106 protein-coding genes and 2 pseudogenes are annotated in these 112,515 nt (G+C 69.4%); 60 read left to right on the plus strand and 48 right to left on the minus strand.

All coding sequences use genetic code 11. The features are described from left to right. Positions 1-251 precede the first annotated feature (251 nt). The 4 genes from ACIBB8_RS09960 to ACIBB8_RS09975 form a co-directional block, all read right to left on the minus strand. On the minus strand, positions 252-443 hold the full coding sequence (locus ACIBB8_RS09960) for a DUF1059 domain-containing protein (RefSeq protein WP_398950320.1): 192 nt from the start codon (positions 441-443) through the stop codon (positions 252-254). An 87-nt stretch (positions 444-530) separates the two neighbouring features. Further along, entirely contained in the window at positions 531-782 is a 252-nt protein-coding gene (locus ACIBB8_RS09965; protein WP_398950322.1) for a hypothetical protein, read from the minus strand. Further along, positions 779-1,270, minus strand: a complete 492-nt coding sequence (locus tag ACIBB8_RS09970; protein WP_398950324.1) for a sigma factor-like helix-turn-helix DNA-binding protein — start codon at positions 1,268-1,270, stop codon at positions 779-781. Before ACIBB8_RS09970 ends, ACIBB8_RS09965 begins: the two co-directional genes overlap by 4 nt. A 62-nt stretch (positions 1,271-1,332) precedes the next feature. Next, positions 1,333-1,854: a MarR family winged helix-turn-helix transcriptional regulator gene (locus tag ACIBB8_RS09975; RefSeq protein WP_398950327.1), complete on the minus strand. Its 522-nt coding sequence runs from the start codon at positions 1,852-1,854 to the stop codon at positions 1,333-1,335. Positions 1,855-2,011: 157 nt separating this feature from the next. Here ACIBB8_RS09975 and ilvA point away from each other — a divergent pair, with 157 nt between their 5' ends. The 3 genes from ilvA (at position 2,012) to ACIBB8_RS09990 (ending at position 5,220) form a co-directional block, all read left to right on the plus strand. Further along, positions 2,012-3,244, plus strand: a complete 1,233-nt coding sequence (gene ilvA, locus ACIBB8_RS09980) for a threonine ammonia-lyase (protein WP_398950329.1) — start codon at positions 2,012-2,014, stop codon at positions 3,242-3,244. A gap of 93 nt (positions 3,245-3,337) precedes the next feature. After that, complete coding sequence (locus ACIBB8_RS09985) at positions 3,338-4,360, plus strand: ATP-binding cassette domain-containing protein (RefSeq protein WP_398950331.1); 1,023 nt, start codon at positions 3,338-3,340, stop codon at positions 4,358-4,360. Beyond that, complete coding sequence (locus ACIBB8_RS09990) at positions 4,357-5,220, plus strand: ABC transporter permease (RefSeq protein ID WP_398950333.1); 864 nt, start codon at positions 4,357-4,359, stop codon at positions 5,218-5,220. Before ACIBB8_RS09985 ends, ACIBB8_RS09990 begins: the two co-directional genes overlap by 4 nt. 67 nt (positions 5,221-5,287) lie before the next feature. Here the strand turns inward: ACIBB8_RS09990 and greA are convergent, their stop codons facing one another. Both greA and ACIBB8_RS10000 read right to left on the minus strand, forming a co-directional pair. Further along, complete coding sequence (gene greA / locus ACIBB8_RS09995; protein WP_398950335.1) at positions 5,288-5,785, minus strand: transcription elongation factor GreA; 498 nt, start codon at positions 5,783-5,785, stop codon at positions 5,288-5,290. 203 nt (positions 5,786-5,988) lie between these two features. Beyond that, complete coding sequence (locus ACIBB8_RS10000; RefSeq protein WP_358857852.1) at positions 5,989-6,405, minus strand: DUF4307 domain-containing protein; 417 nt, start codon at positions 6,403-6,405, stop codon at positions 5,989-5,991. A 150-nt stretch (positions 6,406-6,555) separates the two neighbouring features. On the opposite strand from ACIBB8_RS10000, the gene mca reads away from it, so the two are divergent. Together mca and ACIBB8_RS10010 are read left to right on the plus strand one after the other, a co-directional pair. After that, on the plus strand, positions 6,556-7,437 hold the full coding sequence (gene mca / locus ACIBB8_RS10005) for a mycothiol conjugate amidase Mca (protein ID WP_366690044.1): 882 nt from the start codon (positions 6,556-6,558) through the stop codon (positions 7,435-7,437). Between the two features lies 1 nt (position 7,438). Next, the gene (locus ACIBB8_RS10010) at positions 7,439-7,678 is read left to right on the plus strand and encodes a hypothetical protein (RefSeq protein WP_398950338.1); all 240 of its coding nucleotides are present in this window, start codon (positions 7,439-7,441) and stop codon (positions 7,676-7,678) included. Between the two features lie 87 nt (positions 7,679-7,765). Here ACIBB8_RS10010 and ACIBB8_RS10015 read toward each other — a convergent pair whose 3' ends face one another. Then, positions 7,766-11,023, minus strand: coding sequence for a tetratricopeptide repeat protein (locus ACIBB8_RS10015; RefSeq protein WP_398950340.1), 3,258 nt, complete (start codon positions 11,021-11,023; stop codon positions 7,766-7,768). A 79-nt stretch (positions 11,024-11,102) separates the two neighbouring features. Here ACIBB8_RS10015 and ACIBB8_RS10020 point away from each other — a divergent pair, with 79 nt between their 5' ends. Both ACIBB8_RS10020 and ACIBB8_RS10025 read left to right on the plus strand, forming a co-directional pair. Beyond that, a complete protein-coding gene (locus tag ACIBB8_RS10020) occupies positions 11,103-12,590 on the plus strand; it encodes a recombinase family protein (RefSeq protein ID WP_398950342.1) in 1,488 nt (495 codons plus the stop codon). 47 nt (positions 12,591-12,637) lie between these two features. Next, on the plus strand, positions 12,638-14,668 hold the full coding sequence (locus tag ACIBB8_RS10025) for a thioredoxin domain-containing protein (RefSeq protein ID WP_398950344.1): 2,031 nt from the start codon (positions 12,638-12,640) through the stop codon (positions 14,666-14,668). 37 nt (positions 14,669-14,705) lie between these two features. On the opposite strand, the gene ACIBB8_RS10030 is transcribed toward ACIBB8_RS10025, so the two are convergent. The 3 genes from ACIBB8_RS10030 to ACIBB8_RS10040 all read right to left on the minus strand — a co-directional run bounded on the left by ACIBB8_RS10030 (position 14,706) and on the right by ACIBB8_RS10040 (position 17,727). After that, positions 14,706-15,338 carry a TetR/AcrR family transcriptional regulator gene (locus tag ACIBB8_RS10030; protein WP_398950346.1) on the minus strand — a complete coding sequence of 211 codons (633 nt, stop codon included), beginning with the start codon at positions 15,336-15,338 and terminating at the stop codon, positions 14,706-14,708. An 11-nt stretch (positions 15,339-15,349) separates the two neighbouring features. After that, positions 15,350-16,867: an MFS transporter gene (locus tag ACIBB8_RS10035; protein ID WP_398950348.1), complete on the minus strand. Its 1,518-nt coding sequence runs from the start codon at positions 16,865-16,867 to the stop codon at positions 15,350-15,352. 149 nt (positions 16,868-17,016) lie between these two features. Next, entirely contained in the window at positions 17,017-17,727 is a 711-nt protein-coding gene (locus ACIBB8_RS10040; protein WP_398950350.1) for a hemolysin III family protein, read from the minus strand. A 195-nt stretch (positions 17,728-17,922) separates the two neighbouring features. Between ACIBB8_RS10040 and ACIBB8_RS10045 the strand changes: the two genes are divergently transcribed. Together ACIBB8_RS10045 and ACIBB8_RS10050 are read left to right on the plus strand one after the other, a co-directional pair. Continuing rightward, complete coding sequence (locus tag ACIBB8_RS10045) at positions 17,923-19,746, plus strand: phosphoenolpyruvate carboxykinase (GTP) (RefSeq protein WP_398950352.1); 1,824 nt, start codon at positions 17,923-17,925, stop codon at positions 19,744-19,746. Between the two features lie 301 nt (positions 19,747-20,047). Further along, positions 20,048-21,790: an Ig-like domain repeat protein gene (locus ACIBB8_RS10050; protein WP_398950536.1), complete on the plus strand. Its 1,743-nt coding sequence runs from the start codon at positions 20,048-20,050 to the stop codon at positions 21,788-21,790. Between the two features lie 51 nt (positions 21,791-21,841). On the opposite strand, the gene ACIBB8_RS10055 is transcribed toward ACIBB8_RS10050, so the two are convergent. The 5 genes from ACIBB8_RS10055 to ACIBB8_RS10075 form a co-directional block, all read right to left on the minus strand. Next, positions 21,842-22,462: a hypothetical protein gene (locus tag ACIBB8_RS10055; protein ID WP_398950354.1), complete on the minus strand. Its 621-nt coding sequence runs from the start codon at positions 22,460-22,462 to the stop codon at positions 21,842-21,844. After that, entirely contained in the window at positions 22,449-24,032 is a 1,584-nt protein-coding gene (locus tag ACIBB8_RS10060) for a substrate-binding domain-containing protein (RefSeq protein ID WP_398950356.1), read from the minus strand. The genes ACIBB8_RS10055 and ACIBB8_RS10060 overlap by 14 nt, the downstream gene beginning before the upstream one ends. Positions 24,033-24,058: 26 nt before the next feature. After that, a complete protein-coding gene (locus ACIBB8_RS10065) occupies positions 24,059-25,276 on the minus strand; it encodes a toxic anion resistance protein (protein WP_398950358.1) in 1,218 nt (405 codons plus the stop codon). Beyond that, the gene (locus tag ACIBB8_RS10070) at positions 25,276-26,385 is read right to left on the minus strand and encodes a hypothetical protein (protein ID WP_398950359.1); all 1,110 of its coding nucleotides are present in this window, start codon (positions 26,383-26,385) and stop codon (positions 25,276-25,278) included. The genes ACIBB8_RS10065 and ACIBB8_RS10070 overlap by 1 nt, the downstream gene beginning before the upstream one ends. Before the next feature lie 290 nt (positions 26,386-26,675). Next, the gene (locus ACIBB8_RS10075) at positions 26,676-27,821 is read right to left on the minus strand and encodes a hypothetical protein (RefSeq protein ID WP_398950361.1); all 1,146 of its coding nucleotides are present in this window, start codon (positions 27,819-27,821) and stop codon (positions 26,676-26,678) included. A gap of 282 nt (positions 27,822-28,103) precedes the next feature. Here ACIBB8_RS10075 and ACIBB8_RS10080 point away from each other — a divergent pair, with 282 nt between their 5' ends. The 3 genes from ACIBB8_RS10080 (at position 28,104) to ACIBB8_RS10090 (ending at position 31,614) form a co-directional block, all read left to right on the plus strand. Then, complete coding sequence (locus tag ACIBB8_RS10080) at positions 28,104-28,853, plus strand: peptidylprolyl isomerase (RefSeq protein WP_398950363.1); 750 nt, start codon at positions 28,104-28,106, stop codon at positions 28,851-28,853. Positions 28,854-29,161: 308 nt separating this feature from the next. Further along, positions 29,162-30,454, plus strand: coding sequence for a DUF2079 domain-containing protein (locus ACIBB8_RS10085; RefSeq protein WP_398950365.1), 1,293 nt, complete (start codon positions 29,162-29,164; stop codon positions 30,452-30,454). A 44-nt stretch (positions 30,455-30,498) separates the two neighbouring features. Continuing rightward, positions 30,499-31,614, plus strand: coding sequence for a glycosyltransferase (locus ACIBB8_RS10090; protein ID WP_398950367.1), 1,116 nt, complete (start codon positions 30,499-30,501; stop codon positions 31,612-31,614). Between the two features lie 135 nt (positions 31,615-31,749). Here ACIBB8_RS10090 and ACIBB8_RS10095 read toward each other — a convergent pair whose 3' ends face one another. The 4 genes from ACIBB8_RS10095 to ACIBB8_RS10110 form a co-directional block, all read right to left on the minus strand. Then, a complete protein-coding gene (locus ACIBB8_RS10095; RefSeq protein ID WP_398950369.1) occupies positions 31,750-32,136 on the minus strand; it encodes a hypothetical protein in 387 nt (128 codons plus the stop codon). Between the two features lie 83 nt (positions 32,137-32,219). Next, the gene (locus ACIBB8_RS10100) at positions 32,220-33,431 is read right to left on the minus strand and encodes a pyridoxal phosphate-dependent aminotransferase (RefSeq protein WP_398950372.1); all 1,212 of its coding nucleotides are present in this window, start codon (positions 33,429-33,431) and stop codon (positions 32,220-32,222) included. Positions 33,432-33,645: 214 nt separating this feature from the next. After that, positions 33,646-34,479 carry an arylamine N-acetyltransferase gene (locus tag ACIBB8_RS10105; protein ID WP_398950374.1) on the minus strand — a complete coding sequence of 278 codons (834 nt, stop codon included), beginning with the start codon at positions 34,477-34,479 and terminating at the stop codon, positions 33,646-33,648. 154 nt (positions 34,480-34,633) lie between these two features. Beyond that, positions 34,634-35,521 (minus strand): NAD(P)-dependent oxidoreductase, encoded by an 888-nt coding sequence (locus ACIBB8_RS10110; protein WP_398950376.1) that lies wholly within the window; start codon positions 35,519-35,521, stop codon positions 34,634-34,636. 96 nt (positions 35,522-35,617) lie between these two features. On the opposite strand from ACIBB8_RS10110, the gene ACIBB8_RS10115 reads away from it, so the two are divergent. Further along, positions 35,618-36,049, plus strand: a complete 432-nt coding sequence (locus ACIBB8_RS10115; RefSeq protein WP_398950530.1) for a winged helix-turn-helix transcriptional regulator — start codon at positions 35,618-35,620, stop codon at positions 36,047-36,049. Next, positions 36,039-36,920, plus strand: coding sequence for a DUF3626 domain-containing protein (locus ACIBB8_RS10120; RefSeq protein ID WP_398950378.1), 882 nt, complete (start codon positions 36,039-36,041; stop codon positions 36,918-36,920). Before ACIBB8_RS10115 ends, ACIBB8_RS10120 begins: the two co-directional genes overlap by 11 nt. Before the next feature lie 125 nt (positions 36,921-37,045). On the opposite strand, the gene ACIBB8_RS10125 is transcribed toward ACIBB8_RS10120, so the two are convergent. Next, positions 37,046-37,411 (minus strand): iron chaperone, encoded by a 366-nt coding sequence (locus ACIBB8_RS10125; RefSeq protein WP_398950380.1) that lies wholly within the window; start codon positions 37,409-37,411, stop codon positions 37,046-37,048. A 126-nt stretch (positions 37,412-37,537) separates the two neighbouring features. Here ACIBB8_RS10125 and ACIBB8_RS10130 point away from each other — a divergent pair, with 126 nt between their 5' ends. Next, positions 37,538-38,404, plus strand: a complete 867-nt coding sequence (locus ACIBB8_RS10130) for a serine protease (protein WP_398950381.1) — start codon at positions 37,538-37,540, stop codon at positions 38,402-38,404. A 97-nt stretch (positions 38,405-38,501) separates the two neighbouring features. On the opposite strand, the gene ACIBB8_RS10135 is transcribed toward ACIBB8_RS10130, so the two are convergent. The 4 genes from ACIBB8_RS10135 to ACIBB8_RS10150 form a co-directional block, all read right to left on the minus strand. After that, positions 38,502-38,975, minus strand: a complete 474-nt coding sequence (locus ACIBB8_RS10135) for a GNAT family N-acetyltransferase (protein WP_398950383.1) — start codon at positions 38,973-38,975, stop codon at positions 38,502-38,504. A gap of 170 nt (positions 38,976-39,145) precedes the next feature. Further along, positions 39,146-39,601, minus strand: coding sequence for a hypothetical protein (locus tag ACIBB8_RS10140; protein ID WP_398950385.1), 456 nt, complete (start codon positions 39,599-39,601; stop codon positions 39,146-39,148). A 26-nt stretch (positions 39,602-39,627) separates the two neighbouring features. After that, positions 39,628-39,861: a heavy-metal-associated domain-containing protein gene (locus ACIBB8_RS10145; RefSeq protein WP_398950387.1), complete on the minus strand. Its 234-nt coding sequence runs from the start codon at positions 39,859-39,861 to the stop codon at positions 39,628-39,630. Positions 39,862-40,294: 433 nt separating this feature from the next. Continuing rightward, entirely contained in the window at positions 40,295-41,044 is a 750-nt protein-coding gene (locus ACIBB8_RS10150) for a DUF4386 family protein (RefSeq protein WP_398950389.1), read from the minus strand. A 462-nt stretch (positions 41,045-41,506) separates the two neighbouring features. On the opposite strand from ACIBB8_RS10150, the gene ACIBB8_RS10155 reads away from it, so the two are divergent. Beyond that, a complete protein-coding gene (locus ACIBB8_RS10155; protein ID WP_398950391.1) occupies positions 41,507-44,218 on the plus strand; it encodes an AAA family ATPase in 2,712 nt (903 codons plus the stop codon). A gap of 43 nt (positions 44,219-44,261) precedes the next feature. Here the strand turns inward: ACIBB8_RS10155 and ACIBB8_RS10160 are convergent, their stop codons facing one another. After that, complete coding sequence (locus tag ACIBB8_RS10160; protein WP_398950393.1) at positions 44,262-45,089, minus strand: TetR/AcrR family transcriptional regulator C-terminal domain-containing protein; 828 nt, start codon at positions 45,087-45,089, stop codon at positions 44,262-44,264. An 86-nt stretch (positions 45,090-45,175) separates the two neighbouring features. On the opposite strand from ACIBB8_RS10160, the gene ACIBB8_RS10165 reads away from it, so the two are divergent. Further along, positions 45,176-46,009, plus strand: coding sequence for a siderophore-interacting protein (locus ACIBB8_RS10165; RefSeq protein ID WP_398950395.1), 834 nt, complete (start codon positions 45,176-45,178; stop codon positions 46,007-46,009). A 99-nt stretch (positions 46,010-46,108) separates the two neighbouring features. Here ACIBB8_RS10165 and ACIBB8_RS10170 read toward each other — a convergent pair whose 3' ends face one another. Further along, positions 46,109-47,419, minus strand: a complete 1,311-nt coding sequence (locus tag ACIBB8_RS10170) for an amino acid deaminase (protein WP_398950397.1) — start codon at positions 47,417-47,419, stop codon at positions 46,109-46,111. 136 nt (positions 47,420-47,555) lie between these two features. Between ACIBB8_RS10170 and ACIBB8_RS10175 the strand changes: the two genes are divergently transcribed. From ACIBB8_RS10175 to ACIBB8_RS10185, 3 genes are read left to right on the plus strand one after another with little or no spacing between them, the layout of a single operon-like run. Then, the gene (locus ACIBB8_RS10175; protein WP_398950399.1) at positions 47,556-48,665 is read left to right on the plus strand and encodes a sugar kinase; all 1,110 of its coding nucleotides are present in this window, start codon (positions 47,556-47,558) and stop codon (positions 48,663-48,665) included. After that, positions 48,662-49,429, plus strand: coding sequence for an IclR family transcriptional regulator (locus tag ACIBB8_RS10180; RefSeq protein WP_398950401.1), 768 nt, complete (start codon positions 48,662-48,664; stop codon positions 49,427-49,429). The genes ACIBB8_RS10175 and ACIBB8_RS10180 overlap by 4 nt, the downstream gene beginning before the upstream one ends. Then, a complete protein-coding gene (locus tag ACIBB8_RS10185; protein WP_398950404.1) occupies positions 49,426-49,845 on the plus strand; it encodes a RidA family protein in 420 nt (139 codons plus the stop codon). The genes ACIBB8_RS10180 and ACIBB8_RS10185 overlap by 4 nt, the downstream gene beginning before the upstream one ends. Positions 49,846-49,936: 91 nt before the next feature. Here ACIBB8_RS10185 and ACIBB8_RS10190 read toward each other — a convergent pair whose 3' ends face one another. Further along, positions 49,937-50,287 (minus strand): type II toxin-antitoxin system VapC family toxin, encoded by a 351-nt coding sequence (locus ACIBB8_RS10190; RefSeq protein ID WP_398950406.1) that lies wholly within the window; start codon positions 50,285-50,287, stop codon positions 49,937-49,939. A 519-nt stretch (positions 50,288-50,806) separates the two neighbouring features. On the opposite strand from ACIBB8_RS10190, the gene ACIBB8_RS10195 reads away from it, so the two are divergent. The 14 genes from ACIBB8_RS10195 (at position 50,807) to ACIBB8_RS10260 (ending at position 62,912) form a co-directional block, all read left to right on the plus strand. Next, positions 50,807-51,691 (plus strand): hypothetical protein, encoded by an 885-nt coding sequence (locus tag ACIBB8_RS10195; protein ID WP_398950408.1) that lies wholly within the window; start codon positions 50,807-50,809, stop codon positions 51,689-51,691. A gap of 257 nt (positions 51,692-51,948) precedes the next feature. Further along, complete coding sequence (cpaB, locus tag ACIBB8_RS10200; protein ID WP_398950410.1) at positions 51,949-52,656, plus strand: Flp pilus assembly protein CpaB; 708 nt, start codon at positions 51,949-51,951, stop codon at positions 52,654-52,656. A 7-nt stretch (positions 52,657-52,663) separates the two neighbouring features. Next, positions 52,664-53,950 (plus strand): CpaE family protein, encoded by a 1,287-nt coding sequence (locus ACIBB8_RS10205; protein WP_398950412.1) that lies wholly within the window; start codon positions 52,664-52,666, stop codon positions 53,948-53,950. A 3-nt stretch (positions 53,951-53,953) separates the two neighbouring features. After that, the gene (locus ACIBB8_RS10210) at positions 53,954-54,415 is read left to right on the plus strand and encodes a TadE family protein (RefSeq protein WP_398950413.1); all 462 of its coding nucleotides are present in this window, start codon (positions 53,954-53,956) and stop codon (positions 54,413-54,415) included. A gap of 3 nt (positions 54,416-54,418) precedes the next feature. Further along, positions 54,419-54,799 (plus strand): TadE/TadG family type IV pilus assembly protein, encoded by a 381-nt coding sequence (locus tag ACIBB8_RS10215; RefSeq protein ID WP_398950415.1) that lies wholly within the window; start codon positions 54,419-54,421, stop codon positions 54,797-54,799. Between the two features lie 59 nt (positions 54,800-54,858). Beyond that, positions 54,859-56,196 carry a CpaF family protein gene (locus ACIBB8_RS10220; protein WP_398950417.1) on the plus strand — a complete coding sequence of 446 codons (1,338 nt, stop codon included), beginning with the start codon at positions 54,859-54,861 and terminating at the stop codon, positions 56,194-56,196. 11 nt (positions 56,197-56,207) lie between these two features. Beyond that, the gene (locus ACIBB8_RS10225) at positions 56,208-57,146 is read left to right on the plus strand and encodes a type II secretion system F family protein (protein ID WP_398950419.1); all 939 of its coding nucleotides are present in this window, start codon (positions 56,208-56,210) and stop codon (positions 57,144-57,146) included. An 11-nt stretch (positions 57,147-57,157) separates the two neighbouring features. After that, the gene (locus ACIBB8_RS10230) at positions 57,158-58,045 is read left to right on the plus strand and encodes a DUF5936 domain-containing protein (RefSeq protein ID WP_398950421.1); all 888 of its coding nucleotides are present in this window, start codon (positions 57,158-57,160) and stop codon (positions 58,043-58,045) included. 51 nt (positions 58,046-58,096) lie between these two features. Next, on the plus strand, positions 58,097-59,413 hold the full coding sequence (locus ACIBB8_RS10235; RefSeq protein ID WP_398950423.1) for a sensor histidine kinase: 1,317 nt from the start codon (positions 58,097-58,099) through the stop codon (positions 59,411-59,413). A gap of 51 nt (positions 59,414-59,464) precedes the next feature. Continuing rightward, positions 59,465-60,544: a response regulator gene (locus ACIBB8_RS10240; RefSeq protein WP_398950425.1), complete on the plus strand. Its 1,080-nt coding sequence runs from the start codon at positions 59,465-59,467 to the stop codon at positions 60,542-60,544. Positions 60,545-60,759: 215 nt separating this feature from the next. Further along, positions 60,760-60,996, plus strand: a complete 237-nt coding sequence (locus ACIBB8_RS10245) for a Flp family type IVb pilin (RefSeq protein WP_398950427.1) — start codon at positions 60,760-60,762, stop codon at positions 60,994-60,996. Next, on the plus strand, positions 60,993-61,607 hold the full coding sequence (locus ACIBB8_RS10250) for a pilus assembly protein TadG-related protein (RefSeq protein WP_398950429.1): 615 nt from the start codon (positions 60,993-60,995) through the stop codon (positions 61,605-61,607). The genes ACIBB8_RS10245 and ACIBB8_RS10250 overlap by 4 nt, the downstream gene beginning before the upstream one ends. A gap of 31 nt (positions 61,608-61,638) precedes the next feature. Then, the gene (locus ACIBB8_RS10255; protein ID WP_398950431.1) at positions 61,639-62,253 is read left to right on the plus strand and encodes a hypothetical protein; all 615 of its coding nucleotides are present in this window, start codon (positions 61,639-61,641) and stop codon (positions 62,251-62,253) included. A gap of 53 nt (positions 62,254-62,306) precedes the next feature. Beyond that, positions 62,307-62,912 (plus strand): OmpA family protein, encoded by a 606-nt coding sequence (locus ACIBB8_RS10260; RefSeq protein WP_398950433.1) that lies wholly within the window; start codon positions 62,307-62,309, stop codon positions 62,910-62,912. Positions 62,913-62,974: 62 nt separating this feature from the next. Here ACIBB8_RS10260 and ACIBB8_RS10265 read toward each other — a convergent pair whose 3' ends face one another. Beyond that, the gene (locus ACIBB8_RS10265) at positions 62,975-63,166 is read right to left on the minus strand and encodes a hypothetical protein (RefSeq protein WP_398950434.1); all 192 of its coding nucleotides are present in this window, start codon (positions 63,164-63,166) and stop codon (positions 62,975-62,977) included. Between the two features lie 112 nt (positions 63,167-63,278). Further along, a pseudogene (locus tag ACIBB8_RS10270) lies at positions 63,279-63,554 on the minus strand (helix-turn-helix domain-containing protein); the annotation flags it as partial. On the opposite strand from ACIBB8_RS10270, the pseudogene ACIBB8_RS10275 reads away from it, so the two are divergent. Continuing rightward, positions 63,546-63,644: pseudogene (locus ACIBB8_RS10275) on the plus strand (transposase family protein); the annotation flags it as partial. The pseudogenes ACIBB8_RS10270 and ACIBB8_RS10275 overlap by 9 nt on opposite strands. 460 nt (positions 63,645-64,104) lie before the next feature. Here ACIBB8_RS10275 and ACIBB8_RS10280 read toward each other — a convergent pair. Continuing rightward, a complete protein-coding gene (locus ACIBB8_RS10280) occupies positions 64,105-64,773 on the minus strand; it encodes a GntR family transcriptional regulator (RefSeq protein ID WP_398950436.1) in 669 nt (222 codons plus the stop codon). Between the two features lie 190 nt (positions 64,774-64,963). Here ACIBB8_RS10280 and ACIBB8_RS10285 point away from each other — a divergent pair, with 190 nt between their 5' ends. The 4 genes from ACIBB8_RS10285 (at position 64,964) to ACIBB8_RS10300 (ending at position 68,657) form a co-directional block, all read left to right on the plus strand. Next, a complete protein-coding gene (locus ACIBB8_RS10285) occupies positions 64,964-65,980 on the plus strand; it encodes a succinylglutamate desuccinylase/aspartoacylase family protein (RefSeq protein WP_398950438.1) in 1,017 nt (338 codons plus the stop codon). 148 nt (positions 65,981-66,128) lie between these two features. Then, positions 66,129-66,944 carry an ABC transporter substrate-binding protein gene (locus tag ACIBB8_RS10290; RefSeq protein WP_398950440.1) on the plus strand — a complete coding sequence of 272 codons (816 nt, stop codon included), beginning with the start codon at positions 66,129-66,131 and terminating at the stop codon, positions 66,942-66,944. A gap of 1 nt (position 66,945) precedes the next feature. Continuing rightward, complete coding sequence (locus tag ACIBB8_RS10295) at positions 66,946-67,869, plus strand: amino acid ABC transporter permease (protein ID WP_398950441.1); 924 nt, start codon at positions 66,946-66,948, stop codon at positions 67,867-67,869. A 35-nt stretch (positions 67,870-67,904) separates the two neighbouring features. Further along, entirely contained in the window at positions 67,905-68,657 is a 753-nt protein-coding gene (locus ACIBB8_RS10300; protein WP_398950532.1) for an amino acid ABC transporter ATP-binding protein, read from the plus strand. A gap of 238 nt (positions 68,658-68,895) precedes the next feature. On the opposite strand, the gene ACIBB8_RS10305 is transcribed toward ACIBB8_RS10300, so the two are convergent. Both ACIBB8_RS10305 and ACIBB8_RS10310 read right to left on the minus strand, forming a co-directional pair. After that, positions 68,896-69,087 (minus strand): hypothetical protein, encoded by a 192-nt coding sequence (locus ACIBB8_RS10305; protein WP_398950443.1) that lies wholly within the window; start codon positions 69,085-69,087, stop codon positions 68,896-68,898. An 11-nt stretch (positions 69,088-69,098) separates the two neighbouring features. Continuing rightward, on the minus strand, positions 69,099-69,950 hold the full coding sequence (locus ACIBB8_RS10310; protein WP_398950445.1) for a helix-turn-helix domain-containing protein: 852 nt from the start codon (positions 69,948-69,950) through the stop codon (positions 69,099-69,101). Positions 69,951-70,255: 305 nt separating this feature from the next. Between ACIBB8_RS10310 and ACIBB8_RS10315 the strand changes: the two genes are divergently transcribed. Further along, positions 70,256-70,753: an ATP-binding protein gene (locus tag ACIBB8_RS10315; protein ID WP_398950447.1), complete on the plus strand. Its 498-nt coding sequence runs from the start codon at positions 70,256-70,258 to the stop codon at positions 70,751-70,753. Here the strand turns inward: ACIBB8_RS10315 and ACIBB8_RS10320 are convergent. Further along, positions 70,725-71,555 (minus strand): RimK family alpha-L-glutamate ligase, encoded by an 831-nt coding sequence (locus tag ACIBB8_RS10320; RefSeq protein ID WP_398950449.1) that lies wholly within the window; start codon positions 71,553-71,555, stop codon positions 70,725-70,727. The two genes, ACIBB8_RS10315 and ACIBB8_RS10320, sit on opposite strands and share 29 nt — an antisense overlap. Further along, the gene (locus ACIBB8_RS10325; RefSeq protein ID WP_398950451.1) at positions 71,552-72,490 is read right to left on the minus strand and encodes a RimK family alpha-L-glutamate ligase; all 939 of its coding nucleotides are present in this window, start codon (positions 72,488-72,490) and stop codon (positions 71,552-71,554) included. Before ACIBB8_RS10325 ends, ACIBB8_RS10320 begins: the two co-directional genes overlap by 4 nt. Before the next feature lie 291 nt (positions 72,491-72,781). Here ACIBB8_RS10325 and ACIBB8_RS10330 point away from each other — a divergent pair, with 291 nt between their 5' ends. The 7 genes from ACIBB8_RS10330 to ACIBB8_RS10360 all read left to right on the plus strand — a co-directional run bounded on the left by ACIBB8_RS10330 (position 72,782) and on the right by ACIBB8_RS10360 (position 79,715). Next, positions 72,782-73,075 carry a hypothetical protein gene (locus ACIBB8_RS10330; RefSeq protein ID WP_398950453.1) on the plus strand — a complete coding sequence of 98 codons (294 nt, stop codon included), beginning with the start codon at positions 72,782-72,784 and terminating at the stop codon, positions 73,073-73,075. Continuing rightward, positions 73,072-73,581 carry a hypothetical protein gene (locus tag ACIBB8_RS10335; RefSeq protein WP_398950455.1) on the plus strand — a complete coding sequence of 170 codons (510 nt, stop codon included), beginning with the start codon at positions 73,072-73,074 and terminating at the stop codon, positions 73,579-73,581. The genes ACIBB8_RS10330 and ACIBB8_RS10335 overlap by 4 nt, the downstream gene beginning before the upstream one ends. A 248-nt stretch (positions 73,582-73,829) precedes the next feature. Then, positions 73,830-74,702 (plus strand): LLM class F420-dependent oxidoreductase, encoded by an 873-nt coding sequence (locus tag ACIBB8_RS10340; protein ID WP_398950457.1) that lies wholly within the window; start codon positions 73,830-73,832, stop codon positions 74,700-74,702. 359 nt (positions 74,703-75,061) lie between these two features. Then, positions 75,062-75,655, plus strand: coding sequence for a hypothetical protein (locus tag ACIBB8_RS10345; RefSeq protein ID WP_398950459.1), 594 nt, complete (start codon positions 75,062-75,064; stop codon positions 75,653-75,655). Positions 75,656-75,781: 126 nt separating this feature from the next. After that, positions 75,782-78,184 (plus strand): Tox-REase-5 domain-containing protein, encoded by a 2,403-nt coding sequence (locus ACIBB8_RS10350; protein WP_398950461.1) that lies wholly within the window; start codon positions 75,782-75,784, stop codon positions 78,182-78,184. A gap of 25 nt (positions 78,185-78,209) precedes the next feature. Continuing rightward, positions 78,210-78,941, plus strand: a complete 732-nt coding sequence (locus tag ACIBB8_RS10355; RefSeq protein WP_398950463.1) for an Imm52 family immunity protein — start codon at positions 78,210-78,212, stop codon at positions 78,939-78,941. Between the two features lie 255 nt (positions 78,942-79,196). Then, positions 79,197-79,715, plus strand: coding sequence for a GNAT family N-acetyltransferase (locus tag ACIBB8_RS10360; protein ID WP_398950465.1), 519 nt, complete (start codon positions 79,197-79,199; stop codon positions 79,713-79,715). Positions 79,716-79,927: 212 nt separating this feature from the next. On the opposite strand, the gene ACIBB8_RS10365 is transcribed toward ACIBB8_RS10360, so the two are convergent. The 3 genes from ACIBB8_RS10365 to ACIBB8_RS10375 are packed head-to-tail and all read right to left on the minus strand — an operon-like array spanning position 79,928 to position 83,047. Continuing rightward, positions 79,928-80,377 carry a DUF3592 domain-containing protein gene (locus ACIBB8_RS10365; RefSeq protein WP_398950467.1) on the minus strand — a complete coding sequence of 150 codons (450 nt, stop codon included), beginning with the start codon at positions 80,375-80,377 and terminating at the stop codon, positions 79,928-79,930. A 20-nt stretch (positions 80,378-80,397) separates the two neighbouring features. Then, a complete protein-coding gene (locus tag ACIBB8_RS10370; protein WP_398950469.1) occupies positions 80,398-80,982 on the minus strand; it encodes a hypothetical protein in 585 nt (194 codons plus the stop codon). A gap of 34 nt (positions 80,983-81,016) precedes the next feature. Further along, complete coding sequence (locus ACIBB8_RS10375; protein ID WP_398950471.1) at positions 81,017-83,047, minus strand: hypothetical protein; 2,031 nt, start codon at positions 83,045-83,047, stop codon at positions 81,017-81,019. Positions 83,048-83,611: 564 nt separating this feature from the next. On the opposite strand from ACIBB8_RS10375, the gene ACIBB8_RS10380 reads away from it, so the two are divergent. After that, complete coding sequence (locus ACIBB8_RS10380) at positions 83,612-84,019, plus strand: hypothetical protein (RefSeq protein ID WP_398950473.1); 408 nt, start codon at positions 83,612-83,614, stop codon at positions 84,017-84,019. Positions 84,020-84,110: 91 nt separating this feature from the next. On the opposite strand, the gene ACIBB8_RS10385 is transcribed toward ACIBB8_RS10380, so the two are convergent. Continuing rightward, positions 84,111-84,482: a DUF192 domain-containing protein gene (locus ACIBB8_RS10385; protein ID WP_398950475.1), complete on the minus strand. Its 372-nt coding sequence runs from the start codon at positions 84,480-84,482 to the stop codon at positions 84,111-84,113. Positions 84,483-84,595: 113 nt separating this feature from the next. On the opposite strand from ACIBB8_RS10385, the gene ACIBB8_RS10390 reads away from it, so the two are divergent. Next, positions 84,596-85,399 carry a prepilin peptidase gene (locus ACIBB8_RS10390; protein ID WP_398950534.1) on the plus strand — a complete coding sequence of 268 codons (804 nt, stop codon included), beginning with the start codon at positions 84,596-84,598 and terminating at the stop codon, positions 85,397-85,399. A gap of 88 nt (positions 85,400-85,487) precedes the next feature. Continuing rightward, entirely contained in the window at positions 85,488-86,267 is a 780-nt protein-coding gene (locus tag ACIBB8_RS10395) for a class I SAM-dependent methyltransferase (protein WP_398950477.1), read from the plus strand. Positions 86,268-86,385: 118 nt separating this feature from the next. On the opposite strand, the gene ACIBB8_RS10400 is transcribed toward ACIBB8_RS10395, so the two are convergent. Next, on the minus strand, positions 86,386-87,540 hold the full coding sequence (locus tag ACIBB8_RS10400) for a winged helix DNA-binding domain-containing protein (RefSeq protein ID WP_398950478.1): 1,155 nt from the start codon (positions 87,538-87,540) through the stop codon (positions 86,386-86,388). Positions 87,541-88,120: 580 nt separating this feature from the next. After that, the gene (gene mgrA, locus ACIBB8_RS10405) at positions 88,121-89,161 is read right to left on the minus strand and encodes an L-glyceraldehyde 3-phosphate reductase (RefSeq protein WP_398950480.1); all 1,041 of its coding nucleotides are present in this window, start codon (positions 89,159-89,161) and stop codon (positions 88,121-88,123) included. A gap of 200 nt (positions 89,162-89,361) precedes the next feature. Between mgrA and ACIBB8_RS10410 the strand changes: the two genes are divergently transcribed. From ACIBB8_RS10410 to ACIBB8_RS10425, 4 genes are all read left to right on the plus strand, one after another. Next, positions 89,362-90,123: an isoprenyl transferase gene (locus ACIBB8_RS10410; protein ID WP_398950483.1), complete on the plus strand. Its 762-nt coding sequence runs from the start codon at positions 89,362-89,364 to the stop codon at positions 90,121-90,123. 565 nt (positions 90,124-90,688) lie between these two features. Next, positions 90,689-92,011 carry a PhoH family protein gene (locus ACIBB8_RS10415; RefSeq protein ID WP_398950485.1) on the plus strand — a complete coding sequence of 441 codons (1,323 nt, stop codon included), beginning with the start codon at positions 90,689-90,691 and terminating at the stop codon, positions 92,009-92,011. Positions 92,012-92,401: 390 nt separating this feature from the next. After that, on the plus strand, positions 92,402-93,103 hold the full coding sequence (locus ACIBB8_RS10420) for a lytic transglycosylase domain-containing protein (protein WP_398950487.1): 702 nt from the start codon (positions 92,402-92,404) through the stop codon (positions 93,101-93,103). Between the two features lie 134 nt (positions 93,104-93,237). Beyond that, entirely contained in the window at positions 93,238-94,668 is a 1,431-nt protein-coding gene (locus ACIBB8_RS10425; RefSeq protein WP_398950490.1) for an AI-2E family transporter, read from the plus strand. Positions 94,669-94,735: 67 nt separating this feature from the next. Here ACIBB8_RS10425 and ACIBB8_RS10430 read toward each other — a convergent pair whose 3' ends face one another. Further along, positions 94,736-95,272: an alkyl hydroperoxide reductase gene (locus tag ACIBB8_RS10430; protein WP_266982030.1), complete on the minus strand. Its 537-nt coding sequence runs from the start codon at positions 95,270-95,272 to the stop codon at positions 94,736-94,738. Positions 95,273-95,284: 12 nt separating this feature from the next. Then, complete coding sequence (locus tag ACIBB8_RS10435) at positions 95,285-95,839, minus strand: peroxiredoxin (RefSeq protein ID WP_398950493.1); 555 nt, start codon at positions 95,837-95,839, stop codon at positions 95,285-95,287. 131 nt (positions 95,840-95,970) lie between these two features. On the opposite strand from ACIBB8_RS10435, the gene ACIBB8_RS10440 reads away from it, so the two are divergent. Continuing rightward, entirely contained in the window at positions 95,971-96,930 is a 960-nt protein-coding gene (locus ACIBB8_RS10440; protein ID WP_398950495.1) for a hydrogen peroxide-inducible genes activator, read from the plus strand. A 256-nt stretch (positions 96,931-97,186) separates the two neighbouring features. Here the strand turns inward: ACIBB8_RS10440 and ACIBB8_RS10445 are convergent, their stop codons facing one another. Continuing rightward, positions 97,187-97,711: a PadR family transcriptional regulator gene (locus tag ACIBB8_RS10445; protein ID WP_398950497.1), complete on the minus strand. Its 525-nt coding sequence runs from the start codon at positions 97,709-97,711 to the stop codon at positions 97,187-97,189. A gap of 491 nt (positions 97,712-98,202) precedes the next feature. Between ACIBB8_RS10445 and ACIBB8_RS10450 the strand changes: the two genes are divergently transcribed. Continuing rightward, on the plus strand, positions 98,203-100,482 hold the full coding sequence (locus tag ACIBB8_RS10450) for a transglycosylase domain-containing protein (protein ID WP_398950499.1): 2,280 nt from the start codon (positions 98,203-98,205) through the stop codon (positions 100,480-100,482). A 132-nt stretch (positions 100,483-100,614) separates the two neighbouring features. Here ACIBB8_RS10450 and ACIBB8_RS10455 read toward each other — a convergent pair whose 3' ends face one another. The 4 genes from ACIBB8_RS10455 to ACIBB8_RS10470 form a co-directional block, all read right to left on the minus strand. After that, positions 100,615-102,078: a catalase gene (locus tag ACIBB8_RS10455; protein ID WP_398950501.1), complete on the minus strand. Its 1,464-nt coding sequence runs from the start codon at positions 102,076-102,078 to the stop codon at positions 100,615-100,617. Between the two features lie 137 nt (positions 102,079-102,215). Continuing rightward, complete coding sequence (locus ACIBB8_RS10460) at positions 102,216-104,174, minus strand: SpoIIE family protein phosphatase (RefSeq protein ID WP_398950503.1); 1,959 nt, start codon at positions 104,172-104,174, stop codon at positions 102,216-102,218. Positions 104,175-104,545: 371 nt separating this feature from the next. Next, positions 104,546-105,262, minus strand: coding sequence for a DUF402 domain-containing protein (locus ACIBB8_RS10465; RefSeq protein WP_398950505.1), 717 nt, complete (start codon positions 105,260-105,262; stop codon positions 104,546-104,548). Positions 105,263-105,469: 207 nt separating this feature from the next. Next, positions 105,470-106,894, minus strand: coding sequence for a class II fumarate hydratase (locus ACIBB8_RS10470; protein WP_398950507.1), 1,425 nt, complete (start codon positions 106,892-106,894; stop codon positions 105,470-105,472). A gap of 106 nt (positions 106,895-107,000) precedes the next feature. Between ACIBB8_RS10470 and ACIBB8_RS10475 the strand changes: the two genes are divergently transcribed. Beyond that, positions 107,001-108,530, plus strand: coding sequence for a ricin-type beta-trefoil lectin domain protein (locus ACIBB8_RS10475; protein WP_398950508.1), 1,530 nt, complete (start codon positions 107,001-107,003; stop codon positions 108,528-108,530). A 46-nt stretch (positions 108,531-108,576) separates the two neighbouring features. Continuing rightward, a complete protein-coding gene (locus tag ACIBB8_RS10480) occupies positions 108,577-108,897 on the plus strand; it encodes a helix-turn-helix transcriptional regulator (RefSeq protein WP_398950510.1) in 321 nt (106 codons plus the stop codon). A 110-nt stretch (positions 108,898-109,007) separates the two neighbouring features. On the opposite strand, the gene ACIBB8_RS10485 is transcribed toward ACIBB8_RS10480, so the two are convergent. Beyond that, positions 109,008-110,684: a fumarate hydratase gene (locus ACIBB8_RS10485; protein WP_398950512.1), complete on the minus strand. Its 1,677-nt coding sequence runs from the start codon at positions 110,682-110,684 to the stop codon at positions 109,008-109,010. A gap of 487 nt (positions 110,685-111,171) precedes the next feature. On the opposite strand from ACIBB8_RS10485, the gene ACIBB8_RS10490 reads away from it, so the two are divergent. Together ACIBB8_RS10490 and ACIBB8_RS10495 are read left to right on the plus strand one after the other, a co-directional pair. Further along, positions 111,172-111,846: a DUF1707 domain-containing protein gene (locus ACIBB8_RS10490; RefSeq protein WP_398950514.1), complete on the plus strand. Its 675-nt coding sequence runs from the start codon at positions 111,172-111,174 to the stop codon at positions 111,844-111,846. A 168-nt stretch (positions 111,847-112,014) separates the two neighbouring features. Next, complete coding sequence (locus ACIBB8_RS10495; RefSeq protein WP_398950516.1) at positions 112,015-112,386, plus strand: WhiB family transcriptional regulator; 372 nt, start codon at positions 112,015-112,017, stop codon at positions 112,384-112,386. The last annotated feature ends 129 nt before the right edge of the window (positions 112,387-112,515 follow it).

The following is a 112,515-nucleotide window of genomic DNA, read 5'->3' on the forward strand; positions in this document are numbered from 1 at the left end:
GCTCCTCGGTGGGTGGTTTCCACGGGGTGCCGGCCGGTCAGGGCGTCCCGGTACGGGGTTGGCCCGGGGCGGGGGCGGTGGGGGGTTGCTCCTCGGTGGGTGGTTTCCACGGGGTGCCGGCCGGTCAGGGCGTCCCGGTACGGGGTTGGCCCGGGGCTAGCCTGAGGCAGGCCCTGGGGCGGTTCAGGGCGGGAAGACAGTGCATGACCGGGCCGGCGGGCACTCGTCCCACCGGCCCGGCGTCCTGCCGGTCAGGCGTTGACCTTCTCGTCCTCCAGCGACGCGCGGATCTGCTCCCGCAGCTCCGGGCTGTCGGCGTGTTCGTGGACGGAGACCGCGTGTTCCGTCGCGGCTCGCACCACTTCCTCCTCCTCACCGGCGATGGTGAGCGAGCAGTTCGTGACGCTCGGGTGCTTGCGGCAGTCAGCGATCTTCCTGGTCATGACGGCCTCCTCGGCTCGTGCGGCATGCCGTCGCATCCAGGATAGATCCGCAGGAATCGAGCTTTCAGGAATCGGGCGTCCCGGGTTCTACGGTCCGTCCAGGGGTGGGGTCGTCTCCCTGGGCGGCACCTGCCAGGGCTCGGCGATCACCACCCACACCGTGAACGCGACCACGGCCACGCACAGCACGAACATCACCAGCACACGGAGCGCACGGCGCCGCCGCAGCATCCGGCCGCCCTGCTCGGCCGCCCGCTCCGCCAGATCGGCCGGGACCTGCGGATGCGGCACGTCCAGCATCCGCCGGACCTCGTCCTCCTTCTGGTCCCGACGGCTCATGGCCCCGCCCCCAGCAGTCGTACGGGCAGCCGCCGCGCCGTGGGCCTGCGGGTGCCGCGCAGCGTGGCCACCGACCGGTTGCAGAGCGCCCGGACCCGGTCCACCGGAAGCCCCAGCAACGCGGCGGTCTGCTCCTCGGCGACCCCTTCGTACAGCCGCAGCACGAGAACCAGCCGCTCCCGCGGGGTCAGCGGATCCAGCAGCCCGCCGCGCGGCCGGTGGTGCCGCCACGCCTCATGGGCGAACCGGATGGCCAGCTCCTGCCGGGTGCGGTCGTACGGATCCTCACCGTGCAGCCCGTCCCAGGCCGCGTACGTACGGGCCAGGGCGGCGGTCAGCAGCCGCTGCGCCCGTTCGTTCGCGCCGGGCGGCTGCGTGGGCTCGGCGGTGAGCAGGGTGGCGGTATGCAGCAGTCGGCCCGCGGCGCCCGCCACAAAGGTCTCGAACTCCCGGGCGCGCCGCCGAAGTCCTGCCTGCCGCTCTCGCACACCCACATCGCAGCACCGGGGAGGTCCCCGGGTAAAGAGGTCGTGCAGGCGTATTCCAGCCGTCAGCCCCCCGCGGGCTGCTGCTGCCGCGCAGCCAGCGCCGTGTTGAAGCGGGTCAGCAGCGTGCAGAACGTCTCGCGCTCCTCCGCCGTCCATTCCCCCGTCACCTGCGACATCAGCTCGCGCCGCGACGCACGCACCTCGTCCAGCCGCGTGTGTCCGCGCGGCGACAGCTGAAGCACGACCGCGCGGCCGTCCTCCGGATGCGAGGTCCGCTTGACCAGACCGGTGTCGACGAGCGGCGCGACCTGACGGGTCACGGTCGAGGAGTCGATCCCCATGCCCGCGGCCAGCGCCTTGACGCCCATCGGGCCTTCCCGGTCCAGTCGGTTCAGCAGCAAGTACGCCGCCCGGTCCATGGAGTTGCGGACCTGGCCGACACCGCCGAGGCGGGTCTGCTCGGCACGGCGGGCGAAGACGGCCACCTGGTGCTGCAGAACATCGAGGAGGTGGTCGGGAACCGGGGAGTCGGGGGTGGCGCCCCCGGAAGGAGACGCAGCAGTCGTCATGTCCTGAGGGGGCATGGCCGGGGGCTCTCTTCGTGCGGTGTTCGGATGGGTGGGGGACAGAGTACGCGGCCACGGGGCAACATGTACCAGCACTGCACAAACCTGCGAACAACGACGCAGGACGGCACCAGCACGGCGTCCGGCTCCGCGTCCAGCTGCAAGACTTGCGGTTATGAACTTCCGTACGCCACACCCGTTTCCCCCGGTGATCCTCGACGACGTCCGCGGCGCACGGAAGATGCTCTCCGGCGTGGCCCGGATGACCCCGATGGAGGGCAGCCGTCACCTGTCCGGGCTGGTCGGGGCGCCGGTCCACTTCAAGTGCGAGAACCTCCAGCGGACCGGCTCGTTCAAGCTGCGCGGCGCGTACGTGCGGATCGCCGGCCTCTCCCCGGTCGAGCGTGCGGCCGGAGTCGTGGCCGCAAGCGCCGGAAACCATGCGCAGGGTGTCGCACTCGCGTCTGCACTGCTCGGCGTACGCTCAACGGTCTTCATGCCGGTCGGGGCGCCGCTGCCGAAGGTCGCCGCGACCCGCGAGTACGGCGCCGAGGTCCGGCTGCACGGCCACGTCGTCGACGAGACCCTCGCCGCCGCCGAGGAGTACGCCCAGGAGACCGGCGCGGTCTTCATCCACCCCTTCGACCACCCGGACATCATCGCCGGACAGGGCACCGTGGGCCTGGAGATCCTCGAACAGTGCCCGGAGGTCCGCACCATCGTCGTCGGGATCGGCGGCGGCGGACTCGCCGCGGGCATCGCCGTGGCCGTGAAGGCGATCCGGCCCGACGTGCGGATCGTCGGAGTCCAGGCGGCGGGCGCCGCCTGCTACCCGCCGTCGCTCGCCGCCGGCTACCCGGTGGCGATCGGCTCGCTCCAGACGATGGCGGACGGTATCAAGGTGGGGCGCCCCGGCGACGTACCGTTCGGACTCGTCCAGGAGCTGGTCGACGAGGTCCGTACGGTCTCCGAGGCCGAACTCTCCAGCGCGCTGCTGCTCTGCCTGGAGCGGGCGAAGCTGGTCGTCGAACCGGCGGGGGCGAGCCCGGTGGCGGCGCTGCTGAGCGACCCGGAGTCGTTCCGCGGACCGGTCGTCGCCCTGCTGTCGGGCGGCAATGTCGATCCGCTGCTGATGCAGCGCATCCTCACCCACGGCATGGCGACCGCGGGCCGCTACCTCAGCCTGCGGGTCCGGCTCACGGACCGTCCGGGGGCACTGGCCACACTGCTCTCCGTGCTGACCGTCGCCGACGCCAACATCCTCGACATCGGCCATGTGCGGACCGATCCGCGGCTCGGACTCACCGAGGCGGAGGTCGACCTGCATCTGGAGACCAAGGGGCCCGAGCACTGCGAGGAGGTCACCGCGGAGCTGCGCGGTGCGGGCTACCTGGTGGTGACGGACTGACATGCCGACAGGTTGCGTGTTCACCGGGCGGGAAGAGGCGCGCAAACCTAGGATCTGTCGAGGAAGCCGACAATCGCTCTGGGGGAATCCCGTATGCCAGGCGCCATCTACGCCGAAGGTCTGGTGAAGACCTTCGGCGATGTACGAGCACTCGGCGGTGTTGATCTCGACGTGCCGGAGGGGACGGTCCTGGGCCTCCTCGGTCCCAACGGCGCAGGCAAGACGACTGCCGTGCGTGTCCTCACGACTCTGCTCAGACCCGACAGCGGCCGGGCCGTCGTGGCAGGCATCGACGTGCTGAAGAAACCCAACGAGGTACGCCGCTCGATCGGCCTCTCCGGCCAGTTCGCCGCGGTCGACGAGTATCTGACGGGCCGCGAGAACCTGCAGATGGTCGGTCAGCTCTACCAGATGAGCGGGCGCGACGCGAAGGCCCGCGCGGTACAGCTGCTGGAGCGGTTCAACCTCGCCGACGCGGCCGACCGCCCCGCGAAGACGTACTCCGGCGGCATGCGCCGCCGCCTCGACCTGGCGGCGGCGCTCGTCGTCTCCCCGCCGGTGATGTTCATGGACGAGCCGACGACCGGACTCGACCCGCGCAACCGGCAGCAGCTGTGGGAGGTCATCGAGGAGCTCGTCGCAGGAGGCACGACGCTGCTGCTGACCACGCAGTATCTGGAGGAGGCCGACCACCTGGCGCACAACATCTGCGTCATCGACCACGGCCTCGTCATCGCCCGCGGCACCTCCGACGAGCTGAAGGCCAGGACCGGCGGCGAGCGCGTCGAGGTCATCGTCCACCACCCCGACCAGATCGATCCGGCCCGCGCCGTCCTCGCCAACCTCGGCAAGGGTGAGGTCACCGTCGCCCAGCACACCCGCAAACTGACGGTCCCGGTCTTCGGCGGCGCCAGGCTGCTCGCCGAGATCATCCGTGACCTCGACACCCGCGGGGTCGAGATCGACGACATCGGACTGCGCCGCCCGACCCTCGACGACGTGTTCCTCTCGCTCACCGGCCACGTCGCCGAGTCGCCGGAGACCGACGAGCACGGGACGGTCCCGGGTCCCGCCGCGCCGACCGGCAGTAGGGCCGGACAGGAGGTCAGGAAGTGACTGCCACAACTGCCACGACGGACACGCCGCACCTCGCGGCAGCCCCGAGGGCGGGCGGCGGCATCGGCGGGTCGGTCCGCGACTCCCTCGTCGTCGCCAAGCGGAATCTGATCCGGATGACCCGGATCCCGGAGATGGTGATCTTCGGGCTGATCCAGCCGATCATGTTCGTGGTGCTGTTCAGCTACGTCTTCGGCGGCTCCATGATGATCGGCGGTTCCACCAACGCCAGTGACTACCGCAACTTCCTGATGGCGGGCATCTTCGCGCAGACCGTGACCTTCGCCACCGCGGGCGCCGGTGCGGGCATCGCGGACGACATGCACAAGGGCCTCATCGACCGGTTCCGCTCGCTGCCGATGGCGCGCGGCGCGGTCCTCACCGGCCGTACGCTCGCCGACCTCGTCCAGACGACGCTCACCCTGGTAGTCCTCGCGGTCGTCGCCCTGCTGGTCGGCTGGCGCACCGACGAGAACGTCGGCAAGGTGCTCGGCGGCTTCGCGCTGCTGCTCCTGCTGGGGTACGCCTTCTCCTGGATCGGGGCGCTGATCGGTCTGTCGGTCCGCACCCCCGAGGCGGCCACGTCGGGCGGTCTCATCTGGCTCTTCCCGGTCACGTTCATCTCGAACGCCTTCGTGCCCACCGAGAACATGGCGAGCTGGCTCCAGCCGGTCGCCGAATGGAACCCGTTCAGCGCGACCGTCCAGGCCTGCCGCGAACTCTTCGGGAACCCGGGCGTCTCCCCGTCCGACGCCTGGCCGATGCAGCATCCCGTCTGGGCCTCGCTGATCTGGTCCGTGCTGATCATCGTGGTCTTCCGGACCCTCGCGGTCCGCAAGTACCGTTCGGCGACCGCCTGAGGAACCCCAGGAAGCCCCGGCCGTCGGCGGCCGGGGCTTCCTGGTTCTGCGGGGTCCGGTGGCCGGCTCAGCCCGTGTAGGGCTTCGCCGCGAGGATCTTCACCGAGGCCCGCTTGCCGTTCGGCAGCTCGTACTCGGCGTCCTCGCCCATCTTCTTGCCGTTCACGCCGGTACCGAGCGGAGACTGCGGAGAGTACGTCTCGATGTCCGCGCTCGCGTACTCGCGCGAGGCGAGCAGGAACGTCATGGTGTCGTCGGGGTCACCGTCGAACGCGATGGTGACGACCATGCCGGGCTCGACCACGCCGTCGTCGGCGGGGGCCTCGCCGACCTTCGCATGCTCCAGGAGCTGGGTGAGCTGGCGCACCCGCAACTCCATCTTGCCCTGCTCCTCCTTGGCCGCGTGGTACCCGCCGTTCTCCCGGAGGTCACCCTCCTCACGGGCCGCCGCGATCTTGACGGCGATCTCCGTGCGCGCGGGACCAGACAGGTACTCCAGCTCGGCCTTGAGCTGGTTGTACGCCTCCTGCGTGAGCCAGGTGACGTTTTCGCTGGTCTGGGTCACAGGTGCTCCTAGTCGGTACTGGATATTCAAGCGTCGGTACTGGGAATACAAAGCATCGCCCTACCCAGAAGCATGTGCCTCCAAGGGTGGGCGAAACCACGAGCCTAACAATTCCCCAGGAAAAGGGGGAGAAGGTAAAGCGCTATGACCGTGTCAACGCAGGTCAGCCGCGATCATCGCAGGTCAGAGCCGGTCCGTGCCGGTCAGTTCGACGACCCGCCGTCAACCGTGCAGCCCAGCAGCTCGACGCTGGTCGCCCGCGAGGTCGTACGCAGCGAGACGATCCGGTCGATCCGGTCGGAACGGTCGTCGAAACGGACGTCCTTCCGGGCCACGTCGCTGCCGTCCACCTGCTGGGAGCGGAGGGTGCAGTACCCCTTCGCGTCCCGGTCCTTGCGCACCTCGAGGTGGACGTCGACCCGGTCGTCCGAAGCGATCCTGAACTTGATCACCTCGGCGCTGATGCCCTGGCCGGTCACGTAGTCGTAACCGATCCAGCCGACCACGCCGAGCAGGGCCACGCCCAGCACCGAGCCGATGATCTTGAGCTTGCGGTCAGCGCGCTCGTCCGCGGAGCGCCCGTAGCGGCCCTCCGGAAGTGCTTCACGCACCGCAGTCATGATCGTTCCTCCCGTGCCGGGGATCGAGGAATTTTCCGCCCCCCGGTTCGGTCACTATAGAAGCCTCCCACCCGCCACCCGACCGCCGCCCCGCACCGACGTCCCTCCGGGACGGCACCCGATGGCGGCCGAATCACTGAGGATCGAGTCTTGACTGAACAGCTTCGACTGATGGCCGTCCACGCCCACCCCGACGACGAGTCGAGCAAGGGGGCGGCCACCATGGCCAAGTACGTGTCCGAGGGGGTGGACGTGCTGGTGGTGACCTGCACGGGAGGCGAACGCGGCTCCATCCTCAACCCGAAACTCCAGGGCGACCCGTACATCGAGGAGCACATCCACGAGGTACGGAAGAAGGAGATGGACGAGGCCCGGGAGATCCTGGGCGTCAAGCAGGAGTGGCTCGGCTTCGTCGACTCGGGGCTGCCCGAGGGCGACCCGCTGCCCCCGCTGCCCGAGGGCTGCTTCGCGCTGGAGGACGAGGAGAAGGCAGCAGGTCGTCTCGTCCGCTCCATCCGCGCGTTCCGGCCGCAGGTCATCACCACGTACGACGAGAACGGCGGCTACCCGCACCCCGACCACATCATGACCCACACGATCACGATGATCGCGTTCGAGGGCGCCACGGACACCGAGACGTTCCCCGAGGTCGAGTTCGGCCCCGCCTGGCAGCCGCAGAAGCTCTACTACAACCAGGGCTTCAACCGTCCGCGTACGGTGGCGCTGCACGAGGCGCTGCTCGCCCGCGGCCTGGAGTCGCCGTACGGCGAGTGGCTGGAGCGCTGGAAGGAGTTCGAGCGCGTCGAGCGGACGCTGACCACGCACGTTCCGTGCGCCGAGTTCTTCGAGACCCGGGACAAGGCGCTGATCGCGCACGCCACGCAGATCGATCCGGACGGCGGCTGGTTCCGGGTGCCGATGGACATCCAGCGGGAGGTCTGGCCGACCGAGGAGTACGAGCTGGCGAAGTCTCTCGTCGACACTTCCCTCCCCGAGAGCGACCTCTTCGCGGGCATCCGCGACAATGCCTGATATGTACGTGACCCAGGCACTGACCCACGTCGTTCCTCTCGCCGAGGAATTCGACAAGAACAAGGTGACACCCGGCGTCCTCGGCTTCCTCGTCTTCGCGGCGCTCGCGGTGGGCGTGTGGCTGCTGATGAAGTCCATGAACCGGCACATGGGCAGGGTGAACTTCGAGGAGGCGCCGGATCCGGATGCGGCGCCGGCCGGCGCCGAGGCTACGGGGAACGGGGCCGGGCGCACCCGGTAGTGCACCAGGCCGTTAGTCGCCGGACGGGCGCGACGGTGCCCGTCCGGCGCATGCGGGTTCGCCCGGCGAGGAGCGCGGGGCCGTGTCCTACGACCTCGCCCGCACAGGCACGCCCATGATCTCCCGGGCGCGCCGGGTCGGGGTCATGCCCAGGCGCCAGGCCTGCCAGCCGTCCTCCAGGTCGATCCCGCGGTTCAGGACCACGGTGAACGCCTCCGCGCAGTCCTCCAGCTTGCTGTCGCGCTTCGGGTGCCCGGCCCGGAGCAGGTCGGCGAGTTCCTGCTGCGCCACCACGGTGCCCACCTCCGTGCCGCCCGCCGACGCGTAGGGCAGCAGAGTGCAGCGCAGGAAGCGAGCCCAGTCGGCGCCCCGCGTGTCGCCGTACGAGTCGAACAGCTCCGCCGCCTCGTCGCACAGCGCGAGCGCCGGGGCCGCCCGGTTGTTCCCCGCGTCGACCAGGGCCAGTTCCAGACACGTCCACGCCTCGCCGTGGGCGACGCCGATGCGCCGGAAGTCCGCCCGGGCGTCGGCCAGGAGCTGCCGGGCGAAACCGGAGTTGCGCAGATTGCCGGTCCGGGCGGCCCGCTGGTCGCGGGTGACCCGGCCCGAGTGGTGACGGGCACACGCCAGCCCGTAGACGTCCCGCATCCGCGAGAACATCGTGCGCGACCGCTCCAGCTCCCGCACCGCCTGGTCGGTGTCGCCCGCCTCCTCCAGCGCCTGGCCCAGGTAGTACAGCGTCCACGCCTCACCGCGCGCGTCCTCGTTGTCGCGGTGGCGGGAGAGCGCCCGGCGCAACTCTTCGACCGCCGGGCCCGGGTCGCCGTCGAGCAGCCGGGCGCGGGCCAGCTGGGTCAGCGCCCACGCCTCGCCGCGCTCGTCACGGGTGCGGCCGTACAGGTCCAGGGCCGTACGCAGCGTCTCCTCGGCTCCGGGCACATCGCCCATCCGCAGCAGCACCTGGCCCAGCTGGAACTGCGTCCACGCCTCGCCGTGCAGCGACTCGCCCTCCCGGTGCAGGGCCAGCGCCGTGTCGAGGAGGGTCAGGGCCTCCGTCAGGTTCGCCCGGTCGCGCTCGACGGCGGCCAGGGCGTGCAGCGACCACGCCCGGTCCTCGGCCTGTCCGTCGGAGGACTGCAGCACGATCGCCTCGCGCAGCCGCGCCGACGCGTCGGTGAGGTTCCCCTGGTGGTGCAGGGTGATGCCGAGCGAGCAGAGCGCCAGCGCGGTGCCCGCGTCGTTCTGCGCCTCGCGGTAGAGACCGACGACCGAGGACAGTGTGGTGCGGGCCTGGTCCAGCTCGCCGAGCTGCCGGGCCGCGATGCCCGTACGCCACTGGACCGACCGTTCCAGCAGCCCCTTGTCGACGGCCTGCGTCAGCTCGCTGATCTCACCCAGGCGGTAGAGGTCGCCGCGCAGCAGGCAGTAGTCGCACAGCGCGCCCAGCAGGTCCAGCAGGGCCCCCTGGTCGACCCCCTCCGCATGCCGCAGCGCGGAGGTGATGAAGCTCGACTCGTCGTCCAGCCAGTGCAGCGCCGCGTCGAGCGAACCGAACCCGTGCGAACCGAACTGCCCCGCCCGGGTGGACATCTTCCCGTCCACCATCCGGATCACGGCACCGGCGAGCTCCGCATAGTTGTGGATCAGCCGCTCCTGCGCGGCGGTACGGTCCGCCGCCTCCTCCTCGTCGCGCAGCCGGGCCAGCGCGAAACCGCGTACGAGATCGTGCAGCCGGTAGCGCGTACCCCGCACATGGTCGAGCAGCCCGGCCCGGGACAGCGCCGTCAGCAGCGACTGCGCCTCCTGTTCCTCGGCGGACAGCAGCGCCGCGGCCGCTGCCGCGCCCAGGCTGGCGCGTCCGGCCAGCGCGAGCCGGCGCAGCAGCCTCCGTGCCTGCTCGGACTGGTCGGTGTAGCGCAGCCACAGAGCCCGTTCGACGGGGGCGACGGGACCGTATGCGGCGAGTTCGGTGGCCAGCGCCGTGCGGGTACGCGGCCCGAGCGAGGAACCCGCGATCCGCAGCGCCAGCGGCAGCCCACCGCACAGCTCGGCGATCGCGTCCGTCGACTGGGAGTCGTACGGTCCCTGCTCATCCTCCTGCGCCGACACGCGCAGCAGCTCCTCCGCACCCGCCGCGTCCAGCGGGCCCACTGGCAGCTGGTGCACCCACGCAGGAATGTCGGCGGGCAGGTCGAGAGGGGCGCGGGCGGTGACGAGAACCAGGCTGTCGGAGCGCTCCGGTATGAGCGTGCGGACCTGCTCCGGATCGCCGGCGTCGTCGAGGACGATCGTCACGGGTGTACCGGTCAGATGCTGGTGGTAGAGCTCGCTGAGCCGTCGCACCTGCTGCTCGGCGGAGGACCTTCCCCGAGATCCCGACCCCGCTCGATCAGGAGAGACCCCGTGCCGGAACAGCAGCTGTTCACGCGGCGCGCCGAGCCGGTTCAGCAGGTGCAGCAGCGCGTCACGGGTCGGCAGCGGGTTCTCGCCGGTGACATCGGAACGCAGGTCCACCACGCACGCGCCCCGGAACTGGTCCTTGAGCTCGTGCGCCGCCCGCACCGCGAGTGTCGTGCGCCCGGAGCCGGGCGTCCCGTGCAGGACGACGACGGTCGGCTTGGTCTCCGTCGACGCGCGGGCCGCGTGCACCCACTGGGCGATCTTCGCCAGCTCGGCCCGGCGGCCGGCGAACGGGCCGTCGGGGGCGGGCAGATGCCCGAAGGACTGGTCGAGCAGCGACCTCCTGCGCGCCTCCGCGCTGCGGTTACCGCCGCGCAGCTGCGGCACGATGGCGGTGGCCTTCTTCTTCGGCGTACGGGACGACGCGGTCAGCATCCGCTGCTGGTCCAGGAACGGGCGGATGCCCCGTACCTCCAGCGCCGCGAGCCACTGCAGCCGCAGCTGTTCGGGCCCGCCGGGCTGGCCCGCCGCACCCGCGTGCCGGTGGGCGGCGGGCCAGTGCGAGGCGGTCACCTTGAGGACGGTGGCGGCGGCGCCCGCGACGGCGACGACGGCGCCCGCGCCGAGCGCCGGCCCCGCCGCCGTACCGAACGCGAGATCGGCGCCGAACGCCGCGGCTGCGGTAACCCCGGTGACCAGCAGCGGAGTTCCCATCGCCGCCTTGCTGAACCGCTGCGACAGGGGTTTCTGCCCGGCCTCCATCGCGTCGAGCGCCTGCGTGTACGCGGCGTACTCCTCGGCCGCGCCCGCCGCCAGCGAGTCGAGCGCCGCCCGCCCGCGCGCCGTCAGCGCACCGGCGTCGGCCCTGCCCCCCGAACGGCGCACTTCCTCCTCCACGGCGCGTACCAACAGCCGTTCGGCTTCGGCCCGGTGGCTGTCCCGCATGTCCGTCCCCCTCCGAGAGCTCTGTCCGGGACAAGTGTCCTGCGTGGGGCGGCTGAGCGCGAGAGAGCATGAGGGGCAAGTGGCAGGACCCGAACAGCCGTTGCGCTCGGTCGGCCAGCCCGGATACCCGGTGGGGCGAAATCTTGCTGCCTGCGGTGACCCGGCTCGTGTTCGCGCGTTGAAGTGGCTGTCGGACGAATTCTCGATTCAGAACGGACTTGTCATGTCATCCTCGTCAATTGCTGCTGGGGCGGGCCTCGTTCCTGTCGCCTCTTACGCCCGTACGTCGGAAGACTTCCGGAAAGGCGATGCCCATGGGGTGAACAACCAGCACCGGATCAACGAGCGGTCCGCCCGCGAGCAGGGCTGTGTCATCGTCGCCAGGTATACCGATAACGGGCGTAATGCGTCCAAGCCGGGGTGTGCGCGACCAGCGTTCGACAGGCTGCTCCTGGACCTCAGGCGAGGGGCCGATGTCGGCGGTACGCCACTGGGAGGCGTCGTCTGTGTGGCAGACGATCGCCTCTACCGGCGCGTGGAGGACTTCGCACGGTTCATCGAGGCTCTGACGTGCCACCCGGGGCGCATACATGTGGACCAGAGCGGAGTCCGTGATCCCTATACCAAGGAGGGGCTGCTGCAGGCTGTGCTGTCGCTCGAAGCGGCTACTGCAGAGACCGAGATCCGAGGGCAGAGAGTTCGCAACTGGCACTGGTCCCGGGCGATGGACGGAATGCCGCACAGCGGACCGCGCCCCTTCGGCTGGTCGGACGACAGAATCACCCTCCACCCGGTCGAGGCCGAGCTGGTGCATAAGGCCATCGGGGATCGCATCGGAGGTATGCCGGTCAATGCCATCGCGCGTCAGTGGTACGGGCTGGGCGTGAGAGGGACGCGCGGTGGCGTCCACAACCCTCAAACGGTCACGCAGATCATGACGGCGCCGCGCGTGTGCGGCTATCGAGCCAACCGTGGTGAGCTGTTGCTCGATCCAGACACCAGGCTGCCCGTGGTGGGCCAGTGGGAGCCCATAGTGAGCCCCGAAAAATGGCAGGTGCTCTGTGCGACCTTCGGGGCAGGAAGCCTCTATATGCACCGAGGGAGCGGTGCGCCGAGGCGCACGGGCGAGATGGCCGGACCACGGTACCTGGCCAGTGGATTTCTGCGCTGCGGCGGGGAGACCGCGCCCGGCCAGGTGTGTGACCGCAAGATGGGCGGCTCCAGGAGCAGCAGGAGTCGCAGAAGTCCGTACAACTACATCTGCAACGGCGCCGCAGGTCGCGGCTGCGGACGATGCGCGATCAGTGGCCCGCTCGTGGACGACGCCGTCGAGAGGCATCTCTTTCCCGACGGAGGGCGCGGGCCCGTGCGACTGCCGGAGTCGATTCGCGAGCGCTGGATGTCGGGTGCCATGGACCTCGGTGAGCGGCGCAAGGTGATTGCCTCGGCCTTCGAGTGCTTCGTGATCCGGCCGGGGGTGAAGGGAAACCAGGCCTGGGACTACTCACGTGTGACGCCGGTCTGGAAGTGGGCGGACCGAGTGGCTGCATCCGATCCTGCGGCTTGAGGGCCGGGTCATGGGATGGAGCGGGTCTATTCAGGCAGGATGGAGGTATGCCGAACCGCCTGGCCCATCAGACGTCTCCGTACCTCCTTCAGCACGCCGACAATCCGGTCGACTGGTGGCCTTGGTCGCCCGAGGCCTTTGAGGAGGCCCGGGAGCGGGGTGTTCCGGTGGTGTTGAGCGTCGGTTACTCGAGTTGCCACTGGTGCCATGTTTTCGCGGTCGAGAGCTTCGAGGACGAAGCGACCGCGGCATACATGAACGCACACTTCGTCCCGGTGAAGGTCGACCGCGAGGAGCGGCCCGACGTCGACGCCGTCTACATGGAGGCGGTGCAGGCGGCGACCGGCCAGGGCGGCTGGCCGATGACCGTCTTCCTGACAGCCGACGGCGAACCCTTCTACTTCGGCACGTACTTCCCGCCCGAGCCCCGTCACGGTATGCCGTCCTTCCGGCAGATCCTCGAAGGCGTCGTGGCCGCCTGGACCGAACGCCCGGACGAGGTCGCCGAGGTCGCCGGGCGCATCGTGCACGACCTGGCAGGCCGCTCGCTGGCGCACGGCGGGGAGGGGCTGCCCGGCGAGCAGGAGCTCTCGCAGGCGCTGCTCGGGCTGACCAGGGATTACGACGAGAAGTACGCGGGCTTCGGCGGCGCCCCGAAGTTCCCGCCGTCCATGACGATCGAGTTCCTGCTGCGCCACCACGCCCGCACCGGCGCCGAGGGCGCCCTCCAGATGGCCGCCGACACCTGTGAGGCGATGGCCAGGGGCGGGATGTACGACCAGCTCGCCGGCGGCTTCGCCCGCTACTCGGTGGACCGGGAATGGGTCGTACCGCACTTCGAGAAGATGCTCTATGATAATGCGCTGCTTTGCCGGGTGTACGCCCATCTGTGGCGGGCGACGGGTTCCGGCCTGGCCCGCCGGGTCGCGCTGGAGACCGCCGACTTCATCGTGGGCGAACTGCGGACGGCAGAGGGCGGGTTCGCCTCGGCGCTCGACGCCGACAGCGAGGACGGCGGAGGCAGTCACGTCGAAGGCGCGTTCTACGTGTGGACGCCCGCGCAGCTGCGCGAGGCGCTGGGAGAGCAGGACGCCACGTTCGCCGCGGAGTACTTCGGGGTAACCGAGGCGGGCACCTTCGAGGAGGGCAAGTCCGTGCTCCAACTGCCGCGCACCGACGACGCGGTGGACCCGGACCGGGCCGCCGATGTGCGGGCCCGGCTGCTCGAGGCGCGCGAGGAGCGGGCGCGTCCCGGACGGGACGACAAGGTGGTGGCTGCCTGGAACGGTCTGGCGATCGCCGCGCTCGCCGAGACCGGGGCGTACTTCGACCGGCCCGACCTGATCGAACGCGCCACCGAGGCGGCTGACCTGCTGGTCCGGGTCCACATGGGCGACGTCGCCCGGCTGTCCCGGACGTCCAAGGACGGCCGGGCGGGTGACAACGCCGGGGTCCTGGAGGACTACGGCGATGTCGCGGAGGGTTTCCTCGCGCTGGCCGCCGTCACCGGCGAGGGCGTCTGGCTGGAGTTCGCCGGCTTCCTGCTCGACATCGTGCTGCAGCACTTCACCGGCGAGGGCGGGCAGCTGTACGACACGGCGGACGACGCCGAACAGCTGATCCGCCGCCCGCAGGACCCCACCGACAGCGCGACTCCGGCGGGCTGGACCGCGGCGGCCGGAGCACTGCTCTCGTACGCCGCGCACACCGGATCCGAGGCCCATCGGGCTGCTGCGGAAGGCGCGCTGGGGGTGGTGAAGGCGCTCGGGCCACGGGTTCCGCGGTTCATCGGGTGGGGTCTCGCGGTTGCCGAGGCGCTGCTCGACGGCCCGCGCGAGGTGGCGGTCGCGGGGCCGGTCGGCGGCGCACTGCACCGTACGGCACTGCTGGGACGGGCACCGGGCGCGGTGGTCGCGGCTGGCGACACGGGTGGCGCGGAGTTTCCGCTGCTGGTGGACCGGCCGATGGTCGGCGGGGCGCCGACGGCGTATGTGTGCAGGCACTTCGTCTGCGATGCGCCGACGACGGACCGAGACGAGCTGGCGCGGAGCCTCGGATCAAGCCCGTCCGACGACTGAGGACGGAGCCGTCCGGGGACTGAGGGCGAAGCCCCGGCTACAGCGTCAGCCCGCTTTCGAGCGTGTCCAGCGCCTGGTTGATCATCGCGATCAGGTCGCCCTCCTGACCGTGCTCACCCCAGTACAGCGTCACCTCGCGCAGCGCCCCCAGCACCGCCGCGATGAACACCCTGACCTCCAGGGCGTCGGGGCTGCGGCCGCTGCGGTCGGCGAGCGCCTGGGCGAGCACCTTCGCCGTGTCCGACATGGTCTCCGTCATCCGTGCCCGGATGGCGGGGACCTCCACCATCAGCCGGGTGCGCTGCCGCAGTTCCTCCTCCTCGCTAGCGAGGAACGCCGTCAGCGCCGTGGTAATGATGAACCGCAGCGACTCCAGCGGCGGTTCGTCGGCCGGCCGGTTGCGCAGCGCGGCCTCCATGATCGGGTCGTACTCGTCGGTGAGGACGATGTCCTCCTTGGTCGCGAAGTACCGGAAGACGGTGCTCGGCGACACCTCGGCCGCCTCCGCGATCTGCTCGATCGTCGTCGCGTCGTAGCCCTGCTCGGAGATCAGCCGATAGGTCGCCCGACGGATCGCGATCCTGGTCTTGAGCTTCTTGCGCTCGCGCAGCCCCAGCTGAGGCTGCGCCCCGGGGGCGGAAACGGAAGGAGTACGAGACGTGGCGGCCATGGTCGCCATTGTCAGGCATCGACGGGCGCCGGGGCCACGTCTGTCCGCTCCTGCGACGGGGTGGGGAGGTTCGTCAGGAACGCCCCGACCAGCAGCGCCGACACCAGGGCCGTGACCGCGATGACGAGCAGCACCACGCTCATGCCGTGGAGGTACGCCGCGTCCGCGGAGTCGGCCAGCCGCTGCGCGCCGAGCTTCGCCGCGACGACATGGGCGGCGACGACCGAGTCACCGGCCGTGTCCGCGGCGGCGGCAGGTACGCCGGTGGTGTCGAGCCGGCCACTGTACGCACCGGCAAGCAGGCTGCCCAGCAGCGCGATCCCGAGAGCGCTGCCCGTCTGCCGCACGGTCATCAGCAGCCCCGATCCGCTGCCCGCACGGTCCGCGGGCAGGGCGGCCAGCGCGGCGTCCATCGCGGGGACGACGGCGAAGCCGAAGCCGACCCCGGCGACGGAGAGCCACAACGCCGTGAAGCCGTAACCGCTGTCGGTCGTCGTACGGCTGCCCAGGAGCGCGGCGAAGGCGAGCACGACCAGGCCCGCCGTCATCGTGGCGCGAGCTCCGAACCGCTGGGTGACGGGGGCCCCTGTCTTCGCAGCGACGATCAGTCCGCCCATCATCGGCAGCATCCGCACCCCCGTACCGAGGGCGTCGTGGCCCAGGACCGCCTGGAGATAGCCGGGCAGGATGAACATCAGCCCCGACATCACGAACATCACCAGCGTCGCGGCGAGCGTGCTCAGCAGGAAGGGCCGCTGCCGCAGCAGGGACATGTCGAGCATCGGGCGCCTGGCGCCGCGTTCCCGTACGACGAGCGCGGCGATCAGCACGACACCGGCGGTCAGCATGCCCAGCACCAGCGGGTCGCCCCAGCCGCGCCCGGGTGCCTCGATGATCGCGTAGATCAGGGCGCCGAGACCGGTCGCGGTCAAGGCGGTGGAGAGCGCGTCGACCTTCGGGGCGGCCGGGTCGCTGGTCTCCGGGAGCAGGAATACGCAGGCAGTGATCCCGATCGCCACCATCGGGATATTGATCAGGAAGATCGAGCCCCACCAGAAGTGGTCCAGCAGCCAGCCGCCGATGATCGGGCCGAGCGGCAGCCCGAGCGCCGAGGCGGCCGAGACGATACCGACAGCCTTGACCCGGTCCTCGGGTTCGCCGAAGAGCGAGGGCACCACGGCGAGGGCGAGGGGCATCACGAGCGCGCCGCCGATGCCCATGACGCAGCGGGCGGTCACGACGGCGGGCACGGTGTCGGCCAGCGCGCCGACGAGTGAGCCGATCAGGAAGACGCCGAGGCCGGTGATGAGCATCCGGCGGCGGCCGAACCGGTCGCCGAGCAGTCCCGCCGGGAGCATCAGCGCGGCGAAGACAACGATGTATGCATCGGCCATCCACTGCTGTTCGCCGAGGGTGGCGCCGAGCTGTTCGGCCATGGTCGGCAGCGCCACGTTGAGGATCGTCATGTCGAATCCGAGCACGAGCAGACTCGCGACCAGCGCGCCCAGGGCCCACCAGCGTCGATTCATGACCCACTCCTTGAAAGTCGAAGTCAAGTGAAAGTAACTATCAAAAGGTTGCGGGTGTCAATACGACGAGCGGGTGATGGTGCCTCGGCATGCGAAAGGGCCGCGGCTCGGAAGCTGCGGCCCTGGAACGGTGGGGGAGGGGGGTTCGCTCAGGCGTGGTTGTACGCCACCAGCGAGATGCCGACGTAATGCACGATGAAGGCGGCCAGGGTCAGCGAGTGGAAGACCTCATGGAAGCCGAACCACCGCGGTGACGGGTTGGGTCGCTTGATCCCGTAGATGACGCCGCCCGCGCTGTAGAGCAGGCCGCCGACGACGACCAGGACCAGGACCGCGATCCCGCCGGTGCGCATGAAATCGGGCAGGAAGAAGACCGCCGCCCATCCCATCGCCAGGTAGCAGGGGGTGTACAGCCAGCGGGGGGCGCCCACCCAGAGCACCCGGAAGGCGATGCCGGCCGCCGCTGCCGCCCAGACCGCCCACAGCAGTGGACGCCCGGTCGACTCCGGGAGCAGCAGCAGGGTCAGCGGCGTGTACGTGCCCGCGATGATCAGGAAGATGTTGGCGTGGTCCAGCCGGCGCAGCACCGCCTCGCCACGCGGACCCCATGTGCCGCGGTGGTAGACCGCACTCACGCCGAAGAGCAGGCATGCGGTCGCGATGTAGATGCCGCAGGCGATCCGGCCGCGGATACTGTCCGTGAGTGCAATCAGAACAATCCCCGCGATCAGTACCGCGGGGAACATTCCGGCATGCAGCCAGCCGCGCATGCGTGGTTTCACTGGGTCCGGCGCCACCCCGGCCGGACCCGGCTCGGCTGGTTCGACCTCGGCTGGTTCGGGCGCGGCGGCAGCAGTCATGACCGCATGCTACCTACGCAACCGTAGGTAGCGAACGCGAGTGGCGATGCTCACGTGGGCGCCCCTCTGGACATATGGGCGAATTGGCCGGATGATCAAATGAGTATCGTCGGCACCGGATGAGCGGCTACGAAGCATCCGGGTCGCAGCCCCCACGGGGCAACAGCCCAAAGACACCCTCAACAAGGAGCGATCGTGGCGCGCGACATCGCGGCTCCCCTCACTGTTCCCACCCGTCACCAGGAGCTCGTCTCCTGGGTGAACGAGATCGCAGCCATCACCGAGCCGGACCGCGTGGTCTGGTGCGACGGTTCCGAGGCCGAGTACGAGCGCCTGTGCGGGGAGCTCGTGGCCAAGGGCACGTTCACCAAGCTCGACGAGATCAAGCGCCCGAACTCGTACTACGCTGCCTCCGACCCGAGCGATGTCGCCCGCGTCGAGGACCGCACCTTCATCTGCTCCGAGAAGGAGGAGGACGCGGGCCCGACGAACCACTGGAAGGCCCCCGCCGAGATGCGGGAGATCTTCACCGGTGAGAAGGGTGTCTTCCGCGGCTCCATGCGCGGTCGCACGATGTACGTCGTTCCGTTCTGCATGGGCCCCGTCGGCTCCCCGCTCTCCGCGATCGGCGTCGAGATCACCGACTCCGCGTACGTCGCCGTCTCGATGCGCACCATGACGCGCATGGGCCAGGCCGTCCTCGACGAGCTCGGCACCGACGGCTTCTTCGTCAAGGCGGTCCACACGCTGGGTGCGCCCCTGGAGGAGGGCCAGGAGGACGTTCCGTGGCCGTGCAACTCCACCAAGTACATCTCGCACTTCCCCGAGGACCGCGAGATCTGGTCGTACGGCTCCGGTTACGGCGGCAACGCCCTGCTCGGCAAGAAGTGCTACGCGCTCCGCATCGCCTCGGTCATGGCCCGTGACGAGGGCTGGCTCGCCGAGCACATGCTGATCCTCAAGCTCACGCCGCCGCAGGGTGAGGCGAAGTACGTCGCCGCCGCGTTCCCGAGCGCCTGCGGCAAGACCAACCTCGCAATGCTGGAGCCCACGATCTCCGGCTGGACCGTCGAGACCATCGGCGACGACATCGCCTGGATGCGGTTCGGCGAGGACGGCCGTCTCTACGCGATCAACCCCGAGGCCGGATTCTTCGGAGTCGCGCCCGGCACCGGCGAGCACACCAACGCCAACGCCATGAAGACCATGTGGGGTAACTCCGTCTTCACGAACGTCGCGCTCACCGACGACGGCGACGTGTGGTGGGAGGGCATGACCGAGGAGATCCCCGCGCACCTCACGGACTGGAAGGGCAACGACTGGACCCCCGAGTCCGGCACGCCCGCCGCCCACCCCAACGCCCGCTTCACCGTCCCGGCGGGCCAGTGCCCGATCATCGCGCCCGAGTGGGAGGACCCGAAGGGTGTGCCGATCTCGGCCATCCTCTTCGGTGGCCGCCGCGCCTCGGCCGTACCGCTGGTCACCGAGTCCTTCGACTGGCAGCACGGTGTCTTCCTCGGTGCCAACGTGGCCTCCGAGAAGACCGCCGCCGCCGAGGGCAAGGTCGGCGAGCTGCGCCGCGACCCGTTCGCCATGCTGCCGTTCTGCGGCTACAACATGGGCGACTACATGAACCACTGGGTCAAGGTCGGCGCCGACAAGGACCAGGCGAAGCTCCCGAAGATCTACTACGTGAACTGGTTCCGCAAGAACGACGCGGGCAAGTTCGTGTGGCCGGGCTTCGGTGAGAACAGCCGTGTTCTGAAGTGGATCGTCGAGCGCCTGGACGGCAAGGCCGAGGGTGTCGAGACGCCGATCGGCATCCTGCCCGCCAAGGGCGCCCTGGACACCGAGGGCCTGGACCTCTCCGAGTCCGACCTGGAGTTCCTGCTCACGGTCGACAAGGAGGTCTGGCGCGAGGAGGCGGCGCTGGTCCCCGAGCACCTCAACACCTTCGGTGACCACACGCCGAAGGAACTGTGGGACGAGTACCGCGCGCTGGTCCAGCGCCTGGGCTGACGCCCCGGGGCGGCGCCTTCGAGGCGTCGCCCACCTGGGCGCACTCCTGAAGCGCGCCCCCGCGATCCCCGCGGCCGGGCCTTTCGACATCCGCCCTGACCTGTGGGGTCAACAGCCCGCCGCGGAACGGCCCTCGGAATCCCCTTACGGTTCCGGGGGTCGCCCTTTCCCGCCCCATTTATAGAGAACGTCCGCGCATCGCCGTAAGCTTGCGCACGAGACCTTCACATTGCTTCGATGATCCTTCACATTGCCTTCGGTCGAGCCGCCCGGAGGCCAACTGAGGCTGTGGGGGACTCAATTGAACAGGTCTCGGCACTACCGACGCATAGCGTCGACGCTGGCCGCACTGACACTCACCACCGTGGGCCTCACCGCCCTCGCCGCGCCCGGCGCCCATGCGGCCGACGGCAGTGCGGCCGGGGACACCGTGGCCAAACTGCCGATCGCCTCGTACTCGGCCCTGGTCGTCGACTCCGTCCATGAGCGGGTGTACGTCACGGACGACCGCAGGAACAGCATCGCGGCGGGCCAGGTCCTCGTCTACAACTTCGACGGGCAGAAGGTCGGTTCGCTGCCCACCGACACGACACCTTCCGGGATGGCCCTCAGCGCGGACAGCAGCACGCTCTACGTCTCGCAGACGTCCGGCATCCTCGCCTTCGACACCCAGACGCAGACGCGTACCGGCTTCACCCTCGCCGCGTACAACCCGGACTGCCCGCGCGATGTCGCCTTCGCAGGCGGCAAGGCGTGGCACACGGAGACCCCGGCCAACTACGACTGCGACGCGCGCCAGAGCTGGCTGTACGGCGCCAGCGGCACGCAGTCCGTCAACACCGGCTGGAACGGCGCGGGCCGGCTGCGGCTGACCAGCGGTCCCGAGGCGCCGGACCGTCTCGTCATGGCGCAGGCGCGCAGCGCGGCGGAGCCGAACCCCTTCCTCACCACGTTCGACGCGAGCGGGGACACGCTGGTGCGCGGCCCGGAGCGCCGGTTCGCGGACAGCGACGGCCAGGGTGCGCTCGACGTGAAGGACGTGGCTCAGTCCGCCGACGGCAAGCGCATAGCCGTCGCCGACGCCTCCTACGGCACCCGGCTGCTGGACGCCGCAGACCTGTCCGATGCGGCGACCGGGTACCAGCCGCTGCCCGAAGGCGCCAAGGCGTCCGCCGTCTCCTTCAGCGGCGACGGCAAGTACCTCGCGCGAGGCGCCGCCGCGACCGGGTCCACGCCCGATCTGCTGGTGCAGCCCGCGGACCCGGCGAACGGCACGGTACCGCTGGAGTTCGCCTTCGACGGGGTGCTCGACGGGGACCGGGTCGCACCGCGCGGGCTCGGCTGGTCGAAGGACGGGTCGCGCCTCTTCGCGGTCACCACCAACACGTACGGCAACGAGTACTGGCTGCATGTCATCCAGCCACCGGCCGCCCAGTACGACTCCCGGTTCACCGGGTCGCTCTCCACCACCCCCGGGCAGCCCGTCGTCGGCGAACCCGTGGGTATCCGCGGCCGGTTGGAGCTCGACGGGACCGCGCCCGGCGAGCCGGTCAGGGTGTCTGCCGTACGTCACGATGCGAACGGCGACCGCAAGCTGGCCCCCGTCGAGGTCGACCCGGACGGTTCGTTCACCGTCCTCGACGTGCCGTCGCTGGTCGGGGACGCCACGTACACCGTCTCCTTCACCGGCGATGTGACCCACCGCCCGGCCGAGGACATCGCTCTGACCGTCGCGGTCACCAAGGCGCCGACGACGATCACGCTGACCGCCCCGGCGGAGGCGACGAAGGCCGACGGCCTGCAGATCACCGGAAAGCTGACGGGTCAGGGGCGGGCGCTTCCGTCCGGCATCACCCTCGCCGTCGAGCGGACCGACCGGAAGGGCACCGGCGCGCTGACGTCGGCGGCGGTCGCCGCCGACGGCACGTTCCGGATCAACGACCTGCCGGCGGCGACCGGCGAGGTGACGTACAGGGTGAGCTACGCCGGCGACGATCTGCACACGGACTCGACGGCGTCGGCGACGGTGCGCGTCCGGCGGTAGTCGGGCGGCTTCCCGTCGGGCGGGCCGGGCTCTCGGCCCGCCCGACGGGGCTCAGTTGGACCGGCCCCGGTCCTCCAGGTACCGCGTGTGCGTCTGCTGCCGGCGTGCCTCGGCCTCCCGCAATCCCGCGACCAGCGACTCCGCCTCCCGGTGCAGCAGCGACAGCTGCTGTTCGAGATGGCGCTCGGGCGGCTCGGTGCCCGGTGCGATCCGGGTCCACCAGCGCGTCCGCAGATATGTGTCGACGGACTCCGGGATGTCCTGGTGCACGGCGCGCGACAGGGTGTGAATGCCTTCCGGGTCGGTGGCGAGGGCCTCGGAGACCCAGCCGGGTGCGAGCAGCCCGGCCAGCAGCTCCGTCAGCTCGACGAGCCGCCCGGACGCGGCGGGAGGCAGCTCCACCTCGTCCAGATATGCCCGAAGGGTCACGAAGTCGGCCCGCAACGACTCCAGTTGGGAAGACGGATCGGGGAAGTCCGGGGCGGGTGGCCGCTCGGGCGGGGCGATCAGCGCACCCGCGCCGTACAGCCCGACGATCACCACCGGCCAGTACGCGCCCGCGAGCTCGGTGAAGGTGAGGGCGAGCCCTGCGATCCCGCAGGCGCTCCCGGTGAGGTTCTTGCGCGACTCGATGTACGCCAGGAACCGGCCCGGCGCTCTACTGGTAGCCACGGATCTCCTCGAAGGCGCCGTCCAGGGAGCCCGGCCCCTGCTCCTTCGTCGCGTCGAAGAGCCGGCCGCCGGTCAGGGAGGCGATCGCGTCCAGCTCCGCACGGTCCGAGTCGCCGAAGACGACCGGGAAGACGGGGGTGACGCGACGCGCGGCCGGGAGCGAACGGTAGAAGCCGGCGAAGTCGTCGGCCGAGTCGCCTGTCGTGTTCTCGCCGTCCGTCATCAGGACGATCGAGGTGAATGCGGACTCGGTGTCCGGGCCCAGCCGGTCGTAGGCGGACTCCAGGCTCGAAAAGATCGCTGTCTCGCCGCTCGCGGTCAGGGCGGCGGTGTCCGCCTTGATCGCCGCAAGCCCCGCCTGCGGATCGGCGGGATCGACCGTATGCGTGCGCGCCCGCTTCACCGACGACCCGAACGGCAGCAGCGTGACCTCCTCGCGCTCCCGGAAGCCCCCGGTCAGCCCGGTCAGCGCCGCCTTCAGCTTCCGCAGCCGTTCGCCCTTCATCGACCCGGATGTGTCCAGGACGTACACGGTGCGCGAGGGTCGCCGGAGCTTGTTCTCGTATTGGTCGAGCAGCCCGTCCGCGACGGATCGCGCGCCGGGGAAGGGCAGTTCACGGCGCGCCTCGGCGGCCAGCGGCGCCGCGGGCCGTACGGACGCGACGACCGGACGGCGGAACGTCTCCCGGGTCAGCTGCCGCTGCACGGCGGGGGAGCGGAGGTACGAGGTCAGGGTGCGCACCGAGTCCTTCGCGTCCGGCGAGGCGGCGGAGAGCAGGCTCAGCGGGTAGTCGGCCGTCACCACACCGTCGCGCGGGCGGATCACCGTCAGCCCGGTACGACTGTCCCGGTTGAGGGAGAGCAGCACGGACTCGTAGTTGATCAGCGCGTCGACCGTGCCCCGCCGGGCGTACGCGGTGGCCAGCCAGCCGGACGAGCCGGAGGTCAGCCGCTGCCCGCCGAAGAACTCCGCCATCTTCCCGCTCGCCTTGCGGACATCGGCGTCGGTCAGCGCCGACTGGGCGCCCGACAGCGCCGAAGCGACCGAAACCAGGGCGGCGAAACCGGAGTTGGAGCGCGCCGGATCCGTCATTCCGTACGTCAGCTTCCCGTCGGCCACCGCCCGGTGCACCTGCGACCAGGTGACGCGCGACGGGTCCCAGCCCAGCCGCTTCACCACCGCCGGCTTGACGCCGAGGGCGACCGGCGACGTCATCAGCGGTGTTTCGGAAGTGATCCGCTTCGCCGCCTCCGGGTGAAGCCGCAGATAGTCGTCGGACGACAGCCACACCGCGTCGTACGCCCCGTCCGCCTTCCCGGATCCGAGCTGCTGGACGGCGTCGAGCGTCCCGGTCCAGGTGGGCCGCACGGTGATTCCGGTCGCCTTCCGCGCCTGCTCCAACAGCGGCTTCATGTCGGCGAGTTCACTGGAGGCCAGCACGCGCAGTGTGCCGGCCCGCGGAGCGCCGTCGTCCTTCTTCCCGGACGCCGCGGGGTCATCCGCGGCCGAACATGCGGCGATCGGCACGAGCACCGCGGCGGCCAGCAGCGCGGCGAGCGTGCGCGACATCCGACGGCGCGGCCTTCTGGTCCCCGTCATCCGAGACCGCCGCCCTCAAGGGCCCCCGCGGACCGGCTGCGCTCCAAGTGGGTTCCGGCCTGCTGGAGTTCGGCCGTCAACGACTCGATCGTCGCCGCCATGGACTCGGTCGCCTGCACCTTGTACGTGTCGATCGCGTCCAGCGTCCGGTAGATCTGCTGGAACGCCGTCCGCAGGGTCTCCGCGCCCACCGCCGGGTCTGCGGCGATCCGCTGGATCTCCCCGCTCTGCGTGGCGAGCATCTCCGCATTGCCGCGGATCAGATCCTCCGTCGTGGAGCGCAGCACCTGCACCTGCTCGGTCACCTTGCGCTGGCTCTCCAGCGCCGATGCCAGCATCACGGCGATCCGCAGCGCGGAGACGGTCGTGGTCGCGGCGCGGTCGACGCCCCTGATCAGCTCCTCGTTGTTGCGGCGTACGACATCCATCGCCAGGTACCCCTGCGCGCAGACCGCGAGCTGGGTCAGCAGATCCTGGTGCTTCTGCCGTACGGGGAACAGCACATCGGCCCGCAGGGCGTCCGCCTGCACGGGGTCGGCGGCCTCCGTCGCCCGGATGCGCTGCTCGACGGCGCCGTCCAGCGCCTCGGTGAGGACCACGTACTCCTGGAGCTTGCCCATCGTCTCCCAGAGCCGGGTGCGCTCGGTGTGCAGGGCGGCGTTGTCGCGGCGCAGTTCGTCCTGGCCACTGCGGAGCGAGCCCACGATCCTGTTGAGGGTGGACTGCGCGGAGGCGTACTTCGCGACATGATCGCGCAGCCTGTTGCCGCCGGGCAGCTTCGCCAGCAGCCGGCGTGCGCCGCGGCCGGGGGTGTCGCGCGGGTCGAGGTCCTCGACGGTGCGGCGCAGCTCGACGAGCGAGGCGCCGACCCTCGACTGGGCGTCCCCGTCCCCCGACCCGGCCGAGAGCTCACGGACCGTACGGTCCAGCATCCGGTTGGACTGCTGGGCGGCGCTGCGGATGTCGCCCTGCCCGAGGGCGGCGATCTCCCCGATCCTGGTGGCGAACTCGGGTGAGCGGGCATCGAGCCCGGCGAGGCTGCCAACGTACTCGGTGGCGCGTCGCGTCATCTCCGTGCGCACGGAGTCGTCGACCGGGACGAGGCCGGCGGCCTGCTCGGAACGGACGGCGGCGACGGGCTCGGGCGGGGTGAGGACGAGCGGCTGCGGCTCGGCTTCGGTCATGGGTGAGGTCTCCCGGAAGGCGTGTGTCATCAGCCGCGGGTCCGGCGGGCCATCGCGCGCATCACCGTCGCGGTGGGCACGGGCGCCTGGCGGATCCCGGTCAGCTGTTGGTCGATGTAGTCGGTGTGGCCGGCGGTCGCGGCGGTGAACTCGGCCGCGGCGCCCTGGGGGCGGAAGCCGTGGCGCACGGCCAGCTTGCGCAGCCCGGGGTCGGTGGAGAGCAGCTCGCCGAGCTGCCGGCCCGGGGCGGTCAGCGGTACGAGGGTGTGATCGCTGGAGACAGTGGTGTCCGGGTAGAGGACGACCAGATCGCCGAGCTCCTGCTGCTGTTTCTGCAACAGCAGCGAGGCGACCTGCGACTCGTACACCAGGACCAGCGGATTGCCGACTCCGCTGATGAAGTCCCGGAACGGCGCGTCACTGCTGGTCTGCTGCGCACCCTGCACCTGGATCAGCTTCTTCAGCAGCGGCGCGGTGCGGTCGATCGCGGCGTCGTCGGCGGCCACCCGGCCGCCGTCGGCGACGTACGAGGCGGCGGCGAGGTAGAGCGCGCCGGAGTTGGATGCGACGGGATCGGTGCTCGCGATGAACACCGTCCCGGTCAACTCGGCATGTTTGCCCGCGCCCTTGAGCTGCTGCCAGGTCCGGTCCGCCTTCGCGGCCTTCAGATACGGGGCCATGCGCAGCTTCCCGCTGGACTTGCCGCTCAGCGTCGCCAGCCCGTTGTCCGCCAGCACCTGCGCGGCGCCGCGGTGCGCGACGACAACGAGCGGCGAGTAGAAGGGCCTGAGCGGTCCGCCCTTGACGGGGGACTTGCGCTGCAGCTCATCGGCCGGAGCCTTCGAGCCGGGGAAGGCGAAGTCGTAATCCTTCAGCGGAAGTTGGTCCATGGCCCAGGACCCGGACGTCTCCGCCTTCACGGTGAAACCCTTGGCGGCGAGGGCCTTCACCACATCGGGATCGGCGAAGAACTCCGCCTTCTCCGACCCGATCACTCCACGCACGGTCTTCGTTGCCGTGCTCGTGTCCTTGCTGTCGCGGCCTGCTACGACGGCTACTGCCACTCCGCCGATCAGCAGCACCGCCAGGACGATTCCCACGATGCGTCTCACGGATGCAGACTGCTCGCGGAAACCCACATTCCGGGCGGAGTTGAGTGGACGGCAGGTAAAGTGCGTATCCCAATACGCAACGGGAGCGCCCGACTCTCTCCGGCGACCCGCGGGACCACGGCAGGAGCCAGGAGAAAACGCGCCTCGCGGTGGACGACCTGTCGGTGGCAGGTTACGGGGTAAGGGAGTTGGAGGCAGCGGGGTCGGTTCTCGTGAACCACCAGCCGCGGACCACGGACTGCGCCGCAGGGCGCACGCACGTGTGCCGTGCCCGGACGACCCCGGGCACGGCACACTTCAGAGGGATCCCAACGAGGTCAGGACCGCGACCGGCTCTTCGAGAGCCCCTTGTCGGCCGCCCTGTTGATGGCCATGCTGTTCAGCAGCTGCTCCAACGGGCTCGCGCTGCTGGACTGCTCGCTCTCGCTCGGCGGTTCCTCAACAGCGAACGGCCCAGCGGGGACATTCGTGAAGGTGATCACGTTCCACTGCCTCTTCACCGCGCCGATAGGCCCACAGTCGAGTTTCATCATCGGGGCATTGGCGTCGCACTGGAGCTCGAAGACGGCCCCGGTGGTGGTGATTACCTTGAAGTTCGCCGTTCCGTCATGGACCGAAATGGTGGCGGCACAGACAACGGCGGGGTCGGGGTAGCCGGGGTTTTGCGCCAGAGTGGAGATGTTCTGCTCGAGGTAGGGCCCCGTTGTGGCGTCGTGCCGGTGGCCCGCAAACGCGACCCCGTTGCGCAGGATGACGCTGAACTCCTCAGACTCACTGGGGAGAATGGAGTCGATGTCGGTGCCGCACCCGTTGGCTCCGGTGGCTCCGGTGGCTCCGGTGGCTCCGGTGGCTCCGGTGGCGCCGTTCTGGCCGTTCTCGCCGTTCTCACCCTTGGGTCCGGTCGGTCCCGTGGCTCCGGTGCGGCCCGTGGCTCCGGTCGGACCCGTGGGCCCGGTGCGGCCCGTGGCTCCGGTCGGACCCGTGGACCCGGTGCGGCCCGTGGCTCCGGTCGGACCCGTGGGCCCAGTGCGGCCCGTGGCTCCGGTGGCTCCGGTGGCTCCGGCCGGTCCCGTGGCTCCGGTGGCTCCGTTCTCGCCGTTCTCACCCGTGGCGCCGGTCGGTCCGGTCGGACCCGTGGCGCCGCGAGGACCCGTCGGTCCGGTGGGCCCGGTGGGTCCGCGCTTGCCCTTCTCCTTGCACTTGTCCCTGTCGTGCTTGTTCTTGTGGCGGTCGCAGCACTCGTCCCTGTCGTGCTTGTTCTTCTGCTTCTCGCACTTGTCACCGCCCATAAGCACAGGCCGGTTCATCTCGCCCGGAGAGAAGGCGCTCTGGGCGGCCGCCATCGCAGGGCTGGAGAAGCCCAGCATGACGAGGCTCAGCGTCGCCATCGCACCGCCGGCCAGCCACTTGCGACCTCGGGGCACCGGGCCCAGACGCGAGGGGGTCCTGTTCTCAGGACTCATGAATTTGCTCCTTGTGGAACCGAATGGAGTGGTCTCGAGAGGCATGCGGAGCCTCTGACGCAACATTCGGGTGCGTGTGCAAGAAAGTTCGCGAGACACACCAGACGTTCAGGCGATCGGCTGAGGAGGGAAGGGGGCCGAAAGGGGATAAGGCTCGAAGAGTTGGGCCACGCGGCTCAGTAGTGGTTTCAATCTCGAGTGTGTGTCGATGTAGCCGACACGCAGGTGGATGGATACGCTCTGCGTGCTTCATCAGCTCCCACTTGCCAAATCGAGGCTCGAATGTCCGTCAAGGATTTTCAAGGAAAGATGAATTTCTTCACCAGGGTCAGAAAGCGTGTGGTCAGGGTGGCGACGGTTGCAATCGCTGTGACCACGACGTGTTCAGGGTTGGCATGGGCGGCGGTATCCCTGACGGGAAACAGCGCCGATGCGAAACCACCGGCCGCATGCTCATACAAACTCACCAATGGTAAAAAGCCCGTGGGAATTCCCGCCTTCGACGCCTCGGCCGCAGCCCGGCCGTACACGGCAGAACTCGTGACCAACCGGGGAACCATCACCCTTGAGGCCCTGACCGACAAGGCGCCCTGCGCCACCAACTCCTTCTCCTTCCTGGCGCGGAAGGGGTACTACGACGGCAGCAAGTGTCATCGTGTCACGACCCGAGGGATTTTCGTATTGGACTGCGGTGACCCCAAAGGGGAAGGCACAGCCGATCCGGGCTATTTCTTCGATGACGAGAATCTGGACGGAGCCGAATATTCGGCCGGCGTCGTGGCGATGTCCAAGGCGGCGCCCGGCAGGAACGGCAGTCAGTTCTTCATCAGTTATGCCGATCCCAATGTTCCCATGTCGTCCGAGTGGACTCCCTTTGCGAAAGTCGTGAGGGGATTGGACGTACTGAAGGCGATCGCCAGGAATGGGACGCAGGACGGATCCACCGACGGAAAGCCGAAGAAGGCTGTCGTCATCAAGTCGGTAACGGTGCGGCAGGCATCGGTCAATGCCCCTCGCGAGAAGCGCGGGTGACTCCACCACGCCCCAGTTGTGCCGCTGTTCGGAGTATTCCGTGCGCGCACATGGCGGCTCAGCGCCAAGCCGCGGAGGCTGCTGGCGTCTTGAGGTCCTCAGGGTCAGCTTTCCGGAAGGAATAAGTCATGCATGCCCCACCCACTGGCAGTGCCACGCTCCCGGTGCAACACAAATCAACTGTGGATGAAGGGCCGGTAGCCGAACCGTCTCGCGGGAGCCGCTCCGACATCCCGTGGTGGATCTGGGCTCTGGCGGGAACGCTGTTCTTCACATACACGACGTTGTCCTTGCGTATCCATCAGCGCATGCTCTCCCACAGCTTCGACCTGGGAATCTTCGAGCAGATCGTCCGCTCCTACGCGCATGGGCACCTGCCCGTCTCCGAAGTCAAGGGGCCGGACTTTCCCATCCTGGGGGACCACTTCTCTCCCATTCTGGCCCTGGTGGCACCTGTCTACCGGCTGTGGCCTTCGGCGATGGCCCTGCTCGTGGTGCAGGCGGCGCTGATCGCCGCGAGCGTTCTGCCTCTGACTCTCTGGGCGCGCCGAACGCTGGGCTCCCCCGCCGCCGCGGTCATCGGGGTCTGCTACGGCCTCTCCTGGGGTCTTGCGAGCGGGGTCGGCTCCGACTTCCATGAATGGGCCTTCGCCGTTCCTCTCCTCGCGTGCTCACTCACCGCTCTCGCGACGGGCCGGATGCGTGCCGCGGTCTGCTGGGCGCTGCCCCTGCTGCTGGTGAAGGAGGACCTCGGTCTCACCGTGGTCGTGATCGGCCTCGTCATCGCCCGGCGCGGCGACCGCAAGCTCGGGATCATCACCGCCGCAGTCGGTCTGGCCGGGGCACTGCTGGCGACGATGGTCATTCTGCCGGCCTTCAGTCCGAACGGGTCCTATGACTACTGGCACTGGCTGAACGGCTCGGAAGGCAGTGAGGGTGGGCTGACGGATCTGCTGTACAAGAGCACGATCGGTCTCATCACCCCCGAGACCAAGATCTCGACGCTCCTGCTCGTGCTGGCCCCGACCCTGTTCCTGGCCCTGCGGTCCCCGTTGATGTGGATCGCAGTGCCGACCCTGTTGTGGCGGGCTGCCTCAGAGCTCAGCACCCACTGGGGCACCGCCTACCACTATTCGCTCGTGCTGATGCCGATCGTCTTCGCGGCCTTCATCGACGCCTTGGTCCGGCGGAACCCGAGCAGGAGCAGCCTGCGCCGATACCTCGCCGGCTGCGCTGCGATCACCTTCCTGATCCTTCCGCAGTATCCGTTCTGGCAGCTGGTCCAGCCGGCCACCTGGCGGGGCGATCCCCGCATCGCTGTCGCCCACCGTCTGATGGACCGGATCCCTGACGGCGCCACGGTCCAGGCGTCCAACCTGCTCGTGCCCCAGCTCACGAACCGTACGAGCGCCAGCCTCTACGGCTGGCCCGACAGCCGCCCCAATCCTCAGTGGATCATGGTGGACACCTGGGTGCCGTTCAATCAGCGGTGGCCGCTGAACGTCCTTCAGGAAGAGCAGGCCCTGGGCATTGCCCGCGCGCAGGGGTATCTCACCGTGAGCAAGGAACAGGGCTTCGTCCTGCTCAAGCGCCCGAACTGACGTCGTGACGTCGGTCTTCTACCTCACCGAGTTGGAGGTGACCCATGAAATCAACGGTCTGCCTGAACATGATCGTCAAGAACGAGGCCCCGGTCATCAGACGCTGCCTCGAATCCGTGCGCCCTTTGATCGACACCTGGGTCATCCTGGACACGGGTTCGACCGACGGCACCCAGGACGTCATCCGTGAGGTCTTCAGTGATCTGCCCGGCGCCCTGCACGAAAGTCCCTGGAAGGGATACGACGGGAGCCGCAGCGAGGCCATCGACCTGGCGCGCGCCGCAGCGGACTATCTGCTGTTCATCGATGCCGACGACGAGATGGAGGTGGAGCCCGGCTTTCGCATGCCGGAGCTGACCCACGACGCCTACCGAGTCGCACTGCACGACGGACCCATCACCCACTGGCGCCCCGCTCTGGTCTCAACCCGGCTGCCCTGGCGCTACGTCGGCGTCCTGCACGAGTACATCGACTGCGGAACGCCGTACACCCTTGGGTCGTTCACAGGCGCCAACATCCTCTCGGTGGGGGGCGGCGCACGCCTGAGGGGAGAAGGGGTGCGGAAGAAGTACCTGCGCGACGCCAAGGTCCTTCAGCGAGGCCTGATCAAGGAACCCGACAACTCCCGCTACGTCTTCTACCTGGCCCAGAGCTGGCGCGATGCCGGAGAGCCGAAGAAGTCACTCGCCGCCTACGACCGCCGGGCGGGCATGGGCGGATTTGCCGAGGAAGTCTTCTGTGCCCGCCTCTACGCCGCACGGCTCGCGGAAGAGCTCGGCCGGCGGCCCGCCGAGGTGATCGACCGATACCTCCGCGCGCACGAAAGCCGCCCCTCGCGCGCCGAAGCCCTCGGTGAACTCGCACGCTACTGCCGCCTGAACGGCTCGCGCTGGCCACTTGCGCACATGTTCGCGCAGCGAGCGGCGCAGATCCCGTACCCGAAGGACACTCTGTTCGTCGAGTTCGAATGGTACGACTGGCGCGTACTCGACGAACTCGCCGTGGCCGCTTACTGGACCGGAAACTACGAGGAGTCAGAGCAATGCGGCCAACGCCTTCTCGAGGGCGGCAAGGTGCCGCCCGATGACCACGGCCGCGTGACCGGCAACCTCGAATTCGCTCGGCAGAAGCTGGGCTCGAGGGAACTCGTGAACGCCTGACCGGGGGGCGGCGGGGCCGCGGAGGCCCGGCCGGAGAGTCTTCGCGGCGTAGGCCGGTGCCCGCTCGGAACGGCCGGGCGCGGCACACGAATGGCACCCGGTCCGCGCGCCTCCCCGGCCCGCGGACCGGGGCCGTCAGGGGGCGCCGATCAGCTCGGTGTCACGCAGGGCGGCAGTGTGTGCGTCCATGCGCTCGGCGGCGAGAATCGCGGCGGTGGTGTCCGCGCGGGACGCGGCGACGACGAGCGCGCGGCCGGCGAGGGCGAGCGCCCGGTGGTGCAATGCGGCGGGGTCGGCCCGGGTCAGCGCGGCATGCCGCGCCGGCGGCGCCCCGCGCAGCCGGGCCACCTGCTCGGCAATGCGATCGCCCGCCCGGCCGAGCCCCAGCTCGTCGGTGACGGCGAGCAGGGCGGCCAGATGCCCGGCGAGCTGGATGTCCAGCTCCTCCTCGCGGGTGCGGTGGGGGTACTGCGTCGCGTCGGCCATCGAGTGGACCGACTTGGTGCGGATCGGCTCGTACATGGGGATGGTCTCCTGCTCACGGTCAGGAGACCATCCTACATTGGATTCAGTCTAAAGTTGAGTGGTGTCGGGATCCGGCTGCCTCACGGCTGCCCGTACCCGTCCAGGAACGCACCGATCCTGGTCACCGCGTCCGTCAGATCCTCGGTCGACGGCAGCGTCACGATCCGGAAGTGATCGGGCTCCGGCCAGTTGAACCCCGTACCCTGCACGACCATGATCTTCTCGGCCCGCAGCAGGTCGAGGACCATCTGCCGGTCGTCCTTGATCTTGTAGACCGCGGGGTCGAGCCGCGGGAAGAGGTACAGCGCCCCCTTCGGCTTCACGCAGGTGACGCCCGGGATCTGCGTCAGCAGGTCGTACGCGACGTCCCGCTGCTCCAGGATCCGCCCGCCCGGCAGCACCAGGTCGTCGATCGACTGCCGGCCCCCGAGCGCCGCGGCCACCGCGTGCTGCGACGGCATATTGGCGCACAGCCGCATGTTGGCGAGGATCGTCAGCCCTTCGATGTACGAGGCGGCGTGCCCCTTCGGGCCGCAGACGGCCAGCCACCCGGACCGGTAGCCCGCCACCCGGTAGTTCTTGGAGAGTCCGTTGAACGTCAGCACCAGCAGATCGGGCGCGATGGCCGCCGTCGGGGTGTGTGTCGCTCCGTCGTACAGGATCCGGTCGTAGATCTCGTCGGAGCAGACCACCAGGTTGTGCCGGCGGGCGATCTCCGTCAGCCCGCGCAGCATCTCGTCGTCGTAGACCGCGCCCGTCGGATTGTTCGGGTTGATGATCACGATCGCCTTGGTGCGGTCCGTGACCTTCCGCTCGATGTCGGCGAGGTCCGGCATCCAGTCGGCCTGCTCGTCGCACCGGTAGTGCACGGCCGTACCGCCGGCCAGCGACACGGAGGCGGTCCACAGCGGATAGTCCGGCGCGGGTACGAGCACCTCGTCGCCGTCGTCGAGCAGCGCCTGCATCGACATCTGGATCAGCTCGGAGACGCCGTTGCCCAGGTAGATGTCCTCGACGTCGAGGGGGATCCCCTTGGTCTGGTAGTGCTGCATCACCCCGCGGCGCGCGGACAGCAGCCCCTTCGCGTCGCCGTAGCCGTGCGCCCCGGAGAGGTTGCGCAGTATGTCTTCGAGAATCTCGGGCGGGCACTCGAACCCGAACGCGGCGGGGTTGCCGGTGTTCAGCTTGAGGATGCGGTGACCAGCTGTTTCCAGCCGCATCGCCTCCTCGAGCACGGGGCCCCGGATCTCGTAACAGACATTGGCGAGCTTCGTGGACTGGATGACCTGCATGGCAGCGAGGATACGGTGGTGTTTCGCAGGGTGCGCGGGGTTTGCCCGCAGGTTGACCCGCCTGGGGAACCCGGTTCGCCCGCCCGGTCTTCCATCGCCATGCACCCGCCGTCCCCGGCCGTGGGAACCCTGGCCGGGGACGGTGACGCGGCTTGGAATGGATGTCTGACGGGCCGGGCCGGGTGAGATGCGCCACGCGAATGGGGCGCCGCCGTCACTCGGGCAGGCGCGTGCCGTCCGGGAGACGGATGCCGAAGTCGTCCGCCAGGACCCGCAGCACCTCGTCGCCGTCCGCCAGCTCCCGTTCCTTCCGCTTGCCATCGGGCGCCGTCTCCGTGAGCTTCCGGCCGGACAGCGCCAGGTGGCCGTCCGCAGTGGTCCGCTGGACGTACACCAGGTGCTGGAACGGGGAGCGCGGATTGGTCGCGATGTGCCAGTTGATGACCTCGTAGTCCGGCGCTTCGAACGGCTCCAGCGTGAATGTGTACTGGTCCTCCCACTCCCCGCCCGCGGACAGTGTCTGCAGCTTCCACAGCGGCAGCGGGCCGTCGTGCGGTGCGTGGACGAGCCGGTGACGGCGCGGTGCGTCGTGCAGCTCCGCGTCCGCCACCAGCGCGATCGGCTCCAGCAGCGAGCTGCCCGCGCCGAAGCCGACATCGGCGAGATACGGGGTCGGCTCGCCGGGCACCTCGGCCAGCATCAGCATGTGGGTGCGCGGCCGTACGTCACCGGGCGCGGCCCCCAGCACCACGCGCGCGCAGAGCAGCGTCACCGTGAATCCGAGCTCGGCCAGCACGGCGGCCAAGAGGGTGTTGTGCTCGTAGCAGTACCCGCCGCGCTCACTGCGTACGAGCTTCGCCTGCAGGTCCGCGAGCGCGAGTGAGGGCGCGCTCCCGAGCACGGGGTCCAGATTCTCGAACGGGATGCCCAGCGCATGGGCGCGGTGCACGGCACGCAGCACCTCCACGGTGGGGAGGCGCTCCCCGGTCCAGCCGATACGGGCGAAGTACGCGTCGAGGTCGAGAGTGCGGTCGTGATCGGTCGTCATGGTCCGACCGTACGCAACCGGGGCGGCGGAGGCCTCCGACCAGGGGCGGATCCGCCTGGTACGCGGGCCCTGGTCCCCGCCGCGGCGGCTGCTGAGGCGGCGGACCCACGTGACCGGTAGGGCACGGACACCCGGACCGCACTGTCGGCGGCGCTCAGCGCACCAGCAGGTCGATGACGCCCGTGGTGCCCTCCTCGCCGCCCCGCTCCGCTTCCATGAGGCGCCGCTCCATCAGCGCCAGGTACGGGGTCAGCAGTTCGGCGCTGACCCCCTGTTCGTCGGCCGTGCGCAGCAGCGTCGCACTGGCCGCGACCTGCATGGCGAGGTTGGAGGCCACGCCCTCGCGGTAGTCGCCGCTCTCCAGCTGAGCGGCAGTCGCGTGCACCGCGGGTGCCATGGCGGTGAGCCAGTCGGCCAGCAGCGGGGCGAGCGCCCGAGGGTCGATGTTCTCCTTGCGGATCAGCGCGAAGGCGTGCGCGACCCCCGCGAACATTCCCGTCATCGCGCTCAGCAGTGCCACGTCGTGCAGGCCGGCGAAGCCGGGATCCTCGCCGACATAGGTGGTGCCGGCCGGCACGGCGAGCGTCTCCCCGTACGCGTCGAACAGGGCGCGGGACCCGCTGTAGAAGATGTAGCCGCCGGAGCCCGCGGCGCCGATCATCGGCGGGACCGCCATGATCCCGCCGTCCAGGAACCGGGCGCCGCGCTCCTGGGCCCAGGCGGCGAGGGCGCGCGCCTGGCCCGGAGTGGAAGTGGTGAGGTTGACCAGGTCCTTGCCGGCGAGGTCGGCGCCGGCCAGGGTCTGTCCGACGGAGGCGTCGTCCAACAGGCAGAGGACGACGAGCTGGTTCGCGGCCACCGCCTTCGCGGCCGTACCGACCGCACTCGCCCCCTCGGTGGCGAGTGCGTCGGCACGGGCGGGGCTGCGGTTCCAGACGGTCAGAGGATGCCCGGCGGCGAGCCAGGTCCGGGCGAGCGCGGTGCCCATGGCGCCGAGCCCGAGGAGGGTGAGCGGCTGCTTCTCAGGGGTGTTGTCAGTCATGGGGATTAGGCTCGTCGCAGGCCTCGGAGCGATCAAGTACCCACTTCGGAGTGGGTGGTTACCACGAGGTGAGTGAACAGGTGGGAGGGGTGGGCCGTGGGGGCCGTACGCAGGCCGGGGGCGTTCGTCTGCGGGATCGACGCGGCGATGGATGTCATCGGCGGCAAGTGGAAGGTGCTGATCCTCTGGGCGCTGAACGAGCAGACGTGCCGCTTTGGCGAGCTGCGCAGACTGGTGCCGGGGATCACCGAGAAGGTGCTCACCTCGCATCTGCGGGAGCTGGAGGACGACGGCATCGTGCACCGCAAGGTCCATGCAGAGGTGCCGCCCCGCGTCGAGTACTCGCTGACCCCGCTCGGATTCGCGCTCAACGAGGCACTCGGGCCGCTCGGCGCGTGGGGACGGGAGCATGTGCTCGGCCAGGGCGCCCCCCAAGGTGTTCCGGGTGGCCCCAAGGGCTCGCCGCATGCGCGCAATCCACATGCGACGGCGGACCGCGTTCCGGCAGACTGCGCCGATGACAGCTGATCCCTCATCCGCATCCGCCTCGGCGCGCGCCCTGAGACATGTCCGTTCTCTCTCCTCGGGGCAGCCACTGGACCGGGCCGTGCCGCTCACGCTGAACTTCCACCCCGACCGGATGGCGGGCGGCCGTCCGATCCTGGCCAAGCTGGCCGAAGACGGCGTCTATCACTCGCAGTTCGTCACCGGCACCAGCAACGGCGGGCTGACGGCGCACCCCGGCGGCGACCGGTGGCGCTGGGAGAGCCGGATCTTCGGCGGTGCGTACGACGGTGTGCCCGGTGAACAGCGCCCGGTGTACGGGGCGTTGAACTTCCGGCGCAAGGAGGTCGGGGCGGCGCCACGGTTCGGCTCGGCGCACTTCCGGCTGACTGCCGAGGCGCTTTCGCGCGCCACGTTCTGCTACCCGGACAGTGCCGCCGAACCCACGGACTTCGGCGTCGCGGACCGTATGCGGCTCATCGAAGTGGCCGAGGCCGACAGCCAGGACGCGCTCAACGACTACATCGAGGCGCAGGTGCACGGCCCGGTGGTGCTCGACCGCCACATGGAGGCCCTGGTCCTCGACCCGAGCCACCGCGGCACCACAGTGGAGGAAGCCGCCCGCCGACTGCCGTGTGCCACGGAATGGCATGGCGGATTCCGGCTGTCCGTCGACGAGCTGCGCCACCACGCGGACTACCGCGGACAGGAGTTCGTGGACCTCGGCGCGGAGATCGCGCAGGGCGGCGTGCTCGATCCGCGGATCATCGGGGACGCGGCGCGGACGGGCCGTTACGAGACACAGTCGCTGAAGATGGTCTGGCACTGCCTGGCCCGCTTCGGCGCACCGGCCGAGCCCCGAGTAACGGTGCAGGCACCCGCGCCGGCCCGCTGAGAGATGGCGCACCGTCAGGACGGCCGGCACCTCTTCGTTCCTGCCGTCGGCAGGCGGGGGCCGGCCCCTGCCGGGGCCGCGCGGCGGCGGAACGCGAACCGACGCGCGGCTGACCGGCCACCCCGTCAGCAGACCGTGCCCGGCCGGGCCGCGGTTGCCCTCAACAGGTCGCGCACCAGGTCGAAGTCGATGTTCTCCGGCTTGCGGAAGCGCAGGCAGCCCTTGCCCATGTCCTGCCCGGCCAGCCGCTCCTCGAATGCCGCGCGGACATCGGTGCGCAGCAGGTAGAAGGAGATGTAGTTCTTCTGGCTCGCGAAGGCGATCTCGGTGACCCCGTCCCGTTCGTAGGCGGGCATCCCGTAGGCCATGATCTCCCCGAAGCCCTTGAGTTCCTGGCGGCACATCAACCGCAGTCTGCCCAGGGCGTCCCGGCGCTCCTCCGGCACCTCGGCCAGGTATCCGTCGACGTCCTCCGCCTTGCTCTGCACCATGCGGACAGCCTAACGACCGTCCCGAGGCCGGGAAGGCGGTCTTGCCCCGGAGCCGCGCACCCCTAACAATGCGCATGACAAAACCGAAGGAACTTCGGTCACAGAGGTCATAGAGGGGACCCCCACATGAAGAAGCCTCTCCTCGGCGCGCTTTTCGCTGTTCTGCTCCTCGGAGCGGGAACGGCACCCGCCGTCGCGGCCACAAGCCACGACGCGGCCGCGCCGCAGAAGACGACACAGGCCGAGCAGGTCACGGCCAAGGCGGTCGACTTCGCCGGTACGGTCGCGCTCAGCAACTGCTCCGGCTCCGTGGTCCGCACGGCCGCCTCACTCCCGAGCGACCCGGCGCTCGTGCTCTCCAACGGGCACTGCCTGGAGACCGGCTTCCCCGGTCCGGGTGAGGTCGTCCTCGGCCGGCGGTCCACCCGCAGCTTCACCCTGCTGAACTCCGCGGGCAGCGGAGTCGGCACCCTGCGCGCCAGCAAGATCGCGTACGGGACGATGACCGACACCGACATATCGCTGTACCAACTCACCCGTACCTACGCCCAGATCGAGAGCACCTACGGCATCAAGGCGCTGGAGCTCAACGCCGCGCACCCGGTCCAGGGCACCGCGATCACGGTCGTCTCCGGCTACTGGAAGCGCACGTACAGCTGCAACATCGACGGCTTCGTCTACCGCATGAAGGAGGGCCTGTGGACGTGGAAGGACTCGGTCCGCTACACCTCCGCCTGCCAGACCATCGGCGGTACGTCCGGCTCCCCGGTGATCGACAACGCGACCGGCAAGGTCGTCGCCGTCAACAACACCGGTAACGAGAACGGGCAGCAGTGCACGGACAACAATCCGTGCGAGATCGACGAGAGCGGCAATGTGACGGTCCGCCAGGGCATCAACTACGCCCAGGAGACGTACGGCATCGTGCCGTGCATCGGCGCCGGCAGCCAGATCGACCTCAACCGGACCGGGTGCACCCTGCCCAAGCCGTAGTCGGAAAGCGTCCGCGCGCGTCGCCCGGCCTGTCCCGGGCGACGCGCGCGGGGCGTGATCACGCATGGTCCGAGCGGCAGGGCAGGTTTGCGGCGGGTCAGTGACCGGTGGCCAAGTCGGCGTACGCACTCGGGGGCCAGGCGGCGAGGATCTTGGGCCGCAGGCTGGCGCCGAGGCGGTGGTAGAAGCGCTGCGCGTCGACGTTGTCGACCTCCATGCCCCAGCGGATGAGCAGTCGCCCGGGTGCGGCCAGTGCGGCGAGAGCGGCCATGAGCTGCCGGCCGGCGCCGGCGTCGCGGTGCCCGGGGCGGACGTAGAGGTCGTCGAGGTTGAGCACGTCGCCGCCGGTCCACAGGTGCAGCTGGCGGACGGAGGAGACGTAGCCGACGGCCCGGCCGCCGCGCTCGGCCAGCAGGACGATCACCTCGGGGCGGCCGAGCAGGGCGCGCCACTGCTCATCGGTGACGTGTACCTGCGCCGCCTGGTCCTCGTGGGCGGCGATCTCGCGGACCATCGCGGCCACGTCGGCGGCGTCATCCGGCGTGGCCCGACGGATCGTGATCTCGGTCATCGTGGGGCGTCCTCTCGTGGGGTGGGGTGGTGGGCGGGGTGGGCGGCTCCTGCCGCCGCGGTCGGGTTCACGCGACGCCGGGGTGTCACCGACGTCGCCGGGCCGGTGCCCCTCCCGGCAGACTTTGCCCCGCCGCAAACACTGCCGGTCACGGCACTGGGGCCGCAGCCTCAGCAGTGGGCGTACTCGTGCGGACGCAGCAGCATGGCCACGGCCATCGCCGGGAGCATGAGCAGATGGCCCCACAGCATCAGGGCGCCGGTGTCGATGAGCCCAAGCGCCAGCGGCACGAACAGCACCAGGAAGGGCACGTACATGGCCGAGCCCATCTCGGCGATGGGCCGCCAGCGGTGGCCGCGGACCTTCATCCACGCGGACATGACCACCGTCATGTTCGTCGCCATGATCAGCGCGCCGGTGTAAGGGTTGTGCATCAGTCCGGCGGCGCCGAGGGCGCCGAGGACGAACATCCACACCGGGTGCAGGACCACCATGCCGACGGCCATGGCTGCGACCATCTCGGCGAAGTGCAGGGCGAATTTCTTGGCGCTCAGGCGGTGGCCGTCGTGCGTCACGGCGTCGGCAGGCACGGGGGCTGTGCTCGGGGTGGCGGGTTGGCTGTGCACGGCATGTCTCCAGGGATAGGCGCGGGTTACGGGACGAGGGCGTAGCCGGCCTCGGCGACGGCGGCGGCGATGTCGGCGCGGTCGACCGGCTGGGAGGCGGTGACGGTGACGCTGCCGGTGGCCAGGTCGACGGTGACGGACTCGACGCCGACGACACTCGAGATCTCCTCGGTGACGGAGCGGACGCAATGCGCGCAGCTCATACCCGTGACCTCGAAAGTGGTCGAGCCGATGAAGGTGCGGGGGGTGCCGGAGAGCAAGGGGAACTCCTCGAGGGGTTGGTGGTGGTGCGGTCAGGTAGAAGAGTCGGCCCGCGGGCGGGTGCGCATCACCGGGGAAATCGCCGGGTATTTCGCCGGGATCGGCCAGGTCAGTGGCTCTGCCCGCAGGGACCGTGCCCGGTGGGTGGCGCCGGTGCCGGGCTTGCCACCGGGCACGGCGAGCGGGGGTGAGGACGGGTGGCCGCCGGCCTTCGATCGCTGACTCCGTCGGGGAGGGCGGGCGCGGGGTCCGGGGTTGTGGTGGCCGCCCCGGGCGCGGGGGTCCGCAGTCCGCGGCTGGTCGAAGGCAAGGTGTGGGCTCAGCCTTCGGGCGCCATGCACGGCGTCGTGGATGGGGCCGATCGTCGTCTTCGCGTCGGCGTGGCCGCCGGCGGTGTCGGAGGTGACCGGCGCCGCGTGGCCCGCGCCTTCATCAGCCGGGCGGCAGGGCCTCCGAATCCGGCATCCGCCAGGCGACCACGACCAGCCAGATCATCCATGCCACGTCCAGGACGAAGGCCAGCACGATGGCGATCGACTCCGTTCGCGAGAAACCCCCGGAGCCGACCACCCAGCCCTGCACCAGGTAGCTGAGGCCGGAAAGCCCCATCAGGTGCGCTATCGGCCGCGGAACCCAAGCCGTCCGCACTACCGCGGCCGCGAACAGGAGCAAAGCAAGGCCGAGGGCGAAGTTCTGATAGCTCCTCACCCCCCACTCGAGCCAGCGGACTGTCTCGGCGCTCGCGAAGCGCGCCGCCTTCTCGGCATCCGGGGCGCCGGCCCACGCGTTCACGGCCTGCTTGAGGGCGACGCCGTCCACGGCCTGGAGGACGCCGTACAGCGCCAGCGTCGCCACCGCCGAAGCGCCACCGAATCGACCCGCCCATCTCGCCGTTCCAGCCTGAACGTCCAGGGCGAAGAACAGGGCGAGCAGCCCCGCGAGGAAGATCGCCATGCCTGCGAACTGGCCGAGGTGTACGCCTGTCCAGATCCCGCTGCCGGCGTACTCGGCGAACACGGCGGGGTGGTTATTTGCGTCTCCATCGGCGTGGAGCTGGGTGACCACGATGTACAGGAGTTGTCCCACGAGCAGCAGCGTGGCGGACAGACGCAGCGACTTGCGACGCGCCAGGGGTCCGGTGCGCGCGGAGGTGGCGCTGAGGGCGGGAAATGAGCTGGACACGGCAGACCTCCAGGTGGCGTGCGGGATGGACGGTGTTACGGGACGAGGACGTAGCCCGCGTCGTCGACGGCGATGTCGGCGCGGTCCACGGGGCGAGAGGCGGTGACAGCGACACGGTCGAACCGATGAAGGTGCTGGACAGCAGGGGGAACTCCTCGAGTTGCCGGTGGCGGTGCGGTCAGGAGTAAGAGTCGGCGCGGGGGCCGGTGCGTCTCACCGGGGAAATCGCCAGGCTTTCCGCCGGGACCGGCCCGGACGGTGACGGTGCGCCCCGTGCCCGTGCCCGTGCCCGTGGCCGGTGACGGCGGGGCCGGCCTTGGGGTGGGGGCCGCCAGTTCGGCGGCGGGTGGGCCGACATGGCTTCTCCTCGGAAGCGGGGGTGGTGGTCGGCTGGCACGCTCGCGGTCGGCATATTCACCCAAGCAGGGTGATGTCACCAGCGCGTTCGATACCGTTGGACTCGTGCTGGCCGGACGGAATCCCGAACGCGCGGCGATCGCCGCCCTGCTCGACGCAGCCCGCGCCGGCAGCGGCGGCGCGTTGGTGGTGCGCGGCGTCGCCGGGGTCGGCAAGTCCGCGCTGCTGGCTGACGCAGCGGCAACCGCGTCGGACCTGCGGGTGCTGCGCACCTCCGGCGTGGAGTCCGAATCGCCGCTGGCCTTCGCCGCGCTGCAACGGCTGCTGTGGCCGCTGCGCACCCGGATCGACTCCGTGCCGGCGCCGCAGGCCGCGGCGCTGCGCGCGGCGTTGGGGGAGGCCGAGGGCGAGGGCGACCGCTTCCTGGCGTTTCTCGGCACGCTGAGCCTGCTCGCCGACGCTGCCGAACAGGCGCCGCTGCTCGTCGTCGTCGACGACGCGCACTGGCTCGACGACGCGTCGGCAGCCGCGTTGCTGTTCGCCGCCCGTCGGCTGCAGGCCGAGCGCGTGGCGTTGCTGTTTGCCGCCCGCGACGGCGACGCCCGCCGCTTCGACGCCGGGGACCTGCCCACCGTCATGCTCGGCGGCGTGACCGGCGCCGACGCCGGCGCGCTGCTGTCCGCCCGCGCGGGGACCACCATTGACCCGGCGGTGCGCGACCAGCTGGTCGCGGGCACCGGCGGCAACCCGCTCGCGCTGGTCGAGCTGGCCGGGGTGCTCACCGCCGACCAGCTGGCCGGCCGGGCGCCGCTGCCCACCCCGCTGCCGCTGACCGGCGGCGTGGAGCGCGCCTTCCTCGACCGCTGCCGCCACCTCGACGAGCCCGCTCAGCGGTTCCTGCTGGTCGCCGCGACCGACGACACCGCCCGTCTGACCGTGGTCCGCAACGCCGCCGAGCGCCTCGACGCCGCTGATTCCGCCCTGGATGCGGTGGAGCGGTCCGGGTTGCTGCGCGTGGACGGTGATGCCGTCGCCCTCTACCACCCGCTGGTGCGCTCGGCGGTCTACCGGGCCGCCACCAGTGCGCAGCGCCGCGCCGCGCACCGTGTGCTCGCCGACGTGCTGACCGGCGACCCCGAGCGGCGGGCATGGCACCTGGCCGCCGCCGCCGACCGGCCCGACGAGGACGTCGTCGCCGCTCTTGACGGGGTTGCCGAGCGCGCCGCGGCCCGCGGTGGCCACGAGGCGGCGGCCGCCGCGTGGGCCCGCGCCGCCGAGCTCACAGCCGGCGGTGAGGCCCGCGGCCGGCGGCTCTACCTGGCCGCGTCCTCGGCCTGGCTGGGCTCGCACCTGTCGCGCGCCTCGGCACTCGCCCAGGCCGCTGCGGCGGACGTGATCGATCCGCTGCTGCGAGCGCAACTGCTCGCCCTGCAGGGGCAGATCGAGTGGAACACCCATTCGCTGAACGACGGCTACGACCTCATCCTGCAGGCCGCCGAGGCCGCCGCCGACGTGGACGCGGCGCTGGCGGCACAGTTGGCGATGCTCGCCGCGTCGCTGGCGGCGTTCGGCGCCCGGTCCCCGCGCGCGCTGAACCCGACCGCGCTGGTGGCCGAGCCCGCGCCGGACGCACCGCCCCGGGTGCGCGCCGCGTGGGCTCTGCTGCACGGATTCGGTGCCGTGGCCCGCAGCGACTGGGCGGCCGCCGCGGAGTCCTTCCGGTGCGCGTTCATCGTCACCGACGCCGACCCGGTCGACGACCACGTGCTGCAGCCCAACCTGGGCATCGCCGCGATGCTGATCGACGATGACGAGCGCGGACTGCGGCTGCACGAGCAGCAGCTGACCGCCGCCCGCCGAGCCGGCGCGCTGAACATGGTCGAGCACGCCCTCACCCGCGGAGTCCACTTCCAGATCGCGGCCGGTGCCTGGTCGAAGGCCGCCGGTGCCGCCGCCGAGGCGCTGCTGCTGACCGCCGGCACCGGCCACCCGGGGCTGACCGCGCTGCCCACCGCGCAACTCGCCCTGGTCGCGGCGCTGCGTGGAGACGACGCCGACCGCCACCTGGACAGGGTCGCCGAGATCCGGCACAAGCACCCGGTCGGCATTACCGACGCCCTCGTCGCCGACCTGACGCACTGGGCCCGCGGGCTGCGCGCGGCCGCGCAGCCGGCGACCGCGCTGCACCACCTCCAGCAGATCGAAGGGCCGGCATGGCGCCGCCTGTCCGCCCTCGACCTGTTCGACGCCGCCGTCCGCGGCGACCGTCCCGACGTCGCCCGCCCCTGGCTGGCCGAACTGGAGCAGTTCGCAGCGGGCACCGGTCTGCCGGCCGCGACCGCGGTCGTCGAGCACGGCCGCGCCCTGCTTGCCGGCGACGGCGACGCCGAGACCCACTTCCAGCGGGCACTCGCCGCGCAGGCCGGCTCGCTGCGGCTGCCCGACCGGGCCCGCACCCACCTGGCCTTCGGCGAGCACCTGCGCCGCGCCCGCCGCCGGGTCGACGCCCGCGAACACCTGCGCACCGCGCTGGCGCTGTTCGAGGACCTCGGCGCCCGCCCGTGGGCCGAGCGGGCCGCGCAGGAGCTGCGCGCCTCCGGGGAGACCGCCCGCCGCCGAGACGTCACCACCGCCACCGAGCTGACCCCGCAGGAGCGCCAGGTCGCCACCCTGGTCCGGCAGGGCCTGTCGAACCGGGACGTGGCTGCGCAGCTGTTCGTCAGTTCACGCACCGTCGACTTCCACTTGAGGAACTGCTACTCCAAGTTGGGCGTCAGCTCCCGCGCCGAACTCACCGCTCTCCCGCTCGACTTGTGACCGGCAGGTCCCTGCACCTGAAGACCGCATCAGCCGCTCTCATTCACCGCTTGCGCCGCACCGCCGCCTCGATTCCGTCCAGCAGCACGCCGAGCCCGGCGGTGAACGTCTCGCGCGCCTGACGCTCCAGGTAGGGCACCGGGTCGTCGGCCGGTGGCGGCTCGGGTGCGCTCTCGCTCTCCAGGCGGCCGACGTCCGGGAAGCGGTCCGCGAAGTCCGGGGCCACCTCGCCGAGCAGCGCCGAGCGGGCGGACCACCACTCCTCGTCGGACTGGCCGGTCACCGCCGCGGCCAGCCGGGACTCGGCGACCGTCTGCGCCGAGCCGCGGACGAAGTGGAACAGCGTGCCGATCAGCCGCCGCAGGAGATGCGCGTCGAGCCCGGTCCCGTACAGGAGGCGTACGAGGGTGTTGAGAGCGGCGTACTCGTGCGGGCCAAGCACCGGCCGGGCCTGGGAGACCTGGAGTACCCACGGGTGGCGGAGCTGGAAGGCGAGGGTGTCCTCCGCCCAGCGCGTGAGGGAAGCGCGCCAGTTGTCCGTGTCCGGGTAGTCGGACGGGAGTTCGGCATGCACCGCGTCATACATCAGGTCCAGGAGCTCGTTTTTTCCGGGGACGTACGTGTAGAGGGCCATGGCCGTCCGGCCCAGCCGCTCGCCCACCGCGCGCATCGAGAGCGCCGCCATGCCGTCCTCGTCGGCGACGGCGACGGCTGCGCTCACGATCGCGTCCACGGTCAGTTGGGGCTTGGGCCCCGACCGGGCCGGTCCCGTTCCGCCCGGCCCTGTTCCGCCGGGTGCCGGAGCGCTCTCCCTGCGCCACAGCAGGGCGATCGAACGGCGGGCGTCGCCCTGTCCCGCATAGACCACCACTTGCGACTCCTTACGCAATAAAGTAACTTCGCCCAGACGATTCTTTACGGCATAAGGTACCAGGGAGAAAGTGGGTGGCCGCTCCGATGAGTCAGTCTCTGCCGGTGTCGTACATCGAGGTGACGGGCGTGGAACGGGTCACGCCGCGGATGGCGCGCGTCACCTTTACCGGAGATGCGCTGGCCGGCCTGATCGAGGACCGGCCGGATCAGCAGATGAAGCTCTGCATCCCGAAGGGGCAGGGCGCGCCCGTCCTGCCGGAGCCGGACGCCGGCGACACGTACGGGATGCGGTGGTACGAGGCGTACCTCGCGATCCCGGAGGCCGACCGGCCGTGGATGCGGAGCTTCACCGTCCGGGCGTACGACCGTGAGCGCAACGAGATGACCGTCGACTTCGTGCTCCACGGCGACGACGGACCCGCCTCCCGCTGGGGGCGGACCGCGCGGCCAGGGGACGTACTCGGCATGATCGGCCCGTCCTCGGCGTACGCCCGGCCGCTGCCCGCCTCCGACTGGCTGCTGCTGGCCGGGGACGCGACAGCGCTCCCCGCGATCGGCACGCTGCTCGAAGCACTGTCGGCCGGGATGCGCGCGGTGGCGTACGTGGCGGTCGCCGACGCGGGGGAGGAGCAGCGGCTCTCGTCCGCCGCCGAGGTGACCGTGCGCTGGGTGCACGCGGGGGAGGAGCTGACGGACGTGGTCCGGGCGGCGGAGCTGCCGGGCGAGGCAGGGGCGGGGGCCGCGTGGCTCGCGGGGGAGTCGGGGACCGTACGGACGCTCCGCCGCCACCTGGTCGAGGAGCGCGGGATGCCCAAGTCGGCGGTGGAGTTCAGTGGTTACTGGCGGCGCACGCTGACCCAGGACGACGCCCCGACCGAGGAGGACCTGGCCTGGGCGAAGGAGCGGGCGGAGGCATGAGGAGAGTTCACCGTGAGCCTCGTGGCGACCGGGCCGCCGGACCCGCTCCTCAATCGCCAAAGGGGCTGGAGCGGAAATCGAGGACAACGCCCGCAGGGATCAGAAGAACGTGCGGATGTAGTCCGTGACCGTGCCGTCCGCCTCGACCAGCGGAATCAACTGCCACTTGTCGAACGACGTGCACGGGTGCGACAACCCCATGCCGACCCAGTCCCCGACCTCCAGCTCCGTCCCGGCCTCGGTGCGCAGCCACGCGTGCTGGTCGGACAGCTTGGTGACGGTGATGCCGGTGGCGGCCCGCACCGAGCCGTCCCGCCCGGACCGCACGACCTGCGCCTGCGGAAGATCGAGGTCGTACGCCGCGTCCCGCTTCCCCGCGTTCACGAACGCCTGCTCATCGGTCGGCCGCGAGACGACCTGGGCCCAGAGGCGGAACGCGGGCTGCAGGGCGCCCTCCTCCGGGACCCGGTTGAACGGGGTGAGGTGCCGGTAGTGCCCGTCGTCGTGCGAGACGTACGCTCCCGAACGCAGCAACTTACATACGGGACGAGTGAGTTCGGGGATCTCCGCGAAGACGTCCGCGACCGTGTCGAACCAGGCGCTGCCGCCCGCGCTGATCACGATCCGGTCGTCGGCAGCCAGTGCGGCGAACCGGCCCGCCTTGTCGAAGTCGGCGGCCACCCGGACGAGCCGGTCCAGCCAGTCCCGGACCCGCTCCGTGGACGCGTCCGGCACCTCGCCCTCGTAACCGGCGACCCCGACCAGACGCAGTGTCCCCACCGTGGCCACCGCGTCGGCGACCGCGGCGCAGTCGGCCTCGGTACGGGCACCCGTGCGGGCCCCCTCACCGGCGCCGAGTTCCACGACCACGTCGACCGGACGTACCGCACCCGCGGCGCGCAGCGCTTCGTCCATCAGCTCGACGCCGCGCACCGAGTCGACGTAACAGATGAAGTGGAAGTCGGGGTCGGAGTCGAGCTCGCCGGCGAGCCAGCGAAGTGCGACCGCGTCGACGAGCTCGTTGGCGAGGAAGATCCGCTCGATGCCGTACGCGCGGTACACCCGGACCTGGTGCGGAACGGCGGCGGTGATGCCCCACGCGCCGTACTCCAGCTGCCGGGCGAAGAGCTGCGGCGCCATGGACGTCTTGCCGTGCGGCGCGAACGCGAGCCCATGACGTTCGGCGTACGTCTCCAGCAGCGCGAGGTTGTGCGCGACGGACTCGGCGGAGAGGGCGAGGACGGGCGTCGTGAAGCCGCCGGTGAAGAGGTTGCGGCGCTCGGCGGCGAGGGCGCCGACCGTGAGCCCGTCGGCGTCGGGCGGGAGCGACTTGAAGCGGTGGTCGACGCGCTCGGCGGCGAGTTCACCAAGCGTGTGGGGAGCTTTCGCGACGTTCTCGTCGGCGGCCATGGACCCTCCTCGAAATCTGTTCGTTGCACCATATGCAACACCCATTGCGCATATCGCTTGACGCTATCTAACATCCGAGCCGATGCCGGGTCAAAGATGAGAGCCGGTGCGGAGCGCTGACCAGCGAGGAGCCCGAGTGTCCGGACCCGCAGCCGCGAAACGTGGAGCCACCACCGCCGATGTCGTCTGCCTCGGTGAGTCCATGGTGACGTTCCTGCCCTCGCAGCCCGGCCGCCTCGCCGACGTCCCGTCCTTCGGCCGCGCGATCGGGGGTGCCGAGTCCAACGTCGCCTGCGCGCTCGCGGCGGCGGGACACCGCGCGAAGTGGGTCGGCCGGGTTGGTGCGGATGGGTTCGGCGACCATCTCGTCGACGCGATCGCGGCCTACGGGGTCGACACCTCGGCGGTCCGGCGCGATTCCGACCGCCCCACCGGCATCTACTTCCGTACGGCGGCGGACCGGGCGACGGGCACCCATGAAGTCGCGTACTACCGGGCCGGGTCGGCGGCCTCCGCGATGTCCCCGGCGAACGTTCCCTACGCGGACCTGTTCGACGCGCGCATCCTGCACCTGACCGGTATCACGGCGGCTCTCTCCGCGGACTGCCTGTCCCTGCTGCGCTCCCTCACCGAGCCCCGCCCGGGCCGCCCGCTGATCTCCTTCGACGTGAACCACCGCCCGCACCTGTGGCGCGCGGGCGACGAGGGACCGGGCGTGCTGCTCGACCTCGCGCGCCGCGCCGATCTCGTCTTCGTCGGTGAGGACGAGGCGGCGGAGGCCTGGGGGCTGCGGGGCGCCGATGCCATCCGTGCGGCGCTGCCGGAGCCGGCGGTGCTCGTGGTCAAGCGGGCGCCGGAGGGGGCGACGGTCTTCTCGGGGCGCCACCCCGAAGCCCGCTCATCGGTCGCCGGAGGGGCTGATTCCGCCGTCACCACTGTCCCCGCTCTCCATGTGGACGTCGTCGCCGCCGTCGGGGCGGGTGATGCCTTCGCCGCCGGTTTCCTCTCCGCCACCCTCCGCGAGCTCTCCGTCCGCGACCGCGTCCGCCACGGCCACCTCATGGCCGCCGCCGTCCTCACCGCCCCCGGTGACGTCACCGACCCGCCGGCCCGCGCCTACGCCGACGAACTCGTCGCCCTCGACGACGCCGCCTGGGGGAGACTTCGTCTCGGTCCCGGCTGGACGGCAGCCGGCCGCGCCGGCATCGACCGGAGCCCGGCCCCGCAGGAGGTACACCCGGCATGAGCCAGACCGTCGACCGCGCACTGAGCATCCTCCCGCTCCTCGCCGAGGGCCCCGCCGACCTCGGCCAGGTCGCCGACCGCCTCGGCGTCCACAAGTCCACCGCGCTCCGCCTGCTCCGTACGCTGCACGAACACGGTCTCGTCTACCGCCAGCAGGACCAGCGCTACCGCCTCGGAGCCCGTCTCTTCGCCCTTGCGCAGGAGGCCGTCGAGAACCTCGACGTACGCGAGATCGCCCACCCCCACCTCGTCGAACTCAACGCGCAGTGCGGGCACACCGTCCATCTCGCGGTGTACGAGGAGGGGGAAGTCGTCTACATCGACAAGGTCGAGAGCCGCTACCCGGTCCGGATGTACTCGCGGATCGGCAAGCCCGTCGCGATCACCGTCGCCGCCGTCGCCAAGCTGCTGCTCGCGGATCTGTCCGAGCCCGAACGGCGGGCGATCGCCGAGAAGCTCGACTACCCCACGTACACGTCCCGTTCGGTCCCGAACGCCGGCGCCTTCCTCAAGGAACTCGCCGCCGTCCGCGAACAGGGCTGGGCCACCGACCTCGGCGGCCACGAGGAATCCATCAACTGCATCGGCGCCCCGGTCCGCGGCGCGCACGGCCGTGTCGTCGCCGCCATGTCGGTCTCCGCACCCAATGTGGTGGTCACGGCCGAGGGACTCCTCACCCTGCTCCCGCTGGTGCGCCGCACCGCCGACACCATCAGCCGGGAGTGCTCCGGCACCCCCAACCCGAGAAAGCCTGAACCGCGATGACCGAGAAGACCGCCCTCACCCCCAGCACCCACACCACGCCGCCCGCCAAGTTCTCGCACGGCGTGAAGAAGGGGAACATCCTCCAGGTCGCCGGCCAGGTCGGCTTCCTGCCCGCCGACCGCAATGGGACTGGCCGGGCCCCCACCTTGGCCGGCCCGACGCTGCGCGAGCAGACCCTCCAGACGTTCGCCAACGTCAAGGCGATCCTGGAGGAGGGCGGCGCGAGCTGGGACGACGTGATGATGATGCGCGTCTACCTCACGGACGTGGACCACTTCGCGGAGATGAACGAGATCTACAACAGCTACTTCGGCGAGCAGAACCTCAAGGAGGCCCCTGCCGCCCGTACGACGGTGTACGTCGGCCTCCCCAAGGGCCTGCTGATCGAGATCGACGCGCTCGCCGTCCTCGGCTGAACGATCCCCGGCCGATCCGCTTGCCTCACCGCACCACCACGCCACAGAGCACGGGGCTCCGCATCGAGGGGGGCGCCGTGCCTCGCAGTGGTCAGATGATCATGACCGGGACGTCGTAGTGGGGGATCCACTTGTCGCGGGTGACGATCGTCATTCCCTCGGTCTGGGCCTGTGCGACCAGTATCCGGTCGAAAGGATCGCGGTGATGGGCGGGCAGCCTGCTCGCCCGCACGCCGTGTCCTGCGGTGATCGGCAGCGAGGTGAACTGGCTGTCCCGGACCCGTTCCGCCAGGTCCTTCGGCCCTTCCAGCTTGCCGAGTGACTGCTTGATCGCGATCTCCCAGGCAGAGGCCGCGCTGATGTACACGGAGGGTTCCGTGTCGAGCAGGTCAGGGTGGCCACCGCTGGGCGATAAGCTGGTCCAGACCAATCGAGTTGTCAAGACCTCTGACGACGGCGGCTGCGATCGGCGGGCTCGGCGGCAGCGGCGGGCGCGACGGAACGGCGAGGTCCAGTGGTCCGGACCGCTGTCGGCCGAAGTCGCCTGGAGGCAACCTCCGTTGACACTTTTCGGTGATCTTTTCGCGCGGTTCGAGCTCTCTCGCGGGTGGGCGGGCCGAGAGCGCCGGACAGTGACCGAGCCCCGCCTCCGGAGCCTGCCGTCGATCCGCAGGGATCCATTCTGACGTGCGCAAACGAATTCTGAACATGAGAAATCGGAACGCAGTCCGGTAACCCTCCGCAGTGGTACGGAAATTAACGAGTCTCGGTTTCGTCCGATTTCGCACCGGTGCGATGCGCGCGAGTCGCCCCCGCACCGCGCGCACCTTGTCGTACTGGCTTCCGAAAGGTGTTCACTGGCCAGTAGGACGTGGATAAAGTGCTGACGCAGAAGCACGGAGCAGGAGCGATTGCGGCCGTTGTCGTCACGACACCGGCCGGAGCCGAACGGGGAACCAGCGTGCCGACCGCAATAACAGTGACCAGTGCTGATCTCGTGCTGCCGCCGACCGACCAGCAGACACCGACAGCCGCTTTACTCCGGGCTCCGGAAGACCAGACCATGGACCAGGCGATCGGCGACATGCATGTGCTGCTGGAGCAGCACGGGTATGTCGTCGCCATCTACGGGGCCAACTTGCCGATCGCCCATGAGCGCAGGATGCACTCCGTCAGATCGGTCCTGGAAAGTGACCGGATCGCCCTGCTCAAGGTGGATCTGCCGCCGTTGGGCATCGCCGTACTGGTGCGTCAGTTGCGTCAGTTGTCGATCTGCGACTTCAGCCCGGGAGTGGTGGCGTCCGCGGCCCGCCTGCTGCCCCACTACATCCATGCCGGCGCCGTGCTGAACTCCGTCACCAAACTGGACCGGGTTCCGGTCAGCCTGAAGACGCACGCCAAGTCCTGGGTCCCGGGCTCCCAGTTCGCCGTCCTCGCGGGCCCGAACCCACAGCTCATCAAGGTCGGCCCGACCGTCAAACCTCTGGACGGCCCCGAGTTCGCCACGGATCTGCTGGTCGCCAAGGGGCAGTCGCAGTCCGAATGGGTGCAGCAGACCTTGGCCCCTGCATGGAAGGTCCAGGCCATTCACGAAGCCGCCCTGCCTTCCGATTCCTCCGGCTGGTGGGGAACCGGAAAGCTGGTGGAATTTGCCGCTTACCTTCCGGACATCTCCGTGCTGTACCAACTCGTCGCATCGGTAAGGCGGGAGATCTGCCACTGGTGCGGAATGGAGCTCATCGGGGACCGTTGCGGATTCTGTACGTCACCGCTTCACGCTCCCGAGAACCGAATGCCTTCCAGTGGTGTCCTCAGTCAGGGGGCGCCCGCACCACCGGGCTCCTAGCGCCCCCGGATTCCTCCACAGCCGCATATATGCACGTACCGCTCCCCGGCCACCGTTCTCCTGCGCCCTGCTCCCTGTCATAGACCACCGCTCCTGCTCCCCGCTCCCTGTCATATGCCGTCCCCGTCACGCTGAAAACAAGGCCCATAGACAGGTCTACGCGCAGATACAGACGCAGATTCGGACATAAACCGAGTCACCGCACATCCCTCTGTCCGCTGCCCCACGCTTCCGATACGAACGAGGTTGTCCGGCCCATGAACTCCCGCCAGCGCCGCGGCGTGATACTCCTGCTCCTGTCGGTCCTGTGCGCCTTCGGCGCCTTCGCCGGGGTGCTCTCGGTGATCAGCGACGTCAACTCGAAGGTCGGACCCGAGGTCTCCGCCTACCAGGTGAAGTCCAACGTCGCCCCCTACACGGCGCTGTCCGCCGGGCAGTTCAAAAAGATCACGATGCCGAAGCGCTGGCTCTCGACCAACGCCGTGACCGACCTCGCCGAAATCAACGGCAAGATAGCCGTCACCCAGCTGCGCGAGGGCTCGCTGCTCCAGTCGGACATGATGCAGAAGCGTCCCGAACTGCAGCCCGGTGAGCAGGAGATCGCCATCATGATCGACGCCGCGACCGGTGTCGCAGGCAAGATCACCCCTGGTGCGACGGTCAACGTCTATGCCACCTTCGCCGGGGAACGGGACGGCGCGAAGTCCACGTCGAAGGTCATCGTCTCCAACGCCAAGGTCCTCGACGTCGGCAAGCTGACCGCCCTGGAGCCGAACCGCGACGGCAAGTCGAACATGGGCACCGAGGCCGTCCCGATCACCTTCGCGCTCAACACGCTCGACACTCAGCGCATCGCCTATGCCGAGTCCTTCGCGGAGCACGTACGCCTCGCGCTCGTCGCCTCCGGCAGCGACAGCACCATCCGCCCGGGCGACCGCACCTACACGCTCGACAAGGACAAGTGAGGATCGAATGACCACGAGGATCCTCCCGGCAGTCGGCGACGCCGACGCGGCCAGGTCCGTCACCACCCTGCTCAGCCAGCTCCCCGACGCCGAGCCAGGGGCTCCTGTCGGCGACTCGACGCAGCTGATCGACACCCTCGCCCGGCTCGCGGGCGAGTCCATCGACGAACTGCCCGAGGTCGTGCTGGTCCATGAGCGGATCGGCCCGGTGCCGGCTCTGGAACTGATCCGGGAGGTCTCGCTGCGCTTCCCCGCCATCGGGGTTGTGCTGATCACCGCCGACGCCAGCCCCGGCCTGTTCGCCGCGGCCATGGAGTCCGGCGCCCGCGGCCTGGTCACCCTGCCGCTGAGTTACGAGGAACTGGTCAACCGGGTCCAGTCCGCCGCCCAGTGGTCGGTCGGAGTACGCCGCCACCTGGGCAGCGGAGGTGATGTCTTCACCGGTCCCGGCGGCACGGTCGTCACGGTCAGCGGCGCCAAGGGCGGTGTGGGCGCCACCGTCACCGCGGTCCAGCTCGCCCTGGCCTCCCAGGCGTCGGGCCGTACGGTCGCTCTCGTCGACCTGGACCTCCAGGCCGGTGACATCGCCTCGTACCTCGATGTGCAGTTCCGGCGCTCCGTCGTCGACCTGGCGGCGATCACCGACATCTCTCCCCGCGTCCTGTCCGACGCCGTGTTCAGCCACAGCTCCGGCCTCGCCCTGCTGCTGGCGCCCGGCGAGGGCGAACGCGGCGAGGAGGTCAGCGACCGGTCGGCCCGCCAGATCGTCAGCGCCCTGCGGTCGCGGTACGAGGTCGTGGTCATCGACTGCGGCAGCCAGCTCCAGGGCGCGAGCGCGGCGGCCATCGAAATGGCGGACACGGCGCTGCTGGTCACCACCCCGGACGTGATCGCGGTGCGCGGCGCGAAGCGCACCGTACGGATGTGGGAACGGCTGCAGATCCGCAAGGCGGAGGAGACGCTCACCCTCGTCAACCGGTTCATCCGCAACACAGAGATCCAGCCCCCGCTGATCGAGAAGATCACCGGGACCCGGATGGCGAACACGGCCGTCCCCGCGAACTTCAAGGAGCTCCAGGGCGCCGTCGACGCGGGGCGGATGCATGAACTCGATGCCAAGAGCACGGTGAAGCAGGCGCTGTGGGGCCTGGCCGGAGAGCTGGGGATCGTGAAGGTCCCCGAAAACGCGGACAAGCGAGGCAAGTTCAAGAACGACCGAGGCTCGATCGGACGCCCGCGCAGACGGCGCGACGGTGACACCGGGGGCCGTGCGACGACCGAGGAGGCACGTTGAGCCATGGCGACCACCGATATGAACGGCCCCGGCATACGGGAGACGCGGGAGGTACGGGGAGGGCGTTACGACGCCTCTGTCCGCGAGGGGATCAGCGGTAGGCGCGAGCGTGATCGCGGCCAGACCGCGATCGAGTTCCTGGGCGTGACGCCGCTGATCATCCTGCTGATGCTCGCGCTGTGGCAATGTGCGTTGATCGGGTACACGTTCAGTCTGGCGGGGAACGCGGCGGACGAGGCAGCCCACGTCGGCGCCATCGCGGAGTACAGGCCGGCACAGGCCTGCAAGCGCGCTGCCAGGGAGGACCTGCCGAGCGCCTGGCGGGGAGCGGCGCACACGAACTGCACTTCGACGCCCGCGCTCTACAAGGCCAGCGTCACGCTGAAGGTGCCGGTTCTGGTCCCGGGCGTACTCAACTGGCCGATGAACATCACCGGCGAGGCTTCGTCGCCGACGGAGGGCTGACCGATGAGCCAGCGCACACACACGCACGTCACACCGCGCCGCGACCGCGGCCAGGTCGCCATCGAGTACATGGGCTTTATCCCGCTGCTGCTCTTGGTGGGACTCCTGGCCATTCAGCTGGGCGTGGCCGCGTACACCGCCAACCAGGCCGGCACCGGCGCCCGGGCAGCGGCCCGTACGGCCAGCCATGACATGCCGCCCGTCCCGCCCGACGAGGCGGGCCGGGAGGCGATGAGCGATTGGCTCGCCGACGATTCGCTGTTCATCCCGCGTTACAGCTTCGACGAGGTGACCTACACAGCCCGCGTCAAGATCCCCTCCGTCGTTCCGGGCATCGATGACTGGGGCTGGGCCAAGCGAAGCTCCACCATGCCTCGCGAGTGACGAGGTTCGCGCCGCACGGCTGAGGCCCCATCAGTAAGCCAGAACGAGGAGTTACGGACATGAGTCTGCGGGCACGCGTCACTGCCCCCGACAAGCAGAGCGGGGCGCGGGAGGACGGCCATATGGTCGCCACCTACCGCGCCAAGCTGCTCGAAGAGATCGACCTGGCGGAGATGTCCTCGCTCGCCGCGGCCGATCGGCGGGCCCGGCTGGAGCGCGTCCTCAGCCACATCATCAGCCGTGAGGGACCGGTCCTCTCGACCGTCGAACGCACCCAGCTGATCCGCCGGGTCGTCGACGAGGCCCTCGGCCTCGGCATCCTGGAACCGCTCCTCGAAGACGCGTCCATCACGGAAATCATGGTGAACGGCCCTGACCAGATCTTCGTCGAGCGCAGCGGCAAGGTCGAGCAGCTCCCGATGCGCTTCGGTTCGCACGAGCAGCTGATGCAGACCATCGAGCGCATCGTGTCGACCGTCAACCGCCGGGTGGACGAGTCGAATCCGATGGTCGACGCCCGCCTGCCCAGCGGTGAGCGTGTCAACGTGATCATTCCGCCGCTCTCGTTGACGGGTGCGACGCTTACCATCCGACGGTTCCCGAGGGCGTTCACGCTCCAGGAGATGATCAACATCGGCTCGCTCGACGAGCAGATGCTGATCCTGCTCTCCGGGCTCGTCCAGGCCAAGCTCAACGTCATCGTCTCCGGCGCCACCGGCACGGGCAAGACGACCCTGCTCAACGCGCTCTCCGGGCTCATCCCGAACAGCGAGCGCATCGTCACTATCGAGGACTCCGCCGAGCTCCAGCTCCAGCAGAGCCATGTGATCCGGCTCGAGTCCCGTCCGGCGAACGTCGAGGGGAAGGGCCAGATCACCATCCGTGACCTGGTCCGCAACTCCCTGCGTATGCGTCCCGACCGGATCGTCGTCGGTGAGGTCCGTGGCGGCGAATCGCTCGACATGCTCCAGGCGATGTCCACTGGTCATGACGGTTCGCTCGCCACCGTCCACGCCAACAACGCCGAGGACGCGCTCATGCGTCTGCAGACCCTGGCGTCGATGTCCGAGATCAAGATCCCGTTCGAGGCACTGCACGACCAGATCAACAGCGCCGTCGATGTCATCGTCCAGCTCACCCGGCACGCCGACGGCTCCCGTAAGGTCACCGAGATCGCCGTTCTCGACTCGCACGGCCGCGATCCCTACCGCATCGTGACCGTCGCCCGGTTCAACGCCCAGCCGATGGCCGCCGACGGGCGGATCTACGGCGAGTTCCAGTACCTCCCGATCCCGCGCAAGATCGCCGACCGTCTCTACATGGCCAGCCAGCCCATCCCGCAGGCCTTCGGAGTCGCCGCGTCCGCCGAACAGCTCGCCACCCGAGAGGCCAACTAGGTACCTGTGCCATGACAAATCTTCCTCTTCTCACGATCGGCGTCACGCTGCTCTGCGGCATGACGGGCGTCATGGGCCTGCACGCCTATTCCGGCGGGAAGGCCGACCAGGAAGCGCTGGTCGACCGGCTGTCGCACACCGGCCAGATCCCCGAGGCGGGGCGCCACCGCCGCTTCCGGGGCATCGACCGCAGGCTGCGCAAGACCGGTCTGGGCCGCAAGCTCGAACTGAAGCTGGCGGCCACCGGTCTCGAGATCACGCCCGGCGAGTTTTTCGTCTACGCGCTGGCTGCCATGGCCGGACTGTGGATGATCGCCTCGTCGATGCTCGCCAGCTTCTTCGGCCCGGTCGCCGCCCTCATCGGCCTCTGGGGCACCAACGCTTTCTTGAACTGGCAGCGGACCAAGCGCACGGAACGCTTCATCAACCAGCTCCCCGAACTCGCCCGCATCCTCGCCAACGCCACTCAGGCCGGACTCGCGCTCCGTACGTCCATCGGCATGGCGGCGGACGAGATGGAGGACCCGGCGGGTGAGGAACTGGCCCGGGTCGCCCGCCGCCTCGCCGTCGGCGAATCGCTCGACGACGCGATGACAGAACTGACCGACCGGCTGCCGTCGCGTGAGCTGGTCGTCCTGGTGACCACCCTCGTTCTGTCCAACCGGGCCGGCGGTACGGTCGTCAGCTCACTGCGCAACCTTACGGAGACGCTGGAGGAGCGCAAGGAGACCCGGCGCGAGGTCAAGACCCAGCTGTCGCAGGTGACGGTCACGGCGTACGCGGTCCCCGCCTTCGGTATCGCCGCCATGCTCCTGATGAACGCGGTGATGCCGGGCGCACTCGACCGGATGACCGGCGCCCTCATCGGTCAGGTCGCCGTGATCGCTGCCCTCGTTTTGTACGCGATCGGATTCATTGTGATCCGCCGCATGTCCCGTATCGACGTCTGAGAGGAGCTGACATGGACCTGTTGCTTGCACTCGCCGTAGGTCTTGCGGTGTTCGGAGCCATCGCCGGCATCCGTATGTACCGGGCCGATGCCAAACTCCCCGGCGACCTCGCCGTCGCCCTGGAGGTCGGGGCCACCCGCACCAGTGCGGTGGGTTCCGGTATCGACCGTCTGGGCATGCGCTGGGCCCCCATGGTGCTCAGGATGATGGGCCCCAAGGCCGTCAACAAGAAGCGCCGCCAGATCGACATGGCGGGCAACCCCGGCGGTCTGACCATCGACCGCTACGCCGCCCGCCGCTTCGTCTACGGCGCACTCGGTCTGCTCGGGGCCTTCACGATGATCCTGCGCGGCCAGATCTTCCTCTCTCTTCTTCTGATCGCCTTCGGTCTGTTCTGGGTCGAGGTCGGCATCTGGTCGGCGGTCCGGATCCGCAAGGACCACATCGAGCGCACGCTCCCCGACTTCCTCGACGTCCTGGCCGTCGTCGTCTCCGCGGGTCTCGGATTCCGGCAGGCTCTGGGGCGCGTCGCCGACAAGTACGAGGGCCCGTGGGCCGACGAACTTCGCATCACCCTGCGCCAGATGGACATGGGGGTCAGCCGCCGCGAGGCCTTCGAGGAGCTGCGCAAGCGCAACGACTCGGAACAGGTGGCGATGTTTGTGACCACGCTCCAGCAGGGCGAGGAGCTGGGGGCCCCGATCGTCGACACGCTGATCCAGATTGCCAACGACATGCGGCGTACGGATGCCCAGAACGCCCGCCGGAAGGCCGCCAGGGCCGTCCCGAAGGCTACCTTCGCGGTCACGACCTTCCTGCTCCCGGGAACCCTGATCCTGCTGACGGTGGGCTTCGTCTACGGAGCCAACATCGACTTCGGCAACCTCTTGGGCGGATGACATGCAGGGCGAGGATCTGGAACACGAGGAACAGGGGGAGGTGACAGGCTCATGTCGTTCCCGCTCGGCAGCCCACAGGCCGGATTGAATGCGCAAGTGAGTCAGGCGATCGCCGATCCCGGCGCGCGTCCGGCGTTCGCGATTCAGCTCAACGCTCTCCAGGCCATGTGCCGTCAGGTCTTCGGGTTCCGGCTCGCGATGATCGCCATGGCCACTCCGTTCGCGCTCGATCACACGGCACCGGGCCTAGCCACCTGGCTGATCGGTGCGGCCATCCTCGTCACCTTCATGGGCTCGTACGTCCTCTTCCGGGACTGGGAACGCTTCGGCCCCGTCCTCCTGCGTCACCCCTGGCTGCTCGGCATCGACGCGCTGTTCGGAGCCCTGCTGCTGGTCACCGCCACGCCCGAGTCCACCCTCGCGTACGTCACCGTGTGCACCCCGCTGCTGGCCGGACTCGTCTACGGCTGGCGGGGCGCGGCGGTCTTCGCGGCACTCCAGACGGTGATCGTCTTCGGCGTGTACGCCACCGATCCGAAGCTGGAGTCCGCCGACGCGACGGCATTACTCCTCCCCGGCTTCTGCGTGATCGCGGGCGCCGTCGGGGTCACCCTGCGCAATCTGCTCCTGCGCTTCGGCACGGCCAGCCAGGCGCTCACCGAGACCAGGGCGCGGCTTGCGGTGAACGAGGCGGTGGAGGGCGAGCGCACCCGGCTCGCCCGGGAGATGCACGACTCGGTGGCCAAGACCCTGCATGGTCTGGCGCTGGCCGCCGACGGTCTGGCCGGCTCCTCCGACCGGATGGATCCGCTCACCGTCAAGCACCAGGCCGAACTGGTCGCCCGCTCCGCCCGCCGGGCGGCGGCGGAGTCGCGGGAACTCCTCTCCGACCTGCGCCGCGAGTCCGGACTCGACGGAGGAGTGGACGTCGTCAGCGAGCTCCGCGCCCGCGCCGATGACTTCACCCGCCGCCACGGACTCACGGCCACCTTCCGAATGCTCAACGAGGCCCCGGTCCCGTCCGTGCCGCAGGTGGTCGCCCGCCAGCTGCTCACGGTCGCCTCCGAAGCGATGGAGAACGCCCATCGTCATGCCCACCCCACCTATCTCGTCGTGCTCGCAGGCGTGAAGGGCGATGTCCTGCGCGTCAGCGTGTACGACGACGGGCGCGGCCTGCCCCCGGGCACGACGCTCGACGACCTCAGGCGCGCCGGTCACTTCGGCCTCGTCGGCATGGTCGAACGCGCCGCGTCCATCGGTGCCCGTATCCGCATCGGCAAGGGCAAGGCGGCCAAGGGCACCGAAGTACGCCTGGAACTTCCGGTGGCCGCTCTCGTCGCCGGTTCGGAAACACAGCAAGTGAACTGACCCGCTCCACCCCACCCCCACCCCCCATAGATCCTGAGAGGAGGTCGCAGAATGCCGGACGATGTCTCCCGCGCTTCGGGCCAGAACTGGGCGGCACAGAACCACACGTCCCAGCACACGTCCTCGCACCTCACCCCGCTCAATTCGGAGCTCAGCTCCTCCGGGTTCCCCATCCCCCAGCAGCCCGCGGCATCCGAGGTCACACCTCCCTTCCCCGCAGCCCCGCCCCTGGCACTCCCCAGCCCCCTGCGGGTCGTCGTCGCCGACGACAACCCCGTGGTCCGGGCCGGCCTGGGCGTCCTGCTCTCCGGCCGCGAGGACATCGACGTCGTGGCGGAGGCCGCGGACGGTCGCCAGGCCTACGACATGGCCGTGCAGCACCGCCCGGACGTCGTCCTGCTCGACGTCCGCATGCCGGGCGTCGACGGCATCTCGGCGCTGCCCCACCTCGTGCGGGTCGCCCCGGTCATGATGCTGACCTACAGCCGCGAGAGCGAGATCGTCCACGAGGCGCTGCGCCTGGGCGCGGGTGGCTATCTGGTGCACGGCGAGTTCACGGCGGACCAACTGGTGCAGGCGGTACGGGACACCAAGAACGGCCGCGCCCACTTCACCGCGACCGCGGCGAACGCGCTCCTGGCCCATATGCGGCAGGGAACAGGACCGCAGGGGCAACCTCTTCCGGAGGGGCTGGGAACGGCGCTGACCATGGGCGTTCCCCAGCCGAGGCCCGGATACGAAGGACACCCCGCGGGCGTGACGGGCCAGAACCGTGCGCATGCACATGGCTCCGGTCCCGAAATGGTTCCACCTGCGCCGCAACCGGGCCGATCCGCTCAAGGTCTTTCGCATTTGCAATCACGTGTGGCACAGTCTTCACTGACCGGGACGCCGGGATTGGCACCCAACAGGCAGCAGTACGGGCTAAGTTCGCGGGAGGCGGAGGTCATGGAGCTGATCGCGTCCGGCATGAGCAATCAGCAGATCGCCGCCACCTGCTTCATCAGCGAGAAGACGGTCAAGAACCACATCAACCGCATCTTCACCAAGCTCCACAGTGGCAGTCGCAGCGAGGCGATCGCCCGCTGGCTCGGCACGGCGCCAACGCGGGGGAGTGGTGGTCATGACTGAGCGGGGGATGCGGGCCCAGGACTTGGGCGTCAGGACCCAAGTCGCCCTTTGGGCCTGGGAATGGGCCCTGGGACCCTCTGGTGGGCAGGGTGTTCCGCCATATGTTTCTCATGTCGCAAACGGCACCGGCCAGGAGGAAGCCGGTAACGGGAGCGACAGCAAAGAAACGTGTGAGTCGGCCAGCTGCCGGCCAGCCGGACCTAGAGGGGAACACCATGTCGGACATCACCCTGAAGACTGCAATCCGTGTCAACGGCTGGGCCAACACCGCCGTTCGCAGCATTCAGAAGCGTTACGAGAACAAGGACCGCGGCCAGACGGCCTTCGAGTACCTGGGCATCATCCTGGTGGTCGTGGCGATCATCGGCGCGATCATGGCGACGGGTATCGGTGGCAAGATCAGCACGAAGATCGGGGACCTGGTGGACCAGATCAAGGCTGGCGGCTCGTGATCGCGAAATCTCGCGGCGATGTAGGGCAGGCCTTCCCCATCTATGTAGTGATGGTGGCGGGCCTGCTCTTCCTCGCGTTCTGCTTCTTTACTGTCGGCAGGGCTGCGGCCCTGCGCAATGGAGCCCAGGGCGCAGCGGACGCTGCCGCACTGGCTGCCGCTCAGAGCGCTCGTGAGGAAATGGAGGCTCCGTTCCTCGCGTCGCTCCCCGAGCGCATGCTCGACCTATTTCTGAACGGCTATCAGTTCCCACCGGGGATGCCCTGCGCTGAGGCTCAACGACTCGCCTCAGCCAACGAGGCGGACGTTGAACACTGCGAGCCAAAATATGGTGGCTATCGCGACCAGATCACGGTTGAGGTCGAGACCCGTAAACCGGTGGGGTCGCCGGTGATTCGCGGCATGGACCACAAGTTCGCGAAGTCTCACGCCACGGCAATAGTCGAATTCCGATGCTCTTGGAAGTCTGCGGACCTCAACGAGGACAGTGTCGAGGACGTGTACTTCTTCACGTGCAAGGACGGCGGGATGGTCGAGATCAGGCCGAGCAGTCCCCCGCCCTGGTCCGAGGTAAGCAAGATTCTCTTCGACGTGCACTTGGTCGACGACTGACAGCGAACGACGAGTAAAGGAATCAGCACTCATGAGCATTCGGCGTACTGCGAGGACCCGAAGGGTGGTGACCGCTGTCTCGATGACGGCGGCACTGGCCCTCGCCGTCACTGCTTGCGGCAGTGATGACGGCGGAAAGACGAAGGACCCTGGTTCTTCGTCGTCATCCTCCGCACCCTCCAAGCCCTCCGATGGGGACAAGGGTGCGCAGGAAGATACTGCCGCTGGGGACAAGGTAGACCCGAATGTGAAACTCGCCGAGGTCAGAGGCGAAAAGGGCATGTTGCTGGTCATCAACGAGGTGAAGCGGGACTCCGGCGGATTCGTGACCGTTCAAGGCGAATTGAAGAATCAAGGTGACGCCGCAGTCAATCCCTCAGTGTGGTCAGGTAGCGAGAGCGTTATCGTCAGCAAGAATCTCAACTCTGTCGGTGGTGCGATGCTGGTGGACAAGGCCGGTAAGAAGCGCTATTACATCCTTCGCGATACGGATGGCCGGTGCCTCTGCACGGTCGGGATGACAGCGGTTCAGCCTGGAAGTTCCCTTCCGGTATTCATGCAGTTCCCGGCGCCGCCCAGCACAACGACCGAAGTCGACTTCAGTCTGCCGACGTTTGCCACCACCTCATTGAAGATTTCTGGGTGACGGCCGACATGACATACACCCGTACCAGGCGTAGGCCAGCGCATGCGGCAGGCATGGCTATTGCCGCGGCCGTACTGATGGCCGGTACGTCCGTCTTCGGTGCTTCGGCTGCTCAGGCCGACAACGGCCCTAGCGTGCCGCCGGGAACTGAGGTGTCCGCGACGCCCCCGGTCGAGGTCGACAGTAACGACCCCGACCTCAAAATGCCCGAGGGCGGCACGCTCGCTCCGGCCAAGGTCCTCGACATCATCCAGGTCGTCGAGGACCAGGGCGGCGAGGAGCGCCGCGAGGACAGCAACGCCAGCATCAAGTTCGCACTTCAGGCGGAGGTCCTCTTCGGCAAGGACAGTGCGAAGCTCAGCGCCGCGGCCAAGTCCCGTATCGCAGCGGTCGCAGCCGAGATCAAGAAGCAGAACGCGACCAAGGTGCGCGTCTTCGGCTTCACCGACAATCTCGGGTCCTCCGCACACGGCGACGTGCTGTCCAAGCAGCGTGCCGATGCGGTGCACGGCGTGCTGGTCCAGTCGCTCGGATCGACGATCACCTTCGAGATCCGTGGTTACGGCGAGCAGTATCCGATCGCCGACAACAGCACGGAAGAGGGCCGGAAGAAGAACCGGCGCGTGGAGGTCTCCTTCCCGCGCGGCAGCGCTTCCTGACCCATCCGCGCAGGCAAAGGGCCCGGCTCCGCGACCACGTCGCGGAGCCGGGCCCTGCGGCGTTACAGGAGGTGGTCGGCGGCGCCGGCCTTGATGTCGCGGATCATCTGCTGAAGCGCCTCGCGGCTGTCGGTGAGGTACTGGGCTTCCGCGCCGGCGACAGTGATGTAGCTGTTGCCCTGATCGTCCGTCCCGAGCCGGTAGCAGCTGGCTCCCTCACCGCAGAACGGTTCTTCCCAGTTGACGTCAGACATCGGTCGTCCCCTCAGAGTTGGCGTGCGATGGTGTGGATGAAATCCCACGACTCGCTCGGTGGCAGGGCGATCCCTTCCATCCAGTCCAGGTGGGCCCGGTACTTCGCCAGCTGCGTAGGGAGTGTGCCTCCAACTCGGCGATATCAAGAAGTCCTTGGGGAAGTGTGCCACGGCACTTCTCCCACCACCCGCGGCTGTACTTATCGTCCGTGCATTCGCAGTTACAGGCCAGCGTGCGCAGGCGGTCGGGACTGATGGGGCGTGCTCCGGACTCGATGTTCGAGATCTTCCCGCGGTCCATGCCGAGCAAGCCGGCCGCGAACTCGGCTGATGCATCGGCTGCCGTGCGCATTCTCCGCAGTTCGGCCCCAAGCCGCTTCTGGCGCTGGAGGGCTGTGTGCTGCTGGTGGTCGCGTACTGGCGCACGAACCTGACTATGCGCCAACTGGTCCCGTTGTTCGGGGTGTCGAAGTCGGCAGGGCGGCCGGGTCGTCGGCCACGGGCCGGGACGTACGGCCCAGCCGCGCGTTGCGCTTCCACCGCCGTCCGCCGCCGCGGGTCAGCGGCTGGGCCAGCGGTCCGCGGCCCCCGGGCAGCACCAGCAGCAACTGTGTCCCGACCCGCCCGGGGAAGACGCGATCGGGAGCTGGATCCAGATCCTCGCGCCCGGCGGTTGCTCCCGCTCGGCCTGGGCACCGGCCGGACCCGGTCGCCCTGCCCCGCGGGCCCCGACCGTCCGACGGCACGGTGCCGTCAGCAGCCCGCTCTGACGCCTCCGTCTGGCGGTGACCCTGGACTGGCCGGCGCCGCGGACGGTGGGCGACCGCGGCCGCGTGCAGCAGCGCCTTCATGGGGATGCACCCGCTCCGGCGCCTTACGCTGTGGTACTTCGCCGGGGCGCCGGGTACCGGAGGTCAGCCGCTTGGCGAAGGAATCCCTCAGGACTTGAGGAGAGAGTCGGTGAGCCGACGCCAGTGGGTGTTCATCATTTCCGCGAGTTGGTCCGGATCGCCCGCACGGGCGGCCTGGACGATCTTCCGGTGCTCGGCGACGGCCTCGGCGAGGGTGTCGGAGTTGTGCGTGTAGGACTGCGTGATCCGGAGAGTCAGGGGGTGGTCCCATAGACTCTCGATCATCTGCACGAGGACGAAGTTCCCGCACGGCTCGAACAGTGCCATGTGGAAGCGGCGGTTGAGCACGAACTGAGCGTCGCCGTCAGCGGGATCGATCAGCGCCATCTCTTCGACGAGCGCGTTGAGCCGGGCGATCTGTACGGCGGAGTGTTGGCCGGCGGACAGTCGCGCTGCCAGTGCCTCCAGGGGCTGGCGCACCTGGTAGACGTACTGGATGTCCTGCGTGTGCACTTCGTTGACCACATGACCGTGGCCCGGCGTCCAGGTCACCAGACGCTCGTGTGTGAGCCGGTTCAGGGCGTCCCTGACCGGCGTACGGGACACCTGTAGGGCCTCGGCGACCTGCCCTTGGACGAGCTGGGTGTCCGGGGGGAGCCGTTCGTAGATGATCAGGTCCCGCAGGCGCTCGTAGACGCGCACGCTCAGGGGCCGGTTGTCCCTCGGCGTCTTGGGCAGTGGGTCGATCGACTTCATTCGGACGCTCCTCCTCGTCCCAGGAGACTCGCGACGAGCGGCACCCTGGGGCGTTGGTCTGTCGGACCCACCATAGGTCTTCTTCGGATCCCTTGTCGTTGGAGGATCCCGGAGATCCATTGTCAGCATGGTATGCACGGGATACCGTGCATACCCCCTCGGCTTGCGAGGGAAGAGACGGAGGAAGCGCGTGACCACTGTGACGACACTGCTTCGGGGCATCGATCTGGATGCCGAGGGACGTCAGGCCGGTTCGATCGACATCGAGCACTCGGACAACCGGCACGACGACGGCGTGATCCCCGTTCCCGTCGTCACCCTCTCCGGTGGCTCCGGCCCGACCGTGCTGCTCCTGGCCGGCACTCATGGCGACGAGTACGAGGGCCAGGTGCTGCTGCACCGGTTGATGCGTGAGACCGACCCGTCCACCGTCAGCGGACGGCTGATCATCCTTCCCGCCCTGAATCTTCCCGCGGTCCGTGCCGCGACGCGGGTCTCCCCGCTGGACGGCGGCAACCTCAACCGGAGCTACCCCGGTGACGAGCGCGGCGACCCGACGGCGCAGATCGCGCACGCCGTCGTCACCGGCCTGCTCCCTCTCGCCGACCTCGCACTCGACCTGCACTCGGGCGGCGCCAACAGCATCTACCTGCCCTCGACGTTCGTGTATGCGGGACCTGACCCCGAGACGTGGCAGCGGAAGAAGGACGCGGCCGAAGCGTTCGGCATGCCCTGGTCGTTCGTCGTGCCGCCACGGCTTGAGCCGGCATCGTTTTCCGCCGCGGCGGACGAGGCGGGGGTCTTGATGATCTCCACGGAGCTCGGTGGGGGAGGGGGCGTCGACCCCGCCATCGTGCGGGACTCGGCAGCCGGACTGCGCCGCGTCCTGGCCGGTGCCGGAGTACTCCGGGCGCCGGATGGCACGCCGACCGCCCCGCCGACCACCTGGCTGGACCTGGGCCGCGGAGCCGCCGTACGCACCCCCGCTCGCGGCCTGTTCGAACCACTGGTCACCCTCAGTCAGCGAGTCGCCGCAGGCGACCTGCTGGGGTACGTGCACCCGGTGGAGGAGCCTGAGCGGTCCTCGGAACCCGTCGTCGCCCACCGCGACGGCATCGTCGCCGTCCTTCGCCGACCGCCGCTCGTCGACTTCGGTGACAACCTCCTCCACCTCGCCGACCCCGTACCCGAGGGAGGTCCGGCGTGACCGCAGCGCCCGCCATGCAAAAGACAGCCTCCTCGCTACGGAAGGTCACTCCATGCGCGCACCCCGGATCAGCCGCGCGGCAGCGTTGCTGGCATCCCTCCTCCTGACTGCCACCGCCTGTACCACCGCGTCCGAGGAGCGATCCTCCATGAACGACGCGAGCTCATCGGCCGGTCTGACCGCCGGCCCGGTGGACCGCTCCGCCGCGGCGCTCATCCCCAAGAGCGTGAAGTCCAAAGGTGTCATCACCTTCGCCATGGACGCCTCCTACGCACCCTTCGAGTTCTTCGACACGGACAACAAGACCGTCGTCGGCTTCGACGTCGACCTCTCCAAGGCGCTCGCCGCTCGGCTGGGACTCAGGGCCAAGCAGGTCAACGCCGCGTTCGACGGCATCCTGCCAGGACTCCAGGCGCGCAAGTACGACGCCGGAATCTCCGGATTCGCCGTAACACCGGAACGGGAGAAGCAGGTTCAATTTGTCACCTACCTCGCGGGCGGGACCGGACTCGGCGTCAAAGCGGGAAACCCGCATGGCCTTCGGATGGCTCCGAAGGCGTTGTGCGGCCACACCATCGGCGCCCAGAAGGGAACCGTGCAGGGCCTCGAGCAGCTGCCGGAGTTCTCCAAGTCCTGCGTCACCGGCGGCAAGAAGCCCATCGTCATCCAACTGTTCCCCTCACAAAACGAGGCGAACCTTGCGCTGGCCAGCGGCCGCGTCGAGGCGGTCATGGCCGACACCATCTCGACCGCCTACCAGGCGCGACTCTCCGGCGGGCGCCTCCGGCTCGCCCCCGGCCCCGACTACGAACCGACCCCCACCGGGATAGCCGTCCCGCGCGACTCCCACCTGAACCGCGCCCTGTCCGCCGCACTGAAGTCCCTCAAAGCGGACGGAACTTTCGAAAAAATCATGAAGAAGTGGTCCATTCCGCACAGCGCTCTTCCGATCTCCGGGAGCTGACATGCCCCTCCTGCAGTCCACGGCTCACACAATCTCCGCCGAGTTGACCATGGTCCCCAAACGCCATTACGGCCGATGGGCCGCCGCCACTGCCGTCCTTGCCATGGCCGCCGCTCTCGTCACCTCCGTCGCCGGCAACCCTCGCTTCGGCTGGGAGACCGTCAACACCTACCTGAGAGACATCGCCATCGGGCGCGGCTTGCTCGTCACGCTGGAACTCACGGCCGTCTCCATGGCCATCGGCCTCTCCCTCGGCATCGTTCTCGCCGTGATGCGCCTCTCCGTCAATCCGGTGGTACGTGGCGCGGCATTCTCGTACATCACGTTCTTCCGCAGCACGCCGCTCATGGTGCAGTTGCTGTTCTGGTTCAACCTCGCAGCCCTGTATCCGGTGCTCACCTTCGGACTGCCCGGTGTCGCGCTCGACGCCAACCGCCTCATAACCCCGACAGTCGCCGCGATCCTCGGACTGGGTCTCAACGAGGCGGCTTACATGGCGGAGATCGTCCGGGCCGGAATCCTCTCCGTCGAAAACGGACAGCAGGAAGCCGCAGGTGCACTCGGTCTCACCCGGATGCAGACCATGCGGCGGGTGGTGCTTCCGCAGGCGATGCGCGTCATCCTCCCACCCACCGGCAACGAAACCATCGGCATGCTCAAGATGACCGCGCTGGTCAGCGTGCTCGCCGTACCGGACCTGCTCTACTCGGCACAGATCATCTACTCGCGCAACTTCCAGACCGTCCCGCTGCTGATCGTGGCATGCGTGTGGTACTTCGTGGTGACATCCGTCCTCTCCGTTGGGCAGTACTACGTGGAACGCAGGTATGCACGCGGCCACCGCACACTGCCGCCCACGCCTCTCCAGCAGCTGCGCGCGTTCTTCCGGACTCATGCTTCCCCGGCGGCCAAGGAGATCCAGTGACCAGTCACACCACGCCCACCACGGAGCCGCAGCCGATGGTCCAGGCGGAAGCGGTACGCAAGTCCTTCGGTCGCCTGGAAGTCCTCAAGGGAATCGACCTCGACGTGCACGCCGGCGAAGTCGTCTGCCTGATCGGCCCTTCGGGGTCGGGTAAAAGTACATTCCTGCGCTGCATCAACCACCTGGAAACCGTCGATGGCGGCCAACTGCGTGTGGACGGTGCCGTCGTCGGCTACGAACGGCGCGAAAACAAGCTGTACCAGCTCGGAGACCGGGAAATCTGCCGGCGACGCACCCAGGTCGGCATGGTTTTCCAGCACTTCAACCTCTTCCCCCATATGACCGTGCTGGAAAATCTCGTCGAAGCGCCGCGGCGCGCCCTCAGGGAATCCGCTGACACAGCCCGCATACGCGCCCTGAAGCTGCTGGAACAGGTCGGCCTCACGAACAAGCAGGACGCATATCCTCGCCATCTTTCGGGCGGGCAGCAGCAACGGGTGGCCATCGCAAGAGCGCTGTGCATGCGCCCGAAGCTGATGCTGTTCGATGAGCCCACCTCGGCCCTGGACCCGGAACTCGTCGGTGACGTCCTCGCGGTCATGCGCGACTTGGCGACGAGCGGTATGACCATGGTCGTCGTCACCCACGAAATGGGTTTCGCGCGTGAGGTGGCCGACCGGGTGGCGTTCTTCGACGCGGGCCGCATCGTCGAGTGCGGCCCGGCCCGGGAAGTCATCGCCGCCCCGCGACAGGAGCGCACCAAGGCCTTTTTCGCTGCGGTGAAATGATCAGCGCAATGGCTCCCTTTTGTCCAGCTTGAGTTCTGGCCTCGCGCTTTCGTACGCCCAGCAGGACTTGGAGGTTGGCCGTGTGGATGGTTGATCGCTCAGGACCCTAGACAAGCCCTATCATCCCAGGTCACAGGCACTCCTTGCCTTTTGGTCACCCACCGGACGACTCCGCCCGTGAAAGCGCGAGGCCAGAGCCCGGCTTCGCGATCACGTCGCGGAGCCGGGCCCTGCGGCGTTACAGGAGGTGGTCCGCCTTGCCGGCCTTGATGTCGCGGATCATCTGCTGAAGCGCCTCACGGCTGTCGGTGAGGTACTGGTCCTCCCGGCCGACGAGAGCGATGTAGCTGTTGCCCTGTGCATCGGTTCCGATCCGATAGCAGGAGTTCCCCTCGCCGCAGAACGGGTCTTCCCAGTTGACGTCAGACATCGGTCATCCCCTCAGAGTTGGCGTGCCATGGTGTGGATGAAATCCCGCGACTCGCTCGGTGGCAGGGCGATCCCTGCCATCCAGTCCAGGTGGGCCCGGTACTTCGCCAGCTGCGCATCCGAGTAGACGAATACCGGTCCGTGCGAGCTGTCGATCTGTACCGTGTCGAGTTGCGGCACGATCCCCTCCGCATAGAAGACCGTCTGGCCTGCCCCAGGGAATGCCCCCGCTTCGAATGGAATGACCAGCAGCGTCACGTTCGACTGCTCGGACTTCTTCAGCAGGTGATGGAGTTGGGCGCGGGCTACGTCACGGCCGCCGAACTGCATACGAAGCGCCGCCTCGTGGACGATGCCGGTATACGGCGGCGGGGCCTCCCCGTCCAGGACCTCCTGGCGCTCCACCCGGTGAGCGAGCCGGAGCGCGATCTCGCGCTCCGGCAGCTGGGGGATCACTACGCGGAACAATGCCAGGGCGTGGTCCGTAGTCTGAAGGAGGCCCGGGATGTGCATGGAGTAAGCAGCCCGCATGCGTAGGGAGTGTGCCTCCAACTCGGCGATATCAAGGAGTCCTTGGGGTAGCGTGCCACGGTACTTCTCCCACCACCCGCGGCTGCGCGGCTGGGCCATCTCGATGAGCGCATCGATGTACTTGTCGTCCGTGCATTCGCAGTTACAGGCCAGCGTGCGCAAGCGGTCGGGACTGATGGGGCGCGCTCCGGACTCGATGTTCGAGATCTTCCCGCGGTCCATCCCGAGCAAGCCGGCTGCGAACTCGGCTGATACATCGGCCGCCGTGCGCATTCTCCGCAGTTCGGCCCCAAGCCGCTTCTGGCGCTCGGTAGGAGACGTCCTTGCTGCCATGCCGTTCCTTTCCGCGTGCGGTCACGGGCAGTCTGCCGCCTGCGCGTGCGACTCGACCACGAAAGGGTTCATTTCCCACAAGGGAGGGGTTATTTTACCCTCACCCGTCTACAGTCAGTGACGCACTGCTCACGCTGCGATGAGTCGGAAGTGCATCGCGCGGTCCTGCCCGCAACCTCTTGCCCTGGGAGGGGCAGCCCGCGCCAGGGAGACAAGCCACTGCTCACCTCGCAGCGCCGGAGCCATCTGTGCGCATCGACGCGAAAGAGACCGCCAACTCGTCACCCGTACAAGGGGAGTCAGTCATGCAATCTCCGTGCGCCGCGCTCTGCCCGGTAGCGATCGAGGAGCCTTCGCCCGACCCGTACCCGCACTCGCCCCCGTATCCGAAGCGCCGCTCCGAGCAGGGGCTCGCGCTCAGCCTCACTCTTCCCGGTGATCCGCGGAGCGCGGCGATCGGGCGCAACGCGGTCACCGCCTCGCTGCGCGCCTACGGGCTCACTGCCTACATCTGGCCGGCCGCGCTTGTGCTGGGCGAACTGGTCGGTGTCACCTCGGCCATGACCCCGGGCCGGGAGCTCTACGTCTCCGTACGGCACCGGGACAACGCGCTCCGGCTCGTCGTCTGGGACCAGCACCCGCACCACTCCGACCCCGACGTCGTCATGCTCTGCGAGGCGCAGCGCAGACGGGCGCTGTGGCTGCTGGCGGCGGCCGTGGACGACTGGGGCGGGAAGTGGGATGTCAGCGACGCGCTGCCACCGCACGCAGGCATCAAGTCCTGGGTGGTACTGCCGCGCTGACAGGCCCGTTCTGACAGACCTGTTCCGACAGGGCCAGTGCCGCCAGGGCCTCCGGGGCGCCGGACTGACCCCGGACTCCGGGGAAGGCGTTGATGTCCACGATCAGCGGGGCGCCGCCGCCCGTGTCGATGATGTCCACGCCGTAGACGTCCAGTGCGAAGACCTCGCCGACCCGGCGTACCAGGGCGGGCCAGCCGGGCGGCAGATCATCGAGGGCGAGCGGCACTGTGGGGCCCCGCCCCTCGGGCGAGAGCTCGGAACGGCGCAGGGCGGCGAAGAGCTGGTCTCCGATCGCCCACAGTTTGTGGTCCCAGCCGCTGTTCGGTGCGAACTCCTGGACCACGACCGGCTCCTGTAGGTGCGTGCCGGCGAGCTCCCGCAGTTGTGTGTCGCTGTCGAGGCGGGCCACCAGGTCGTGCCTTCGGCTGTGGCGGCTCTTGACCACCATGGGGCCGGGGAGCGGCGGGCCGGATGCCAGCTGAGCGAGTGTGGTGAAGGTGCGGGTGGCCGCGAACGGGAGGCCGGCCCGCCGGGCATGTTCCGCCATCGCTGTGCGGTCCTGGCACAGCGCGGTCGCCGCAGCCGAGTTCACCACGCGGGCGCCGCGCTCCTCCAGGGCGCGGGCGAGAGCCAGGGCACGCGGCGTACGCGACTTCAGCAGGTAGACGCCGGCGAGCGGCTCGGGGACTTCTGCCACCGTTGTCGGGTCCAGCGTCTCCACGTGATGCTCGGGGGTGAGCAGGGCGGCGGTGTCGACGAGCAGCGGATGACCGGGATCGGGCGTGACCAGGACGATTCTCATACGTTCTTGCCCGCCGCCACGGGAACCTGCACGGGGTGGGGGCGGAGTGGCAACGGGGTCCCGCCGGCCGCGTCGCGCTGCTCCGGCGAACGGGCGGAGACCGGCTCGGCCGCGCAGGATGCCTGGCCTGTGCGGGCCAGCCCGAGCACGGCTCGTGCCACCCGCGCCGCCGCGTCGGGGACCTGACGGAAGCTGGGGAAGTCGTTCACATCGACGACCACGGGGCCATCCGGCCCCAGCACTACGTCCACGCCGTACAGGTCGAGGCCGTAGACCACCCCGACCTGGGCAGCTATCGCGGCCACCTCGGCCGACAGCGGCACGCGGCGTTCCCGCACCGAGTGGTCCGGGTTGAGCGGGGAGCGGCGTTCGGTCGCGTACAGTTCGCCGCCGACGCTGTACACCTTGACGTCGATGCCCGAGTTGGCCACATACGGCTGGGCGATGAGCATTCCCTCTCCCGCCAGTTCGGGAATCACCGTGGCGAGCCGGTCCGGCGACGACACCAGGTGCACGGCCCGCCCCGAGCTGCCATCGGCGGGCTTGACCACAAGTGGGTACTCCGACGCCGGAATCTCGGCCAGCAGCTCCGGCCGCGCCGCCGCGTAGGTCGGCGGCAGAGGAAGCCCACGGCTGCGGCCAATAGCCGCTGCCAGCGCCTTGTCCCGTACACCTCGAATCGACCGGGCGTCGTTGACCGTCGTCATCCCGGCCGAGGCCGCGGCTTCGAGCAAGGTGAGCCCCGGGCCGCCGGAGACCGTCTTGAGAACCCACGCGTCATGGGTGCTCGCCTGCACCGCCTCATTCATGCGCAGCAGGGAACCGCCCGGCCGCAGCACGTCCACCTGGTGCCCCCAGGAGGTCAGTTGACGGATCACCTCAACCGGCATGCCGTCGTGGCGGTATTGCTCCTCCACCAGAAAGCAGAGCTTCATCGATCTTCCCCGCAACGCCCGGACGCCCGCCTTTACCGTTCGGCGTCCTGTGACGTCACAGGATGTCATGAACCGTTCTGCGGTCAGGGAGACCGGGCTCTTGATCACCAGGGCTTCCACCCGGAGGAGGCCGCTGACGGCACCCGGTTCGGCAAGGCCGCCGTCGGCTTGGGCCTCGTGAATGGGGCGGTATTGAGCCAACGGAACCCCATTCGCCGCAGAGAACCTTTACTGCCGCAGACGTGTCTCTCATAAAGTTGCCAGGTGGCAATCATGCTCGGGGGAGGAATCGTGACCGAAGGTGATGCGCCGAGGGTCTCGCTCGACTACCAGGCCAACGTGTGGGACCGGTACAACTGGGACGCCGGCAAGTCGACCACCTTCCCTGGAGGCGTAGAGATACCGGACTCCGAGATGGGCCGTCTGCACAAGACGGGCCTCGCCCAGGAATTCGACATGCGGGGCAGCAGCTCCACCTATACGTACGACCTGAACAGTGACACGTCCGCGACGGTGAGCCCGCCGGACCAGGGCCGCGAAGGTTCCCGCGGGGATGTGTCCCGCGGTGACGAGGAGAACCGTTGAATATCCGACGTGGCGCCCACTTCTTCACGGCGCTGGCAACCGTCCTTCTCCTTGCCTCCTGCTCCGGCTCGGACATGAACAATCGCCGCGCAGGCGAGGGACGTGACTGGCACTGGGACAAGAAGGCGGGCGCGACCGAGGCGTCCGCGTTCATGAACGTGGCGGTGCCCGAGGGAGCCACGCAGGCCAAGGGCGCCGTCCAGGTCAATCCTCAGGAGGACATCTATCTCCTCTCCTTTGTCACCAGCGAGAAGAACGCCGAAGACATCGCGGAAGACCTGCACTCCGAAGTCCCTTTGAAGGCACAGAAGAAGGACTTCGCCCCGGAGGGAGAACGCTTCGGACACCTCGGGTTGCCCGAGCCGCAGACGCTCAAGGGCGTTCGCTCGACAGGGGTGTGCCCTCCGTGCGTGAAGGACGACCGTCGCAAGAAAGTGCAGTGGATCGACATCTACGTCCAAGCATTCAAGGCCGATCAGGCTCGGGTCTATCTACAGGCATTCTGACGCCGTGCTGCCAGGCGCCGGTGCCCCGTGACCCCTTCGGCAAGGTCACGGACGATCAACGCTTTGCCGCCCCCTCCACGAGATCCGCAACGCTCTGTATGGGCGCCTCCAGATGACTCAGATCTAGCCTGTAGTACTAGGCCTCGGCACCCGTCCGGCCGTACAGGTCGTGCCTGTACGGCCGGATGCGCCTAACGTGACGAGGACTGCACAAGGTTGCCGAAGGTGTCCGGCGTGGAGGAGTGGATGTGAAGCTCGGTCTGCACTACTGGAACTACTCGCAGCCGGCCGACCCCGCGCTCATCGCGCCCACGCTCGCCGAGTCGGCGCGGATCGCCGACCAGGGCGGGGTCGCGTCGTTCACGCTGATGGACCACTACTTCCAGATGGAGACCCCGCAGAGCGCGGCGGACGAACCGATGCTGGAGGGGTACACGACCCTCGGGTACGTGGCCGGGCTGACCCAGCGGATGACGCTCGGGCTGATGGTCACGGGCGTGATGTACCGCCACCCCGGCCTGCTCGCGAAGATCGTCACCAGCCTCGACGTGCTCTCCGGCGGCCGGGCGGTGCTCGGGCTCGGCGCCTCCTGGTACGAGCGGGAGCAGCGCGGGCTCGGGGTGCCGGTCGTTCCGGTGGCGGAGCGGTTCGAGCGGCTGGAGGAGACGCTCCAGATCTGTCTGCAGATGTGGAGCGAGGAGGACGGCCCGTACGACGGGCGGCACTACAAGCTGGCCGAGACGCTCTGCGTGCCGGAGCCGATCGGGGAGCGGCCGTCGATCATGATCGGCGGCGGGGGCGAGAAGAAGACGCTGCGGCTGGTCGCCCGGTACGCGGACGCGTGCAACCTGTTCGCCACCGACGTCGACGAGGTGGCCCACAAGCTCGACGTTCTGCGGGAGCACTGCGCGGCGGCGGGGCGCGACTACGACGTCATCGAGAAGACCGTGATGTTCAACAGGCCGGTCCTGGACGAGACCGATGCGTTTCTCGCCGACGTCGAGGCGTACGCGGAGCTCGGCATCAGCGCGGTCCAGGTGCTGCCGGACCGGCACCCGGTCAGCTTCGCCGAACAGCTTGTCGCGCGCATCGTGCCCAGGCTCGCCACGATCGGCCAGTAGAGCCCGGTGACGCGGCCTGCCCCGGAGTCACCCGTTCCAGGACCGACCGGTCAACCTGGGGGCGGGTCCGCAAGGCCAGGCCCGGGGCACCGGCTGATACCGGGGGATTGCCGGGCTGCATGGGGGCTGACCCGAACGGAGAAAACGCCCAGGTCGATCCCCGTACCGCCTTTGGGGCCGACTTGGGTCCGTGGGCCCAAGCTCCGTTCCGGCGTGCTCATTACGCTCGTGCACGACCAACCGTGAGGCATGTGACGACGCCGCCCCGAAGCGGCAATCCGGCATGCCCGCGCGCACGGAGAACTTCACGCTCCATTCGTACCGGCGAGGTGCCCCCACACCGATGAGGTGAAGCGTCGATGAGTGACGGATTTTTCTACTCGTACCACCTTGGCTGGAGTCGCCCCGATGCCGAGTCACTGCTCGGTGACCTCGATGCGGCTGGACTGCGGCTCACCCACCCCACCACCCGGCGCATCACCCTCGTCACCCCGGGATCCGAGCCGGTGATGACCCAGTCCTGGGTGACCAGGGAGCAGCTCGCGCTCCTGGCGGGCCTGCAGCGGCTCGACGAGATCGGATTCCTGCTCTGGGTGACGCGCGGCGCGGAGATCCGTGTGCGCCTCCGCCGCACACGGGACGGCATCGTCTCCCTCGAATTCGGGCTGGACTGGCTGTCCCGGGACGAGCAGGAAGTGGCCGTACGCGCGATCAGGGAGGCGATCGGCAGGGCGTCCCTGCTCTGCATCGGTTTCGTGGTCGACCGGGAGGGCGCGTCGGCGGCGAGCGACTGGCGGGCGGTCATCGTCAACGGCACCACCATCTTCGACAGTTGGCCCGACACGCTTGCCGTGCGGCATGAGATCGCCGATATGCAGCCGCAGTTGTCACGTGTGACGTCCTTCGAGCAGTCGCCGTGGATGCTGTTCGGGAGCGAGGTCCCCAGCAGGTAGGGCGCGCAGACCGGGAACTCGGGGCCGGGTTTGGGTCCTGGGGCCCATGCCCTGGACGGGACGATGTGGTCGGATAAGTGAAGTGGCCCAAGTCTGGTCACGTGCCGACAAGTTGGGGGACTCGTCGTGTCCGGCACAGGTGGAATAGCAGTTCCGGGCGGTGGCGCCGGCGGCGTCTTTCTGGCCCGTTCCGGCAGGCAGTCGCTGCCGCGCCCGCTGCAGGCGGTGCTGATTCTCGTCCGGACGCTGTTCGTCTTCGCGGTCCTGGGCGGCATCGGTGTGCTCACCGTGGCGTCGTCGATCAACGAGGTCGACGGAAGGCTGATCGGACTGCTGCTGTACGCGGCACTGCCGAGCGTCTCCGCCTTCGTCCTCTCGCTGTACCTGCGTACCGGCGGCATCTGGATCTGGCGCGGGCTCCTCGCCGTCCACATCTGGCTCACTCTCGGCGCGCTGGCGACGCTGGGCGCGGGCGGCGGGCGCGGGGCGACACAGCTGGTGATGCCGGTCGTGATCGTCGTCCTGCTGATGCGTCCGTCCTCCCGCGACTGGTTCGAACTCCCTCTGGAGCGGCGGCAGCCGCACCGGCCGTTCAGTGTCGCCCGGATGATCAAGTGGCGCCGGGACGGCGGCCAGACCGCCATGGAGTACCTGGGGCTGGTCCTGGTGGTCGTGGCCCTCATCGGCGGGCTCGTGGCGACGGGGATCGGTGCCCAGCTGACCGGGGAGATCCGGAGCGCGATCTGCCAGCTGACCGACAGCGCGTGCCCGGCACCGGGCGACGTGGAGGCCGGGGGCGGCACGACCGGTGGGGGCAGGGACTCGGGCGGCGCGGTCGCCGGCGGGGGCACGGGCTCGGGCGGGTCGGCCGCGTCCGGGGGTTCGGACTCCGGCGGGTCGGACTCGGGAGGCTCCGACGCGTCGGGCGGAACCAACGGCTCGGGCGGCTCCACCGAGGGCTCCGGCGCCTCGGGCGGATCCGGTGGCACCGGCGGGAACGGCGGGACCACCGGCTCGGGCGGCACCGACACCACCACCCAGGACGGCGACGTCGACCAGGGCGGCGACGACATGGACCCCACCGAGGGCCCGGACGCCGACTACGGCAACTACGACGGCAGCCAGGACAAGAAGGACGACGAGAGCTGCACCTCCGGCGTCGGAGCGTTCTTCTCGTGCGCCGCCCACCAGACCGGCGGCTTCTTCACGGGCCTGGTCGGCGACGGCCTGTGGGGCGATGTCACCGGCACCTTCGACACGATCATTCACCCCGTCAAGGCGTGGGACGGCCTGAAGGACTACGGCAAGAGCCTCGGCGACAAGTGGGCCGAGGATTCCAAGGGCGCGGGCGACAAGTGGTCCAAGGGCGACTACCTGGGCGCCGTCTGGGACTGGAGCAAGGCGTCCGGCGGCACGGGCGTGAAGGTCCTCGACGACATGTTCATCGGCGACGAAGTCCGTGACATGTGGAAGAACGGCAACGAGGGCCAGGCGATCGGCACCGGTCTCTGGAACGTCGGCTCGCTCTTCATCCCCGGCTACGGCGAAGCCAAGCTGATCGGCAAGGTCGGAAAGCTGGGCAAGCTCGGGAAGCTCGGCAAGATCGGTGAGCTGGCCCAGAAGGCGTCGGAAGCCGCCTCCAAGGCCAGGAAGTTCGCCAAGGCCGGCGATGTGGGCGGAGCCGAGAAGGCGGCGAAGGAGGCGCGTCAGCACGCCGACGACCTGGAGAAGAAGGTCGAGAGCAAGGGCTGCCCGATCGGCGCGGGCCCCCTCGGCCGTACGGGCATCCGGCCGGGTGTCACCACGGTCACCACGGCCTCCGTACGCACGACGGCCGGCGCGACGACAGCCACGACGACACGGACGACGACTACCGGCGTCACACGGACCGCGTACGCCGGATACGCCACCTTCCCCACCAGCTTCCGCGCCGAGGGCTGCGAGGCCACACCCGAAGAGGTCGAGGCGGCCAAGCAGGCGAAGAAGGACGCGGACGAAGCCGACAAGGCGGCCAAGGACGCCAAGCGCGAGGCCGAACGGAAGCGGCTCGCGAAGATGGAGAAGCCGTCCTGGTACGACCAGCTCAAGAACCCGCGGGCGGGCACCAAGGACCTCGGCGACGGCAAGTGGAAGTCGAAGAGCGCCGACACGTACGCCTACCCGCAGGAGATGGGCGCCCGCTACCAGGAGCAGGTCTCCGGCGTGAAACGCGGCAAGGAGTACGAGGTCCCGCTCGACAAGATGGACGGCAAGCCCGTCGAGTTCGACGGCTGGGACTCCGCGAACCAGACGTACATCGAGACGAAGTGGGGCTACCGCGGCACCCGGTTCTACAACGAGGCGACGGGCCAGCTCACCAGCCTGGCGACCAACCGCTGGGTGCAGCAGGCGACACGGCAGCTCGACGCCGCGCGCGGAAAGCCCGTGGTCTGGCACATGTCGGACCCCGACGTGGCCAGGGCCACGCAGGAGATGTTCGACGACAGGGGCCTCGACATTACTGTGGTGCACACCCCGGTGAAGCCCTGACCGGGCAGCGTGAGAGGAGACCCCGTTGCTGAATGTCACGGTCCACGGGCTGTGGGGCGTCCGGAAGGAGGACCCGCAGGAACTCGCCGAGCGCTGGGGGCGCCTGCTCCGTACCCTCGGCGGCATCGACGCCGATGCCTGCGGGACCTGGCGGGCGGCGGAGGCGGAGGACGACCCGACGGCACCGCCGGTCGGGCTCGGCGCGCCCGCCCTGACGGAGTACCTCCTGCGCACCAACCCGGACCCGGACGCCCCGTACATCGGCTACACCGCGTCCCTGTGGTCGGGACGGCTGGAGACGGTGAAGGTGACCGTCTCCATCACCGCGGGGGGATCGGCGAACCGCGTACCCGACTCGTGCGTGGTGGGGCTCGTCTCGGCCGCGGACGACGCGCCGGAACTGGTGCGGCGGTCCACGGACGTTCTGGAGGCGCTCGTCTCCTGCTGGGGCCCGGACTGGGGCGAGGCGTACAGCAGGGAAGAGTTCCGTGCGGTGAAGACGGAGTTCGGGCTCCGGGCCGGCGCCCCGCGCGCCGGCCGGTCGGTGTATCTGTCGCCGGGCCGGGCTGACCGCGTACCGGAGGGTCTGCCGGGGACGTACACCCGTACGACAGATGGCGGCCTGGTCGTCGATCTCACGCGCGGTGGCACGGAGCTGCCCGGCATCGAGACGATCACCGACGTGAACAGGCAACTGCTGGCAGCCGGGGCACTGGAGCCGCTGACGGTGCCGTTCGACCGGGCCACGTTCCAGTAGTGCTTCGGCAGGTCGTGCCGCAGGACTGCTGACCGCCACCCCTGAACAGACAGCCGTCTTCCCTGTCAGGTGTGAGCGTGCTGCGAGGTCTCTCCCCCGGCCCCGGTCCATCTCACGCCACACCCAGGGACCGCACTCACGAACTGTATCCACGGGGTCTCCCCCCACTGAACCGCTCTGGGTTCGGAAATGACCCCACTCCCTTCGAACCGGAACGGCTCACGCCCGTCTGGAAGAAGTGTTTATGGTGTTGCGATGGTGAGAATTCGAGAGATGGGCGAGGCCGACATAGACGCCGTAGCGGCCTTGCGGGTGCGGGGCTGGCGGTCCGCTTATGCCGGCATCATCCCCCAAGCCTTTTTGGACCGAATGTCCGCTGAGAACGACGCTCAGCAGCGCAGGGCGGGTTTCGCCTCCTCGCGGGGCAAGGTGGTGGACTTGGTGGCCGTCGACGAGGACGACGTTCCCGTCGGCTGGGTCTGCTTCGGCCCTTACCGGGGTGAGACAGACGCCATGGATGCCGGTGAGGTGTATGCCCTCTACGTTGAGCCCACGCTGATGGGCAGGGGAATCGGTCGCGCCCTGCTCGACGACGTGCACCGCCATGCTTCGGCCCGGCGGTTCGCCACTCTGCAGTTGTGGGTGCTGCGGGACAACTCACGCGCGCGGAAGTTCTACGCCGGCGCCGGCTATGCAGCAGATGGTGCGGTCGAGAGCGACATGTACGGCGACACGGCCGTTACGGAGCTACGGTACCGACGCTCCATGCCGTGACAGCGCCCTCACTCTGTCGCCCTGGACACCTGAACACGGGTGTTCCCGGTACGACAGTGACGCGGAGACGCGCACAGCGCGACGCATTCCTTCGACGGGCGCGCTCGTACATCGGGGAAGTGGGGTGCCGCACCCGGGGGCGGTGTGTCGCCGCCGGCGGGGTGGATACGCGCGCCCACATGAGGCCGGACGGCCGGTCCGGACGGCCGCTGTCAGAGCCAGCCCCGCATCGCCGCGAACCCGACCAGCAGCCCCACCGCGAACACCCCCGGCACCACCGCGAACACCGCGGGCATCAGCACCGGACCCCAGGCCCGCGGCCCGGCGACCGTGGCGCGCCTCTCCGGGTCCGCCGGATCGTACGAGACCCGGACCGGCGCCCCGACCTCGAAACCGAAGGGGCCCGGCGCATGGTCGACGAACTCGACCTCGCGGCCGTCGAGCGTGCGGAACGCGAACACGTACTCCGTCGCATAGCTCCGCTCCCGGTCCGCCCCCCGGTCCACGACCCGGCGCTCCGCGCACCGCCCCTCGGCCCGCTCCCCGTGCCGCACCAGGCTCAGCACGCGGCTCAGCCGCAGCGCCGACCGTACGGCGAACGCACCGAGGAACAGGCCGAAGAGCAGCAGGAACGTGGCGGTCCCGCCGGGCAGTACATCCATGAACGCCTGTCCTCCACCCGCTACTTCACGGTGATCGAGTCCACGAACGCGTCGAGGTCCTGAGCGCTCAGCGAGCCCTTCACCGCATTGATCCGGATGGCGAACGGTACGTGCTTCGAATCGACTCCCGCCACCACGACCCCCGTCATCCGGGTGCCGCTCGCCGGCGTCTGCTCCTTGCCGGACGACGTGAACTCGTAGTCGATCCGACGCGCCTCGCGGGCGCTCTCCTCGCCCGCGAGCCGCACGTCGGTGGTGCCCTTGCGGGTGGCACCGAGGCCGATGCCCGCGCCCGCCGCGGAGGCGGCCTCGCCCGCGTCGTCGATGCCGGTCGCGAAGTCGAGCTGGACCGAGACCATCCCGGTGCGCAGCCCGCCCTTCTCCTTGAGCGCGACGGCCGCGTTGTTCTTGTTGCGGTCGGCGGCGGACTGCTCCTTGTAGCCCTTGTCCTCGGGGTAGCCGACGGACACGCTCTTGGTGTCGAGCGTGCCCCAGCCGTCCGGGACGGCGGCGGCGTCCGAGGAGCCGCAGCCGGTGAGCAGGGTGAGACCGAGGGCGGCGGCAACAACCGCGCCGGACGTCCGGGACTTCCTCACTGCCGTCATCGCCTTTCGTTGTGCGGGGTGCTGCGTACGGGGCTCACTTCGCGCAGTAGCTGTACGGGAGGAACGTGCGCTTGTCGCCCTGCGGAGCTCCGAGGAACTGCGCGTTCGTCAGATTCTCCTTCTTGTGCTCGTCCGAGAGGGAGAACCCGAGGCTCATGCCGAGCGAGACCTCGAAGCCGAACTCCTGGGCGTCCGTCTCGCCGTGGTACTGCATCGTGCTCGACAGACCGTCCTGGAACATCATCTGCTCGAACGGGTCGGTTCCGTCGGGCTTCTGCTGAAGCGACTTGTCGCCGAACATGTACTCGAACGGAGCGGTGTTGTTGCCGCTGCCGTCCAGCCACTGCTCGGCGATGGCCCGCTTGTCCTCGGTCGCCTTGTCGGTGTCCTTGCCGAAGACGATCGAGTTCGTCTGGATCTCGATGCCCGTGTCGCCGGACGAGTCGGTGGCGCCCGCCTTGCCGCCGCGCTTGTCGCCGTCCTTCTTGCCGTTGTCGCCCTTGGCCTCGCCCTTGTCGGACGTGGAGCCCGTCTCGACCGTCTTCGTCATGTCGATACGGACGATCTTGCCGGTCTTCTGGTCACGGGTGACGGTGATGGCCCCGGTACGGGTGTCCTTCGCCCCGGCCGTACCGGTGAGCGGCCCGGCCGAACCGCTGGTCTTGCCCTCCAGTTCGAGCTTGGCGGTGTACGTGTACGACTCGTTGCCGTTGACGTCGTCCTTCGAGATGGTCACCTCGGGGGAGAACTTGACCTTGCCGCCGAGCTTCGCGCTGAGCTTGGACTCGTCGCCCGCGCTGATGTTGAGACCGCCGTCCGCGTACACATTGAGGCCGATCGTCGAGTAGGAGATCTTCTTGTTGCCGATCTGCTTCTCGACGTCCTTCTTCTTGTCCGCCCACTTCATCCCCGAGTACCAGTTGCCGCCGTAGGCGCCGCTGTACTTCGTGGAGGCCTCCCACATCTTCATTTCCTCGATGTCTTCCCGCATCTTCTTGGCGTCCTCCTCGCTCTTGAAGACCCAGGTGTCACCGTTGGTGATCTTGACGCCGCCGCCGACGTCGATATCCGCCTTGCCCAGCTTGCCGAGCTTGAAGCCGGGGGTGCTGGCGTTGACGCCGACGGATGCGGCGTCCGTGAACGTCATGTAGACCAGCTTGTCGTTCTCGTCGACCTTGCCGTCCCCGTTCACATCCGTTTTGGCCTGGCTGACCTTCTGCTGGAAGCCGTACTCGTTGCCCCACTCGAACCAGCCGATCTTGACCTTGTCGCCGACCGTTTCGGAGACGCTGGAGATCTGGCAGAGCTTGGGCTCGTAGTCGGCATCCGTCTTCGGCTTCGCGACCGGGTTGTTGCCACCGGTGGTGCACCCCCCACTGCCGCCACCGAGCGAACTGATCGCACACCGGATCCGCTCGCCGATCTGACCGCCGACACCGGCCATCGCCATCGCGCCGATCATCGTGACGACGAGGATGATCACCCCGAGGTACTCCATGGCGGTGGCACCGCTGTCCCGCCATGAGTACGAGTTCGGGGTGACGGACTCCGTGCTGTCGTCCTCCTCCAGCAGCCGGTCGACGGCCAGCCCGGCGGCCGAACCGGTGACCAGCACCACGAGCGGCATCAACACGCCCTCGACGCCGACGAGATGCCACGAAACGAAGAGGCCGTACGCGAGTCCGGCGACCGGCACACCCAGGGCGGCGGCCAGATACACCGGGCGGGACTCCCGAAACTCCTCGGGCAGGACGCGGGCGGCGGACAGGACGGTGAGCAAAGTGGTGATGACGCTGGGCACATGCAGCAGACCCAGCCGCCAGGTGAACTCCTCGAGCCGCACGCCGGTGGCGAGGGTCTCCACCAGCCCGCGGCTCACCAGGAAGCCGGCGACGATGTAGACGAGGGCGCCGATGGCCCAACTGCGCGTCAGCGGAAAGAACGCACCGCCGCCGCTCCGGGCTCCGCCGGCCCAGCCGGGGCCACCACCACCCGGACGGCCGGGACCCTGCCCCGGCGGCATATGGCCCGCGCTTCCGTGTCCCCAGCCCCCACCACTGCTCACGGCTCTCCCTCTCCGACGCTCACTCGGTCTGCTCGTCCCCCGCTGACTGAACCTCGGGTGTGGCGTGAGCGTACGGGCGAACTGGCCTTGTGACCTGGGTCCTTGGCCCCAAAGTCGGGCCCAAGTGCGCAGCGGTGGCGGCGAATTCGGCGACCTGTAATGCGGGTTAGGGCCTGTTCTGAGTTCCCCGTTGTTCGCGCGAAGCGCGGGCGCAGCGGTGGTCGGTGCGTGCGATCGGCGTGCGGTGTCGCAGGTCATGTGGCGGAGCCACCTGTCCTGCGGGGCCGTGCGGCGAGTGTGCGTGCCGGGCGTCGGGGCGCAGGCGGGGAACTCAGAACACGCCCTAGGCTCCGGCAGTCGATCCCGGCGGCCACGGGACCCGGGGAACGACCGTCGCGACGCTTGCAGGGCGGCTCCGGCTGGGCCCCGGCATGAGCCCTCGGGCCCAAGACGGCCTCGTCGACGGGTGGTTAGCGTCGCGTCCCTGAGGTTCTGAAGGTTCCGCCGGCACCCACGCACGCACAACGACCGCGGGGCCGGGCGGGCTCCCGGAAGGGTGGAAGGGTGACGACTGGCGCGCAGACGGCGGAACAGCTGACGCTGACCGATGAGGAGTCCCGGCTCCTGCAACAGGGCCTGATCGAGTGGAGCGGCCCCGCGCGGTGCACGGAGGAGTTCGCCGTGGCCATGGGATTCGACGACGCGGACGACCTGAACCGGCGAGGCGCCCGGATCCGTACGGCGCTTGCGGCCAAGGAGCCTCTGGAACCGATGGACTGGGCGCGGGCCCTGCTCGCGACGGAACTGGCGTTCGCCAGCGAGGTGGTCGGCTCGGGATACGAATGGTCCACGACCACCGGCTGGTCCGACGACACGACAGTGAAGGTCCTGCGCTCCACCCAGCTGAAACTGATCCGCACGGTGACCCCGCTCGTCGGCCGCGGCCTGGGCACCCGCCGCCCGGCCTCCTGAGCCGTATCCCTCACCCGCCGCGACCGCCCGGACCGGGCCCGGCGCGGCGGCGAAGCAGATCTCCCCGGACCTCCTGGCCCAAGTCCCCGCGTCAGGAGGTCTGGACGACCCGCACCCGGGCCCCCGGCCGCAGCCCCCACTTCTCCATCGTCCCGGCCTCCGACTCGATCACGTGCCGCGACCGCAGCCGCACCATCCCGAGCCGCCCAGGCTTCATCGTGTGGACCGCCACGACGTTGAACTTCCGGTCCAGGTACGCCACATCGATCGCGAACCGCATCCGGAACGTATGCACACTCCCGCACGGGGTGATCATCAGCGCCCCGTCGATCCCGTCCTGACCGAGGAGCCCCTTGGACCGCGCCAGGTACGAGGCGGCGATCCGCAGCGGCACCTCCTGCTCCGGCCCGCCCTCCCGGTCCGTGACCGTCAACATCCCGTTTCCATTGCGCCATTGACCCATGGCCACGAAGGTAGCGCCCGGTGACCGCCGCTGGGCCCGGAACCGTACGCAGTGGGCCCCTGGACCCATGACCCGTGCGCGTCCACCGGCCTAGGGTCGGTTCCGTGTTCGCCATGTTGCTGGGGGTCGCCGCGCTCTGGGGCGCCGCGACCGGACTGCTGATCCCTCGCGCCGCCTACCGGTTCTCGGTCGAACCGGACGACGCATGGCGGGACACCTGCCCCGCCGGTCACCCCTTCAGCGGGGTGGCCCGCGGCTGGCTCGGTTCTCCCCGGTGCGCTGCGTGTGCCGGGGTACGGACGGCTCCGCGGGCGGCGGCGGTCGTCGCTTCCGTGCCCGATGCGGGCAGTGGTGACGCCGGGAGAACGGCCGAGCGTTACACCCCCTCCCTCCTCGCCCCCGTCGTGACCGCCCTCGGCTGCACCGCCCTGGCCGCGGCCACCGGACTCCGCCCCGAGCTCGTCGTCTGGCTGCTGCTCGCCCCTGTCGCCGTGCTTCTCGCCACCATCGACCGCCGCGTCCACCGGCTGCCCGACCAGCTGACGCTGCCGCTCGCCGGCGCGGCCGCGCTGCTCCTGGGCGGTGCGGCGCTGCTTCCGGAGCATGCCGGATCGTGGACCTCCGCGCTGCTCGGCGGGCTCACGCTCGGCGGTTTCTACCTCCTGCTCTTCCTGATCAACCCGAACGGGATGGGCTTCGGCGACGTCAAGCTCGCCCTGTCGCTGGGCGTGGCCCTCGGCTGGTACGGGTGGGCGATCGTCTGCGCGGGAGGCTTCGCCGGGTTCGTGTTCGGTTCGGTGTACGGGTTCGGGCTGATGATCCTGCGACGGGCCGGGCGCAAGACGGGCATCCCGTTCGGGCCGTTCATGATCGGGGGCGCCCTGCTCGGGATCCTGTTGGGCGGTCTCGCCGTCTGACGGCCTCCCGTACCGCTCACGGACCGCCGGGAACGGGGGACCCGGAATCCGGTCGCGGCCGCGGGCGCACCGGTGACACCCTCCCCGTATGCCTGGAACACCCGAAGAGGAACGCGCGCGCTTCGACGCACTCGTGGCCGAGGCCGCTGCCGTCTCCGTCGACGGCTGGGACTTCTCCTGGCTCGACGGCCGGGCCACCGAACAACGCCCCTCCTGGGGCTACGCGCGCGCCATGGGGGAGCGGCTGGGCCGGGCCCACGCCGCCCTCGACATCCAGACCGGCGGCGAGGTCCTCGCCTCCACCCCGAAGCTGCCTCCGCTCACCGTCGCCACCGAGTCCTGGCCGCCGAACATCGCCCGCGCCACCGCCCGCCTGCACCCGCTCGGCGTCGTCGTGGTCGCCGATGCGGACGAGCCGCCGCTGCCGTTCGGGGACGCCGCCTTCGACCTGGTGACCAGCCGTCACCCGGTGACCACCTGGTGGACGGAGATCGCACGCGTCCTGCGACCCGGCGGCACGTACTTCTCGCAGCAGGTCGGTCCGGCGAGCGTCTTCGAACTCGTCGAGTACTTCCTCGGCCCGCAGCCGCCCGAGGTGCGCGGCGCCCGCGACCCGCAACGGGCCGGCGCCGAGGCCGAGGCGGCCGGGCTGGAGGTCGTCGATCTGCGGCTGGAGACGCTGCGTACCGAGTTCTTCGACATCGGCGCCGTCGTCTACTTCCTGCGGAAGGTGATCTGGATGGTGCCCGGCTTCACGGTCGAGCAGTACCGGCCGCAGCTGGCTGCCCTGCACCACCTCATCGAGACCGAGGGGCCGTTCGTCGCGCACACCACCCGCTTCCTGATCGAAGCCCGAAAGCCGCGGTAGGCGGTCAGCGCCGCCCGCACCCTCCTCCTTGCCGCAGCTGCCGGAACCGCCCGCGGGCGGGTGGACGGTCACCCGCACCGAGGACCGTCGGGACGAGCGCGGCGAGGTGAGGCAGGTCCTACGCGTGCGGCCCCACCGTCACCTTCCCGACCGTCAGCTCCGTCGTTCCTCCCAGCACCGTCCCCACCCGCTCCACCTGTTCCTCCAGCCCCCGCAGCTGTACAGCGGTGAGCGGGGACAGCGGCTCCACGGTCACCGTGATCCGGCGACCCGAGCGGCGCTGGTGCCAGACCCCGGCGACCGTTCCGTCGATCAGCAGCAAGGGGAAGTTCCCCGCCTGACCGCGTGCCAGCGCGCGCTCGTACGCCGCGCCCGGGAAGAGCCGCTCGCGCGGTTGGGACGCGATGGCGAACGCATCGAAATAGGGGAGCAGCCGCACCCCGCGCGCCGGTCCGGCGGGGAATCCGGTGTCGCCCGCCACCAGCCACGCCGTACCGCCGCTCTCGTACGCCACCTCTTCGATCGCCCCGTTCCCGGCCAGCTCCGCGAAGAGGGACACGGCCCACCTGGTCGGCGCTGCGAGCCATCTGGCGAAGTGCGCAGGGGTGGCGGGGCCGTACGCGTACAGATAGCGCCGCACGAGTCCGGCGAGCGCCGTCGGACCGTCGAGCGCGATGGCGCCCGGGTTGGTGTACGTGACCTTGCGGCCCCGGTCCGGGGCGAAGCACAGCACACCGCGGTGGCCCGCCAGATGCATCACCTGCCGCCAGCGCGGCCACAGCCCCTGGAACGCGGGTATCACCCGGTCCCCGGCCCACGGACCCGTGCGGGCGACCACCGCGTCGGACAGCTCGTCGATCGTCAGCTCGGCGCCCGTCAGCGCGTCGCCGATCGCCGCCAGGACCTCGTCGGTCTGCCCAGGACTCATCCGGACGTCCTCCCGGAGCGGACCGGCCCCGGTGGGAACTTGGGACAACGCGCCGGTCCACATCGGTAATTCGGCCGCAGGCAGCAGATGTACGGTGCCGCGCGGCCCGTACGTCCTGACCAGGGTGCGGTCGGTCCACAGCGCGGTGCGTACGTCGGCACACGTACCGCCCGTCAGCCGCAGCCCGACGGACAGCTCGGCGGCGGACCGCACCTGCGCGTGTGCGGCAAGCATCGCCGCCACGGCGTCCGCGGGGGAGGCCGCCAGGGGGGCGGAGAGGCCCTGGCGCTCGATCCGGCGGGCGTTCGCCCCGGTCCAGGTCACGGTTGCTGCTCGGGTCGTCATGATGCGGAATCTAGCGGCCCATCAGGTCAGAGGCTGTCCCCTATTCGCCCCATGACCTCTGTGAGACACACAGCTGCGGTCCTGATCGGCGCGACGGCGCTGGTCCTGGTTCCGGCTGCGTGAAGCCGGAGGGCGGTCACCGGCCCCTGGCGGGGGGCCGGCGTCAAGCCGACGCCTCCGGCAGCCCACCCGCCTCATCCCCCTCATCCGCCCCCGGGCGCCGTGCTCGGACCGGAGTCCAGCGAATTCGGAGAGTAATTGTCGAGTGGCGTGGCACGCAGCATCACTCACGAAGGGTTATGGTGGAAACCCCCCCTCGGGCCGGTCCGTATCCCCCCCCCCACGGACCGGCCCGTTTTTTGTACCCGTCCGGCGAAGAACGGACTCTCAGCCCGACCGGCCCATGGGAGGCGGTGTCGCGGGGCTGGGCACGCACATCTGCGGCGTTGTCGTCAGTCACCGACTCCCCCATAGCCCTGAAGGCATGGGGGGACCCCCTTCGCGTCGGCTCCCTCCTCCGCCTTGCAGCTGCACGCACCCAGCCCCGCTCCTTCTCCCACCCCCCATGTGCCGGTCGGTCTCAGCCCCGGCCGGCCCAGATGTTGGTGCCGGCGGTGTCCACGGCGAAGGTGTCGATCTCCTTCAGCTCCTCGGCCGACAGTGCCGGCCCGGCGAGCGCCGCGACGTTCTCCTCCAGCTGCTTCACGCTCGAAGCGCCGATCAGGGCCGACGTCATCCGGCTGTCCCGCAGCACCCAGTTGAGCGCCAGCTGAGCGAGTGACTGGCCGCGCCGCTGCGCGATGTCGTTCAGCCCGTTCAGCCGGCGGATCACCTCGTCCGAGAGCAGATCCGGGTCGAGGGACTTGCCCTGGGTGGCGCGCGAACCCTCCGGGATGCCCTTCAGGTACTTGTTCGTGAGCAGCCCCTGGGCGAGCGGCACGAAGGAGATACAGCCCATGCCTGCCTCCTCCAGCGTGTCGAGCAGCCCGTCGTCCTCGGTCCAGCGGTTGATCATCGAGTAGGACGGCTGGTGGATCAGGGCCGGCACCCCCATCTCCTTGAGCAGCGCGGCCGCCTCGGCGGTCTGCTCCGAGTTGTACGAGGAGACGCCCACGTACAGCGCCTTGCCCTGCTGTACGGCGGAGGCCAGCGCACCCATGGTCTCCTCGAGCGGAGTGTCCGGGTCGAAGCGGTGCGAGTAGAAGATGTCGACGTAGTCGAGCTGCATCCGCTTCAGCGAGGCGTCGAGCGACGACAGCAGATATTTGCGGGAGCCCCATTCGCCGTACGGACCGGGGTGCATCTCGTATCCGGCTTTGGTTGAAATGATCAGTTCGTCACGGTACGGGGTGAAGTCCTGCTGGAAGAGCTTGCCGAAGTTGAGCTCGGCGGAGCCGGGCGGCGGCCCGTAGTTGTTGGCCAGGTCGAAGTGGGTCACGCCGAGGTCGAAGGCGCGGCGCAGAATCGCCCGCTGGGAGTCCAGGGTGCGGTCGTCGCCGAAGTTGTGCCACAGGCCGAGCGAGACGGCGGGGAGCTTGAGGCCGCTGCGGCCGGTGCGGCGGTACTCCATGGAGTCGTAGCGCGAACCGGCGGCCCGGTAGGAGAAAGAAGAATCAGTCACGTTTCTCTCCTTATCACGGACTTGTGACAGGCTGGGTTGGGCCGGTGCGGTGCCTGCGCAGTAATGTGGCGGCCTCGGGGACTGCCACGGCACGGCGGAGCTACGGACTCTGCGGACCGGTGCGACGATCCCCACGGGGTCGACCCCGGACCCCGGGCAATGGGGCGGGAGGGCCCGCACGGAACCGAGAGGTGAACTCAGTGAACTTGCGCGACCTGGTGTACGGGCTCTACGCACGCCGGGTGGAGGCCCGCCTCGACCACGCCCAGGTGCCCAAGCACATCGGTGTCATCCTCGACGGCAACCGGCGCTGGGCGAAGGCGTCCGGCGGCACGGCCGCGCAGGGGCACCAGGCGGGTGCGGACAAGATCCAGGAGCTTCTCGGCTGGTGCAGTGAGACCGATGTCGAGGTCGTCACCCTGTGGCTGCTGTCCACGGACAACTTCGACCGGCCCGAGTCCGAGCTGACGCCGCTCCTCGGCATCATCGAGAACACGGTGCGCGGCCTGGCGGCGGACGGCCGGTGGCGCGTCCACCACGTCGGCACCCTCGACCTGCTGCCCGCGCACACGCAGACCGTCCTCAAGGAGGCCGAGCAGGCCACGTCCGGGGTCGACGGAATACTGGTCAATGTCGCGGTCGGCTACGGCGGGCGGCAGGAGATCGCGGACGCGGTCCGGTCGCTGCTGCTCGACCACTCGTCCAAGGGGACGTCCTTCGAGGACCTGGCGGAGATCGTCTCCACCGACCTGATCTCGGAGCACCTCTACACGCGGGGGCAGCCGGATCCGGACCTGGTGATCCGCACGAGCGGCGAACAGCGGCTGTCCGGGTTCATGCTCTGGCAGAGCGCGCACTCCGAGTACTACTTCTGCGAAGTCTTCTGGCCGGCCTTCCGCAAGGTCGACTTCCTCCGCGCACTGCGCGACTACGCCGCCCGAGGCCGACGCTTCGGCGGCTGACGCCGCCCGTCCCCTCCACGGACCCTTCGGCCGGCTGGGCCTGGACCTGTGTGCCCGGAGCCGTCACTTGCCGCCCTCGGCGGCATCGGTTCCGTCCTCAATCGCCGGACGGGCCTGAGTGCCCGGCCGGGGCCCGCGTTTCGCGACCGCTCCGGAAAACAGCCTGTCCGGCGGTTGAGGACGGAACCCTTGGCCGGGTGGGCCAGGACCCGCGCGCCCGGGGAGCCGTCCCTGGACGGCCCACACCCGCACCCACGTGCCCGAGGGCACCACTCCCGGCTCACCCGCGCCCCCGGCGCGGCATGGCTTCGCGTGTTCGAGGGAATACCCCTGACAGGTCGACGTCCGGTCAAAAACCAGGCGGACGTCGTGTCCAAGTGAGCGGCATGGAGTCTGCTCGCCCGGGAGGCCCTTTGCACACGAAGGACCGTACATACTGTGCGGCTGACGCGGAGGGCCAGCGCTCGGCCCGTGCAAGAGGGTCACAGCCCGGTCCGTCCTCTCCCATTGGGATGCTCCGCGACGCCGTCGCACCCCAACCTCGTCCGAGGGGGTACGTCCTTCCGTGGTGACCAGCACAAAGCGCCGCATGCCCGACAGGCGCACCTATGTTCTCGACACCAGCGTCCTGCTGGCCGATCCGAACGCCATGGCCCGGTTCGACGAGCACGAAGTCGTGCTCCCGATCGTCGTGGTCACGGAACTGGAGGCCAAACGGCACCATCCGGAACTCGGCTACTTCGCCCGGCAGGCCCTGCGCCTGCTGGACGACTTCCGGGTCCGCTACGGCCGGCTGGATGCCCCGATTCCGCTCGGGGATCTCGGCGGGACGCTGCGCGTCGAACTCAACCATTCCGACCCCGGCGTACTGCCCGCCGGCTACCGGTTGGGGGACAACGACTCACGGATTCTCGCGGTCGCGCGCAATCTCCAGGCCGAGGGATACGACGTCACGGTCGTCTCCAAGGACCTGCCGCTACGCATCAAGGCATCCTCGGTCGGCCTCCTCGCGGAGGAGTACCGCGCCGAGCTCGCCGTCACCGACTCCGGCTGGACGGGCATGTCGGAACTGCCCCTCTCCGCCGAACAGGTGGATCTGCTCTTCGGAGAGGAGACGCTCTACGTCCCCGAGGCCGCCGACCTGCCCGTGCACACCGGACTGGTCCTGCAGTCCGAGCGCGGCAAGGCGCTCGGCCGGATCACCGCCGAGGGCAATGTGCGCCTCGTCCGCGGCGACCGGGAGGCCTTCGGGATCCATGGCCGCAGCGCCGAGCAGCGCATCGCTCTCGACCTGCTGCTCGACCAGGACGTCGGCATCGTGTCGCTCGGCGGCCGGGCCGGCACCGGCAAGTCGGCGCTGGCGCTCTGCGCCGGTCTGGAGGCCGTCCTGGAGCGGAGGCAGCACCAGAAGGTGATGGTCTTCCGGCCGCTGTACGCGGTCGGCGGCCAGGAGCTCGGCTACCTCCCCGGCACCGAGGCCGAGAAGATGAGCCCGTGGGCGCAGGCCGTCTTCGACACGCTCTCGGCGGTCGCCGGGCGCGAGGTGATCGAGGAGGTACTGGGGCGCGGGATGCTGGAGGTGCTGCCGCTCACCCACATCCGGGGCCGCTCGCTCCACGACGCGTTCGTGATCGTCGACGAGGCGCAGTCGCTCGAACGGAACGTCCTGCTGACCGTGTTGTCCCGGATCGGGGCGAATTCCCGAGTCGTGCTCACGCATGACGTGGCGCAGCGGGACAACCTCCGGGTCGGCCGGTACGACGGAGTCGTCGCCGTGGTCGAGAAGCTGAAGGGCCATCCGCTCTTCGCGCATGTCACGCTCACCCGTTCCGAGCGCTCGCAGATCGCCGCGCTGGTGACCGAAATGCTGGAGGAAGGCCAGATCTGATACGGGATACGACCATTGATGCCGCTCGGCGAGCCAAAGAGCTTAGCCGGGCGGCATCGTGCTGCGGCACCTTTTCCGGAAAACACGTCGACCAAACGAGGTGTGAGCTTTCACACGCAACGGAGAATTGCTTCGCGGTGGCCCGGTCCGGCAGAGTCTTGCTTCCGTCAGGCCCCGCATACGGCACACCCGCACCTCCAGAGGTGCCACGCATCAGACAACTCAACAATTGCCGTCCGTATGCCGCCCGCGAGCACCACGCGGCACTCCTTCAGGGGAGTTGCCCACCGGGCCCGTGCCTCCCGTGACCCAAGCAGTAGGGAGGCCAGTGCCAGGGGCACGATTGCGTCCGCGAGGTCACCTAAGCGGGCGATGCTGGAAGGACACCGTGTGAGCCGGATCTCGGTCCGGGGGTTCGCCGTGGCATCTGCCACTGCGGTCACCACCGTCGGCGCCGTCGTAGGCGTTGCATCGGGCAGCACTCCTGCTGCTGACGACAACAACTTCGAGGCGACCGCAGCCGACACCACGCTTCTCGCCGACATCCCTGCGGGCCAGCAGGCCCAGGTGCAGACCGCCTCGCTGACGCAGCAGGCGGACGCCCAGGCGTCCGCAGCCGACGCGGCAGCGAAGAAGTCCGCGGAAGAAGCGGCCCGCATGCAGGCCGCCAAGGATGCCCAGTCGAAGAAGCAGGCGGCCGAGGACAAGCTGGAGAAGGAGCGCCAGGCCAAGGCGGACGCCGAGCGCGCCAGCCGGTCCGAGGTGCGTTCCGCCTCCGCCTTCGCCACGCAGAGCTCGTACACCGTGGCGCAGGTCCAGGCGATGGCTCGCCAGATGATTCCCGGCGACCAGTACCAGTGCTTCAGCAACATCGTGAACCACGAGTCGAGCTGGAACTACCGGGCGACCAACGCGTCCTCCGGTGCCTACGGCCTCGTCCAGGCGCTCCCCGGTTCCAAGATGTCGTCCGCCGGTGCCGACTGGCAGACCAACCCGGCCACCCAGATCAAGTGGGGCCTCAGCTACATGGACGGCCGCTACGGCTCCCCGTGCGGCGCCTGGTCCTTCTGGCAGGCGAACCACTGGTACTAGAACCTTCCGAGGTTCCGGTCTCAACCTGACGAAGCCCCTCACCGTCCTACGGTGAGGGGCTTCGCGCGTGTACCGTCGTCCGGACGACTCCGGGGGGAGTGGTGGGGAGAGAACTCGGGGGTAGAGAAACACTCATGTCGAAACTGCCAGGATGGCTCGGGCGGCTGGGAGCCGAACTGACCGAGCTGGGCGACCGCCTGGAGGAACGCCGCGCCGCGGCCGAGGCCGAGGCCGAGGGGGATATCGCGGGATACAGGGACGCGCAGGCCGACCTCCCGGTCGCGGTCGTCGCCGCGGTGTCCACTGCCGAAGACCGGTCCACCGCCCCCGGCCGGGTCCCGGCGCCGCCCGCCTACGCACCCGCGGTCGCCGCCCGCCCCGATCCGGTCGCGGCGATCCCCTGGGGGATGCGCGTCGCGGCCGAGGCCGGCTGGCGACTGCTCGTCCTCGCGGGCACGCTCTGGGTGCTGATGAAGGCCATCAGCGCCATACAGCTGGTGGTCCTGGCGTTCGTCGCCGCGCTGCTCGTCACCGCGATGCTGCAGCCGACCGTCTCCCGGCTGCGGCGCTACGGGCTGCCGCGCGGTCTCGCCACCGCCGTCACCGCGATACTGGGCTTCGTCATCATGGGCCTGGTCGGCTGGTTCGTGGTCTGGCAGGTCATGGACAACCTCGACACTCTCTCCGACAAGGTGCGGGACGGTATCGAGGAGTTGAAGCGATGGCTGCTCGACAGCCCCTTCCACGTCACCGAGCAGCAGATCAACGATGTCGCGAAGAATCTCAGCGACACCATCGGCACCAACACCGAGGAGATAACCTCCGCCGGACTCCAGGGCGTCACCGTGATGGTGGAGCTCCTCACCGGGATGCTGCTGGCGATGTTCTCGACGCTCTTCCTGCTGTACGACGGGAAGCGCATCTGGCACTGGGTGCTGAAGCTGGTGCCCGCTCAGGCACGGCCGGGTGTCGCGGGCGCCGGGCCACGTGCCTGGCGGACGCTGACCGCCTATGTGCGGGGCACGGTGCTGGTCGCCCTGATCGACGCGATATTCATCGGGCTCGGCATCTGGTTCCTCGATGTGCCGATGGCAGTGCCACTCGCCGTCTTCATCTTCCTCTTCGCCTTCATCCCGCTCGTCGGCGCGGTGATCTCCGGAGCGCTCGCGGTGGTCGTCGCGCTGGTCACCGAGGGCGTGTTCACCGCGCTGATGGTGCTCGTCGTGGTGCTGGCCGTGCAGCAGATCGAGGGCCATGTGCTGCAGCCGTTCATCCTCGGCCGTGCGGTACGCGTCCACCCGCTCGCCGTCGTCCTCTCGGTCGCCGCGGGCGGCATGATCGCGGGCATCGGCGGTGCGGTCGTCGCGGTGCCGCTGGTCGCCGTCACCAACACGGTGGTCGGCTATCTGCGGGCGTACGGGGAGGAGCAGGTGCTGCGGCACGCACCGCAGCCGCGCGGCGCCTCGGCCGACGGCGTCGCCCCGACCCGGGCGCCGGGACCGCCACCCAAGGACCACGGCGACGGCGACGCCGATATGGAAGCGGCACAGCCGGCGACGGAGTAGGGCAAAAGAAGGGCCCCGAGGACGGTCGGTCGTCCTCGGGGCCCTTCTCGTATCAGGGGTGCTGCTGTTACTGCTCGGCGAGCACGGCCTCGGCTTCGAGGGTGACGCCGACCGCCTGGATCACCGAGGCGATCTTGACGGCTTCCTGAATGGTCTCACGGTCCACGCCGGCCTTGCGCAGCACCTGCTCGTGGGAGTCCAGACACTGGCCGCAGCCGTTGATCGCGGAGACGGCGAGCGACCACAGTTCGAAGTCGACCTTCTCCACGCCCGGCTTGCCGATGACGTTCATCCGCAGACCCGCACGGAGCGTCCCGTACTCGGGGTCCGACAGCAGGTGCCGGGTCCGGTAGAAGACGTTGTTCATCGCCATGATGGCCGCCGCCGACTTCGCCGCGGTGTACGCCTCGGCGGAGAGGTTGGCCTTGGCCTCCGGCTCCAGCTCGCGCAGCACCTTCGGCGAGCGCGAGGCGATCGCGCAGGCGAGGACGGTGCCCCACAGCTGCTGCTGCGGGAGCTCGCTGTTCCCGATGACCGAACCGAGGTTCAGCTTCAGGTCCTTGGCGAAGTCCGGAACAGCGGCCTTCAGTTCGTCGAGTGCCATGTCGGTGTCAGCTCACTCGCCGGCGAGGAGCGCGACCGGGTCCAGGGTGTTCTCGCCCTTGGTCCAGTTGCACGGGCACAGCTCGTCGGTCTGCAGGGCGTCGAGGACCCGGAGGACCTCCTTGGGGTTACGGCCCACGGAACCGGCGGTCACCATCGTGAACTGGATCTCGTTGTTCGGGTCGACGATGAAGACGGCGCGCTGCGCGAAGCCGTCCTCGCCCTCGATGCCGAGGTCACGCATGAGCTCGTGCTTCGAGTCGGCCATCATCGGGAAAGGCAGGTCGGTCAGGTCCGGGTGGTCCTTGCGCCAGGCGTGGTGCACGAACTCGGAGTCACCGGAGAAGCCGAGGATCTGGGCGTCACGGTCGGCGAACTCGTCGTTCAGCTTGCCGAAGGCGGCGATCTCGGTGGGGCACACGAAGGTGAAGTCCTTCGGCCACGCGAAGACGATCTTCCACTTGCCCTCGTAGGTCTTGTGGTTGATCTGCTCGAACTCCTTGCCGCTCTCCAGCGAAACACAAGCAGTCAGGTCGAACTCGGGGAACTTGTCACCGACAGTGAGCACGCGCACTCCTTGCAGCGTAGGAATTCCCTTTTGTGGGAGTTCCTGAGGGTTGGACGGTGTCCACCATGACACAGAGGGCATTGATCGCGGAAATAGCTACACTTGTTCGTGATGATCGGAGGTGCCTATCAGTGGCGCAGAGCAACCAGGGCAATCGCCCCAAACAGCCCAGCCTGTCGCAGCTGCGCGCCTTCGCGGCCGTGGCCGAACATCTGCACTTCAGGGATGCGGCGGCAGCAATCGGGATGAGTCAGCCCGCGCTCTCCGGAGCCGTGTCCGCGCTGGAGGAGACGCTCGGTGTCCAGCTCATCGAGCGTACGACGCGCAAGGTACTGCTCTCGCCCGCCGGGGAACGGCTCGCGGTGCGGGCCCGGGTCGTGCTGGAAGCCGTGGGCGAGCTGATGGAGGAGGCCGAGGCGGTCCGGGCACCGTTCACCGGAGTGCTCAGACTCGGTGTGATCCCGACCGTCGCCCCGTATCTGCTGCCGGCCGTGCTGCGGCTGGTCCACGACCGCTACCCGGAGCTCGACCTCCAGGTGCACGAGGAACAGACATCGTCGCTGCTGGAGGGGCTGGCCGCCGGACGGCTGGACCTGCTGCTGCTCGCCGTACCTCTCGGGGTGCCGCAGGTGACCGAACTCCCGCTTTTCGACGAGGACTTCGTGCTGGTCATGGAGCGCAGCCACTGGCTGGGCGGGCGCGCCGACATTCCACGCGAGGCGCTGCGCGAACTGCCGTTGCTGCTGCTCGACGAGGGGCACTGCCTGCGCGACCAGGCCCTCGACATCTGCCGGGAGGCGGGCCGTACGGAGGGGGCGCCGGTCACCACGACCGCGGCCGGGCTTTCCACGCTGGTGCAGCTGGTCGCGGGCGGACTCGGGGTGACACTGCTGCCGCGTACCGCCGTGACCGTCGAGACCGCCCGCAACGACGCGCTGACCACTGGGTACTTCGCGGAGCCCGCGCCGTCGCGGCGGGTGGCGCTGGGCATGCGGACAGGTGCGGCCCGACGGGGCGAGTTCGAGGAGTTCGCCGCCGCGTTGCGTGAGGCGATGCGGGCGCTGCCCGTACGGGTGGCCACGGACACCTAATGCCGCTCACGAACGCGGGGCGTGGTCCGTCCTCCCGGAGGAACCACGCCCCCGCGTCCCTCACTCGGTACGGAGACCATCCGGCCACATCAGGCGCCACAGGGCAGGCGGTGAGACCAGAGTGACCAGCAGGATCAGCCCGGCACCCGCGCCGATCATCGGCAGGAACCGCCACCACTCGCGGCCCGCGTAGGTGATCGTGCCGCGGTCGGGGTGACGATCTCGGCGAGGCAGTGCAGCGGGGAACCGGCGGGGGTCACGGGTTCACTGCCTTCGCGAGCTGGCCAAGTCGCGCGGCGGTCAGTTCCAGCCAGCGGAGGTCGGCTTCGAGGTGGAACAGCGCGTGGTCGCAGATCAGCTGGTCGGCCAGGTCGCCCTTGCGCTTGCGGTCGGTGAGGATACGCATCAGGCGCAGGTGCTCGGAGCGCTGGGCGTCCAGCAGATCTGCGGCGCTGCGGCCGGTGAGCAGGGCCAGGACGACCTTGGTGTAGAGCGTCGACTGGAGATACGGCTCCGGCTTCTCGGGCTGGGCGAGCCAGGCCGAGACATCGGTGATCCCGGCCTCGGTGATGGCGTACCGCTTGCGCTCGGGGCCGCCGCCGCTCTCGATGCCGTCGACCTCGACGAGGCCGTTCTTGAGGAGCCGGGACATGGTCGAGTAGACCTGCCCGTAGTGCAGGGGGCGGTCGTGGCCGAACTTCTCGTCGAACGTGCGCTTGAGGTCGTAGCCGTGGCGGGGGCCGGACTCCAGGAGTCCCAGCAGGGTGTGGCCGATAGACATGTCCCACACTATACGCTGCATGTATACCTAGGGTGTATACCTGATCCCGGGCCGGCCCGGGAGCCGTCCCGTACCCCTTTCCGGAACCGCGCGCCGCCGGCCACTCGGTCCCGGTCCTCGAGTGCCGGGCGACCAGGACCTGGTACAGGGTGTCCGTATCGAGCACCGGCTGCGCCGCCCGGTCTCCGCGCCGCGCGACCATCGGATTGCTGACGGGTTCCGGCATCGTGGGGCACGGGTCGGTGCGCGAAGAGGGGTGGGTGGTCATGGAATCGCCCTGTTTGTCTGGTTAAAAGTACTAGCAATCTGCTCGCGGATTAGCTGTCCTCGCAACCTTGCGCACCTCTCGTGAGTCGGTTCCCTAAGGAGCGGGTGCTGATTGTCACGTCCGCAAAGGGCTGGATCTCTTGCTTTTTGTCCCCACCGACAGTGTTAGCTGGCTGGGCCGAGGGGGGATCCGGGCGAGCAGAGAAACAGGGAGCAAGACAGCGATGGGTCGAGCGGATGCGCGACGAGCCCAGCAGCGCGGTGCGCGACGGGCTACGAAGAGCGGCGGCATACGCAGACTCTTCACGTGGAAGAAACTGCTGGGCACCTTCTTCGGGTTCTGCCTGCTCGGCATGGGCGCGTTCGTCGTGCTCTACATGATGGTGGACATACCCGAGGGCAACGCCCAGGCCAAGCTCCAGAGCAACGTCTACAAGTACCCCGACGGCACCGTGCTGGCCCGTACCGGCGAGGTCAACCGGGAGATCGTGGATCTCTCCGAGGTCCCCAAGGAGGTACAGCGGACCTTCGTCGCCGCCGAGAACAAGTCCTTCTACACGGACCAGGGCGTCGACTTCAAGGGCACCGCGCGCGGTCTGATCAACACCTTGTCCGGCAAGGGCAAGCAGGGTGGCTCGACCATCACCCAGCAGTACGTCAAGAACTACTACCTGGACCAGGACCAGACGATCACCCGCAAGCTCAAGGAGCTGGTGATCTCCCTCAAGGTCGACCAGAAGACGAGCAAGAACGACATCCTCGCCGGGTACATCAACACCAGCTACTACGGTCGCGGCGCCTACGGCATCCAGGCCGCCGCGCAGGCGTACTACGGCAAGGACGCCCGGGACCTGGACGTCGCCGAGGGCGCCTACCTTGCCGCGCTGCTCCAGGCGCCGAGCCAGTACGACTGGGCCGTCGCCACGCCCACGGGCAAGCGACTGGTCAAGGAACGCTGGAACTACGTACTGAACAACATGGTCGGCGAGCACTGGCTGGACGCCGGCAAGCGCCAGGGGCTGACCTTCCCGGTGCCGCACGCCCCCAAGCCCCCGGACGGTCTCACCGGCCAGAAGGGCTACATCGTCAACGCGGCGCGGGCCGTGGTGCAGAAGCAGGAGCACCTCAGCGACGCGCAGTTCGACGCGGGCGGCTGGACCATCACGGTCAACATCGACAAGAAGAAGCAGAAGCAGCTGGAGCAGTCGGTCAACGCCAGGCTGACCAGCAAGCTCGACACGAAGGGCCGCAGCGTCGACAAGGACGTGCAGGCCGGCGCGGTCTCGGTGGATCCGAAGACCGGCGCGGTCGTCGCCCTGTACGGCGGCACCGGGCTGACCGAGCACTACTTCTCCAATGCCACCCGGCGCGACTACCAGCCCGCCTCCACCTTCAAGCCGATCATCCTCGCCGCGGCGCTCGACCAGGAGGCCCGGACGCAGGACGGGCAGCCGATCACCGCCAACACCCGGTACGACGGCAACAGCCGGCGCCCGGTCCAGGGCAGTGACATCGCCTTCGCGCCGCCCAACGAGGACAACGCGAACTATGGCCCGGTCACCGTCCAGACGGCGATGAACAAGTCCATCAACTCCGTCTTCGCGCAGATGGGCGTGGACGTCCACATGGACAAGGTGATGGAGACCGCGGGCAAGCTCGGCATGAACGTGGAGGGCCTGCCGGTCGTGCCTGCGCAGACCCTCGGCTCGATGGGCGCGAGCCCCATGGAGATGGCCGGGATCTACGCGACGCTCGACAACCACGGCAAGAAGGTCACGCCGTCGATCGTGAAGTCCGCCTCCCGGCAGGGCGTCCCGATCGCGCTGCCCGACCCGATCGGCGAGCAGGTGATCAGCCGCCAGGCCGCGGACTCGGTGACCTCGGTGCTGACCGGCGTGGTCGACGACGGCACGGCCCGAGTCTCGGTGCGCGACGCCCCGGGCCGCGGCGGCCAGCAGGTGGCCGGCAAGACGGGCACCTCGGACAACAACAAGTCGGCCTGGTTCACCGGCTACACCCCGAAGCTCGTCACCTCGGTCGGTCTCTTCGGTGAGGCCGCCGAGTCCCACAAGGGGGCCGACGGCAACCAGATCCAGAAGGGTGCGCAGGTCACCCTGAAGGGCGCCGCGGGCGGCGGCCGCGTCAACGGCGGTGGCTTCCCGGCCGAGATCTGGGCGGACTACACGTTCCAGGTGATGGGCGGGACCAGCACCTTCGACCTCGACACGAACATGGGTGCGGCCGTGGCGCCGCCGCCGCCGACCTCGACCTCGCCGAGCCCGAGCGGGCAGCCGTCGGAGTCGGCCAGCCCGTCGGGCGAGCCGTCCAGCGCGGCACCGTCCTCCGAGCCGCCGGCGGACAGTCCGCCCCCGTCGACGTCGTCCGACCCGACGCCCTCGGGCGACACGTCGAGCGGGCCGCCGACCGTCCCGGACCCGACGGACAGCGCCCAAGTCCCGCTGAAACCGGCGGACGGCAGGCAGAACAGCCGCTCGCAGGGCTGACGCGGCTCACCCGGCGGACACGGCGAAGGGTGCCACGGATACGCTCCGCGGCACCCTTACGGCCTCCCCCGCGGTAGGGAGTGGGCTCCCGACAGCGGGGGATGCCGTTAGCCGTGTGTCCGGCGTGCGCGGTCAGTCGCCGTTGACCTCCTTGGCGACCCGGTCGCCGAGGTCCTTGTCCACGTTGCGCCAGTACTGCAGCGCCCGTTCCAGGACCGGGCGGCTCACACCGTCCAGGAGATGGCCGGAAATGTTCGACACGAGCCGCTCGCGCGCCGCGTCGTCGAGCACCTTGCGGACCATGGTGCCCGCCTGGCCCCAGTCGTCGTCCTCGCGGTGCAGCTTGTACGCCTCGTGGACCATCTCGCCCGCCGTGGCCCAGCCCGCCGGGTCGCCGAAGCGCTCGGTGTCCGCGGCCGGTCCGCCGTACGAGTTCGGTGCGTAGACCGCTCCCGTGCGCGCCGGCTCGTACCGCATCGGGCCGTCCTTCGCGTACGAGTTCCGGCCGAAGCGGGGCCGGTTCGGGGGCAGCTGCGCGTAGTTCGGGCCGATCCGGTACCGGTGGGTGTCGGGGTACGAGAAGAGCCGGCCGAGCAGCATCTTGTCGGGCGACGGACCGATGCCGGGCACCAGGTTCGACGGCTCGAAGGACGCCTGCTCGATGTGGACGAAGAAGTCCTCGGGGTTCTCGTTCAGCGTCATCCGGCCGACCTCGATCAGCGGGTAGTCGCCGTGCGGCCACACCTTGGTCAGGTCGAACGGGTTGAACCGGTAGTCCGGTGCGTCGTCGAACGGCATCACCTGGACGTACAGCGTCCAGCTCGGGTGATCACCGCGCTTGATCGACTCGAACAGGTCGCGGCGGTGGACGTCGCCGTCGATACCGGCGATCTCGTCGGCATCGGCCTGGGTGTAGAAGTCGATGCCCTGGTCGGTCTTGAAGTGGTACTTGATCCAGAACCGCTCGCCACCCGCGTTCACCCACATATAGGCGTGCGAGCTGTAACCGTTCATGTTGCGGTACGTCTTCGGGATGCCCCGGTCGCCCATCAGCCACGTCACCATGTGCGCGGACTCGGGGGAGAGGGTCCAGAAGTCCCACTGCATGTCGTGGTCGCGCATCCCGCTCTCCGGGCGGCGCTTCTGCGAGCGGATGAAGTCCTGGAACTTCATCGGGTCCCGGACGAAGAAGATCGGCGTGTTGTTGCCGACCATGTCGTAGTTGCCCTGCTCGGTGTAGAACTTCAGCGCGAAGCCCCGTGGGTCGCGCCAGGTGTCGGGGGAGCCCTGTTCGCCGGCGACCGTGGAGAATCGGGCGAGCATGGCGGTCTGCTTGCCCGGTTGGAAGAGGTCCGCCTTGGTGAACTGACTGACGTCGTTGGTCACGACGAAGGTGCCGTAGGCCCCGGAGCCCTTGGCGTGCACCACCCGTTCGGGGACCCGTTCGCGGTTGAACTGGGCCATCTTCTCGATGAGGTAGTGGTCCTGGAGCAGGATCGGCCCGTCGGATCCGACAGTGAGCGAATGTTCGTCGCTCTCCACCGGGATACCGGCGTTGTTCGTGGTGTAAGGAGTGTTCTTGGTTTCCTCGGACACGAGCGTCCTCCCGTCGGTGCGGGGTGTCGGTCAAATCGTCCAGGCGGCGCCCGGTCACGACTGAAGTCAACTCCGACGACGGGAGGATGGCAACATGTGGAGATCGTCCCGACTTGTCCAAGTGTGGCGAGGTGCTGTTACTGGTTCCGGGCCGGCATCTCGAACCAGACGACCTTGCCGGTCGACAGCCGGGTCGCCCCCCACCGCCTGGCCAGCCGGTTCACCAGGAACAGTCCGCGGCCGCCCTCGTCCATGTCGCGCGCCCGGCGCTGCCGGGGCAGCTGCGGGGCGTCGTCACCGACCTCGCAGCGCAGGATGTCGGTCCGCAGCAGCCGCAGCGTGACCGGCCGCTCCGCGTACCGCACGGCATTGGTGACCACCTCGCTGACCAGCAGCTCCACCGAGTCCGAGAGCTCGTCCAGCCCCCACCGGCTGAGCGCCCTGCGGGCCAGCCGGCGGGCCCGTCCGGGGGCGGAGTCCTCCGGTTCCAGGAACCAGTACGCGACATCGCTCGGCGCGATCCCGTCGAAGCGGGCGGCGAGCAGCGCGATGTCGTCGTCCCGGTCGCCGGGGCCGAGCATGTCGAGCACGTCGTCGCAGAGCGCCTCCAGCGGCGGCGAGTGGTCCGGTCCGGTGAGCCGGGCGGTGGCGGCGAGCCGCTCGCGCAGCTGCTCGATCCCGGTCCAGACGTCCCGCAGCCGGGACTCCACCAGACCGTCGGTGTACAGCAGCAGCGTGGCGCCCGAGGGCGCGTCCAGTTCGACCGCCTCGAAGTCGACCCCGCCGACGCCGATCGGGGCACCGGGCGGCACCCGGAGCACCTCGGCGCGGCCGCCCAGGTGAAGCAGGACGGGCGGCGGGTGCCCGGCGTTGGCGACGGTGATCCGGTGCGCGACCGGGTCGTAGACCGCGTACAGGCAGGTCGCCATGCGGTCGCTGCCGAGCCGCTGCGCCTGCTCGTCGAGGTGGTGGAGGACCTCCTGCGGCGGCAGGTCGAGCCCGGCGAGGGTCTGCGCGGTGGTACGCAGCTGCCCCATGATCGCCGCGGAGGTCATGGAGTGGCCCATGACGTCGCCGACGACCAGGGCGACCCGGCTGCCGGGCAGCGGAATCGCGTCGTACCAGTCGCCGCCGACCCGGGCGGTCTCGGCGGCCGGGAGGTAGCGGGAGGCGAGCCGGACACCGGTGGGCTGCGGCAGCGAGTCGGGCAGCATGGTGCGCTGCAGCTCGTCGGCGATGTAGGCCTCGCGCCCGTACAACACGGCCTTGTCGATGCCGAGCGCGGTATGCGTCGCCAGCTGGGCGGCGACCAGCAGATCGTTGGCCTCGAAGGGAGGCCGCTCGGTCCCGCGTAGGAAGACGGCAGCACCGATCACCCTCCGGCGGCCGCGCAGCGGGGCGAGGATCGCCCGGTGGCCGGAGGGTACGGTGCGCCCGGCGCCGAGCAGCTCGGGCAGGGCGACGCGGGCCGTCGCGGAGTCACCGAAGACGGGCCGTACGCCGCGCAGCACCTCGGCCAGCGCGCCGCCCGCCCGGACCTCGCAGAGCTCGGCCGCGGGCATCAGATCGGCGTGCGGGTCGAGGGCGGGCAGCCGCAGCCGCTCGCCCTCCGCGGAGGGTGAGGCATCGGATTCGTCGTCGCTTAAACGCAGCCGGTCGGACCGGCGCAGCCGCAGCACGAACGGGGTGGCGGGACGCTCGTCACCGACCGGGAGCGGGTCGCGGAGGTAGACGAGTATGGCGTCGGAGAACGTCGGCACGCTGGCTCGGCACAGCCCCAGGACGATCTCGTCCAGGTCTATGCCGCGGGCGATCCGGCGGGTCGCGGCGCCCACGAAGCGCAGCCGGTCGCCCTCGCGGCGGGACACCGCCTGCGGGTCCGGTCCGGCCGCGGCGGCGCTCGGCACGGTCGCCGGGTTCGGTGCGCCGGCGGGGCCGGGAACCGTCGTGGGATTCGAGCCGGAGCCGGGCGCCGGGGCCGGCCCCGGGATCGCTGCGGCAGCAGGCGCGGCATCCTGCTGCCGCGGCCGGGCGCGTTCCTGCGACCGGGCGGCGAGAGGCTGCCGGCCTTCGTGGGAGGTGGGGTGCTCCGTCACGCGTGGGGTTCCGTCCGTCCGGGCCGGTTGTATGAGGCAATCACCTTGTGGGGCGCCACTGTGCCCTGGCAGGAGCGGCGATGACAACGGCTGTCATCGCGTGCCCCGCTCGGCGAGGCCGAAACCGTATGCCTGCGAGGTGTGCAGGTGACAACGTTTCTGGCGCGTGGGCGGCGGACAGCGTGCACGTCTCCACCCCCTCGTCGTGGTCCATGCGGTTCTTGCTGCTCATGCAACCGATGCGGCTCATGAAGGTCGTGCAACTCGTGCGATGACTTGCGGTCAGGTCCTGCGCCGCGCCCGCCGGTTGAAGCGGAGCAGCCCTCCGGAGGACGATCCTACGTTTGCCCCCCTGGGGTGCATCAAGGGTCTCACGACGGCATATGCGAGGGCGTACGGTCCCAGTCATCCGGCAGCACGGGTACCCGCCACCGCGGATCGGGCCGCCAGTTCTCCCAGCCGTCCCGGAACGGCGCCCCCCACGCGTCGATCACGCGGACGGCCGCACGGCCCGCCTCCCGTACCCGCCGCGCGGTGTCCCGGTTCATCAGCCCGACCCGCTGCGCCTGCGCGAACTCGTCCTCGTCCAGCCAGCGCCAGCTGCGGTCGGGGTTGACGGCGATGTCCAGGAAGTGATCCTCGGAGTCGATGCCGCCCGCCCAGCGGGTGCGCGGTTCCTCCAGGTTCACGTACCAGTTGCGAAAGCTCCAGCCGCGGTCCCAGAACAGCCAGACCGACCAGGGTTCGCCGGGCCGGGCGAGCTTGAGCACGCCCGTGCCGAACCAGATCGAACGGGCGGTGGTACGGGGCGCGGTGTACCGGGTGACGAGCGGCTCGGCGTGCACACTGGTGCCGTCGGCGAGGACCGGCTTCACACATTCGGTGCCGGGTGCCATCCACACGGCGAGCAACTCGGCGGTTTCCTGGACCACGGTGACGGGCCGGCAGATGTGGACCGGGCGGTGGGCGCGGCCCGGCGACAACGGACCGTTGCCGCGGTAGCGCCACAGAATCTGATCACCCGGCGCCCAGTACGTGGTCTCCTGGGGCTCGACCTCTCCGGGTTCGCTGTCTCCGGTACCTGCCATGGAGCGATCTTAGAGTGCCCGGCAGTAGGCTTCGCGGCGTCGCGGGGCCGGCGCACGCACCTCGCGGCGTTGTCGTCAATCACCAACGCTCCGCGTTGGCTCAATCCTCCGCCTTGCGACGCACGCACCCCAGCCCCGCTCCTTCACCCGCGCTGCCTACCGCCGGGCACTCTTAGGGATGCGCCCGCCCGGCCGCCGCGATCCACGTCACGGGCGGGTCATACGCAACACGTCGAGTGCCTCGTCGAGCTGTTCCACCGTGAGATCGCCGCGCTCCACGTACCCCGAGTCCAGCACCACTTCGCGGATCGTCCGCCGCTCGGCGAGCGCCTTCTTGGCGACCTTCGCCGCCTCCTCGTAGCCGATGTACTTGTTCAGCGGTGTGACGACGGACGGCGAGGACTCCGCGTACTCCCTGGCCCGCTCCACGTTGGCGGTGATGCCGTCGACGGTGCGGTCCGCCAGCAGCCGGGAGACGTTGGACAGCAGCCGGACGGACTCCAGCAGATTCTTCGCGATGACCGGAAGCATGACATTGAGTTCGAAATTGCCCGCAGCGCCCGCGACGGCGACCGTCGCGTCGTTCCCCATCACCTGGGCCGCCACCATCAGCACGGCCTCAGGAATGACCGGATTCACTTTCCCCGGCATGATCGACGAGCCCGGCTGGAGGTCGGGAAGGCTGATCTCGGCCAATCCGGTGCGCGGCCCGGAGGCCATCCAGCGCAGATCGTTGGAGATCTTGGTGAGCGAGACGGCGATCGTACGGAGCTGGCCGGACGTCTCGACGAGCCCGTCCCTTGCGCCCTGCGCCTCGAAGTGGTCACGGGCCTCGGTGAACGGCAGTCCGGTGACGCGGGCGACCTCGGCGATCACGGCGGCGGAGAAGCCGGGTGGGGTGTTGATGCCGGTGCCGACGGCCGTGCCGCCCAGCGGCAGCTCGGCGAGGCGCGGCAGTGATGCGTACAGCCGCTCGATGCCGTACCGGATCTGCGCCGCGTAGCCGCCGAACTCCTGGCCCAGCGTCACCGGCGTGGCGTCCATCAGGTGGGTACGTCCCGACTTCACGACCGCCGCGAACTCGACGGACTTGCGCTCCAGGGCGGCCGCCAGATGATCCAGTGCCGGGATCAGCTCGCCGGTGACGGCTGCGGTCGCGGCGATGTGGATGGAGGACGGGAAGACGTCGTTGGACGACTGCGAGGCGTTGACGTGGTCGTTGGGGTGGACGTCGCGGCCGAGGCGTTCGCCGGCGAGGGTGGCCACGACCTCATTGGTGTTCATGTTGGAGGACGTGCCGGACCCGGTCTGGAAGACATCGATGGGGAAGTGCGCGTCCCAGCGGCCCTCGGCGACCTCGGCGGCCGCGTCCTGGATCGCGGCGGCGATGTCCGGGTCGAGCACCTTCAGCTCGGCGTTGACCTTCGCCGCGGCCGCCTTGATCCGGGCCAGGGCCTCGATATGGGCCCGCTCCAGGCGCTGGCCGGAGATCGGGAAGTTCTGCACGGCGCGCTGCGTCTGAGCCCGCCACCGGGCATCCGCGGGGACCTTCACCTCGCCCATCGAGTCGTGCTCGATGCGGTAGTTCTCTCCGGCTGTGCCGCTGTTCGCCGGGACCTGTGCGTCGTCCATGGGGTTCAACCTCCTGAAAAAGCTGAGCACTTGTCTTGTTCTATCTATTCCCAAGTCGCCTACCGACCAGTAAATACCGGGGGTAACCACAACCAGGGGAGGCGCAATGAGGCGCACCAGGCACAGACTTCGCCGTACGGTCGCGGCCGCCGCGGCCATGGCGGCGGCGTTCGGCGGCATGACCGCTGCCGCCGGACAGGCAGGCGCGGCAGACCGGTCCGGTACCACCACTACCGCATCGACCCCCCTCCCGCCCGAGCTGGAGGCCATCCGCGCCGCCGAAGCCACCCAGCTGTACGGGAGCCCGGCCGAGCGCCCGCTCGCCGACCGCAAGACCGGGCTGATCTCGCTCGGCGACAGCGAGATTTCGGGCGAGGGCGTCGGGACGTACGAGGCGGGGACGAACGGTCCCGACAACTGGTGCCACCGCTCGCCCGACTCCGCGATCCACCAGACCGGGATCCCGGCCGACGTCACGTACAACGTCTCCTGCTCCGGCGCGTACACCGGCAACATCGTCATCGGCGGCTCGAAGCAGTACGCCGACGAGCTCGTGCAGAGCGACAACCTCGCCATCAAGGCGCGCAACACCCGTATCAAGATGATCGTGCTCGTGGCCGGCGCCAATGACGACCTCCAGTTCGGCCCGGTCATGACGGACTGCGTCCAGCGCTGGGTGCTCTCCCAGGGCACCTGCCAGCCGAAGTACGAGGGCGGCTGGCAGGCCCGTGTCGACGGACTTGTCCCCAAGGTCGAGAAGACCGTCCGCGACCTGAAGACCGTCATGTCCGACGCCGGCTACACGAGCAGCGACTACAAGCTCGTGGTCATGGGCTATCCGAGCCCGATCGGCCCGGACTTCTACGACAACCCGAACTTCCCCGGCAAGCTTCCCGGCGGCTGCGCCGGATACGACTCCGACGCCGCCTGGGGCCGGAACGTCGCCGTCCCCGCCTTCGAGCGCGGGATGCGGCAGGCCGCCGCCGACACCGGCGCCGTCTACCTCGACAACTCCCGTCTCTTCCACGGCCACGAGGTCTGCAGCGAGTCCACCTGGGCCCGCGGTCTCTACATCGACCTCTCGCAGCTTCCGTGGGACTCCAACTCCGTCCGGCAGTCCTTCCACCCCAACGCGCGTGGGCACGCGGCCTTCGCGTCGTGCCTGACCCAGATCTACAACTCCGGTCTGCGCGAGGCGAGCTGCGCCGACCCGGCCAGCACCGGAAAGCCGGTCCTGGAGCCGGCCGCCTGGGACTCACTCTTCAAGCCCCTCAAGAACGAGGCCACCGGCACTTGCGTGGACGTCCCCGCCTCGGTGACCCGTAACAACACCCCGATCGGCGGCTGGGACTGCCACGGCGGCCGCAACCAGGGCTGGTGGTACGACACCGCCGACAAGAGCATCCACGCGGAGCTGAGCCACGACCGGTGCCTCGATGTGCCGGGCGCCGACTACCGGGCGGGCGCCACGGTCATCCTGTGGAACTGCTCGGGCGCGGCCAACCAACAGTTCGTCAGGCAGTCGGGCACCGTGCGCCCGGCGGCGTCGACCGGCCTGTGTCTGACGCTGGCGGCGGCCAAGGACCCGCTGAAGCTGCAGGCGTGCGACGGGACGGCGAAGCAGCGCTTCGCGTAACGCCCGACGGGGCAGGGCAGCCGCCGGATGCGGTCGCCCTGCCCCGTTGTGCTCACCGGCTCGCGGTCTCGCTCACGAATGCTCCCAGTACGGCGGCCAGATACCCCGGACCGTCCGCCTGGTCCCGCTCCGTCCCGATCCGCCCAAGGACGCGCCACGGCGCTCCCCGGCCATCACGTCCGACCTCCAGCGCACCATTCTGCCGGCGGTGGTCGGCGGCGAGACGGACGCGTCGATCGCCCGCAGGCTCGGCATGAGCCGCCGCAGCGTCGCCGAGCACATGCGGACGGTCTCGGAACAACTGGGCAGCAACAGCCGCGCCCAGCTGGGCCATCCGCTCGCCACGTCAGGACTGCTCGACAGCTGAACGACGGGGCGCGGACGCACGGCGGCCGGGCGCCGGATCCGTCACGGACGGACCGCGAGGGCGCCCCGGCCGAAACCGTGACGCCCCCGAAGCGGGCCGAGTCCTTCCGGTCAGGCGAGACCGGGACCGCGCACCGGAATGCTGGTGAACGTCGGCGCCGGAGCGGGCTCGGTGAAGAAGTCGTTGCCCTTGTCGTCGACGACGACGAACGCCGGGAAGTCCTCGACCTCGATCTTCCAGACCGCCTCCATGCCGAGCTCCTCGTACTCGACGACCTCGACCTTCTTGATGCAGTCCTGGGCGAGGCGCGCCGCCGGGCCGCCGATCGAGCCGAGGTAGAAACCGCCGTGCGCCTCGCACGCGTCGGTGACCTGCTTGGACCGGTTGCCCTTGGCGAGCATCACCTTGGAGCCGCCCGCCGCCTGGAACTGCGCGACATAGCTGTCCATGCGCCCGGCCGTCGTCGGGCCGAAGGAACCCGAGGCGTACCCCTCGGGCGTCTTCGCCGGACCCGCGTAGTACACCGGGTGGTCCTTCAGGTACTGCGGCATCTCCTCGCCCCCGTCCAGCCGCTCCTTGATCTTGGCGTGCGCGATGTCGCGCGCCACGACCAGCGGGCCGGTCAGCGAAAGGCGGGTCTTGACCGGGTACTTGGTCAGCTCGGCGAGGATGTCGTCCATCGGCCGGTTCAGGTCGATCCTGACGACGTCACCCGACTCGTCCAGGTGCTCGTCCGTGGTGTCCGGCAGGAAGCGCGCCGGGTCCTTCTCCAGCTGCTCCAGGAACACACCCTCGGCGGTGATCTTCGCGGTGGCCTGACGGTCAGCGGAGCAGGACACGGCGATCGCCACGGGCAGCGAGGCACCGTGCCGGGGCAGCCGCACCACGCGCACGTCGTGGCAGAAGTACTTGCCGCCGAACTGCGCGCCGATCCCGATCTTCTGCGTCAGCTCGAAGACCTTCTCCTCCAGCTCCTTGTCCCGGAAGCCGTGACCCGTGGGCGAGCCCTCGGCGGGCAGCTCGTCCAGGTAGTGGGCGGAGGCGTACTTCGCGGTCTTGAGCGCGAACTCGGCCGACGTGCCGCCGACAACGATCGCCAGGTGGTACGGCGGGCAGGCCGCGGTTCCCAGCGAACGGATCTTCTCCTCCAGGAACTTCATCATGGAGGCCTCGTTCAGGACGGCCTTCGTCTCCTGGAAGAGGAACGACTTGTTGGCCGAGCCGCCGCCCTTCGCCATGAAGAGGAACTTGTAGGCGCCGCCGTCGGTGGCGTACAGCTCGATCTGGGCCGGGAGGTTCGAGCCGGTGTTCTTCTCCTCCCACATGGTGAGCGGAGCCATCTGCGAGTAGCGCAGGTTGAGCTTGGTGTACGCGTCGAAGATGCCGCGCGAGAGCGCCTCTTCGTCACCACCCGACGTCAGCACGTTCTGCCCGCGCTTGCCCATGACGATCGCGGTGCCGGTGTCCTGGCACATGGGGAGGACGCCCGCGGCGGCGATGTTGGCGTTCTTCAGCAGGTCGAGCGCCACGAACTTGTCGTTGGACGACGCCTCGGGGTCGTCGACGATCCGTCGCAGCTGTGCCAGGTGAGCGGGGCGCAGGTAGTGCGAGATGTCGTGCATCGCCTCGGCGGCCAGCGTGCGCAGCGCCTCCGGCTCGACCTTGAGGAACGTACGGCCGTCGGCCTCGAAGGTCGAGACGCCGTCGGCGGTCACCAGCCGGTACGGCGTGGTGTCCTCTCCCAGAGGGAGCAGATCGGAGTACGCAAACTCTGGCATTACGGCCATTCCTCACTCGGCGACAGCGGCTGGCCTCCCTTGGACAGCGCACCCACCAGGGTAGAACGCCGCAAGGGTGCCGAAGCTGTGAGGTAAGGCTCAGTCGAACGCGCGCCGCCGCCCGCGGTGCGGCGGGCGCGACTCCCCGATCCGCCCGCCATGTGTCCCGGGGTCGCCCTTTCGGACCTGCCGGGCCTGCGGGGTCCAGCGCGTACATCTGTGGCGTCGTCACGTGGCGGCGGGCCGTTCCCTGATCCGGCCCGATCGGACGGAGAGGCTGCAGGGCGTGTTCCGGAAGTCCCGCCTGCCAGGCGGCGTCTGGCGCGCACGCTCGCTGCGATGTCGGGCTCGCCCCGATGCGCCGCCCAGTATCGGGGCGACCCTCCGCCTCGCGATCGCACGCACCGGGCGCCGCATCGCCCGCCCTGCGGGCGGACGATGCTCCTTTCGAAACACGCCCTGGTCGCGATCTATCGCGTTTGGGTACGCTTGGCCGGTGGACCTCGAAAAGCACCCCCAGCAGCCCGCCGCCCCGGCGCAAACCGCGCCCGCGGGTATCCGTGCCTCCGACGCGGACCGCGACCGGATCGCGGACATCCTGCGCGATGCCATGGCCGAGGGCCGGCTGACCGCCGAGGAGCATGCCGAGCGGGTCGACGCGGTCTACCGGGCCAAGACCGTCGGTGAACTCGAACCGCTGGTACGGGATCTGCCGACATCCGGCGGGAGTGCCGTGCCGTCGTCCGCCGCTCCGTACGCGTACGGCCCCCAGGCCCCCACCGGCCCGGCCGACAACATGGTGGCGATCTTCAGCAGCTCCACCCGCAAGGGCCGTTGGCGCGTCGGCGGCCGCACGAACGCGTTCGCGCTCTTCGGCAGCGTGGAGATCGATCTGACCGAGGCGCTTTTCGGTCAGAGACTCACCGTCATCAACGCGACGTCCATCTTCGGAAGTGTCGAGATCAAGGTCCCGGAGAACATCTCGCTGCGCGGCAGTGGGACGGGCGTCTTCGGTAATTTCGAAGTGGTCACACTGGAATCCGCGGACCCTGAAGCACCCGTGGTCATCGTCAACGGCTATTCGGTCTTCGGAAGCGTCGAGGCGAAGCCGAAGCGCGGGAAGCTGATTGCGGATCTTCACAACAGGCTGCGCAAACACCTCGGCCACTGAACCACGGCAAGCCGCGCCGGTCCGCACCGTGTCCAATCAGGCCAATTTTCCGATCGACCACGATTTCGCCGCCCGGAACTCGGTGCCACTCAGTGCATAGGCGCACGCACAGCGGGTAGGGACTGCTGCATCGTCTCTCGCTCGCGAAGCCGTCGTCAGGAGTAGACCGTGCTGCAACTGCCGCATCAGCCCCTGCAGGTCGCCGCCGTCCCCGCCCAGCGCACCCCTGCTCGGGAGGGCGAGGCCGACCCCTGGCACTCGGAGGCGGTGTGCCGCCGGGACGAAGCCGGGCTGTTCTTCGCCCCGTCGAAGGAGCCGACTGCTGCCCGACTGTCACGAGAGGAGTCCGCGAAGCGGGTCTGTGCGCGCTGTCCGGTGATGATCGAGTGCCGGGAACACGCCTTGGTGCAGCCCGAACCGTACGGAGTGTGGGGCGGCCTCACCGCCGCCGAACGCCGTGTGGTGCTCGCCCGCCGCAGGCGGCGCGAGATGGAGCTCAAGGCCGCTGCCTCGGCCGGCCACATCGCCGCAGCCGGCTGACCGGAGCGGACCGAAGGGGGCCTCGCGGGACGCGACGAGCGGCTCCACGGGACGGGGTGGCTCGGCTCCCCGGACGGCGCCGAGCCACCCCCGCCCGCCGTCGACACGGAGAGGCGCCCCCACCGCACA

This window comes from Streptomyces sp. NPDC051286 (genome assembly GCF_044455345.1).
Classification (GTDB): domain Bacteria; phylum Actinomycetota; class Actinomycetes; order Streptomycetales; family Streptomycetaceae; genus Streptomyces.

What these genes read in the sequence shown, in the direction of transcription:
- ACIBB8_RS09960 (WP_398950320.1), bottom strand. Translation starts at nt 443, where the DNA reads ATGACCAGGAAGATCGCTGACTGCCGCAAGCACCCGAGCGTCACGAAC.
- ACIBB8_RS09965 (WP_398950322.1), bottom strand. Translation starts at nt 782, where the DNA reads ATGAGCCGTCGGGACCAGAAGGAGGACGAGGTCCGGCGGATGCTGGAC.
- ACIBB8_RS09975 (WP_398950327.1), bottom strand. Translation starts at nt 1,854, where the DNA reads ATGCCCCCTCAGGACATGACGACTGCTGCGTCTCCTTCCGGGGGCGCC.
- ilvA (WP_398950329.1), top strand. Translation starts at nt 2,012, where the DNA reads ATGAACTTCCGTACGCCACACCCGTTTCCCCCGGTGATCCTCGACGAC.
- ACIBB8_RS09985 (WP_398950331.1), top strand. Translation starts at nt 3,338, where the DNA reads ATGCCAGGCGCCATCTACGCCGAAGGTCTGGTGAAGACCTTCGGCGAT.
- ACIBB8_RS10000 (WP_358857852.1), bottom strand. Translation starts at nt 6,405, where the DNA reads ATGACTGCGGTGCGTGAAGCACTTCCGGAGGGCCGCTACGGGCGCTCC.
- ACIBB8_RS10010 (WP_398950338.1), top strand. Translation starts at nt 7,439, where the DNA reads ATGTACGTGACCCAGGCACTGACCCACGTCGTTCCTCTCGCCGAGGAA.
- ACIBB8_RS10015 (WP_398950340.1), bottom strand. Translation starts at nt 11,023, where the DNA reads ATGCGGGACAGCCACCGGGCCGAAGCCGAACGGCTGTTGGTACGCGCC.
- ACIBB8_RS10025 (WP_398950344.1), top strand. Translation starts at nt 12,638, where the DNA reads ATGCCGAACCGCCTGGCCCATCAGACGTCTCCGTACCTCCTTCAGCAC.
- ACIBB8_RS10030 (WP_398950346.1), bottom strand. Translation starts at nt 15,338, where the DNA reads ATGGCCGCCACGTCTCGTACTCCTTCCGTTTCCGCCCCCGGGGCGCAG.
- ACIBB8_RS10035 (WP_398950348.1), bottom strand. Translation starts at nt 16,867, where the DNA reads ATGAATCGACGCTGGTGGGCCCTGGGCGCGCTGGTCGCGAGTCTGCTC.
- ACIBB8_RS10040 (WP_398950350.1), bottom strand. Translation starts at nt 17,727, where the DNA reads ATGACTGCTGCCGCCGCGCCCGAACCAGCCGAGGTCGAACCAGCCGAG.
- ACIBB8_RS10060 (WP_398950356.1), bottom strand. Translation starts at nt 24,032, where the DNA reads ATGTCGCGCACGCTCGCCGCGCTGCTGGCCGCCGCGGTGCTCGTGCCG.
- ACIBB8_RS10065 (WP_398950358.1), bottom strand. Translation starts at nt 25,276, where the DNA reads ATGACACACGCCTTCCGGGAGACCTCACCCATGACCGAAGCCGAGCCG.
- ACIBB8_RS10075 (WP_398950361.1), bottom strand. Translation starts at nt 27,821, where the DNA reads ATGAGTCCTGAGAACAGGACCCCCTCGCGTCTGGGCCCGGTGCCCCGA.
- ACIBB8_RS10080 (WP_398950363.1), top strand. Translation starts at nt 28,104, where the DNA reads ATGTCCGTCAAGGATTTTCAAGGAAAGATGAATTTCTTCACCAGGGTC.
- ACIBB8_RS10085 (WP_398950365.1), top strand. Translation starts at nt 29,162, where the DNA reads ATGCTCTCCCACAGCTTCGACCTGGGAATCTTCGAGCAGATCGTCCGC.
- ACIBB8_RS10090 (WP_398950367.1), top strand. Translation starts at nt 30,499, where the DNA reads ATGAAATCAACGGTCTGCCTGAACATGATCGTCAAGAACGAGGCCCCG.
- ACIBB8_RS10095 (WP_398950369.1), bottom strand. Translation starts at nt 32,136, where the DNA reads ATGTACGAGCCGATCCGCACCAAGTCGGTCCACTCGATGGCCGACGCG.
- ACIBB8_RS10100 (WP_398950372.1), bottom strand. Translation starts at nt 33,431, where the DNA reads ATGCAGGTCATCCAGTCCACGAAGCTCGCCAATGTCTGTTACGAGATC.
- ACIBB8_RS10105 (WP_398950374.1), bottom strand. Translation starts at nt 34,479, where the DNA reads ATGACGACCGATCACGACCGCACTCTCGACCTCGACGCGTACTTCGCC.
- ACIBB8_RS10110 (WP_398950376.1), bottom strand. Translation starts at nt 35,521, where the DNA reads ATGACTGACAACACCCCTGAGAAGCAGCCGCTCACCCTCCTCGGGCTC.
- ACIBB8_RS10120 (WP_398950378.1), top strand. Translation starts at nt 36,039, where the DNA reads ATGACAGCTGATCCCTCATCCGCATCCGCCTCGGCGCGCGCCCTGAGA.
- ACIBB8_RS10125 (WP_398950380.1), bottom strand. Translation starts at nt 37,411, where the DNA reads ATGGTGCAGAGCAAGGCGGAGGACGTCGACGGATACCTGGCCGAGGTG.
- ACIBB8_RS10130 (WP_398950381.1), top strand. Translation starts at nt 37,538, where the DNA reads ATGAAGAAGCCTCTCCTCGGCGCGCTTTTCGCTGTTCTGCTCCTCGGA.
- ACIBB8_RS10135 (WP_398950383.1), bottom strand. Translation starts at nt 38,975, where the DNA reads ATGACCGAGATCACGATCCGTCGGGCCACGCCGGATGACGCCGCCGAC.
- ACIBB8_RS10165 (WP_398950395.1), top strand. Translation starts at nt 45,176, where the DNA reads ATGAGTCAGTCTCTGCCGGTGTCGTACATCGAGGTGACGGGCGTGGAA.
- ACIBB8_RS10170 (WP_398950397.1), bottom strand. Translation starts at nt 47,419, where the DNA reads ATGGCCGCCGACGAGAACGTCGCGAAAGCTCCCCACACGCTTGGTGAA.
- ACIBB8_RS10180 (WP_398950401.1), top strand. Translation starts at nt 48,662, where the DNA reads ATGAGCCAGACCGTCGACCGCGCACTGAGCATCCTCCCGCTCCTCGCC.
- ACIBB8_RS10185 (WP_398950404.1), top strand. Translation starts at nt 49,426, where the DNA reads ATGACCGAGAAGACCGCCCTCACCCCCAGCACCCACACCACGCCGCCC.
- cpaB (WP_398950410.1), top strand. Translation starts at nt 51,949, where the DNA reads ATGAACTCCCGCCAGCGCCGCGGCGTGATACTCCTGCTCCTGTCGGTC.
- ACIBB8_RS10205 (WP_398950412.1), top strand. Translation starts at nt 52,664, where the DNA reads ATGACCACGAGGATCCTCCCGGCAGTCGGCGACGCCGACGCGGCCAGG.
- ACIBB8_RS10210 (WP_398950413.1), top strand. Translation starts at nt 53,954, where the DNA reads ATGGCGACCACCGATATGAACGGCCCCGGCATACGGGAGACGCGGGAG.
- ACIBB8_RS10215 (WP_398950415.1), top strand. Translation starts at nt 54,419, where the DNA reads ATGAGCCAGCGCACACACACGCACGTCACACCGCGCCGCGACCGCGGC.
- ACIBB8_RS10220 (WP_398950417.1), top strand. Translation starts at nt 54,859, where the DNA reads ATGAGTCTGCGGGCACGCGTCACTGCCCCCGACAAGCAGAGCGGGGCG.
- ACIBB8_RS10225 (WP_398950419.1), top strand. Translation starts at nt 56,208, where the DNA reads ATGACAAATCTTCCTCTTCTCACGATCGGCGTCACGCTGCTCTGCGGC.
- ACIBB8_RS10230 (WP_398950421.1), top strand. Translation starts at nt 57,158, where the DNA reads ATGGACCTGTTGCTTGCACTCGCCGTAGGTCTTGCGGTGTTCGGAGCC.
- ACIBB8_RS10235 (WP_398950423.1), top strand. Translation starts at nt 58,097, where the DNA reads ATGTCGTTCCCGCTCGGCAGCCCACAGGCCGGATTGAATGCGCAAGTG.
- ACIBB8_RS10240 (WP_398950425.1), top strand. Translation starts at nt 59,465, where the DNA reads ATGCCGGACGATGTCTCCCGCGCTTCGGGCCAGAACTGGGCGGCACAG.
- ACIBB8_RS10245 (WP_398950427.1), top strand. Translation starts at nt 60,760, where the DNA reads ATGTCGGACATCACCCTGAAGACTGCAATCCGTGTCAACGGCTGGGCC.
- ACIBB8_RS10255 (WP_398950431.1), top strand. Translation starts at nt 61,639, where the DNA reads ATGAGCATTCGGCGTACTGCGAGGACCCGAAGGGTGGTGACCGCTGTC.
- ACIBB8_RS10260 (WP_398950433.1), top strand. Translation starts at nt 62,307, where the DNA reads ATGGCTATTGCCGCGGCCGTACTGATGGCCGGTACGTCCGTCTTCGGT.
- ACIBB8_RS10265 (WP_398950434.1), bottom strand. Translation starts at nt 63,166, where the DNA reads ATGTCTGACGTCAACTGGGAAGAACCGTTCTGCGGTGAGGGAGCCAGC.
- ACIBB8_RS10280 (WP_398950436.1), bottom strand. Translation starts at nt 64,773, where the DNA reads ATGAAGTCGATCGACCCACTGCCCAAGACGCCGAGGGACAACCGGCCC.
- ACIBB8_RS10290 (WP_398950440.1), top strand. Translation starts at nt 66,129, where the DNA reads ATGAACGACGCGAGCTCATCGGCCGGTCTGACCGCCGGCCCGGTGGAC.
- ACIBB8_RS10295 (WP_398950441.1), top strand. Translation starts at nt 66,946, where the DNA reads ATGCCCCTCCTGCAGTCCACGGCTCACACAATCTCCGCCGAGTTGACC.
- ACIBB8_RS10300 (WP_398950532.1), top strand. Translation starts at nt 67,905, where the DNA reads ATGGTCCAGGCGGAAGCGGTACGCAAGTCCTTCGGTCGCCTGGAAGTC.
- ACIBB8_RS10305 (WP_398950443.1), bottom strand. Translation starts at nt 69,087, where the DNA reads ATGTCTGACGTCAACTGGGAAGACCCGTTCTGCGGCGAGGGGAACTCC.
- ACIBB8_RS10310 (WP_398950445.1), bottom strand. Translation starts at nt 69,950, where the DNA reads ATGGCAGCAAGGACGTCTCCTACCGAGCGCCAGAAGCGGCTTGGGGCC.
- ACIBB8_RS10315 (WP_398950447.1), top strand. Translation starts at nt 70,256, where the DNA reads ATGCAATCTCCGTGCGCCGCGCTCTGCCCGGTAGCGATCGAGGAGCCT.
- ACIBB8_RS10320 (WP_398950449.1), bottom strand. Translation starts at nt 71,555, where the DNA reads ATGAGAATCGTCCTGGTCACGCCCGATCCCGGTCATCCGCTGCTCGTC.
- ACIBB8_RS10325 (WP_398950451.1), bottom strand. Translation starts at nt 72,490, where the DNA reads ATGAAGCTCTGCTTTCTGGTGGAGGAGCAATACCGCCACGACGGCATG.
- ACIBB8_RS10345 (WP_398950459.1), top strand. Translation starts at nt 75,062, where the DNA reads ATGAGTGACGGATTTTTCTACTCGTACCACCTTGGCTGGAGTCGCCCC.
- ACIBB8_RS10360 (WP_398950465.1), top strand. Translation starts at nt 79,197, where the DNA reads ATGGTGAGAATTCGAGAGATGGGCGAGGCCGACATAGACGCCGTAGCG.
- ACIBB8_RS10365 (WP_398950467.1), bottom strand. Translation starts at nt 80,377, where the DNA reads ATGGATGTACTGCCCGGCGGGACCGCCACGTTCCTGCTGCTCTTCGGC.
- ACIBB8_RS10370 (WP_398950469.1), bottom strand. Translation starts at nt 80,982, where the DNA reads ATGACGGCAGTGAGGAAGTCCCGGACGTCCGGCGCGGTTGTTGCCGCC.
- ACIBB8_RS10385 (WP_398950475.1), bottom strand. Translation starts at nt 84,482, where the DNA reads ATGGGTCAATGGCGCAATGGAAACGGGATGTTGACGGTCACGGACCGG.
- ACIBB8_RS10390 (WP_398950534.1), top strand. Translation starts at nt 84,596, where the DNA reads ATGTTGCTGGGGGTCGCCGCGCTCTGGGGCGCCGCGACCGGACTGCTG.
- ACIBB8_RS10395 (WP_398950477.1), top strand. Translation starts at nt 85,488, where the DNA reads ATGCCTGGAACACCCGAAGAGGAACGCGCGCGCTTCGACGCACTCGTG.
- ACIBB8_RS10400 (WP_398950478.1), bottom strand. Translation starts at nt 87,540, where the DNA reads ATGACGACCCGAGCAGCAACCGTGACCTGGACCGGGGCGAACGCCCGC.
- ACIBB8_RS10425 (WP_398950490.1), top strand. Translation starts at nt 93,238, where the DNA reads ATGTCGAAACTGCCAGGATGGCTCGGGCGGCTGGGAGCCGAACTGACC.
- ACIBB8_RS10430 (WP_266982030.1), bottom strand. Translation starts at nt 95,272, where the DNA reads ATGGCACTCGACGAACTGAAGGCCGCTGTTCCGGACTTCGCCAAGGAC.
- ACIBB8_RS10445 (WP_398950497.1), bottom strand. Translation starts at nt 97,711, where the DNA reads ATGTCTATCGGCCACACCCTGCTGGGACTCCTGGAGTCCGGCCCCCGC.
- ACIBB8_RS10450 (WP_398950499.1), top strand. Translation starts at nt 98,203, where the DNA reads ATGGGTCGAGCGGATGCGCGACGAGCCCAGCAGCGCGGTGCGCGACGG.
- ACIBB8_RS10465 (WP_398950505.1), bottom strand. Translation starts at nt 105,262, where the DNA reads ATGGCAGGTACCGGAGACAGCGAACCCGGAGAGGTCGAGCCCCAGGAG.
- ACIBB8_RS10470 (WP_398950507.1), bottom strand. Translation starts at nt 106,894, where the DNA reads ATGGACGACGCACAGGTCCCGGCGAACAGCGGCACAGCCGGAGAGAAC.
- ACIBB8_RS10475 (WP_398950508.1), top strand. Translation starts at nt 107,001, where the DNA reads ATGAGGCGCACCAGGCACAGACTTCGCCGTACGGTCGCGGCCGCCGCG.
- ACIBB8_RS10485 (WP_398950512.1), bottom strand. Translation starts at nt 110,684, where the DNA reads ATGGCCGTAATGCCAGAGTTTGCGTACTCCGATCTGCTCCCTCTGGGA.